Here is a 113068-nt window from a genome sequence, read left to right as displayed (position 1 = left end):
CCTGCTCGATGACACCCCGCCGGTGGAGGTGCTGCTGCTGGGCAGCTCCAACGGCCGCCGCAGCCTGTTCGCCGAACGCCTGGGCAACGCGCTCGGGCGCGAGGTGTGGAACCAGAGCCTGGATGGCGGGCAGTTCTCCGGCGCGCTGCTGGCCGCCTGGCCGCAACGCGCGCAATGGCCACCGACGCTGAAGCTGGTGGTCTGGGAATTTTCTGAAATGGCCCTGTCCTTGCCGTTGACCGACGGTGAGCAGGCAACGCTGGCCGAGATCGACTGAGCGCTACGGACGATGCTTTTCAACTCCTTCCTGTTCCTGCTGGTTTTCCTGCCGATCGCACTGGGCGTGCATTACGCCCTGGGTGCGGTGCGGCCACGCCTGGCCGCGCTGTGGCTGTGCGTGGCCTCGATCGTGTTCTACGGTTGGTGGAACCCGCAGTTCGTGATCCTGCTGTCCGGCTCGATCGTCTTCAACTACCTAGTCAGCCTGGTGATCCTGTCGCTGGCCAAACGGCCGAAGCTGCAGCTGCTGGCCACCGCACTCGGCGTGGCCGCCGACCTGCTGTTGCTGGTGCACTACAAGTACTTCGCGGCGATGGTGAACTTCGTCGGCGAGATGGGCTTGAACGTCGGCCCGATGGATGCGCTGATCCTGCCGCTGGGTATTTCCTTCTTCACCTTCACCCAGATCGGCTACCTGCTCGACTGCCGCGCCGGCGTGGTCAACGACCGCAGCCCGCTCAGCTACGTGCTGTTCGTGACCTTCTTCCCGCACCTGATCGCCGGCCCCATCCTCCACCACAAGGAGATGATGCCGCAGTTCAGCAAGCGCGAAACCTACCGCTTCCACGCCGACAATCTGTCGGTGGGGGGCATGCTGTTCGTGATCGGGCTGGCCAAGAAGGTGTTGCTGGCCGACAGCATCGCCCCGTATGCGGATGCGGGCTTCGCGGCCACCGGCGAGGTCCAGTTCTGGGGCGCCTGGGCCACCGCGCTCAGCTATGCGCTGCAGCTGTACTTCGACTTCTCCGGCTATTCGGACATGGCGCTGGGCCTGGCCCGGATGTTCGGCATCCGTTTCCCGCTGAACTTCAATTCGCCGTACAAGGCGAGCAGCGTGATCGACTTCTGGGCGCGCTGGCACATGACCCTGACCCGCTACATCACCGCCTACCTGTACTACCCGGTGGCGATGGCGGTGACACGCTGGCGTACCCGCCACGGGCGTGCCACCGGACCGACCGCGGTGGCGTCGGCCGGCGGCTTCGCCTCGATGATCGTGCTGCCCACGGTGTGGGCGATGGGCCTGGCCGGCATCTGGCACGGCGCGGGCCTGCAGTTCCTGATCTTCGGCCTGCTGCATGCCGGCTACCTGTCCATCAACCATGCCTGGCGCGTGTTCGTCGTCGGCCGCAAGCCGGCCGCGCTGCGCCAGCTGCGCTGGTACCAGCACGCCGGCTACGTGCTGCTCACCTTCGCCGCGGTGCTGGTGGCGCAGGCGTTCTTCCGCGCCGATGGCGTGCACGATGCGTGGGAGCTGGTCCAGGGCATGTTCGGCATGCGCGGCTGGGAAAGCCTCGAGAACCTGGGCTACCTTGGCGGCATGGGCCTGGCCGACAGCTGGCGCCTGCTGGCCGGCCACCACGTGCAGCTGCTTTACATCCTGGTGTTGCTGGCCATTGTCTGGCTGGCACCGAACGCCCAGCAGATCATGGGCGTGTATGGTCCGTCGCTGGCCAAGCCGAGCCCGGCCCCGCGCGCGTGGATGCGCTGGCAGCCCAACTGGCAATGGCTGCTGGTGATGCTGCTGATGCTGGGGCTGTCGCTGCTGAGCCTGCACAAAGAATCCCGTTTCCTCTACTTCCAGTTCTGACAAGGTGAACCCGATGGATATCCAGACCCTCCAGGCCCAGTTGATCGACATCGTCGAAGCAGTGATCGGCACCCGCGTGCAGCCGGACGAATACATGGAGTCGCTGTTCGACTCGATGTCCAAGGTGCAGCTGATGGTCGAAGTCAAAGACCGCCTCGGCGTGACGTTGCCGGTGGATGAGATCGATGCGCTGGTCGACTCGGTGCAGGTGCTGGCCGATTACGTGGCCGCGCACCAGCGCTGAGCCATCCCCCACCTGCAGGAGGCACCCGCATGCGTTTCGATTTCGACCACTGCCGCTTCGTCGCGCTGGAGCACGCGCCGCATGCGCCGGCGCTGCACGACGCCGACGGCACCCTGGACTGGGCCGCGCTGCATGCGGCGACCCAGGCATGGGTCGTGCGCGCGCAGGCGGCCGGCGTGCTGCCGGGGCATGCGCTGGTGATCTCCGGGCACAAGCAGTCCGCCTTCGTGGTGGCCATGCTCGGCTGCCTGCAGATGGGCGTCACCTATGTGCCGGTGGACACCATCAACCCGGCGGCGCGTCTTCAGCGCATCACCCAGCTCACCCATGCCGGCGCGGTCTACGATGCGGCGACGGACACCTTCGGGCCCGGGGCCGACGTACCGCGCGCGCTGAGCGTGCCGGACCTGGCCTACATCATGTTCACCTCGGGCAGCACCGGCGACCCCAAGGGGGTGCAGATCGGCCGCGACAGCGTGGCGCTGTTCACCGGCTGGATCACCGACTGCCTGCAGCTGGGCGAGGCGCCGGCCTTCCTCAACCAGATGCTCTTCAGCTTCGACTTCTCGCTGTTCGACCTGTGCGGTGCGCTTGGCACCGGCGGCAGCTGCGTGCTGTGCCCGCGCGAGGTGATCGCCGACAGCGAACGGTTTGTCGAACACCTGCGTCAGTCGGCGGTGGCGGTGTGGGCGTCCACGCCTTCGTTCGTGCGCCAGCAGATGCTCAACCCGCGCTTCAACGCCGAGCACCTGCCGTCGCTGCAGGTGTTCGTGTTCGGTGCCGAATCGCTGACCCCGCGCGTGGCCGAAGAACTGTGGGCGCGTTTTCCACAGGCGCGCATCATCAACTCCTACGGTCCCACCGAGGCCACCTGTTCCACCACCTGGGTGGAGATCGACCCGGCCCTGCGTGCGGCCGCGCCCAACCCGTTCCCGATCGGGGTGGCCAAGCCCTACGCCGAGGTCTTCATCGACGACGGCGAGATCTGCATGTCCGGCGACCACGTGATGCGCGGTTATCTGGATCGACCGGATCTCGACCAGGGGGTGTTGTTCGAGCATCACGGCAAGCGTGCGTACCGCAGTGGTGACCTTGGCGATCTCGACGACCAGGGCCGGGTGTATTTCCGCGGGCGCAAGGACGACCAGATCAAGCTCAACGGCTACCGCATCGAGCTGGCCGAAGTGGACGCGTCACTCTCCACCCTCGACGGTGTAGTGGCGGGTGCGGCGGTGGTGCTGCGCCGGCCCGACGGCAGCCTGGTGCGCATGATCGGCTTCGTCGAACTGTCCCGGCCCGGCGAGGGCGTGGTGCAGCCGCTGCCGGATGCGCTGCAGGACTGGAAGGAACAGCTCGGCCGCCGGGTTCCGCCCTACATGATTCCCTCTGAACTGATCGCCGTGGATGCGTTGCCGACCGGCAACAGCAACAAGGTCGATCGCCGCCAACTCGAGCAGCGCTATGCACTGGCGCGCACGCTCCGCAGCCAGGAACCCAAACGATGAAGCTCTCTCCGATCCCGTTCGCCCTTGCCCTGCTGGCGCTTGCGCCGCTGGCCGGCCATGCCCAGCCCGCCGGCCAGGAAGGCCGCCTGGCCCAGCTCTATGCCCCGCGGCCGCCGGCCGGCTCGGCCTTCGTGCGCGTGCTCAATCCCGGCAGTGCCGCGCTCAAGGTCGCGGTGGGCAACGGCGCCGAGCAGAGCATCGGCCCGGCCACGCGGGCGACCCGCTATGCCATCGTCGAGGGCGGCAAGCCGTTCACCCTGCGCGTGGCCGGTACCCCGCGCAGCCAGCCCAAGGTCGCGGCGGGCAGCTTCAGCACGCTGGTGCTGGACCCGGCGGCACCGTCCAAACCGCTGCTCGCGCTCGCCGACGGCGGTGGCACCAGCGACGCGCTCAAGGCGGAGATCCGCTTCTACAATCTTGCCAGCGGCTGTCCGCAGGGCCGCCTGGCGATGGCCGACAAGGGCGCGGTGGTGTTCCCGGCGGTCGCCGCCGGCAGCAGCAGCGCGCGCGGCATCAACCCGGTCAAGGCGCGCCTGGTTGCCGGGTGCGGCGGCAAGGAGAGCGCACCGGTGGCACTGCCGGCCCTGCAACCGGGGGACCACTACAGCCTGTTCCTGACCGGCAGCGCCACTGCCCCGATCCTGCAGGGCCAGCTCAGCGGCACCGACGCGGTGGGCCGCTGACCCATGCAGTCGCGTCCGGTATTCCGCGAAGACCACGAACTGTTCCGCGAGCAGGTGCGGCGTTTCATCACCGCGCAGATCGCCCCGCACTACGCGCAGTGGGAACGCGATGGCATCACCCCGCGCGCGCTGTGGCGCGCGGCGGGCGAGGCCGGCCTGCTCAACTGCCAGCTGCCTGAGCCCTACGGTCTCGGCGGTGATTTCGGCCACGCCGCCTGCGTGATCGAAGAGTTGGCGCGCGCCAACTACCTGGGCATCGGTTTCTCGATCCACTCGGACATGGTCGCGCCGTACCTGATGCAGTACGCCAGCGCGCCGGTACGCGAGCGCTGGCTGCCGGCGATGGCGCGCGGCGAAGCGATCGGTGCGATCGCCATGACCGAGCCCGGTGCGGGCAGCGACCTCAAGGCGATCCGCACCCGCGCCGAGCGCCAGGGCGATCACTACCTGCTCAATGGCCAGAAGACCTGGATCACCAACGGCAGCAATTCCGACGTCGTGGTGGTGGTCGCCACGGTAGCGCCCGAGCTGGGCGCGCGCGGGCTGACCCTGTTCTGCGTGGACACTGCGTTGCCCGGCGTCACCCGCGGCGCGCCGATGGCCAAGATCGGCCAGCACGCACAGGACACCAGCGAGGTGTTCTTCGAGAACGTGGCGGTGCCGGTCTCGCATCTGCTCGGCGACGAACAGCGCGGCTTCGACTACCTGGGCGAACAGCTGGCCGCCGAGCGCATGGCCATCGCCCTGCGTGCGGCGGCGTCGGCCGAAGGCATGCTGGCGGAGACCGTGGCCTACGTGCGTCAGCGCAAGGCGTTCGGCCGCTTCCTGATCGACCACCAGAACACCCGCTTCGTCCTCGCCGATGCGGCGGCGAAGCTGGCGATGCTGCGCAGCTTCCTGGACGAGTGCCTGGGGCTGCAGATGCAGGGCCGGCTGGATGCCACGGTCGCGGCGATGGCCAAGCTCAACGCCACCGAACTGCAGGGGGCGGTGCTCGATGATCTGCTGCAGTTGCACGGCGGCTACGGTTACAGCAGTGAATACGGTATCGGCCGCGCCTGGACCGACGCACGTGCGTTGCGCATCTTCGGTGGCAGCAGCGAAATCCTGCGCGAGATCATCGGCCGCACGTTGTAACCGCGGCGGCCCCGGTAGCTACCGACCGTTGGTCGGTACGCCCAACGCGCGCCCTACAACCCCCAGTGCCGCCGCAGCGCCTTGGCCTGCGGCGTGTCCTGCGACAACCACGGGTCGAGCGCGTACACCAGGACGTGCTCGGCACCGCTGTCGGCCGCCCAGGCCAGCTGCCGTTCGATCCGCGTCGCATCGGCGGTCTCGCCCTTGAACTGGGTCCCGTCGCTGTTCTCGCCGGGCAGTTCGCGGAACAGCTCCACGATCGCATCGAATGCGACGCCGCGCTGGGTCAGCATCGCCAGCAGCGGCTTGAGCTGCTGCACGTTGCCGGCGCCGGCAACGCCCACGCCGTCCTGCACCATCGGCCGCAGCGGCACCCGGTCCAGCACGGTGGCCCACACCGTCTCGAGGCGGCCCGTGGTTTCCAGCCGGCTGAAGTAGGTGGAGATCGCACAGTCGCCGCCCTGCGCATGCGCGGCCTGCTGCAGGCCATGCAGCCACTGCGCCAATCCCTGCACGCGTGCAGCGTCGGCCCAGTGGTACTGCTCGATTTCATAGGGCACGTACCAGCCGCCGAAGGCCTGCAGGCGCGCCCACGGCGCCTGTGCCAGCCACTGCTGCGCACGCCCCAGGCTGTCGGCGAAGAAGGCCTGCAGGGTGGCGTCATCGCCGCCGATCGCCTTCCACCAGGATTGTTCGAACGGCAGCCCCATCCGCACCGTCATGCCGGCTTCGCCCGCAGCGGTGAACACCATCCGCAGGCTGGCATCGGGCAACTGCCAATCGCCTTCCGGGGCGCCGTGGATGCCCGCCCACTGCAGCACCAGCTGTTTGCAACCCAGCCGCTGTGCCAGCTGCACCGAGCGCTGCCAATCGGCCATCGTCCAGTCCAGGTGGCTGCGCCAGGGTTGCAGGAACGTGCCATCGACCTGGGTGGGGATCGAGCAGCCGGGCAGGGCGGCCAGCGCGCCGACCGCCGGCGCCAGCAGCGCCGCGCGCAGCAGCCGGCGACGCAAGGGCGAAGGCAGATCGGGAAACACGGGGGAGTCGCTCATGCCGCCATCATCCCAGAGCCGCGTTGTAGAGGGGTGAACCCCCGCTTGCGCCGACGACGCTCAGCGTAGCTGGCTCATTCCAGCGCGTAGCGCAGCACGAACAGGCCGGCCACCAGCCACACGGCCGGATGCACTTCGCGCCAGCGCCCGGTGCCGGCCTTCAGCACCGCATACGCGATGAAGCCGAACGCCAGGCCATTGGCGATCGAGTAGGTGAACGGCATCGCCAACGCGCACAGCGCAGCCGGAACGGACTCGGTCAGGTCGCCCCATTCCACGTCCACCAGTTCGCGCAGCATCAGCCCGGCCACGAACAGCAGGGCGGGCGCGGTGGCGTAACCGGGCACCATCTTGGCCAGCGGCGAGAACAGCAGCGCCGCCAGGAACAGCGCGGCCACCACCAGCGCGGTCAGGCCGGTGCGGCCACCGGCCTGCACGCCCGAGGCGCTTTCGGCGAACGCGGTGGTGCTGCTGGTCCCGAGCAATGAGCCGGCCACAATCGCGGTGCTGTCGGCCAACAGGGCCCGTCCGAAGCGTTTCTGTGCGCCCGGCAGCTTGAGCAGGCCGGCACGACCGACCACGCCGTACAGCGTGCCGGTGGCATCGAACACTTCCACCAGCACGAACACCAGCACCACCTGCAGCAGCACCGCCATCGGCGCGCCGCCGTCGTGGTGCAGCAGCCCGGGCAGATCGAGCTGAAGGAAGGTCGGGGCCAGGCTCGGCGGCAGCGAGATCAGCTCGGTGTACTGCACCTCGCCCAAGGCCCATGCCGCGCCCGTCACCGCCAGGATGCCGATCAGGATCGCGCCGCGCACCCGCCGCGCCTCCAGCACGGCGATCAGCAGGAAACCTGCCAGCGCCAGCAGCGGCGGTGCGGTATTGAGCGGGCCCAGCGCGACCAGGGTGTCGGTGTTGGCAATGATCACGCCGGACTTCTGCAGCGCGATGATCGCCAGGAACAGGCCGATGCCGGCCACGATCGCCGCCCGCAGCGAGGGCGGAATGCCCGCCACCAGCCAGGCGCGCACGCCCGTCAGCGACAGCACCAGGAACACCAGGCCGGAAATGAAGACAGCGGCCAGTGCCTGCTGCCAGGGCAGCCCGGCAGCGCCGACCACGGTGAACGCGAAGAACGCATTCAAGCCCATGCCGGGGGCCATGCCGACCGGGAAATTGGCCGCGAACGCCATCACCAGCGAACCCAGCGCGGCGGCCAGGCAGGTGGCGACGAACACGGCATCCGGGTCCATGCCGGTGGTGGCCAGGATGTCCGGGTTGACGAAGACGATGTAGGACATCGTCAGGAAGGTGGTCAGGCCGGCCAGCAACTCGGTGCGCACGGTGGTGCCGTGCTGCTGCAGCTGGAACAGGCGTTCGGGGAGGGACATGGTGGAATCTCGTGACGATAAGGCGTCACGACCCACGGTCGTGACCTACCGGAATGCAAAACAGCCGCACGGTGCGCGTCTGCGTCACGACCCACGGTCGTGACCTACCGGAATGCAAACGGCCGCGCAGTGCGCGGCCGTTCTTCATTCCCTTATTTCAGCGCCTTGAAGCGCAGCCGCTTCGGCGCGGCGTCGTCGCCCATGCGGCGGCGCTTGTCTTCTTCGTACTCGCGGTAGTTGCCCTGGAAGAACTCCACGTGCGAGTTGCCTTCGAAGGCCAGGATGTGGGTCGCGATGCGATCCAGGAACCAGCGGTCATGCGAAATGACGAAGGTGTTGCCCGGGAACTCCAGCAATGCATCTTCCAGCGCACGCAGGGTTTCGATGTCCAGATCGTTGGACGGTTCATCGAGCAGCAGCACGTTGCCACCCTGCAGCAGGGTCTTGGCCATGTGCAGGCGGCCACGCTCACCACCGGACAGCGAACCAACCAGCTTCTGCTGGTCCTGGCCCTTGAAGTTGAAGCGGCCGATGTACGCGCGCGACTGGATCTCCACGCCGTTGATGTTGAGGATGTCCAGGCCGCCGGCGATTTCCTGGAAGACGTTGTGGTTGCCTTCCAGCGCGTCGCGGCTCTGGTCCACGTAGGACAGCTTGACGGTCGGGCCGACCACGATCTCGCCGGTATCGGGCTTTTCCTGGCCGGTGATCATCTTGAACAGGGTCGACTTGCCGGCACCGTTGGGACCGATGATGCCGACGATCGCGCCACCGGGAACCAGGAAGTTCAGATCGTCGAACAGCAGGCGATCACCGAACTTCTTGGAGACATTCTTGAACTCCATCACCGCATTGCCCAGGCGCTCGCCCGGCGGGATGAAGATTTCGTTGGTCTCGTTGCGCTTCTGGTAATCCACCGACTGCAGCTCTTCCAGGCGGGCAAGACGCGCCTTGCCCTTGGTACGGCCGCCCTTGGCGTTCTGGCGCGACCATTCCAGTTCCTTCTGGATCGCCTTCTGGCGGGACTTTTCCTGGTTGTCTTCCTGGCGCAGGCGGTCGTCCTTCTGGGTCAGCCAGTCGGTGTAGTTGCCCTTCCACGGAATGCCGCGGCCGCGGTCCAGTTCCAGGATCCACTCGGCGGCGTTGTCCAGGAAGTAGCGGTCATGGGTGACCGCCACGACGGTGCCGGTGTAGCGCGCCAGGAACTGTTCCAGCCATTCCACGGACTCGGCGTCCAGGTGGTTGGTCGGTTCGTCGAGCAGCAGCATGTCCGGCTTCTGCAGCAGCAGGCGGCACAGCGCCACGCGGCGCTTTTCACCACCGGACAGGGTGCCGACCACGGCTTCCCACGGCGGCAGGCGCAGCGCATCGGCGGCCACGTCCAGCTGGTTTTCCAGGGTGTGCGCGTCGCCGGCGGCCAGGATCGCCTCCAGGCGCTCCTGTTCCTTGGCCAGCTTGTCGAAGTCGGCGCCTTCCTCGGCATAGGCCAGGTACACCGCGTCCAGCGCGGCCTGGGCCTGCAACACCTCGCCCACGCCTTCCTCGACCGACTCGCGCACGGTCTTGGTCGGGTCCAGCTCCGGTTCCTGGGCCAGGTAGCCGACCTTGATGCCGGCCTGCGGACGGGCTTCGCCCTCGAAGTCGGTATCCACGCCGGCCATGATCTTGAGCACCGTCGACTTGCCCGAGCCGTTCAGGCCGAGCAGGCCGATCTTGGCACCCGGGAAGAACGACAGCGAGATGTCCTTGATGATCTGCCGCTTGGGCGGGACCACCTTGCTGACGCGGTTCATGGTGTAGATGTATTGCGAGGACATGAGGTCTCCGAAGGCGCAACCCTGCGCCCGTTCCATACGGAACAGGAACAGATGGAAGAAAAGGATGTCCCGATTATAGCCGGAAGCGATCAGGACCGCCGGGAGCCACCGGCCCTGGGGCTTGCCGCCGCCTGAATGCGGGGTCAAAGCCCTTGAATTGGAAACCGTTTCCAGCCGGAGACCGTTCAGACGACGTCCGCATGATGGAGCCATCAACCCACCAAGCGAGGCCAGTCATGCGCATGAATCGATTTGTAGTAGGGGCGGTTGCCTCGCTGCTGGCCTTAGGCACCGTGGCCCCGGCCTTTGCCGATGACCACCGTGGCCGCGGTCACGACCGCCGGGAGTGGCGTGATGACCGCCGCGACAACCGCCACGATCGCCATGACCGGCACGATCGTCATGACCGTCATGACCGTCGCGAGGTCCGCCATGACCGCCGTTACGACCATCGCTACGACAATCGTGGTTACTACCGTCCGGGCCCGCCGCCGCCGCGTGTGGTCTATCGCCCGGCGCCGGGCTATGGCTCCTACGGCTGGGCGCGCGGCCACCGTTACCGTGAGTACTACGGCGGCCCGGTGTACGTGGTCAACGATTACAGCCGCTATTCGGTGCGCCGCCCGCCGCGCGACCACCACTGGATCCGCGACGACCGCGGCAACCTGCTGCTGGTCGCCATCGCCACCGGGATCATTGCGGACTATGTGATCAACCGGTGAGCGGATGCTTCATCCGGTGACCTGGCGGTCGAACGGTAAATGACAAGAAGGCGCATCCGGTGGATGCGCCTTCCTGCTATCCCACGCCGGCGATCATTCCGGCGGCTGGCGCAGGCAACTCCCGGCCAAGGACGTGCAGCGATCCTCGACGGGACGGATGGCCGCTTGGCTCATGCGGTACAACGGCGTGGTGGACGGCTCCGCCAACGGGATCCTCGCGGGCGTCGGCAGATTGGCCGCGACCTCGCGTGCCACCTGCCGTGCCTGCGCCGGCCACACCCCGACGATGTCCAGCGTGCCGGGGCGGTAGCGGATCTCGTAGTTGCCCAAGCGGCCGCCCTGCGCATCGCTGGCGAGGATCGCATAGCGGCCGGGGCGGGCACCGGTATCACGTCCCTCGCTGCTGAGAGCAACGCTGTCGATGGTGTCGCCGTTGACCAGGCCTTCGGCGGTATGGCCGTTCAGTGCAGCGATCTGGCCGATGTTACTGCGGGCATCGTTGGCCGTGATGGTCAACCCGGCCTTGCCGATGCTCAGGACGCCGTCGACGTAGGTGATGTCGTAGTTGGACAAGCCGTTGCCATCGGCGTTGCTGGCGGTGATGGTGTAGTCGCCGACGTTGGCAGTGGCGTTGGCTCCGATGCTCGCCAGATCCACCTTGTCCACCGTATCGCCATTGAGCAGGCCATCGACGTTGTAGCCGGCCAGGCCGCCGGTTTGCCCATACGTCCTGCTGCCATCATTGGCGGTGATGGTCAATCCGGCCTTGCCGATGCTCAGGACGCCGTCGACATAGGTGATGTCGTAGTTCGACAGCCCCATGCCATCCGCGTTGCTGGCGGTGATCACGTAGTCGCCGACGTTGGCCATCGCTGCCGTGCCATTGCTGCCCAGCGCGACCGAGGACACTGTGTCGCTGTTGAGCAGGCCACCGACGCTGTATCCACCGAGACCGCCACTCTGGCCATAGGTTTTGTTGCCCTTGCCAGCCGTGATGCTCAGCCCGGCCTTGCCGATGCTCAGGACGCCGTCGACGTAGGTGATGTCGTAGTTCGACAGCCCCGTGCCATCCGCGCTGCTGGCGGTGATCACGTAGTCGCCGACGTTGGCAGCTGCGTTGGCTCCGATGCTCGCCAGCTCCACCTTGCCCACCGTATCGCCATTGAGCAGGCCACCGACGCTGTAACCACCGAGACCGCCACTCTGGCCGTAGGTTTTGTTGCCGTTGCCAGCGGTGATGCTCAGCCCGGCGTTGCCGATGCTCAGGACGCCGTCGACATAGGTGATGTCGTAGTTCGACAGCCCCGTGCCATCCGCATTGCTGGCGGTGATGGTGTAGTTGCCGACATTGGCCGTCGCTGCAGCACCATTGCTGCCCAGATCGACCGAAGACACCGTGTCGCTGTTGAGCAGGCCACCAACACTGTATCCACCGAGGCCGCCACTCTGGCCATAGGTTTTGTTGCCGTTGCCAGCGGTGATGGTCAGGCCGGCCTTGCTGATGTCCGCTGTCAATCCGGCGGGCGCCGTGACGCTGTAGTTGCTGGCGAGGCCGCCATGGCTGCCATCGTCCAGGGCGGCACTGACCGTGATGGTCTTGTCGGTGCCGGTATTGGCGCTGTCGAAGGTGCCGGCCAGGCTGCTCAGGCCAATGGTTTCGCTCCCTACCAAGCCGTTGAGGCTGCCACCAGAGAGGGTTGCCGCCGTGGTCCCGTCATAGACTTTGTTGGACGCGCTCAGGCCGGTGATGGTCAAGACCTTCGGCGTAATGTCGCCCGTCACACCGGTCGGGTTGCTGACTGTGTAGTTGCTGGCCAGGCCGGTGCCGTCGGCAACGCCCACACCGGTGACCGTCACCGCCTTTCCGGTGCCGGCGTTCTTGTCGGCGAAGGTGCCGGTGCCGCCTGACACCACCAGCGTCTCACCGCTGACCAGGCCGCTCAAGCTGCCACCCGACAGCGTGGCTGCCAGGGTGCCGTCGTAAGCGCGCGTGGTGGCAGTCACGCCCGTCACCGTCAAGGTTCTGGGGAGGATGCTGGCAATCAGGCCGTTCGGGTTGCTGATGGTGTAGTTGGCCGCCAGGCCGCCATTGCCGCCGTTGACCAGGGTTGAGCCGGTCGCCGTCACCGCCTTGCCGGTGCCGGCGTCCTTGGTATCGAAGGTGGCCGCCAGGCCCGTCACGCCCAGCGTTTCCAAACCGACCAGGCCGCTGATCGAGCCGCCCGACAAGGTCGCCCTGTTGGTGCCGTCATAGATTTTGTTGACGGCGGACATGCCGGTAATCGTCAGCGCTTTCGGCGTGATGGTGCCGGTACTGGTCGCCGTGCTGTCTGCCAGTAGATAGTTGCCCGCATCGGCACCGCCCAGTGTCAGCAAGGAAACGTTCACCGCCTTGCCGGTGCCGGCGTTCTTGTCCCTGAAGGTGGCTGTGGCGCCTCCGATCGCGAGGTTGTCGCCGCTGACCATGCCGTTGAAGGTGGCCGTGTCTGAGTTGAAGGTGGCGCTCAGGCCGCCATCGTAGACCTTGCTGTCGGCCACCAGGCTGGTGACGGAGCTGATGGTGGCCCGGGTGATGTTGGCTGCTGCGCTGGTCGGGGTGTTGCTGAGTGTGTAGTTGCTGGCCAGGCCGGTACCATCAGTCAACGTTCCGCCGCTGATGGTGACCACCTTGTTGGTGCCGGCGTTCTTGTCGGCAAACGTACCCCTCAGCCCGGACAGGCTCAGGGTTTCCCCGGCAACGAGACCGTTCAATAGACCGCCCATGACGTTGGCGTTGGTGGTGCCGTCATACACCTTGTTGAAAGCCGTCACGCCGGTAATCATCAGCGCTTTCGGCGTGATGTTGGCCGTGGCTGTTGCGGAGTCATTGACCAACGCATAGTTGCCCAGGTCACTGCCGCCCAGCGTAATCTTCGAGATAGTGACGGTCTTGTTGGTGCCCACGTTTTTATCCGTGAAGGCGCCGCTGGCACTGGATAGATGCACATCATCGCCAGCAATCCTGCCGTTGATCACGGCATTGATGGGACTGAGGCTGACGTTGAGACTGCCGTCATATATCTTGTCGAAGGCGCTCAAGCCGGTGATGCCGCTGATCGTGGCCTTGGTGATGTCCGCCGTCAGCCCGGTTGGGTCGCTGACTGTGTAGTTGCTCGCCAGACCGGTGTCATCGGATAGGGTGGTGCCGCTGACCGTCACGGTCTTGCCTTGACCCGCATTCTTGTCGGCAACCGCACCGCGTATACCGGACAGGCCCAGGGTTTCGTCGCCGACAAGGCCGTTCAAGGTGCCACCCGTTACGTTGATGTTGGTGGTTCCGTCATAGACCCTGTTGCGGGTCGTCATGCCGGTAATCGTCAAGGTCTTGCGCGTGATGTTGCCCGTCACGTTGGTCGGGTTGCTGACCGTGTAATTGCTGGCCAGGCCAGTGCCGTCGGTCAACGTTGCACCGCTGACCGTCACTGCCTTGCCGGTCCCGGCATTCTTGTTGTCAAACGCACCCCTCATGCCGGACAGGCTCAGGGTTTCCCCGATGACCAGGCCGTTCAAGGTGCCGCCCGTCACGGTGGCGTTGGTGATGCCGTCATACGTCTTGTCCGCGACCGTCACGCCGGTGACCATCAAGGCCTTGGGGATGATCGTCAACGAACCCGAGCCATAGCTGATGTCGTAGCCCTGTTGGCCGGAGTACAACCCGCTGAGCGTGAGCGTGCCATCGGCGGCTAGGTAAGTGCCCGCATTCTTGCTGCTGGTGGCGTAGCTCAGGATGCCGTTCAAGACGACAGCCATGTCGGTGGTGTAGCTGCCGGGGTTGCCAAGGGCAAGGCTGCCGTCATAGATCTTGCCGTTGATGGCACCGGCATCTACGGTCACGCCCCTGAGGAAGCTGCGCAGCAAGGGCGTTGTCGAGCCTTCATAGATTCGCCATATGGAGCCGGTGCCGCCCTTGTCGTCAATACCCCAGCCGGCAAACGTCGACTGCTGTTTGAGCTCCGTCAGCGTTTTGCCTTGACCCAAGGGAGTGTAGATACCGCCGCTGTTGATGGCGTTACCGTCGGTATCGGTGGTCGCGTAAAAGCTGTTCGTGACGCTGCTGGCCAAACTCCCACCAACCAGGCCGCCGGCGGAGCCGGAGCCGGAGACAGTCCCGGTGGCATAGGCATTGGTGATGCTGGCCGTGCCGTTGCTTGCATAGGTGTAGCCGACCAGCCCGCCGACGTACCCGTTGCCTCCCACCGGTCCGGTGGCGTAGGCATGGGTGATGCTGGCCGTGCCGCTGCTTGCATGGTTGTAGCCGACCAGCCCGCCGACGTAGTCCCAACCTCGTACCTGTCCGGCGGCATAGGCATGGGTGATGCTGGCCGTGCCGCTGCTCGCATGGTTGTAGCCGACCAGTCCGCCGACGTAGTTGCTGCCTCGCACCTGTCCGGTGGCATAGGCATTGGCGATGCTGGCCGTACCGTTGTTGGCGATGTTATGACCGACGAGTCCGCCGACCCCATCTGCGCCGGTAATACTGCCGTCCAACACGCCTATATTGCGCAGTGTGGCGTTCTCGGCATAACCAAAAAGGCCTATGGAGCTTTGGCTGGGGCGGTTGATGGTCAGGTTGCTGATGGTATGGCCCAGGCCGTCAAAGCTCCCGGTGAAGGCATTGGCGATATTGCCCAGCGGATTGAAGCCCTCGCCGCCGTTCCAACCGGCGGTGGCGCTGGCGTCGATATTGGCGCCCAAGGCATACCGCCCCGCAAGCTTGTCAGGTGTGCCGATGTCCTGCAGCGCGGCCAGGCTGTTGATGACGGTATAGCCATGGCCGTTGACTGCCAGCAGCCCGGCCCCCGTCTGCGCGAAATTCACCTGCCCGCCGACATTCAACGTGCTGCCGGCCACTGGTATGGCGGCGCTGTTGCCAACGGTGCCACCGTAGTTCAGGTCCAGCGTACCGCTGCCGTTGACCGAGACGGTTGCATTGATGTTGATGTTGCCATGTGCATTGAGTGTCAGCTTGTTCTGGCCGTAGCTGACATCGGCGTTGACGTGGATATCGCCATTTTCAGCGCCTGCTGCAACCGTTTGCAGGGTGACGCTGGTATTGGCCAGATTGTTGGTCAGGGTATCTGCGCCGATCCCGCTGTCGGTTCTGGCGGCGCTGCCGGCGCGGATGGTGAAGTCGGTGGGGTCGATCAACCATGTGCCGGTTTTGCCGTTCTGTGCGGCAGTGGTGACCTTGGCGGTGTCGGCCACCTGCACGTGGGCACCGCTGGTGTCGATGAAGCCGCCATCGCCGCCATGCGGCGCGCTGGCATCCAGGGTGCCGTCCACCTGCACGGTGCCGCCGTCGAAACTACCCAGCAGGACGATCTTGCCGTCCTTCTCACCCAGCGTGCGGGCCTGGATGACCCCGGTGTTGTTGATCACCGTCCTGAGCAGGGCATCGCCGGCATGGGCGGTGAGCAGCACCTGACCGCCGTCGGCCTTGATCAGCTGGTGGTTTTCCACCAAGGCATCGACCATGGCCTCATCGACCTGGACGTTGAGCAGGCCGTTCCCGGCAAAGTCCAAGGTCATGGCATTGCCGGCGGCCAGCGTCACGCTGCCTTGGTTGGCGACGATCACGCCCTGGTTGCTGACACTGCCGCCGAGCAGCGCGATCGCGCCGCCGGCGGTTGCGGTGAGCGCGCCGTGGTTGATCACCGCAGCGTTGTTGCCATTGCCCTTGAAACGGTAGTTGCCGGCGGCGAAGTCGGCGTCGCTGATACCCAGGGAGGAAGCGACCAGGCCGCCGACGTTCACCTGGGCGCTGGCACCGAACAGCACGCCGTTGGGGTTGACCAGGAAGACCCGGCCATTGGCGTCCAATTGGCCCATGATGTTGGAGCCGTCGACGCCGAGGACGCGGTTAAGTGCAATCGAGTTCGCGCCGGGCTGGTTGAAGGTGACGTTCTGGCCGGCGCCGATCGTGAAGCGCTGCCAGTTGATCGCCAGCGTATCGCTGGCCTGGTTGATGATCAGCTGGTTGCCGCTGGGCGCGCCGATCTGGCCGCTGCCGGACACGATGTTGCCGCCGGTGGGCAGGGATTGGGCCATCACGCCGAGGCTGCTGACGGACAGCAGCAGGCCCAGCGCCAGCGGGGTCAGGCGCACACCTGCCGACAGGCGGCGCGTGGCACCGGTCGTCGTGTCAGGAGAGGCGCCGAGTTCGGAAACCACCTGGACCTGGCCCAGGGCGTGGTTGAACACGAGACGGTAGATACGATTCATGGCAGGTGGCCTCAGAAAGTGGTGCTGATCCGCGCCCAGTACTGGGTGCTGCGGCTGTCGGCGGTGCGATAGCTGCCGGTCGGTTTGGCGCCACTCACGTCCAGCCGCAGTTCCGGCTTCCATGGCAGGCGCAGGCCGATGGCCAGACCGGCGCCTTCCACCGTGGTGGGCTGGAAGCCAATGCGGCGGTTGTCCGGCGCGGGCGAGGTGCGGCCCCAGTCGTAGAACAGGTTCACCTCGAGCAGATCACCCCAGCGGCGGCCATTGAACGGGGAAGGTCTGTCGGCAAAACCCGGTGCGCTGAGCTGGTACTCGAACGTGGCCTGCACGCCCCGATCCCCCAGCGCGGTGGACAGCGGGTAAGCGCGCACGCTGGTTGGCCCACCCACGCTGAACTGCTCCAGCGGGGTAAGCGCGTCATCGGTGAACTGGGCACTGCCGCGCAGCAGCAGACGCTGGTTTCCCGGTAGCGCCTGCAAGCGAGCCAGCGACACCCGGCTTACCCAGAAATACGAATCGTGCGCGGCGTAGAGCCAGTTGAAGGGCGAGGATTCATCGTTGATGGATTTGCGCACCGACAGCTGCGCCAGGTTCATGCCACGCCAGCGACGGTCGGTGTGGCGCAGGGTGACCCCGGCATCGATCACGTCGAAGGTATGGCGCGAGAGTTCGATGCCCAGTCCTTCAAGCCTGGATTCCTCATGGATCCAGCGCGCCGAGGCCTGGATCTGCAGGTCCAGGCGTTGGATGAACGTCCAGTCGCTACCGGCATAGAACAGCGTGGTCGGGCCCTTGATGCCGATGGCGGCGAACGGCCCGGAGTTCAGCTCCATCTCGCTGCGGCTGACGCCGGCAATGGCGCTCAGCCCATCGACCTGTGCCGAAGGCACGCTCAATGACAATGCTGCCTGCCAGCTGTCGGCCGGGTCCAGCCCGTAGCCGACCGTTGCGGCGAGCACGTCGCCGGCGCCCAGTGCATTGAAGGCACTCACGCCCAGCTCGGCGCGGTATTTGCCGGTACTGTCGGTGCCGTGGTTGCTCAGGCCGGCGGTGATTTCGTAGGGACGATCACTGTCCCGGGCGACCAGGATGATGTCGGTCTCGCCTTCGTTCTGGCCCGATTGCAGCACCGAGGTAACCGACACCCCGGGCAGGTCACGCGCATACAGCAGGGCGCGGTCCAGTTCGGCGCGGCGCAGGGGACGGCCGATCAGGCCCAGGCTGCTGGCGGTGAGCTGGTCGTCGCGGTAGCGCTGGCTGCCCTGCACCAGCACCCGGCCCACCCGGCCTTCCAGGACACTCAGGGTGAGCGTCTGGCGCGCGCCGATCTGCTGCGGTGGTACGTACGCCACCGACACCAGAAAGCCCGCTTCGCGGTAGGTCTGCGTGATACGCGCGCTGATCTGCTGGATCTGCTCGAAATCCAGCGCGGCGGGCAGCGTTGGGCTGATCTCACGCAGCGCCTGGTTGGCGACGGCCTCCACGGCGGCGCGGCTGATGCCGCTGGCGGGGTGATCACCCACGCCCTCCACGGTGACCTGCGCGATCAGGACGGTCGCGCGCGCGGCAGTCGTCGATGGAGAGGTGTCGGCGGCCCAGGCGACCTGGCCGAGGGCCGCAGCCAGTGCCAGGACGAGCAGGCCTGCCCGCCCAGGCAGGCAGCACGGACGGAGGGCGGGGGGCGAGAAGCCGGAGCATCGCATTGGAGCGTTTCCTTACGGTGATAGGCCCCAGGACGGGAAAAAACCAGGGCTGATCCTGTTAACCGTCAAAAGTGGGTGACCGCCATCACCGAATTCAGCGTGTGCCTCAAAAAAATGGGGGCAGGACGCCGTTGACCGGGCCGGCCGCGCGTAGCCGGGGCGCCGAAGCAGGGCAGCCCCGGCCCGGGAACGGGCTACAATCGACGCCTTTCCTCCCTGTCCTGGAGTACCACCCGATGTTCCCGCGCGACGTCCGCATCGAAAGCTACGATCCCGAACTGGCCAAGGCCATTGCCGCCGAAACCCAGCGCCAGGAAGACCATGTCGAGCTGATTGCCAGCGAGAACTACACCAGCCCCGCGGTGATGGAAGCCCAGGGCAGCCAGCTGACCAACAAGTACGCCGAGGGCTACCCGGGCAAGCGCTACTACGGTGGCTGCGAATACGTGGACATCGCCGAGCAGCTGGCCATCGACCGCCTCAAGCAGCTGTTCGATGCCGACTACGCCAACGTGCAGCCGCACAGCGGTTCGCAGGCCAACCAGGCCGTGTACTTCGCGCTGCTGCAGCCGGGCGACACCATCCTGGGCATGAGCCTGGCGCATGGCGGCCACCTGACCCACGGTGCCAAGGTCAATGCCTCGGGCAAGCTGTTCAACGCCATCCAGTACGGCGTCGACGAAGCCGGCCTGATCGACTATGACGAGGTCGAGCGCCTGGCCCTGGAGCACAAGCCGAAGATGGTCGTCGCCGGCTTCTCGGCTTACTCGCAGGTGGTGGACTGGGCGCGCTTCCGCGCCATCGCCGACAAGGTCGGTGCCTACCTGTTCGTGGACATGGCGCACGTGGCCGGTCTGGTCGCCGCCGGCGTCTACCCGAGTCCGCTGCCGCACGCCCACGTGGTCACCTCGACCACCCACAAGACCCTGCGCGGCCCGCGCGGCGGCATCATCATCGCCAAGGGGGCCAGCGAAGAACTGCAGAAGAAGCTGCAGTCCATCGTGTTCCCGGGCATCCAGGGCGGTCCGCTGATGCACGTCATCGCCGGCAAGGCCGTGGCCTTCAAGGAAGCGCTGGAGCCGGGCTTCAAGGCCTACCAGCAGCAGGTGGTCAAGAATGCCCAGGCGATGGCGAATACCCTGATCGCACGCGGCTACAAGATCGTTTCCGGCGGTACCCAGAACCACCTGATGCTGGTCGACATGATCGGCAAGGATGTCTCGGGCAAGGATGCGGAAGCCGCGCTCGGCCGGGCCCACATCACTGTCAACAAGAACTCGGTGCCCAACGACCCGCGTTCGCCGTTCGTGACCTCGGGCCTGCGCCTGGGTACGCCGGCGGTCACCACGCGCGGTTACGTGGAACAGGACTGCGTGGAGCTGGCCAACTGGATCGCCGACGTGCTCGACGCCCCGGCCGACGAGGCCGTGATCGCCCGCGTCCGCGATGCGGTCAGCGCGCAGTGCCGCAAGTACCCGGTCTACGGCTGATATGGACGAGGGCCGGCAACGGCGTACCTACGCCGTGCTGGCCCTGGTCTGCGGCATCGTGGGGATGGCCGGCGGCGGCACCTTCGCCGCCATCGGGGTCTGGGTCGCGTTCGTCGAACCGGCTTATCTGGACCGGGCCTCGCGCCTGTTGATCGGCGGCTGGGGCGCGGCGGGGCTGATCGGGGTAGGCGGCTGGCTGTGGTTGAGCAGCCGCTATCTCCGGCACGGCCGTGCAGGCCTGCAGGACAGCGGGCGCTGGGCGTGGGGTGCGCTGGCGATCGGCGCGCTTGCCGCCGTGGCGGTCGTGGGAATGGCGTTCTGGCAGGCCACCGAAAGTCCGATGGCACTGGTCCTGCTGCTGGCGGGGCCGCCATTGATGCTGCCCGGGGCCATGCTGGTGCGGCTGCGGCGCAGCCGGGGCAACTGACCGGATGGACATCCATCGCAGGCGGCAGCGCGCCCTGCTGCTGCACGTCGGTGTGGTTGGACTCCCCCATGCCGTGGCGGCGTTCGTGCTGGTGGGTCTTTGCCTGCGCGACGTGCTCCACCAGTACGGTGGGGCGGGCGACGCGCCGGGCTGGGCAGCGGCGTGGTTCGGGACGGCAAGTCTCATCGTCATGACCTGGCTCGCCCTTGCCCGGCGGTGGTGGCAGGGCGGCCCCGGCACGGTTCCGGCAGCGTCGACGGTCTGGTGGGCAGGCCTGCTGCTCGCCCTGGTGGCAACGGGCATTGCCTGGACCGGCCTGGTGCGGTCGATTTTCCACCTTCATCTGTCCGATGCGGCCGTGCCGGCCGCTGCCCTGGTCCTGTTGGCGGGGCTCCCGCTGCTCTCCTGCGCGGCGCACCTGCTGTGGTTATGTCGGCAGGCCCGCTAGACAGGGCTGGACTCTGCCCCCGCCCATTTGCTGTAGCCGGTCCCTCTCAGGTACCGTTGCGACGCTGCCGTGACCACGGCATGACGTTTTCCTGATGCAAGGCGTTCCATGTATTGTCCGTTCTGCCAGCATGCCGACACCCGTGTGATTGATTCGCGCGTCTCCGAAGACGGCGCGACGATCCGGCGTCGCCGCGAGTGCGAGGCCTGCAACGAGCGCTTCAGCACCCTGGAAACCATCGAGTTGAAACTGCCGGCCATCGTGAAAAGCGACGGCAGCCGCGAGGCCTTCGACGCCCGCAAGGTCCGCAGTGGTTTCGACCGCGCGCTGCAGAAGCGGCCGGTCCCCGAAGACAAGATCGAACTGGCGGTGCGCGCGGTGATGCAGCAGGCGCGTATCTGCGGCGAACGTGAAATCCCCTCGATCAAGGTCGGCGAGTTCGTGATGAACGAACTGCGCAAGCTCGATCACGTGGGCTACGTGCGTTTCGCCTCGGTGTACCGCAGCTTCGAGGACGTGGCCGATTTCCGCGAGGAGATCGAGAAGCTCGAGCGCGAACTGCCCTCCAGCACCGAACAGCTGCAGCTGCTCGGCGACGTGATCGCGCTGACCAAGAAAAAGAAAGGCTGAGCCGCGCCGCATCACGGCCACCACGGCTGGGCTACCATCGCGGCTGCCTGCCGCCGGACGCCCACCGCCATGACTGATTTCACCGCCCTCGACCACCAGCACATGGCGCATGCGCTGCGCCTGGCCGAGCGCGCCGCGTATACCGCGCGGCCCAATCCGATGGTCGGCTGCGTGATCGCACGCGATGAGGTCGTGGTGGGTGAGGGCTGGCACCAGCGCACCGGCGGCCCGCACGCGGAAGTGTTCGCGCTGCGCCAGGCCGGCGAACAGGCGCGCGGCGCCACCGCCTACGTCACCCTGGAGCCGTGCGCACACCATGGCCGTACCCCGCCATGCGCGCGGGCCTTGATCGAGGCGGGCGTGAGCCGGGTGGTCGCGGCGATGCGCGATCCGTTCCCGAAGGTCGACGGCGGCGGTTTCGTGCTGCTGCGCGAGGCCGGCATCGCGGTGGCCGAAGGGCTGATGGCCGCGCAGGCGCGCGAACTCAACCAGGGCTTCCTCTCCCGCATCGAACGCGGCCGTCCCTGGGTGCGGGTGAAGCTCGCCGCCAGCCTGGATGGGCGCACGGCGATGGCCGATGGCCGCTCCAAATGGATCACCGGTGCGGCCGCCCGCGAGGATGTCCAGCACTGGCGCGCGCGTGCCGGCGCGATCCTGACCGGCGCCGCCACGGTGCTGGCCGACGACCCGATGTTGACTGTCAGGCTGACCGATACCGAGGTGCTGCCGCCGCTGCGCGTCGTGCTCGATGCGCGGCTGCGCTCGCTGGACTGCGCACGCGTGCGCGAGGGCGGGGCGCCGACCTTGTATCTGCATGACGCCGCGGTCCGTGCGCCGGAGGCTGCCGACGCCGAATTCGCCAGCGTGCCCAGCCATGACGGGCGACTGGATCTGGGCGCGGTGCTGGCCCTGCTCGCCGAACGCGGCATCAATGAGGTGCATACCGAAGGCGGCGCGACGCTCGCGGGCGCGTTGCTGGCCGGCGGCTGGGTCGACGAACTGCTGCTCTACCAGGCCCCGACGCTGCTCGGCGAGCATGGCCGGCCGCTGCTGTCGGGCCTGGGCATCCACGCGATGGACGATCAGCGCCGGATGCGCGTGGTGGATCAGCGCCAGGTGGGCGGCGACCTGCGGTTGCTGCTGCGCCCATAAAAAACGGGTCCCTTGCGGGACCCGTTCGATCATGGCGCGGCGCGGACGCCGCGGCCCGATCAGTAACCGACGCAGGCACCCCTCTCTCCAAGGGTGCAGCGCGCAGTCGGTGAGCTTAACACTTATTTAACTTAAAGCCCCCAGTCAGGGTGCCCTGTTACACTAGCCGGGCCGGTTCGCCGGTACACAAACGTCTTCAGGGCGGGGTGCGATTCCCCACCGGCGGTAGGTGCGCAAGCACGAGCCCGCGAGCGCTTCCCGTTCCCCGGGAAGGTCAGCAGATCCGGTCCGATGCCGGAGCCGACGGTATAGTCCGGATGAAAGAAGACGGTGCGGCCGGGCCTTGCGCTCGGCGTGCACCTATATGCCTTGCGGCGTTTTTCGCTCACTTTCCGCGGAGAACGTTACTTGTTTACTGGAATCATCGAAGGCGTCGGCCGTCTGGCCGCACGCGACACCCTTGGCGGCGATGTCCGCTTCACTTTTGACGTAGGCACCCTGCCGTTCGATAACGTGCAGATGGGCGAGAGCATCGCCATCAACGGGGTCTGCCTCACCGTCATCGCGCACGACGCGACCCGCTTCCAGGCCGACGCCTCGACCGAGACGCTGGGCCTGACCACGCTGGGCCAGCTGACCGTCGGCGCCGTCATCAATCTCGAACGCGCGATGCGCCCGACCGATCGCCTCGGCGGTCATCTGGTCAGCGGCCATGTCGATGGCCTCGGCCAGGTACTGTCGGTGCATGACGATGCGCGTGCCCAGCGCTGGCGCTTCGCTGCGCCGGCCGCGCTGCTGCGCTACATCGCCAAGAAGGGCTCGATCTGCGTGGACGGGGTCAGCCTGACCGTCAACGAGGTGGACGAGCAGGGCTTCGAGGTCGCGCTGATCCCGCACACCGTGGCCAACACCGCCTTCGCCGCGACGGCCGTCGGCAGTGCGGTCAATCTCGAGATCGATCTGGTCGCCCGTTACGTCGAACGTTTGTTGGGTGCAGGAGCACGCGCATGAATTTCGCCCCCATCCCCGAGATCCTCGAGGACATCCGCCTCGGCCGCATGGTCGTCATCGTCGATGACGAAGACCGCGAGAACGAAGGCGACCTGATCATGGCCGCCGAGTTGGTCAAGCCCTCGGACATCAACTTCATGGTCACCCATGGCCGGGGCCTGGTGTGCCTGCCGCTGACCCGCGAGCGCGCCGCCGACCTGGGCCTGGCCCCGATGGTCCAGGCCAATACCGCGCAGTTCCAGACCAACTTCACGGTCAGCATCGAGGCCGCCGAAGGGGTCACCACCGGCATCTCGGCCTACGACCGTGCGCACACCATCCGCACCGCGGTAAAACCGGACGCCAAGCCGGCAGACCTGCACCAGCCGGGCCACATCTTCCCGCTGATCGCCCAGCCGGGCGGCGTGCTGACCCGCGCCGGGCATACCGAGGCCGGCGTCGATCTGGCCCTGCTGGCAGGCCTGGAGCCGGCTGGCGTGCTGGTGGAGATCCTCAACCCCGACGGCAGCATGGCGCGCCGCCCGGAGCTGGAGGTGTTCGCCCGCGAGCACGGCCTGAAGATGGGCTCGATCGCCGACCTGATCGCCTACCGCCTGGCCACCGAGAAGACCGTCGAGCGCGTCGACGAGCGCGAGATCGAGACCGAGTTCGGGCCGTTCACGCTGGTCACCTACCGCGACCGGATCGCCCACGACCTGCACTTCGCCCTGGTCCGCGGCACGCCGGACAGCGAGCCGACCCTGGTCCGCGTGCAGGTTGAAAACCCGCTGGCCGACCTGCTGCACTGGCGCCGTGACGATTTCGGCGTGGCGTCCACCGACGCCCTGCGCGCCATTGCCGCCGCCGAGCGCGGCGTGATGGTGGTGCTGTCCGCGCCGCGTGATACCAACAGCCTGCTGGCCCGCCTGCGCCAGCAGCCGGCGCCGGTCACCCCCGGCAAGGACAAGGACGTGAGCCAGTGGCGCCGCAACGGCGCGGGGGCGCAGATCCTGTCCGACCTGGGCCTGGGCAAGCTGCGGGTGCTGGGCACGCCGCGCCGCCAGATCGGCCTGGCCGGCTATGGCCTGGAAGTGGTCGAGACGGTGGGGAACACGTCATCGCATGCGCGCTGACGCCCCACGATTTGCTTTGCAAACCGCGGGCCCCTCTTACCATCACCCAGACCCCCGCCGCTTCGCGGCAGCCCCCTGACTCAGGGGGCTTTCCCACCCGACCCGTCCCATAACGCTCGGCAACCCGGCTGCACGCGGCCATGCGCTAGAATATTCATCTATTAAATGGACCCCACGCCGAACATGAGCCATTACGAAGGCGACCTCCGTACACCGGAAAAGGCCCGTTTCGCCATCCTCGCCAGCCGCTGGAACGCCCGCATCACCGACGTGCTGGTGGCCGGCGCGCGGCAGAGCCTGGCCGGCAACGGGATCGACGAGTCCGCCATCGACGTGATCCGCGTGCCCGGCGCATGGGAACTGCCGCTGGTCGCCGCGCGTCTGGCGGCGGCCCATCAGCATGCCGCGATCATCACCCTGGGCTGCGTGATCCGGGGCGATACGCGCCATTACGAACACGTGGCCGACCGCTGCGCCGAGGGCCTGATGCGCGTGCAGCTGGACTTCGGCGTGCCGGTGCTCAATGGCGTGCTGGCGGTGGAGCGGGTCGAGGATGCCGAAGCCCGCGCCGGCGGCAGCCACGGCAACAAGGGTGAGGAAGCCGCACTGACGGCGTTGGAAATGGTCAATCTTCTGGAGCAGCTGCCATGAACAAGTCAAACCAGGGCAAGCCTGCTGGAAAGCCCGTCCGCCGCGATGGCGTCGACCCCGTGCTGCGTTCGCGCGCCCGTCGTCGTGCGCTGCAGGCGATCTATGCGTGGCAGATCTCGGGCGGCAACGCGCAGAGCGTGATCGCCCAGTTCGCCCACGAGCAGGCCCGCGAAGTTGCCGATCTGGCCTACTTCGAAGCGCTGGTCCACGGGGTGCTCGACAACCGCAAGGATCTCGACGCGGCGCTGGATCCCTATCTGGACCGCGGCATCGAAGAAGTGGATGCGATCGAGCGCGCCGCGCTGCGCGTGGCCGCCTATGAAATGCGCTTCCGCCTGGACGTGCCGTACCGCGTCGTGATCAATGAAGCGATCGAATCGGCCAAGCGTTTTGGTTCCGAGCATGGCCACACCTACGTCAATGGTGTGCTGGACCGCGCCTCCGTCGAGTGGCGCAAGGTCGAATCGGGTCACTGATCCGCCGCATGTCGCTTGCCGAATTTGCTCTGATCGACCGCATCCGTGCGCGCACCACCGCGCGAGCCGATGTCGTGCTCGGCATCGGCGATGACGCGGCGCTGCTGCAGCAGCCGCGTGCGGGTGAACAGCTGGTGGTCACCGTCGATACGCTCAACAGCGGCGTGCATTTCCCGGCGGAAACCCCGGCCTACGACGTCGGCTGGAAAACCCTGGCGGTGAACCTGTCCGATCTGGCCGCGATGGGCGCCCGCCCGGCGTGGTGCACGTTGGCGCTGTCCCTGCCGGACGCCGACGCGGACTGGATCGAGGCGTTCGCCGATGGCTTCTTCGCCCTCGCCGACGAACACGACATCGTGCTGATCGGGGGCGACACCACGCGGGGGCCGTTGTCGCTGTCGGTCACCGCGATGGGCCAGGTTGCGCCCGGCCAGGCCCTGCGCCGCGATCGCGCGCAGGTGGGGGACGACATCTGGGTCAGCGGCAGCCTGGGCGATGCGGCCGGCGCTCTGCGCCTGTGGCAGCAGAACCGGCTGAAAGTGGCGGTCGCCACGCTGCTCGGCGATGACGAAACCTTGCGCCAGCGCCTGCTGCGTCCGACCCCGCGGGTGACGCTCGGCCTGCGCCTGCGTGCGTACGCGCATGCGGCCGTGGATATCTCCGATGGCCTGCTCGCCGATCTGGGCCACATCGCCGCACACAGCGAGGTGCGCGCCGAGGTCGATGCCGATGCATTGCCGATCTCACCGGCGCTGCGCGCGCTGCTGGGGCGCGATGGCGCCCGCGACTGTGCGCTGCGCGGTGGCGATGATTACGAACTGTGCTTCACCGTCGCGCCGTCGCAGCGCGAGGGAATCGAGGCCTTGTCGGCGTCGTTGGGCCTGCCGCTGACCCGCATCGGGCGCATCGTGGAAGGGCGGGGCGTGCACTGCGCCGATGCGGAAGCCACCGATGGTGGCTACGAGCATTTCGCCGCACGCCGTTAGAACGGCTCACACCGGCGGCAGCACTTTCCCGGGGTTGAGAATCCCCTCCGGATCCAGCGCGGCCTTGATCGCGCGCATCGCCGCCAGCGTGGCCGGGGTGAACGCCTGCGCCATGAAATCGCGTTTGGCCAGGCCGATGCCGTGTTCGCCGGAGAGCGTGCCGCCCAGCGCAAGGGTCAACGCGAACACGCGCGGCAGCGCCGCATGTGCGCGTGCGTTTTCACCGGCATCGTCCGGGTGGTAGAGGATGTTGACGTGCAGGTTGCCGTTGCCGGCATGGCCGAAGGTGACGATCGTCAGATCGAACTCCGCCGACAGCGCCTGCACCCCGGCGACCAGCGCGGGAATGCGCGAGACCGGCACCACCACGTCTTCGTTGATCTTGCCCGGGGCGATGCTGCGCAGCGCCGGTGACAGGGCCTTGCGCGCGGCCCACAGGGTTTCGCGCGCGCTGCCTTCCATCGCCACGTCCAGCGCGATCAGACCGTCGCCTTCGGCGGCCGCGGCCAGCGCCTGCAGCAGGTAGGGCAGGGTGTCGTGGTCGCCGTCGGCCTCCACCAGCAGCATCGCGCCGGCCTCGGGCACCTCGGCCCCATTGCGTCGCAGCAGCTCAAGGCTGCGCGCATCCATGAATTCCAGGCGGGTGGGCACCACCGGCTGCGCCATCAGGCGAGACACCGCCTGCGCGGCGGCATCCGCATCGCGGTAGAGCACGCGCAGACCGGCCTGCGTCACCGGCAGCGGGGTCAGCTTCAAGGTGGCTTCCACGATCAACGCCAGCGTGCCTTCGCTGCCGACCAGCAGGTGGGTCAGGTCGTAACCGGTGGCGTCCTTCGTGTACGGGCCGCCGCAGGTGATCAGTTCGCCGGCGCCGGTGACGGCGACCAGGCCGAGCACGTTGTCGCGGCTGGTGCCGTACTTCACCGCGCGCGGTCCCCCTGCATTGCAGGCGAGGTTGCCACCGATGCTGCAGATCTCCGCACTCGAGGGATCCGGTGGCCAGAACAGGCCGTGCGGCATCAGCGCCTGCTGCAGGTCGCCGTTGAGCACGCCGGGTTCGACGATCGCGCAGCGGTCGCCGGGCTGGATGGCGAGGATGCGGTTCATGCGCGCGAACGAGAGCACGATGCTGCCTTCGATCGGCACCGCGGCGCCGGTGGTGCCGGTGCCCGCGCCACGCGCGACCAGCGCGATGCGGTGCTCGCGGCAGGCGCGGACCAGGGCGACTACCTGCTCGCGATCGCGCGGGAACGCCACGCCGGCAGGACGCGTATGCCGCCAGGAGTTGTCCTGCGCATGTGCCTCGAGGGCGCGGTCATCGGTGCGCCAGCCGTCCTCGCCCAGCAGGGCGTGCAGGGTGGCAGCGAACGCGGCGGGCAGGGCAGGGGTCATCATCAGGTCCGGGAATCCAGGGGCGCGCGTTGGATCGCCCGCCAGCCGATCACGGCCAGCGTCAGGGGCAGCCAGACCCAACGCAGTTCGGAAAGGACGGTCGCCATGCCGCGCGCGCTGAAGAACTGCGGCGCGAAGGGCGAGACGCGGATCGGTCGCCACGGGGCGAAGAAACGTTCGCCACTCCACGGCCACCACAGCGCGACGCCGAGACCGCCGGAGGTCAGCGCATCCAGCAACGGGTGCGACAGCGCGCAGATGCCGACGAACGCGGCTGCCTGCACCGCCGTGGCACGCAGGCGCCGGTGCAGCAGCGCGGCGAGCACCGCCATCAGCGCGGCGAACAGCATCGAATGACTGGCGCCCCGATGGCCGAAGCCGTCGGCATAGGGAATGTGCAGCGCGAAGGCGAGTACGTCCGCATCCGGCAGCATGGCCGCGACGACGCCGGCGGCCAGCAATGGCGTGGCGATGCGGCCGCGATCGGCGGCGCACCACAGCGCCAGCGGAATGGCGGCGTGGGTGAAGATGGAGGGCATCAGCAGTCTTCCAGCCGGAACGCGTCGCGCAGCCAGTTCAGCTGCGGCGGATCGCCACTGCCTTCGACCACGTCGAAACGGCAGGGCTGCTCGGCGAGCCAGGGATGCGACTGCAGGAACAGCTGCGCGGCCAGCACCAGCTTGCGTCGCTTGCGCCGATCCACCGAGGCCGCGCCGCCACCGAAGCGGTCGTTGGCGCGGTAGCGCACTTCGACGAACACGACGACGTCGCCGTCGCGCATGATCAGGTCGATCTCACCGCCGCGGTAGCGCGCGTTGGTGGTGACCGGGCGCAGCCCGGCATCGCGGAGATGGGCCTGGGCGGCGGCTTCCACCGCCGCACCACGCACCGCGCGCCCGATCGGCACGTGCTTCAGTTGCTGGTGGCGATCGGCATCGGCCGGCCGCCGCTGAAGGTCGACCACGCCGGCACCCGCAGCACGTTGCCGTTGCTGTCCAGGAACAGGGTGCCGGTGGCGCCGGCCAGGCCGCCTTCGGTCGCGACCTTGTCCAGGTAGGCGCTGATTTTCCAGGCATCGAAGCCGAACGCGAACAGGCGGCCGGACGCGCCGCGCGCCGAGGGCAGGATCTGGCCGGCGGTGGAGGCGGCCGGCAGGCCGGGCACGCCGCGCACGTTCCAGGCTTCGTTCGGATAGACGATGCCGTCCAGCGCCATGTCTTCCTCGGGCTTGCCGGTACCGACGGTCAGCTGCGAGGTACCCACGCGGGTCGCACCACCGGCGCCGGCCAGCGCCAGCTGCGGGGTCAGCGCACGCGCCTGCGGGGCCTTGACCGCCAGCAGCACGCCATCGATGGCGCCGGCGCCACGCACCTGCGCACCGATGTCGCCGACCGTGTCGCTCACGCCGATCGTGGCCACCACCTGGCCACCGCGCTGCGCAAAGCGCTCGCGGAAGGCGGCGGCGGCACGGCGGCCGTTGTCATCGTTGCTGTGGATCACCAGCACCTTGCTGCGCTCGCGGCCGCGCAGGTACTCGGCGGCGATGATGCCGTCGTCTTCCGGGGCCAGCGAGAAACCGGCGCTGCCAGCCGGCGGGGTGTCCTTGCCGCGGTTCAGGGCGAGCACCGGCACCGGCAGCTCGCGGCGGCCGAACACGGCATCCACTTCGTCGCGGCCGAGCGGGCCGACGATGAAATCGGCACCGGCGGTCACCGCCTTGTCGTAGGCGGCCACGGCACCGGCGGCGGTGCCGGCGGTATCGATGAACTGGATGTCCGGGCGGCGGCGGGTCTCACCGTAGTAACCGCTGAGCAGGCCATCCCGGACCGGCTGCGCGGCAGTGGCCAGGCGGCCGCTGAGCGGCAGCAGCACGGCCATCTTCACCGGCGGCCGGTAGCCATCGCTCATCGCCGGCGGGCGCTTGCTGGTATCGAACTGCGAGGCACCTTCGCGATCGAACGGCCGCGGCAGCGGCAGGCCGCGGGCGATCAGCGCACGGCCGGCGAAGTTGTACAGGGGCTCGTTGGCCGGCAAGGCCGCGGTGCGGGCGCGCAGGGTGGCATCGTCCAGCGTGCCGAGCAGGCCGGCGATGGCCTGCTGGTTGTCAGCGCGCGCCTTGCCGGTCAGCGCGGCGTGGGCACGGGCGCGCTCGAGCGCGGCACCGAGGTTGTCGCCGGTGGCCTGCAATGCGTTGGCGCGGGCCAGCTGCCAGCGCGTACGCAGCGCGGGCGTCACTGCTTCGGACGGTTCTTTCAGCGCGGCCAGCGCTTGTGCCGGCTGCTTGTCGGCCAGGGCCAGTTCGGCGGTGGTCAGCTGGTAACGCTGCAGGCTGGCGCCGCTGAGCTGGCGCGCGGTGACCTGGGCCAGCAGGGTGCGGGCGCGGGCGGCATCGCCGGCTTCGTGCCAGGCGAACGCGGCATCGGCCAGGGCGGCGCTGCGGGCACTGCCGCGCAGGGTATTGGCCAGCGCTTCCAGCTGGACCGCCGCATCGCGCGGCTTGCCCTGCTCGATCAGCGCCAGGGCCTGGCTCTGGGCCGGCGATTCCGGCGCACTGGTGAAGCTGGTCGTGGCGCAGCCGGCAAGCAGCATCAGCGACAACGAAAGGGCGGAGATCCGTACGACGGGCTTGTTCATGATCAGGTCCATTCGATGGGGGCAGCGGCCGTGGCCGGGGAACGGTACGATTCTACCCTTGACCACGGAAGAGCCGCTGATGAGTGCTGTCCCCACGCTGTATGTCGTTGCCACCCCGATCGGCAACCTCGCCGATCTGACCCCGCGGGCACAGGACGTGCTGCGTTCGGTGGCCGCGATCTGCGCCGAGGACACCCGCCGCTCCGGCCAGCTGCTGGCCCACTTCGGCATCCAGCAGCCGCTGGTGGCGCTGCATGACCACAATGAAGAAGCGTTGTCGCAGCGGATCGTGGCGCGCCTGCTGGCCGGCGAATCGTTGGCGCTGGTCAGTGATGCCGGCACGCCGCTGGTCAGCGATCCGGGCTATCGCCTGGTCCGCGCCGCGCGCGAAGCCGGGATCAAGGTCAGCCCGATTCCCGGCGCCTGCGCGGCGATCGCCGCGCTCAGCGTGGCCGGCCTGCCCAGCGACCGCTTCACCTTCGAAGGCTTCCTGCCGGCCAAGGCCTCTGGCCGCCGCGAGCGCCTCCATGCGCTGGCCGGTGAAACCCGCACCCTGGTGTTCTACGAATCCTCGCACCGGATCACCGAATCGCTGGCGGACATGGTCGCCGCGTTCGGGCCCGAGCGCCCGGCGGTGCTGGCGCGCGAGCTGACCAAGCTGTTCGAGACGGTGCTGGACGGTGACCTGGCCTCGCTGCTGCAGCAGGTCGAGGCGGACGACAACCAGCGCAAGGGCGAGTTCGTGGTGATGGTGCAGGGCGCGGCCGACGATGAGGAGGCCCAGCTGGCCGCCGGCCGCCGCATGTACGCCAAGCTCAGCGAACACCTCCCGCCCTCGACCGCAGCCAAGCTGGCGGCCGAACTCACCGGCGCCCCCAGAAAAGCCCTGTACGGCGGTTGATCGCCCCACGTGGGCGGGTAGATTGAATGCCGCCCTACGCCAACCGTCTGGAGGCACAGCCCCCTCTAGTAAAGGGGGCGCGGCGACAGCCGCGGGGAATTGGACGCTGGTGGCGCCCGGGGCCCACGGTTTGCATCGCAAACCGTGGGGATTCTTCGCGGCATCGCGAAGAAAGCGGCGGAGCCGGCCGATAAGCCGGGTTTTGTCGTGGACAGTCATTCTTCTAGGCGCTGCGTCACCGCAGCGCTCAAGCAACCTACCCGGACCCGACGCGGGCCACGCCATTAGGTCCCTATTTGGTCTTGCTCCAGGTGGGGTTTGCCGTGCCGGTCTGTTACCAGACTCGCGGTGCGCTCTTACCGCACCATTTCACCCTTACCGGCTTCCCGAAGGAAACGTAGGCGGTATCTTTCTGTTGCACTTTCCGTCGGCTCGCGCCGCCCAGGCGTTACCTGGCACCTTGCCCTGTGGAGCCCGGACTTTCCTCGGCATCCGCAAGGGATGACGCGACTGTCTGGCCGACTCCGCCGCGCGCATTGTCCCACATTCACGTCACCTCGGCGCAGACAGCCGTGCGGTCGTCAGCCGGGTCTCGCCGATGCAGTCACCCTCCGCATCGAACCGCCGCTCGGCGATGAAGCCTTGGCCGTCGGCGTCCAGGGCGATGATCGTGCTGGCGCGGGTGCCGTACTCGGGGCTGCGGATGAAGGCGGACGACAGCCAGCGCTCGCGCTCCAGGCCGATCCCCGTATCCGGCAGCGTGCGGTCGTCGGCGCGGGTCTCATCGCGCAGGGCCTCCCACAGCGGGGCCATATCGTCATTGCCGTGGTCCACCCATGCGCGCAGGGCGGCGTTCAATGTCACGGTTTTCGGCCACGGCGCGTCCAGCGGGCCGTTGGACATGCCGTGGATGCCCGGGGCCAGCGATTGCCGGTGCAGCGGGTGGTTGCCGAGGAACTGGCAGCTGCCGCGGTCGGCCAGCAGGAGGTTGAAGGGAGCGAACTCGACCGCCCGCCGGGCAAGCTGGTCGGCGAACAGGGCGGCGGGCGCGTCGTCGCGCAGGTAATCAGCCACCAGCGCTCCCCGGGACGGGCCGGTCTGCCGGGCGAGCGGGTCACGCACGTTGGTCACCACCGCCATGCGCCCTTCCGCGCCGATCCCGGCCCAGGTGCCGCCCGAGCGCAGGTCGCGTCCGGCGGCGATGCCGTCGTCCGGCGAGGCCCAGTGGTGCAGGGCGGCGGTAGGCCGCACGTGGAATTCATCGCGGTTGCCGGCCATCACCAGCTGCCAGCGGGGGTGCGTTTTCCAGGCAAGGGCGAGCAGACACATGCCTCACATTGTGCCGGTTCTGCGCAGCACCGAGGCGATGACGACCCGGCCAGGACTGAATACGGGCCGATGTTTCACGCGGTCTCCACAGGCCTGAACTTCGGCGAAATCTCAAAAAATGAGACGAAACAGCAACTTGTGGATAAGCCTTGAACAAGTCTCTAAACATTGCTGCAAGCCCTTGATGTTCAAAGTGATTTCCCCTTCGCAAAGTTGTTGACAACCCAATCGGCACTGCTAAGGTGGGCATCAGAGGGGAAACCGGGTTTTTTGTGGTTTTTCGTGGTTCAATGTTTCACCGGGCGAAGGAAAGGTGAAAACGTCGTGTTTCAAGGCGAGACGGCCATCACTGTTGACGACAAAGGGCGCATGGCGGTTCCGACCGCGCATCGCGACCTTGTCGCGCGTGTGAGCAACAACCGTCTGGTCCTGACCTACAACCCGTTCGAGTCCGGCTGTCTGTGGCTGTACGCCGAACAGGAATGGGAACGCGTCCGTGACGACGTCATGTCCAAGCCCAACACACAGCGCGTCGTGCGTCTGCTGCAACAGAAGCTGGTCGGTTCGGCCGCGCATCTGGAGCTGGACGCCAACGGCCGCATCAGTATTCCCGCCAGCCACCGTGGTGCCGTTGGCATTGAAAAGAAGGCGGTGCTGCTCGGTATGGGCGACAAATTCGAATTGTGGAGCGAGCAGGCTCATCGCGCGTTGATCCAGCAGACGTTGTCTGACGAGGATCTCGGCGATGGGTTGCTCGACCTGAAGTTGTGAGCCGGGGTGCCCGGATGCGCGGAGCAGCGCAGACCGGTCACCTTCCGGTGTCGCAGTCGCCGGCGGGCCACCTGCCGGTCCTGTACACGCAGGTCCTGGATGGCCTGAAGGTGATCGAAAACGGAGTGTATCTCGATGGCACGTTTGGTCGTGGCGGTCACGCGCGCGGCGTGCTCGAGCAACTCGGTCCTGGAGGCCGGCTGCTGGTCATGGACAAGGATCCCGAGGCGATTGCGGTAGCCGAGCGTGATTTCGCGCCGGACCCGCGCGTCTCCATCTTCCGTGGCAGCTTCGCCGATCTGCTGCACTGGGACGCCACCGCCGGGGGCTTGGACGGCGTGCTGTTCGACCTGGGCGTGTCCTCGCCCCAGCTGGATGTCGCCGAGCGCGGTTTCAGCTTCGGCAAGGACGGCCCGCTGGACATGCGCATGGACCCGGACAGCGGTGAAAGCGCGGCTCAGTGGCTCAACCGCGTTGAAGAGCGCGAGCTGATGGACGTGCTGTGGACCTACGGCGAAGAGCGCCAGGGCCGCCGCATCGCCAAGGCCATCGTCGCCCGCCGCGACAAGCAACCCTTCACCCGCACCGCCGAGCTGGCCGAGTTGATCGCCTCGGTGATGCCGCGTGGCAAGGACAAGATCCACCCGGCCACGCGCAGCTTCCAGGCGATCCGCATCCATATCAACCGCGAACTGGCTGACCTTGAGGCGGGCCTGGACGCGGCGATGGCGCGGCTCAAGCCCGGTGGCCGGCTGGCGGTGATCAGCTTCCATTCGCTGGAAGACCGCATCGTCAAGCAGTTCATGAACCGGCACGCCAAAGCCCCGCCGAGCAATCGCCGGCTGCCCGAGCTGGCCGCGTTCGTGCCGACGCTGGACCTGCACGGTGGCGCCATCAAGGCCGAAGACGACGAGCTGGCGGTCAATCCGCGCTCACGCAGCGCCGTGCTGCGCGTCGCCGAAAAGCGCGGGGTGGCCGGATGAGCCGCCTGCTGTTGATCGTGCTGCTGGCCTGCACCATCGCTTCGGCGATCGGTGTGGTGTTCATGCGCCATCGCCACCGCCAGACCTTCGTGGAGTTGTCCCGGGTCGAGCGTGCACGCGATGAGATCAACATCGAGTTCGGTCGCCTGCAGCTCGAGCAGGCCACGCTGGCCGAGGCGACCCGGGTCGACCGCGTTGCCCGCGAGCGCCTGGGCATGAAGTTCCCCGAAGCGGCCGATGTCGTGGTGATCCGGCCATGAACAAGTCGGGTCGCAATCGTGCGCGCAACAGCTTCAACCTCCGCCAGCGCCTGAAGTGGGTGGGGCTGGCGCTCGGCCTGTGTTCGGTCTCGCTGGTCGGCCGTGCCGCCTACGTGCAGATCATCAACAGCGAGTTCTACCAGCGCCAGGGCGAAGCCCGTTACCTGCGCGAACTGCCGATCAACACCTCGCGCGGCATGATCACCGACCGCAATGGCGAGCCGGTGGCGGTGTCCACTCCGGTCGCCTCGATCTGGGTCAACCCGCAGGAACTGCTGCGCTCGCCGGACCGCATCCCCGAGCTGGCGACCGCGCTGGGCATGCCGCTGGACGAGCTGACCTCCAAGCTCTCGCAGAAGGCCGATAAAGAATTCATGTACCTGCGCCGCCGGATCAATCCGGACGACGCGGAAAAAGTGGTCGCGCTGAAGATCCCGGGCGTGGCCTCGCAGCGCGAGTTCCGCCGCTTCTACCCGCAGGGTGAGGCGATGGCGCACGTGCTCGGCTTCACCAACATCGACGACCGCGGCCAGGAAGGGCTGGAGCTGGCCTTCGACGAATGGCTGCGCGGCAAGGCCGGCGCCAAGCGCGTGATCCGCAACCGCAAGGGCGACACGGTGGAGAGCGATCTGCTGCGCGCCGCCGAGCCGGGCAAGGACCTCACCCTCAGCATCGACCGCCGCATCCAGTTCCTGGCCTTCAAGGAGCTGCGCAATGCGCTGATCGCCAACAAGGCGGCCGGCGGTTCGATGGTGATCATGGACGTGGCCACCGGCGAAGTGCTGGCCATGGTCAATCTGCCGACCTACAACCCGAACGCCGTCGGCGGCGCCGCGCCGGATACCCGCCGCAACCGCGCGGTGACCGACCTGGTCGAGCCGGGTTCGACCATGAAGCCGCTGACCATCGCCTCGGCGCTGCAGTCCGGCGTGGTCACCAAGGACACCACGGTGGACACCAACCCCGGCTACATGGCGGTGGGGCGCTTCACCATCAAGGACGTGCCGCGCAACAACGGCGTGCTCAACGTCACCGGCGTGATCACCCGCAGTTCGAACATCGGCGCGGCCAAGATCGCGGCCAAGATGCCGGACCAGGTCTTCTACGACCACGTCCACAGCTTCGGCTACGGCGTCGCCCCGCACAGTGGCTTCCCCGGCGAATCGGCCGGCGTGCTGCCGCGCCCGGCGCGCTGGAGTGGTTCGTCCAAGACCACCATGTCCTACGGCTACGGCCTGAATGTCAGCCCGCTGCAGATCGCGACCGCCTATTCGGCGCTGGGCAACGGCGGCAAGCTGATCGCGCCGACCTTCGTCAAGGGCCAGCGCAACGAAGGCAAGCAGATCATCGACGAGAACATCGCCAAGGACGTGGTGGCGATGATGGAAACCGTGGTCACCCAGGGCGGCGCCAAGCAGGCGGCGGTGCTGGGTTACCACGTGGCCGGCAAGACCGGTACAGCCCGCAAGGCCGGGCCGGGCGGGTACGAGCGCGGGCATTACAACGCGCTGTTCGCCGGCGTGGTGCCGGCCACCAATCCGCGCTTCGCCACGGTGATCGTGATCAACGACCCGCAGGGCGGCAAGTACTACGGCGGCCTGGTGTCCGCGCCGGTGTTCCACAACGTCATGGAGGGCGCGCTGCGCCTGATGGACGTGCCGCCGGATGACATCGAGTCGTGGCTGGCCGCGCAGCAGTCCGGAAAGCTGGGGCATACCGCCTCGTCGTTGCCGACGCCGCCACCGGAAACGGTGATTGCGCCCGACGCCGCCGCAGAATTCGATGCCGCGCTGCCCAGCGCGCACGCCACAGTGCCGCCCGCGCAGGGAGGCACGCAATGAGCCAGATGATGTTGCTGTCGCAGTTGCTTCCCGATGTGGCGCTGAGCCACGACCCGACCATCACCGGCCTGGTGCTGGACAGCCGCGCGGTGCGCCCGGGCAATGCCTTCGTGGCGATCGCCGGTTTCGGCGCGCACGGGCTGGGCTTTGTCGACCAGGCCCGCGCCAATGGCGCCGGGGCGATCCTGTTCGACCCGCCGGCCCCGGCCGAGCTGCCTGCGCCGGTCGATGCGATTGCCGTGCCGGGCCTGCGCAACCGCATGGGAGCGATGGCCGACCAGTTCCACGGCCATCCCTCGCGCGCGATGACGATGGTCGGCGTGACCGGCACCAACGGCAAGACCTCCACCGTACAACTGCTGGCCCAGGCCTGGCACCTGCTCGGCACCCGCAGTGGCAGCATCGGCACGCTGGGCGTCGGTCTGTATGGCGATGTCGTGCCGACCGGCTTCACCACGCCGCTGGTGCTGCAGATGCATGACGTTCTGGCCCAGCTGCGCGATGGCGGAGCACAGGCCGTGGCGATGGAAGTCAGTTCGCACGCGCTCGACCAGGGCCGCGTGGATGCCGTCCATTACGACGTGGCGGTGTTCACCAATCTCACCCGCGACCATCTGGACTATCACGGCGACATGGCGCAGTACGGCGCGGCCAAGGCCAAGCTGTTCCATCGCGACGGACTCAAGGCCGCCGTGGTCAATCTGGATGACAGCTTCGGCAGCGAACTGCTGCGCACCGTCGGCGACAGCGTGCGCCCGATCGGCGTGAGCTCGCGCGGTGCCGCGCAGGCCACTCTGCGCGCTGATTCGCTCACCCTGGACGGCCGCGGCATCGCCTTCGACCTGATGGTCGACGGCCAGCGGCATCCGGTGCAGTCGCCGCTGCTGGGGCGTTTCAATGTCGACAACCTGCTGGCGGTCGCCGGTGCGCTGTATGCGCTGGACCACGCCCCGGCCGCGATCGCCGGGCTGCTCTCGCAGCTGCAGCCGATCGCCGGCCGCATGAACCGCCTGGGCGGTGAGGGCGGCCTGCCCACCGTCGTGGTCGATTACGCCCACACCCCGGATGCACTGGAACAGGCCTTGACCAGCGTGCAGGGCCATCTGGCCGGGCGGCTGGTCTGCGTGTTCGGCTGCGGCGGCGAACGCGATACCGGCAAGCGTCCCCAGATGGCCGCCATCGCGGAACGGCATGCCGACGTGGTCATCGTCACCGACGACAACCCGCGCGGCGAAGACGGCGACGTGATCGTGGCCGACATCCTCAAAGGATTTGATGCACCCGCTGCCGTCACCGTGCAGCGCGACCGCGCCGCCGCGATCGCCACCGCGATCGGCCAGGCCGGCGCGGGCGACATCGTGTTGATCGCCGGCAAGGGCCACGAGCCCTACCAGGAGATCCACGGGGTCAAGCACGCCTTCGATGACACCGAAGTGGCCGGCCGTGTGCTGGCCGCGCGCGCGGGGGTGGACGAATGAAACGCACCCCGCTGTCGCTGATCGCCCACTGGGCCGGTGGCGAGATCCATGGCGAAGACACCGCCATCGATGCCATCAGCAATGACACCCGCACGCTCGCCCCGGGCAGCCTGTACGTGGCCCTGCGTGGCGAGCGCTTCGATGGCCATGACTTCGCGGCCGACGCGTTGGCGCGCGGTGCCTCGGCGATGCTGGTCGAGCGCCTGCTGGATGTGGCGCTGCCGCAGATCGTGGTCGCCGACAGCGAGCATGCCCTGGGGCGTATCGCCGCCGGCATGCAGCGCGACCGCGACACCGCGGTGTTCGCGATCACCGGCAGCAACGGCAAGACCAGCGTCAAGAGCCTGCTGCTGGCGATCCTGGAACAGGTCGCGCATGACGACCGCAAGGTGGTCTACGCCAACCCGGGCAACCGCAACAACGAGATCGGCCTGCCGCTGGCCGTGCTCGATGCGCCCGAAGACGCCGATTTCGCCGTCTACGAGATGGGCGCCGGCAAGCCGGGCGACATCGCCTACCTGACCGAGATCGTGCGCCCGCACTACGCGCTGGTGAACAACATCGCCCCGGCGCATCTGGAGCGCATGGGCAGCCTGCAGGGCGTGGCCACCACCAAGGGCGCGATCTATGCGGCGCTGCCCTCCGATGGCGTGGCCGTGATCAATGCCGATGACGCCTTCGGGATCTGGTTCGAACAGCACATCGTCGGCCAGCCACCGCGCTGCCGCGTGCTGCGCTACGGCCTGGACCACAGCGCCGATGTCAGCGCGCGTGCGATCCGTCCGGCCGCGCAGGGCAGCCAGTTCGTGCTGTCCACGCCGCAGGGCGATGCAGAGATCACGCTGGGCCTGCCGGGCCGGCACAACATCAGCAATGCGCTGGCCGCCGCCTCGCTGGCGCTGGCCGCGGGCATCACGGTGGCCCAGATCGCCGCCGGGCTGGCCCGCGCCGAGCCGGTCCCGGGCCGCCAGATCGCGCACCAGCTGCCGAGCGGTGCGGTGCTGGTCGATGACAGTTACAACGCCAACCCGGGCTCGCTGGCGGCCGCCATCGATGCCCTGGCCGGCGCGAAGGAAGAAGGCTGGCTGGTGCTGGGCGACATGCGCGAACTCGGCCCGGACGGCGAGGCGCTGCATGCCCAGGCCGGCCGCCGTGCCCGCGAGGCCGGCCTGAAGCGGCTGTACACGCTCGGCCCGCTGAGCGCCGCCGCTTCGACCGCCTTCGGTGAAGGCGGCCAGCATTTCCAGAGCCACCAGGCCCTGGCCGCCGCGCTCGCCAGCGAACTGCATGCCGGCGTGCGCTGCCTGGTCAAGGGCTCGCGTGGCAGCGCCATGGACACGATCGTCAAAGCGCTGCTCGCGCAAGGAGAGGAAACCCCCAATGTTGCTTGAACTGGCCCGATGGCTGCAGCAGTTGGAGAGCCTGTTCGGGCTGTTCGGCTACCTGACCCTGCGCGGCATCCTCGCGGCGCTGACCGCCCTGTTCCTGTCGCTGTGGCTTGGCCCGGCGATGATCCGCAAGCTCGCCCAGTTCAAGGGTGGCCAGCCGATCCGTACGGATGGTCCGCAGACCCATTTCGCCAAGGCCGGCACCCCGACCATGGGCGGCTCGCTGATCCTGCTGACGATCACGTTGTCGGTGCTGCTGTGGGCTGACCTGCGCAACCGTTATGTCTGGCTGGTGCTGGCCGTGATGCTGTGCTTCGGCGCGATCGGCTGGTACGACGACTGGATCAAGATCGTCCGCCGCGACCCGAACGGCCTGAAGTCGCGCTGGAAGTACCTGCTGCAGTCGATCTTCGGCCTGGCTGCGGGTCTGTTCCTGTTCTACACCGCCGATGTCCCGGCGGCGATGACGTTCTACATCCCGATGTTCAAGTCGATCGCGCTGCCCCTGGCCGGCATCAGCTTCGTGGCCATCGCGTATTTCTGGATCGTCGGCTTCTCCAACGCGGTCAACCTGACCGACGGCCTGGACGGGCTGGCGATCATGCCGACGGTGCTGGTCGCGTGCGCACTGGGCGTGTTCGCCTATGCCTCGGGCAACGTGGTGTTCTCCAGCTACCTGCAGATCCCGCAGATCCCGGGTGCCGGTGAGCTGGTCATCATCTGCGCGGCGATCGCCGGTGCGGGCCTGGGCTTCCTGTGGTTCAACACCTATCCGGCCATGGTCTTCATGGGCGACATCGGCGCGCTGGCGCTGGGTGCGGTGTTGGGCACGATCGCGGTGATCACCCGCCAGGAACTGGTGCTGGTGGTGATGGGCGGCGTGTTCGTGATCGAGACCCTGTCGGTGATGATCCAGGTCGCCTCGTTCAAGCTGACCGGCAAGCGCGTGTTCCGCATGGCGCCGATCCACCACCACTTCGAACTGAAGGGCTGGCCGGAGCCGCGCGTGATCGTGCGCTTCTGGATCATCTCGGTCGTGCTGGTCCTGATCGGCCTGGCCACGTTGAAGGTCCGCTGATGAACGACCTGTCGCGCCAAGCCACCCGCCTGGAAGCCATCGGAGGCCACTTCGACAAGTGGCTGCTGGGCGCGATCATCACGCTCACCGGGCTGGGCGTGGTGATGGTCGCGTCGAGCTCGATCGCGCTGATGAGCAGCCCGTTCTACTACCTCAACCGCCACCTGATCTTCCTGGCGGTGGGTATCGGCCTGGCGATCATCGCCATGCGCACCGAGCTCAAGAGCATCGAGCAGTACAACCAGATCCTGCTGCTGGGCTGCTTCGCGCTGCTGGTGGTGGTGTTCATCCCGGGCCTGGGCAGCAGCGTCAACGGTGCCCGCCGCTGGATCAACCTGGGCATCTCCAAGTTCCAGACCGTCGAAGCGGTCAAGGTGCTCTACATCGTGTGGCTGTCCAGCTATCTGGTCCGCTTCCGCGACGAGGTCAATGCCACCTGGCCGGCGATGCTCAAGCCGCTCGGCGTGGCCGGCGCGCTGGTCGTGCTGCTGCTGCTGCAGCCGGACTTCGGCTCCTCCACCCTGCTGCTGGCGATCACCGCCGGCATGCTGGTGCTGGGTGGGGTCAACATGCCGCGCATGTCCATGCCGGTGATCATCGGCATGGTCGGCATGAGCGCGCTGGCGATCATCGAGCCGTACCGCATGCGCCGCATCACCTCCTTCCTGGACCCGTGGGCCGATCAGCAGGGTGACGGCTACCAGCTGTCCAATGCGTTGATGGCCGTAGGCCGTGGCGAGTGGACCGGCGTGGGCCTGGGCAATTCGGTGCAGAAGCTCTATTACCTGCCCGAAGCGCATACCGACTTCATCTTCTCGGTGACCGCCGAGGAGCTGGGTTTCCTCGGCACCTGCCTGATCATCTCGCTGTATGCGCTGCTGGTCGGCCGCACCTTCTGGCTGGGCATGCGCTGCGTGGAAATGAAGCGCCACTTCTCCGGCTACATCGCCTTCGGCATCGGCCTGTGGATCAGCATGCAGAGCTTCGTCTCGATCGGGGTCAACCTCGGCATCCTGCCGACCAAGGGCCTGACCCTGCCGCTGATCTCCTCCGGCGGCTCGAGCGTGCTGATGACCTGCGTGGCGATGGGCCTGCTGCTGCGCGTGTCCTATGAACTGGATCGCGCCGAGCGCCGCCAGGCCGTGCGCATGGGCGCCGACCAGGATGGCCCGCTGCCGGGCGACGTGCCCAAGGCCGACAGCGCCAGCGCGATCGCCGCGGCGATGCAGGACAGCGCCGCGCGCGATGCCGCACCGCGTGACAGCGCGCCCCGTGGCACCAGCCGCATGCAGCAGCGCATCGAACCGACCCTGGGGAGGATGGGATGAGCACGCCTCGCCTCGATCCCTCCCAGCGCCCGGTCATGATCATGGCCGGCGGCACCGGTGGGCACATCTTCCCCGGCCTGGCCGTGGCCAAGGTGCTGCGCGAACGCGGCGTGCCGGTCACCTGGCTCGGTGCCGATGGCGCGATGGAAACGCGCCTGGTGCCGCAGCAGGGCATCCACATCGATACGCTGGCCATCGGCGGCCTGCGCGGCAAGGGCAGGCTGTCCCTGCTCGGCGCGCCGTTCCGCCTGCTGCGCGCGGTCCGCGCGGCCGGCTTCCTCATCCGTGACCGCCAGCCGCGTGCCGTGATTGCGTTCGGTGGTTACGCCTCCGGCCCCGGCGGCATCGCCGCGCACCTGCACGGCCTGCCGCTGCTGGTGCACGAACAGAACCGCGCCCCGGGGTTGACCAACCGCGTGCTGTCGCGCGTCGCGCGTCGCGTGTTGGCCGGCTTCCCGGGCAGCTTCGCGAAGCGGGAGGAGGCGGTCGGCAATCCGGTCCGCGCCGAGATCGCCGCGATCACCCCGCCGGAGCTGCGCCTGGCCAACCGGCAGGGTCCGTTGCGCCTGCTGGTGCTGGGTGGCAGCCAGGGGGCACGCGTGCTCAACAACGCGGTACCCAAGGCACTGGCCGCGCTGGGCGCCGGCATGCCGGTGCAGGTACGCCACCAGAGCGGCGAGAAGCTGCACGCCGAAGCGCTGCAGGCGTATGCCGATGCCGGCGTGCAGGCCAGCGTGGAACCGTTCATTGCCGATATGGCCGAGGCATTCGCCTGGGCCGATCTGGTCGTGTGCCGCTCCGGCGCCTCCACCCTGGCCGAGCTGTGCGCGGTCGGCGTGGGCAGCGTGCTGGTACCGTTCGCGGCGGCCGTCGACGATCACCAGACCCGCAATGCGGAGTATCTGGTCGAGCGCGGCGCTGCCGTGTTGCTGAAGCAGGATGAAACGCTGGCGACACAGCTGGAAGGCGTGTTGCGCGAATTGTCCGAAAATTCCGCCCGACGCATGCAGATGGCCAACGCCGCGCGTGCCCTGGCCAAGGTCGATGCCGCTGAGCGCATCGCCGACATCATTCTCGAGGAATCCAAATGAACACCGCTACGCGCGCCAGCCTGGCGCGAGGCCGCGCATGATCCGCCGCCTCCACGACACCAACGACCTGGTACGCGCGTTCCCGCGCGTGCACTTCGTCGGCATCGGCGGCACCGGCATGAGCGGCATCGCCGAAGTGATGCTGACCCTGGGCTATGAAGTCTCCGGTTCGGACAACGCCGACAACGCCGCGACCCGCCGCCTGGCCGGCCTGGGCGCGCGCGTGATGCGCGGCCACTCGGCGGCCAACGTGCTCGGCACCGACTGCGTGGTCGTCTCCAGCGCGATCCGCGATGACAATCCGGAATTGATGGAAGCGCGCAGCCAGCGCATTCCGATCATGCCGCGCGCGGCGATGCTGGCCGAACTGATGCGCTTCCGCCGCGGCATCGCGGTGGCCGGTACGCATGGCAAGACCACCACCACCAGCCTCACCGCCGCGGTGTTGAGCGAAGGCGGGCTGGACCCGACCTTCGTGATCGGCGGCCAGCTGCTCGCCGCCGGTGCCAACGCCAAGCTCGGCGGTGGCCAGTGGCTGGTGGCTGAAGCCGACGAAAGCGATGGCAGCTTCCTGCGCCTGAACCCGCTGGTGTCGGTGATCACCAACATCGATTCGGACCACCTGGAAAACTACGGCAACGATTTCGCCCGGGTCCAGGCTGCGTTCGCCGAATTCCTGCAGCGCCTGCCGTTCTACGGGCTGGCGGTGCTGTGCATCGACGATCCCGAAGTGGCCGCATTGGCCGCGCAGACGCCGCGCCATGTCATGAGCTATGGCATGAGCAGCAACGCCGATGTGCGTGCCGAAGACGTGGTCCAGGACGGCCCGCGCATGCATTTCACCCTGCGCCTGCCGGAAGGCAGCAGCCACCCGGTGACGCTGGCCCTGCCGGGCGCGCACAACGTGCTCAATGCGCTGGCCGCCGCGGCCGTGGGCTGGCAGCTCGGCGTGGCGCCGGAAGCGATCGCGCGTGCGCTGGAAAGCTTCGCCGGCATCGGCCGTCGCTTCAATGACCTGGGCATCGTCACCACGCACACCGGCGCCAAGGTCCGCGTGATCGACGACTACGGCCACCATCCGCGTGAGCTGGCCGCCGTGTTCGCCGCCGCCCGTGGAGGCTGGCCGAGCCAGCGCCTGGTCGTGGCGTTCCAGCCGCACCGTTACAGCCGTACCCGCGATCAGTTCGATGCCTTCGCCGCGGTGCTGTCCGAAGTGGACGCGCTGGTGCTGAGCGAGGTCTACCCGGCCGGCGAAGCGCCGATCCCGGGCGCCGATTCGCGTTCGCTGGCCCGCGCCATCCGCGCGCGCGGCCGCAGCGAGCCGGTCGTGGTCGGCAATGCCGCCGAACTGGCGCACGTGCTGCCCGACGTCCTGCAGGACGGTGACCTGCTGCTGATGATGGGGGCGGGTGACATCGGCTACATCGCCCAGCAGATCGCCGGCGAAGGCTTCCAGGAGACCCCGGCGGCATGAACGCGCTGACCTTCCCGCCGCTGCGCATCACCGACCCGGCCCTGTTCGGCCGCGTCGCCGTGCTGCTGGGCGGTACCTCCAGCGAGCGCAACGTCTCGCTGGATTCCGGCCGCAACGTGATCGAAGCGCTGCGCGCGCGCGGCGTCGATGCGATCGCGGTCGACGGCATCCCGGCCCTGGCGCTCGCGCTGGTCGAGAAGCGCTTCGACCGCGTGTTCAACATCCTCCACGGCCACAACGGCGGTGGCGAGGACGGCATCGTGCAGGGCTTGATGGAAGCCTTCGGCGTGCCGTACACCGGCTCGGACGTGCTCGGCTCGGCGCTGAGCATGGACAAGATCCGCACCAAGCAGGTGTGGTTGTCGCACGGCCTGCCGACCCCGCGCTTCATCGCGCTGGACGAGGCCGCCGATGTCCACGCCGCCGCCGCCGAACTCGGCCTGCCGGTGGTGGTGAAGCCGGCCAACGAAGGGTCCAGCGTCGGCATCAGCCGGGTCACCGAAGACGCCGGGCTGGATGAGGCGGTCGCGCTGGCGGTGCGTTACGACGGCCAGCTGCTGATGGAGCAGATGGTGGTCGGCGACGAGCTGACCGTGGCGATCCTGGGCGACCAGGCGCTGCCGTCGATCCGCATCGTGCCCAAGGGCCAGTGGTACGACTACAACGCCAAGTACATCGCCGAGGACACCCAGTACCTGTGCCCGGGCCTGGATGGTGAAGACGAAATCGAGATCCGCCGCCTCGCACTGGCGGCGTTCCGCGCCGCCGGCTGCCGTGGCTGGGGCCGGGTGGACGTGATGCGCGACCGCGCCACGGGCCGCTTCTACCTGCTGGAAGTGAACACCGCACCGGGCATGACCAGCCATTCGCTGGTGCCCAAGTCGGCCAGCCAGGCCGGGATCGGCTTTGAAGAGCTGGTCTGGCGCGTGCTCGAGCAGACCCTGCCGGGTCACGCAGCGCAGGAGCACCGCCACGCATGAACGCGGTGCTGCGCATCTTCGTCTGGTTGCTGGCCCTGTCGGTCGTGGCACTGCCCGTGGTGGCGGTGCTCAACGGCTGGGTCGGTGCCGAGCGGTGGCCGTTGGCCAAGCTGCGCGTGCACGGTGAGTTCAAGCGGGTGCCGGCCGAGCAGCTGCAGCAGGTCGTGCTGCCGTATGCGAAGTCCGGTTTCTTCGCGGTCAAGCTGCAGGATGCGCAGGACGCGATCGAAACCCTGCCGTGGGTCGAGAGCGCACAGGTCCGCAAGCAGTGGCCCGACGTGCTGGAAATCACCCTGGTCGAGCACAAGCCGTTCGCGCGCTGGGGCAATGACCGCCTGCTCTCCGAGCAGGGCAAGCTGTTCGCCACGCCGAAGAAGCTGCAGGACCTGGAGCTGCCCGACCTCGATGGTCCGGACAGCCAGACCGAAGAAGTGGTGTCGCTCTACAACGATGCGCGCGCGCTGTTCGCGCCGGCCGGGGTGGACGTCAAGCGGGTCACCATGGACGCACGCGGCAGCTGGTCGCTGGTGCTGAGCAACGGCACCGAAGTGGTCGTCGGCCGCGACGATGCCCGTTCGCGCCTGCAGCGCTTCGTGCGCGTGCTGCCGCAGCTGGCCAACCAGGCGGCGCCGATCGAGCGCGCCGACCTCCGATACACCAATGGTTTCACGCTGAGCTGGGGTACCCCGGCTCCGGCCGCACCGGCCGCACCGGCCGCGCCGGCCAATGTGGCGCACAGGACGCAGGACAGGACATGAATCGCAAGGGTGACAAATCACTGATCGTCGGTCTGGATATCGGCACCTCCAAGGTGGTGGCGCTGGTCGGCGAGTATTCGCCGGGCAATCCGATCGAGGTCATCGGCATCGGCTCGCACGAATCGCGCGGTCTCAAGCGCGGCGTGGTGGTCGATATCGAATCGACCGTGCAGTCCATCCAGCGTGCGGTCGAAGAGGCCGAGCTGATGGCCGGCTGCGAGATCCGCTCGGTGTACGCCTCGATCTCCGGCAACCACGTGCAATGCAAGAACTCGCCCGGCATCGTGCCGATCCGCGACGGCGAAGTGACCTGGGGCGACCTGGATCGCGTGCTGGACGCGGCCAAGGCGGTGGCGATCCCGGCCGACCAGAAGATCCTGCATGCGATCCCGCGCGAGTACGTGCTGGACGATTCGCAGGAAGGCATCCGCAACCCGGTCGGCATGACCGGCGTCCGCCTGGAAGTGCACGCCCACCTGGTGGTGTGCGCACAGTCGGCCGCGGCCAACATCTCCAAGTGCGTGCAGCGCTGCGGCCTGCAGGTCGATGACCTGGTGCTGTCCTCGCTGGCCTCCAGCGTGGCCGTGCTGACCGCCGACGAGCGAGAGCTTGGCGTGGTGCTGGTCGACATGGGCGCCGGCACCACCGACCTGGCCGTGTTCGTGCAGGGCGCGATCTGCCACACCGCGTCGTTGCCGATCGCCGGCGACCACGTCACCAACGACATCGCGCACATGCTGCGCACGCCGACCCCGGAAGCCGAGCAGATCAAGGTGCGCTATGCCTGCGCCCTGGCCCAGCTGGCCACCGCCGAGGAAAGCATCCAGGTGCCCAGCGTCGGCGATCGTCCGCCGCGCCGGATGCCGCGCCACGCACTCGCCCAGGCGGTGCAGGGCCGTTACGAGGAAATCTTCGAGATGGTGCAGGCCGAACTGCGCCGCTCCGGCTTCGAGGAACTGGTGCGCGCCGGCATGGTGCTCACCGGTGGCGCCTCGAAGATGGAAGGCGTGGTCGAACTGGCCGAGGAAATGCTGCAGATGCCGGTGCGCGTGGGCATCCCGCAGCACGTCACCGGGCTGGGCGAAGTGGTCGGCAACCCGGTGCATGCCACCGGCGTCGGCCTGCTGCTGATGGGCAGCCAGATCGAACACCCGCGTCGCCCGTCGCTGCCCACCGGCCGCGCCGGCAGCATGTTCAAGAAACTCAAAACCTGGTTCCGCGGCGAATTCTGATCGCGGTCGCAACACGCAGTACACATGCAATACGCGATAAGCAGTTCCCGAAAAATCCACGTAGTCCACGCAACACCGGCACCACCCGCAACGCGATGCAGCACCACCGGCCCCCGGGTCGTTCATTGAAGCAGGCAACACCGCCGCGGTTGGCTCTATCCGGCCCGGCATACCAACTACAACTCGCCGGCACGACGGTGGGGAGGACAGGAGAAGGATTCTCCGAAGCCCCCGTCCCGCGTAAACGGCAACAAGAGGACACGGACATGGCGCATTTCGAACTGATTGAAAAGATGGCACCCAATGCGGTGATCAAGGTGATCGGCGTGGGCGGCGGCGGCGGCAACGCCGTGGCGCACATGGTCAGCACCAGTGTGGATGGCGTGGAATTCATCACTGCCAACACCGACTCGCAGGCCATCAAGAACTGTGGTGCCAAGCTGCAGCTGCAGCTGGGTACCAACGTCACCAAGGGCCTGGGCGCAGGCGCGAATCCGGAAGTCGGCCGCCAGGCCGCGCTGGAAGACCGTGAGCGCATCATGGACGCCCTGCAGGGTGCGGACATGGTGTTCATCACCGCCGGCATGGGCGGCGGCACCGGTACCGGCGCAGCCCCGGTCGTGGCGCAGCTGGCCAAGGAGATGGGCATCCTGACCGTCGCCGTGGTCACCAAGCCGTTCCCGTTCGAAGGCCGTCGCCGCATGCAGGTCGCGCTGAAGGGCATCGAAGAGCTGAGCCAGCATTGCGATTCGCTGATCACCATCCCGAACGAAAAGCTGATCACCGTGCTGGGCCGCAACGCCACCATGATCCAGGCCTTCCGTGCCGCCAACGACGTCCTCCAGGGCGCCGTGCAGGGCATCGCCGACCTGATCGTGCGTCCGGGCCTGATCAACGTCGACTTCGCCGACGTCCGCACCGTCATGTCCGAAATGGGCCTGGCGATGATGGGCACCGGCACCGCGCGTGGCGATGACCGCGCCCAGGCCGCGGCCGAAGCCGCCATCCAGAACCCGCTGCTGGACGATGTGAACCTGGCCGGTGCCAACGGCATCCTGGTCAACATCACCGCCGGCGCCGACTTCACGATGGCCGAGTTCGACGAGATCGGCCGCACCATCGACGGCTTCGCCTCCGAAGATGCCACCGTGGTCGTGGGTACCGTGCTGGATCCGGACATGCAGGACGAAGTCCGCGTGACCGTGGTCGCCACCGGCCTGAACCGTGCCGTCACCGCCAAGACCCAGCGTCCGGGCGAGCGCGCACCGATCAAGCTGGTCCGCAACGCCACCACCGGCCAGCCGGAATTCGGCGAGTTCGACAACGGCGGCGATGCGGTCTCCAAGGCCGTGGGCGGGATGGGCATGGGCATGGGCCTGCGTCGTCCCAGCGCCGACACCGTGGCGCCGACCGCCCCGAGCGCGTCGGGTCCGGCCGCTGCTGAACTGCCCAACGATTACCTGGACATCCCGGCGTTCCTGCGCCGCCAGGCGGACTGAGCAACGCATGCCGGGGCCTTGTCCTCCCCGGTAAGCGCCTCCATGTCCCATGCTGCCGGGCCAGGATCGGCCCGGCAGTCTGACCGCCGTCGTGCATCACGCACGTCCGGGCAGTGCTGTCGACGCACCACGGTTCACGGAAGGGACAGCGGTAGTGCGTGTTATTCTTGTTTGTCACAGCCGCGCTGACCGCGCGCTTTCTGGTCCTGCCCCCCGATGATTCCGCAACGCACCCTCAAGAACACGATCCGCGCCACCGGCGTTGGCCTTCACAGCGGTGACAAGGTCTACATGACCCTGCGCCCGGCCCCGGTCAACCATGGCATCGTGTTCCGTCGCGTCGATCTGGACCCGGTGGTGGAAGTGCCCGCACGCGCGGACCTGGTCACCGAAGTCACGCTGTGCACCGGCCTGACCTATCACGAGGCCAAGATCCAGACCGTCGAACACCTGATGTCGGCCCTGGCCGGCCTGGGTGTGGACAACATCATCGTGGAGCTGTCCTCGGCCGAGTTGCCGATCATGGACGGTTCCTCCGGCCCGTTCGTCTTCCTGCTGCAGTCGGCGGGCATCGCCGAACAGGACGCGCCGAAACGTTTCCTGCGCATTCTCAAGACGGTGGAAGTCACCGATGGCGACAAGGTCGCCCGCTTCGAGCCGTACGAAGGCTACAAGCTCGGTTTCACCATCCAGTTCAACCACCCGATGATCCCGGCCAAGCAGTCGCGGGCGGAAATCGAGTTCTCGACCCTGGCCTACACCAAGGAAATCTCGCGCGCCCGGACCTTCGGCTTCATGCGGGATCTGGAATACATGCGCGAGCGCAACCTGGGCTTGGGCGGTTCGATGGACAACGCCATCGTGCTCGACGAGTTCCGGGTGCTCAACGACGACGGCCTGCGCTACGCCGATGAGTTCGTGCGCCACAAGATCCTCGACGCGATCGGCGATCTGTACCTGGCCGGCGGCCAGGTGCTGGGTGCCTACGAAGGCTTCAAGTCGGGCCATGCGCTCAACAACAAGCTGGTGCGTGCCCTGCTGGCCGATGCCAGCGCCTGGGAGTGGGTCAGCTACGAGTCTCCGGCTGCTGCGGCGCCGGTGGTCTACGGCCTGCCGGCGTACGCCTGAGCGCGGTTTCGCTGCAACTCATTGATTTGGAACAAAACAAGACGGCGCCCAGGGCGCCGTTTCTGTTTCCAGCGGTGACGGCGGGCTGAAACCGGCGTGATCTTGACGTCAATGAACCGTAGGGGTGCACAGCGCACAGATTTGTGAACCTCATCAAGGTTCTTGCCAGATTTAACGCTAATTTAATAAAACACTAACGACTGGCGGCGGTTCGGCCGCTACAGTGCAGACCGGCTCCCAGCCAAAGTTCACGTGATCGTGACGCGGCCGGGAAGGGGCGGGATGCCCCGATGGCTTCACGATTTGGAGGAATCCACATCGCGCAGACAAGCCAACGCGTCGCGTAGCCCTTTGTGCGTGGCGGCTGAAACAGCGTGGGGGCCATTCCTGTTGTCGATCGCTGGGGAGCGTGGGGGAGGGGCAGATGCTGTTTTGACGGTCACCTTGGTGACCTTCAGCCCGATGGACCGGGCCGCGTCGATCAACTGTGCTTCGGCAAGCCGGACCTTGGCGTGCCACACGGGAGATTCGACGAGAAAAACGAGGTGCTCGCCGTTTACATTCGCCAGCCGGCAACGGGTGGCCAGTGCAGGCGGCAAATGGGGGCGCAATTGACGGTCCAGCGCGTCGAGCCACAGGGCACGACGCAGCGGGTTACCGGCTTTGTCCGCCATGACCGCATCCAGCGCCGGCTTCGGCGTGGATGGGGAACGGGCACTGGATTTCGGCTCAGACATGAAAACTCACTGATGGCATTCAAAAAGATCGTAATCAAAACGCGTGAAGGACAGGCCAAGACGCCGCTGGCGCGTTTGCGTTTCTACTTCGAAGATTCCCCCCGTGCCCTGCTGGGCAGTGTGCTGGGGGTGGGCTGCCTGATCGGCTTCGGTGCCGGTATCGGTGGCAGCATGTTCAACGATTCCCGGCTCCACGCCAAGGTCGCACAGCAGGAACGCGAACTGGCGCAGGCCCAGAAAGACGCTCAGACCCAGGTCAACGCGCTGGCTGCGCGGATGGGCGAGCTGCAGGCGCAGGCCACCCGTCTCAATGCCCTGGGCGAACGACTCACCCAGATGGGCAAACTGGAGGACGGCGAATTCGACTTCAACGAGACCCCCGGCCTCGGTGAAGGCGAGCCCGGGCCGACCCAGGACATCCCGGTCAGCGCGGTCAACGCCGACTTACAGGTGCTGGAGCAGCGCTTCGCTGCTTCAGGCCGCCAGCTGTCGGTGATGGAATCGCTGATGTTCGACCACCAGCTCGAACAGAACGCCGTGCCCTCGCGCATGCCGATCCGCAATACCTACATCACCTCGAACTTCGGCACCCGCAGCGATCCGTTCGGTCGCGGTGCGGCCACCCACAAGGGCATGGATTTCCACGCCAAGGTCGGTGACCCGGTGATGTCGGTGGCCGACGGCGTGGTCAGCTTCGCCGGCGTGAAGGGCGGGTACGGCAACGTGGTCGATGTGGACCATGGCAACGGCTATGTGACCCGCTATGCGCACAATTCGCGCCTGGTGGTGAAGCCGGGCGACCTCGTCCGGGCCGGCCAGGAAGTGGCCAAGGCCGGTTCCACGGGCCGTTCCACCGGTGCCCACGTGCACTTCGAGGTCTGGGAACGCGGCCAGGTGGTCAATCCGCGCAAGTTCCTCGGTGATGGCGGCAACACCCCGGTCGGCCGCGTTTCGCGGGGCTGATCACGGTAACGAACTTGAACGGGGGTGCTTGAAACGCCGGACCCCCGTCCCAAGCTACAATGGGTGTTGCCATAGACAGGGCGCAGTGCGCCCTGTTTCGTTTGCGGCGTGCGCATCCCCCGGGGAGAGCGCCGCCGTTGGGGCGTCTCATTCCAACCGGTTCCTTCAATGATCAACAGCCTGCTTACCCGCGTCTTCGGCAGTCGTAATGAACGACAGCTGCGCCAGCTCAACCGCATCGTCGCCAAGATCAATGCGTTGGAGCCGGAAATCGAAAAGCTCTCCGACGAGCAGCTCAAGGCCAAGACCCCGGAGTTCAAGCAGCGCATCGCTGACGGCGAGGCCCTGGACAAGGTGCTGCCCGAAGCGTTCGCGGTCTGCCGTGAAGCCAGCCGCCGCGTGCTGGGCATGCGCCATTACGACGTGCAGCTGATCGGCGGCATGGTCCTGCACCTGGGCAAGATCGCCGAAATGCGGACCGGTGAAGGCAAGACCCTGGTCGCCACGCTGCCGGTGTACCTCAATGCGCTGGAAGGCAAGGGCGTCCACGTGGTCACCGTGAACGACTACCTGGCCCGCCGTGACTCGGCGCAGATGGGCAAGCTCTACAACTGGCTGGGCATGAGCGTGGGCGTGGTCTACCCGGGCATGCCGCACGGTGACAAGCGCGAGGCCTATGCCAGCGACATCACCTACGGCACCAACAACGAATTCGGCTTCGATTACCTGCGCGACAACATGGCGCTGTCCCGTGCGGACCGCTACCAGCGCGGCCTGCACTATGCGATCGTCGATGAGGTCGACTCGATCCTGATCGATGAAGCCCGTACCCCGCTGATCATTTCCGGCCCGGCCGATGATTCCCCGGAGCTGTACATCCGCGTCAACCGCGTCGTCCCGCACCTGATCAAGCAGGAGGCCGAGGAAGGCGAGGGTGATTTCTGGGTCGACGAGAAGGGCAAGCAGGTCCATCTGTCCGAAGCGGGCATGGAGCATGCCGAGGCGCTGCTGGTCGAAGCCGGCATCCTCAATGCCGAGACCGAAGGCCTGTACGCCGCGCAGAACCTGACCGTGGTGCATCACCTCAATGCCGCCCTGCGCGCGCATGCCATCTACCAGCGCGACGTGGATTACATCGTGCGCGATGGCGAAGTGGTGATCGTCGATGAATTCACCGGCCGTACCCTGGCCGGCCGCCGCTGGTCCGATGGCCTGCACCAGGCGGTGGAAGCGAAGGAAGGCGTGCCGGTCCAGCGCGAGAACCAGACCCTGGCGAGCATCACCTTCCAGAACCTGTTCCGCATGTACAAGAAGCTGTCCGGCATGACCGGTACGGCGGATACGGAAGCCTACGAATTCCAGAGCATCTACAACCTGGAAGTGGTGGTGATCCCGACCAACCGCCCGACCATCCGCAAGGACGGTTCGGACCAGGTGTTCCTCAACCGCAACGGCAAGTTCAACGCGGTGCTGGCCGATATCCAGGCCTGCAACGAGCGTGGCCAGCCGGTGCTGGTGGGCACGACCTCGATCGAGACCTCGGAGATGCTGTCCGAGCATCTGCGCAAGGCCGGCGTGCACCACGAAGTGCTCAACGCCAAGCAGCATGACCGCGAAGCGACCATCATCGCCAACGCCGGCATGCCGGGCGCGGTGACCATCGCGACCAACATGGCCGGCCGTGGTACCGACATCGTGCTGGGTGGTTCGCTGGAAGCGCAGCTGCATGAGCTGGGCGAAGACGCGACGCCGGAACAGCGTGCCCAGGTCAAGGCCGAGTGGCAGGTCCGCCACGACGCGGTCAAGGCCGCCGGTGGCCTGCACATCGTCGGCACCGAGCGCCATGAATCGCGTCGTATCGACAACCAGCTGCGTGGCCGTTCGGGCCGCCAGGGCGATCCGGGTTCGTCCCGCTTCTACCTGTCGCTGGAAGACAACCTGATGCGCATCTTCGCCTCGGACTGGGTCCAGAAGGCGATGCGCATGATGGGCATGAAGGAAGACGACGTCATCGAGGATCGCCTGGTCAGCCGGCAGATCGAGAAGGCGCAGCGCAAGGTCGAAGCGCACAACTTCGACATCCGCAAGAACCTGCTGGACTTCGACGACGTCAACAACGATCAGCGCAAGGTGATCTACAGCCAGCGCGATGAGCTGCTGGATGCGGAGTCGGTGAAGGACAACGTGGATGGCATCCGCGGCGACGTGATCTTCGACGTGGTGGCGCGTTTCGTGCCGCCGAACTCGATCGACGAGCAGTGGGACCTGCAGGGCCTGGAAGCGACGCTGGCCTCGGACTTCGGCATCGACATGTCGCTGACCGAGCTGGTCAAGGCACACGAGGAGCTGGACGCCGAGGGCATCGCCGAGAAGGTGCAGGCCAAGGTCGACGAGCATTTCGCCGCAAAGGAAGCCGGCGTGGGCGACGAGACCATGCGCGCGCTGGAGAAGCACGTGATGCTGACCGTGCTGGACCAGAGCTGGAAGGAGCACTTGGCGCGCATGGATTACCTGCGCCAGGGCATCTACCTGCGCGGTTATGCGCAGAAGCAGCCGAAGCAGGAATACAAGAAGGAAGCGTTCGAGCTGTTCTCGGAGATGCTGGAGAACGTGAAGCGGGAAGTGGTGACGTTGCTGGCACGCGTGCGCATCCGCAGCGAAGAGGAAGTGGCGGCGCTGGAGCAGGCCGAGCGCCAGCAGGCGGAGGCGCGTCTGCTGCAGTCGCAGTTCCAGCACCAGGACGCCGGCAGCTACAGTGCGGACGAAGAGGCGGCAGAGGTGGAGGCGGCGCAGCATGGCGTGCCGCAGGTCACCCGCGACGAGCCGAAGGTCGGCCGCAATGATCCGTGCCCGTGCGGCAGCGGCAAGAAGTACAAGCACTGCCATGGTCAGCTGAGCTGATCGGCTGATCGGCTGATTGGACGTGCTGAAGAAGCCCCGCCCTGTGCGGGGCTTTTTTGTGGTTCTTCCTTCCAGCCGGGGCAAGCATGACGCACGCCCTGAGCTCTTTGCAGGCGCGGCGGATGGTGGGTCGAGCGATGGACCGCGCTACGCTTGCCGGCGAATGTCCTCCGGCGTCGGCCTGCGGCCGCCCCCTCCCCCTTGATTTCGCCCACAAGCGCAGCGCGGCCCATCGTGTCCAGATCACTGGCGCACACAGAAGAATCCGCTTTCCGCACTCCCAACGCGCGCGAGCCCCGTAGCGGCCCGCAGGCTCCTGGGCAAAATCAAGGAGGAGGCCGTCGCCGCCAGGCGGCGGCCGGGGGACATTTGCCGAGGGGCCTGCGGGTCGCTGCGGGGCCCTTACGCTCGCGGCAGCCCCAAGTGGAGACGCCACCCGATCAACACCGCGCCTGGACGACCAACCGGCGGGGCATTGCGTCACGTGCCCCGGTTTGGGCATCCTCCGGGTATGTCATCTCCCCTTCGTTCGATCCATGTCGTGGCCGGCGTCATCACCGACGCCCGCGGCCGCATCCTGCTCAACCGTCGTACCGAGAACCGCGATATGGCCGGCCTGTGGGAGTTCCCGGGTGGCAAGCGGGAGCCCGGCGAGACCTCGGAGGAGGCGCTGGTGCGGGAGCTGCGCGAGGAGCTGGGGATCGAGGCCGAGGTCGGTGAGTGGATCATGGACGTGCCGCAGATCTATCCGGACAAGCGACTCCGGCTGGAGGTGCGTCGCATCCAGGGCTGGAAAGGGTCGCCGCGCGGCCGTGAGGGCCAGGCGATCACCTGGGTGGCGCCGGACAAGCTGCACCGGTATTCGATGCCGCCGGCGGACCTGCCGGTGGTCGCGGCGTTGCGGCAGCCGGACCGGTACCTGATCACCCCCGAGCTGGAGGGCGAGGAGGACAGCGTCCACCAGGCCTGGCTGGGGCGCCTGGCGCAGGCCCTGGAGAGCGGGGTGCGCCGGGTACAGCTGCGCACGCCGTCCAGCCCGGCGCAGGTGGCGCTGGCCGAGCGGGTGATCCAGCAGCATGGACCGCGCACCCAGTGGCTGCTGAACCGGGACATCGACCTGGCCGGACGGCTGGGCGTCGGGGTGCATCTGGGCAGTGAGCAGCTGCTGGCGCTGGATGAGCGGCCGCTACCGGCCGGTCAGCTGGTGGCGGCGTCGTGCCACGATCTGGCGCAGCTGCAGGCGGCGCAGCGGCTGGGCTGTGATTTCGCGGTGCTGGGGCCGGTGCAGGCGACGGCCAGCCACCCGGACGCCACGCCGCTGGGCTGGGAGGCCTTCGAGGCGCTGCGCGAGCAGGTGTCGTTGCCGCTGTACGCGCTGGGCGGAATGGCCCCCGGCGATATCGGCGAGGCGCGCCGGCATGGCGCGCAGGGCATCGCGGCGATCCGGTCGCTGTGGCCGGCTACAGCGTGATCCAGAAGCAGCCGTACTGACGGCGCAGGCCGAATACCGTGCGGGCCGGGGTGGCGGTGTTGCCGAGGGTCTGTTCAATGCGCAGGCCGACCGGCCGCGGTCGCGCCGGTGCCTCCGTCGTGCCCACGGCGACGAGCCCGGGGTCGAGCGGCACCGGGGCGGCATCCGGGTAGACCGGGGCGATGTCGACCAGGGGGCGCTGCACCACGGATTCCAGCCGCCCGATGATCTGGTTCGCGGTGGCGTTGGAGACGTTGCTCCAGAGGTAGATCGAGGACAGGCGGTTGACGTCCTGGGCGCTGACCGCATCGCGGATCTGCCCGGTCAGTTCACTGAGCCGGCGCGCGCAGCCGGCGCGGTAGATGCCGGTGTTGCCCACGCTGGCCGTGCGCGCGGGAAGCCGCGAGGTCGCGCCCAGTGCATCGCAGCGGCGGTCGGTGAACACGGTGTCGCCCTGTGCGGTGGTGCAGCGGTTCACGCGCTGCGCTGCCTGCGCCAGCGCAGGCGGCGAGGGCAGGCACAGCGCACACAGCAGGAGCCACACGAGCGGTTTCATCGCAGCAGCGTAGCGGCGCGCGCGTTATCTGCAAGCGATGCGTCGCAGGCTCAGCTGCGCAGGAGTTTCAGCACCTGGGTGGTCGGTTTGGCCAGGTTGAGGGTGTAGAAGTGCAGGCCGGGCGCGCCGCCGGCGACCAGCCGTTCGCACAGGCTGGCCACCACCTCGGCACCGAACGCGCGCACCGATTCGGCATCATCGCCATAGGCCTGCATGCGCTTGCCGATCCAGCGCGGAATCTCTGCGCCGCACTGCTCGGAGAAGCGCCGCAGCTGGCTGAAATTGGAGATCGGCATGATGCCCGGCACGATCGGCACGGTGACGCCCAGCTTGCGCACCGCATCGACGAAGTGGAAGTAGGCGTCGGCGTTGAAGAAGTACTGGGTGATCGCCGCATCGGCGCCGGCGTCGATCTTGGTCTTGAAGTGCTTCAGGTCCAGCAGCGCGTCGTTGGCCTGCGGATGGGTCTCCGGATACGCGCCCACTTCGATCCGGAACGCATCGCCGTGCTCGGCACGGATGAAGCTGATCAGTTCGGAGGCATAGCGCAGGTCGCCGGGATGGCCCATGCCGGAGGGCAGGTCACCGCGCAGGGCGACGATGCGGCGGCACCCGATCGCGCGGTAGAGTTTGAGCAGTTCGCGGATCTCCTCGCGGCTGCCACCGACGCAGGACAGGTGCGGAGCCGCCTCGAAGCCATGGTGCTGCTTGAGGTGACGGACGGTCTCGGAGGTGTAGCTGAGCGTCGAGCCGCCGGCACCGAACGTACAGGACACATATTCCGGCGCGAACACCTTGAGCTTGGCCGCGGTCCGGTCCAGCTGGGCACGCTGCTCGTCGGTCTTGGGCGGATAGAACTCGAAGCTGATGGCGGTCATGGGCGGGGCGCGTCGGCGGGTGTGGGTGAATCATATCTCTTCATCGCGATGAATGTGAAGTGCGTGGCATGTCGTCTGCACATGGCGCCGGGTACAGTGACCGTGAACTTCAACGGAGCACGGCCATGCAGATTCTCGTCACCGGTGGCACCGGGTTCATCGGACGCCGCCTGTGCACGCGCCTGTTGGCCGACGGCCACGATCCGATTGTCCTGACCCGCCGCCCTGGCCATGACCCGCAGCCGGGCGTACGCAGCGTTGCGGCGCTGGAGGAGGTCGGCCCCGTCCAGGCCGTGGTCAATCTGGCGGGCGAACCATTGATGGACGGCCGCTGGACCGATGCGCGCAAGCAGGCGCTGCGCGAGTCCCGGATCGGCACCACACAGACGCTGCTGGCGTGGATGGCCGCGCTGCCCGAGCGCCCCAGGGTGCTGGTGTCCGGCTCGGCGATCGGCTGGTACGGACCGCGCGACAGCGCACCGCTGGACGAGACCGCCTCGCCCGGCCATGACTTCGCCGCGATGCTGTGCCGGCAGTGGGAGGCCGAGGCGCTCAAGGCCGAGGATCTGGGCGTGCGCACCTGCGTGCTGCGGACCGGGATCGTGCTCGAACGCGAGGGCGGCGCGCTGCTGAAGATGCTGCCACCGTTCCGCATGGGGCTCGGTGGGCCGATGGGCGATGGCCGGCAGTGGATGAGCTGGATCCATCGCGAGGACCTGGTCGGGATGATCCTGTGGCTGCTCACCCGCGATCAGGCGCGCGGCGCCTACAACGGCACCGCGCCCGGCACGGTCACCAACCGGACCTTCGCCGCCACGCTGGGCGAGGTGCTGCACCGCCCCGCGCGGCTGACCACCCCGGCGTTCGCCTTGAAGCTGGGCTTCGGGGAAATGGCCGGGTTGCTGCTGACCGGACAGAACGTACAGCCGGCGCACGCCTTGGCCGAGGGCTTTGCGTTCCAGTATCCGACGCTGCCGGAGGCGCTGCAGGCGATCGTGGGCGCGCCGGAACGCTGAGGCGCGGATGTTCATCCGCCTCACTCGACCGCTCATCGCCTGTCTACGGCCGCTGCTCATCTAATTACCCCCGCCGACTCGACCCGCGCCAGTCTCCCTGCTCACCCAGCAGGAGCCTGCCATGTCGACCGTCCGCCACCACCGTATCCACTCCCTCGCGCCGTTGGGCGCGCTTGCCCTCACCGCATGGGCCACGCTGGTCAGCCCGGCCCACGCGGCGACCGAGCGCTTTCAGGATCTGCAGGTCGAGGTGATCGGCAGCGGCCGGCCGGTGCTGATGATCCCGGGCCTGAACAGCGGTGCCGAGGTCTGGCGCGAGACCTGCGCCGCGCTGCAGCCGCAGGTGCAATGCCATCTGATCCAGCTGCCGGGCTTTGCCGGCGCGCCCGCCGTGGCCAGCGATGATTTCCTGAGCGCCATGCGTGACCGCCTGCTGGCCTACAGCGCGGACCGCAAGCTCGATCATCCGGCCGTGATCGGCCACAGCCTCGGGGGTGTGCTGGCGCTGCAGATGGCGATCGCGGCGCCACGGAAGATCGGGCCACTGGTGATCGTCGATGCCCTGCCGTACTTCGGCGCGGTCCAGAATCCGGCGGCAACGCCAGCCACGCTCACCCCGATCGCCGAGCAGATGCGGGCCGGCATGCTCGCCGCCGACGCCACGCAGTACGCGGCGCAGACCGATGCCGCGGTCGCCAACATGGCGCACGCCCCCGGGCACGTCGCGACCTTGAAGCAATGGGGACGCGACAGTGACCGCGCCACCACCGCCAACGCGATGTATTCGATGACCATGACCGACCTGCGCCAGCCGATCGCCGGCATCACCACGCCGGTGCTGGTGCTGGGCGCGTGGGCAGCCTATCAGCCGTTCGGTGCGACCGAAGCCAGCACGCGGCAGGTGTTTGCGACCCAGTACGCCGCGCTGCCCGGCGTGCGGATCGAGATGAGTCGGGCCGGCTACCATTTCCTGATGTGGGATGATCCCCGCTGGCTGCAGACGCAGATCCGGGGCTTCCTTGATCTGCCTGCAGCGCCCTGACCGGTAGCAGCGTGGAGACGATGAGCGAGAAGCGGACAGCACGCGATACCGGTTTCTGGTGGCGCAACAGCGCGGTCTGGTTGGCCTACCTTGGCGTGAGCCTGCTGCTCGGGTTCACCTACGGAGGGCACTGGTCCGGCATCGTCCTGATCTCTGTGATGGTGTCGCTTTCCCTGTGGGCGGGCAGCGCGTTCATCCGCGGCTGGGCGCTGCGGCATGACTGGTTGCAGCGCGATCTGCTTGGATTGACGTGGCGGCTGCTGCTCGCGGTGGTGATCGTGGCGGCGGCTGCCCAAGTGCTCACCGCCGCCGCGCTGTTGCCCGCGCTGGCCTGGGACTGGGTGCAGCTGCCGGGACAGCGCGCGAACTATCGCCCGGCCGCTGTCGTCGGCTACTGGTTCAATACCGCCATCGTGCTGGGCGTGTGGTGCGCGCTGTGGACCGGCCGCCGCGCGCTGCAGCGTGCGCGGCACAGCGAGATGGCGCAGCTGCGCGCCGAAGCGCAGCGGGCGACGCTGGAGCACCAGGCGCTGCGTGCGCGGCTCAATCCCCACTTCGTGTTCAATGCCCTCAACAACCTGCGCGCGCTGATCAACGAAGATCCGGCACGGGCACGCGACATGGTCACCCATCTGTCCAGCACGCTGCGCCATGCTCTGGTGCATACCGATGGCGGCTGGGTCACCCTGGCCGAGGAGTGGCGCGTGGTGCAGGACTACCTGGCGGTGGAGTCGATCCATTACGAAGACCGCCTGCGGGTGCACACCGACATCGATCCGGCCGCGCTGTCCGCACGGCTGCCACCGATGGCGCTGCAGCTGCTGGTGGAGAACGCGATCAAGCACGGCATCGCGGTCCATCCCGGCGGTGGCGAGCTGCATCTCCGCGCGTACCTCGAGGGCGGCCGGCTGCGGGTGGAGCTGGACAATCCCGCCGCGCACGACGCCGGCAGCGAAGGCCACGGCATCGGGCTGGCCTATCTGCGCGCGCAGCTTGGCATCGATGCGGTGCCATCACCCTCCGGCCGGGGCACGTTCCTGCTGGAGCGTCAGGGCGAGCGCATGCTGGCCCGGTTGGAGGTGCAGCAATGAGTGCTTCACTGCGCGTGTTGATCGTGGACGATGCGCGGCTGGCGCGCCGCGAGCTGCGCACCCTGCTGGCGGCGATCCCGTGGGTGGAGTGTGTCGGCGAGGCCGACGACGTGCCCGCGGCACGCGAGGCGATCCTGCGCGAGCAGCCCGACCTGGTCCTGCTCGATGTGCAGATGCCCTCGGGCGAAGGCTTCGACGTGCTCGACGGACTGGAGACGGTGCCGATGGTCGTGTTCGTCACGGCCTACGACCAGTACGCGGTGCGCGCCTTCGAAACCAACGCGCTCGACTACCTGGTCAAGCCGGTGGAAGCAGGCCGCCTGCAGGCGGCGCTGGAACGCGGTCGGGAGCGCCTCCCGGCGCCGGCCGCCCCCGCTGCGACGGACAGTGTTCGCGATGCGCTGGGCGCCGACGATCAGGTGTTCCTGCGCGATGGCGAGCGTTGCTGGTTCGTCGCACTGGGCGAAATCCGCAAGGTCGTGGTCGACGGCAACTACGCACGGCTGTGGTTCCGTGACCAGAACGCGGTGCTGGCGCGCAGCCTCAGTACGCTGGAAGCGCGGCTGTCGCCGGCGCTGTTCTTCCGCGCCAACCGCAACACGCTGGTCAACCTGCGTCGCGTGCGGGCGATCGAGCCATCCCTGGGCGATGGCTACGACCTGACCCTGGATGACGGCAGCCAGGTCGAGGTGTCGCGGCGGCAGGCGCGCGAGCTGCGTGAGCGGCTGGCGCTGTAGGGCACGCGCTGCTCGCGTTACCCTGTGCGGGATCTCCACCGCCTGACCCTGCCCATGTCCATCGTGCTTACCGCGTTCGCCCGTCCCCGCCTGTTCCCGCGTGTCCCGCGCGGCAACACCATCCAGGACTGCAGCGCCGAGCAGTTCGAACAGCACCTCAACACGCACGCGCCGTTGAAGGTGCTCGATGGCTATGCGCCGTTCTGCAAGCTGCATGTGTATGAGAACTGGACCTCCACACGCTGCCTGACCGTGCCGATCACCGACGCCAACCGCCACCAGCTGCGCAGCGGGTATGAGGCGCGCAACCGCGAGGAACTGCCGGTGCTGGTGCGCTGGTTTGAAGGCGTGGAATCACCGCGCGCCAACTACCTGGTCGTCATCCTGTACAGCGCCGGGCAGTTGGCCAAAGAGGGCTCACCCATCGATGCGGACTGGGGCATCGTCGGCTGCATCTACACCGCCGAACCGGAAGAAGTGCCGATGGCGCCGATCACCATGATGCGCAATGCGCTGGGCGTAGAAGAGGGCGGCTCGGGTGTGCCGCTGGATCGCGAGGCGTATCAGCGCGCGGTGACGTTCTGGGACCGCAACGCCAACTGGCGCCCCTGAGGCGCAGGAGCCCGCAGTCGGGTAGTGCCGGCCGCTGGCCGGCTCCTCGCGTCCCTTGCTTCGTTCGTCAAACAGACTGAGGAGCCGGCCAGCGGCCGGCACTACCGTTCAACGTGGTTTTCCGATGGTCGCGTAGCTGCCCTCGGTGAGCTGCAGCAGGTCGGCCGGTGCCAGCGCCACCTCCAGCCCACGCCTACCCGCACTGACATGCACGGTCGGCAAGGCCTGAGCGCTGGCATCAAGAAAGGTGCGGTGCTTTTTCTTCTGCCCCAGTGGGCTGATCCCCCCGACCAGGTAGCCGGTCGCGCGCTGCGCCGCTTCGGCGTTGGCCATCCCGCACTTACGGAAGCCGGCCGCTGCGGCGAGTGCCTTGAGGTCCAGTGTGCCGCTCACCGGTACGATCGCCACCAGCAGCTCGTGCGTCTCGGTGCTTGCCAGCAGCGTCTTGAACACCTGCGCCGGATCCAGCCCGAGCTGCTGCACCGCTTCGCCACCGTAGGATTCGGCGGCGGCGTCATGGTGATAGGACAGCACGCTGTGCGCGATGCCATATTTCTTCAGCAGGTTGATGGCGGGGGTCATGGCGGCATCGTAGCCCGGTGCGGACCGGCTGCCTTGACCGAGGCTACTGCGGTCGCTGCGATAATGGCGGCGTTCCCGTCTGGAAAGTTCCCATGCGCCTCTCTGGCCAATTCAACGCGCTCAGCTTCGACAGTGATGTGGCGCGCGGACCGTATCCCCCTCAGGGGTTTGTGTCGATCGCGGAAGGCGCGCTCGGCAATGGCGATTGTTTCGGGCTGTATTGGCCGTTGGGGCGTGAGGGAGATGCGCCCTTCGTCTGCGAGATGTTCCATGACGAATGGCGTATGGAACTGCGCCATTCCTCGGTGCAGGTGTTCTCGCGCTGGCTGGAGCTGAACGAAGGCGAGTATGGCGAGCTTGAGGTCGAAGATCCCGGTTCGCCAACCGGGCAGTTGGAGCAGGCGCGCGCGCAGGTGCTGGCAGGGCAGGTCGAGCAGGCCATTGAACTGCTGCGCGCAGCCTGCACCGGCTTCCCGGAGCTTCAGCAGGGCTGGGCGCTGCTGGCAAGCCAGTACATGCGGCAGGGGCAGCGCGATGCGGCGATCGATGCAGCACGTTCGGCCGTGCTTGCCAACTGGGCGTTTGGCATTCCCGAGGCCGGCGTGCTGCGCATCCTGCGCGCTGCCCCGGCCAGCACTGATCCGGTGATCGCGTTGGTGCAGCGGATGGGCTTCGCCTTTGGCGGCGCCAAGACCAATCCGGATTACGCGCTGATGCAGGCCTGCATCGATGACTGCTGGGCCGCCGGTGACGCCCTGACGGCGCTGCGACTGTCGCAGAACCGGTGCTACGTGCTTGCTGGCGAAACGGTGTCTTTCCAGGAACGGGAAGGGTTCACGCTGTCGCGCTGGCAAGCCGGATTCGCCGGGCAGTGCCAAGCCGTCCTGAACGACGACCGCAGGTGTTTCGGCCAGGACTGAAGGGCCTTCCGCCACGAAAACGGGCGCCTTTCGGCGCCCGTCTGTTTTCAACGCAACTGGACCGGCGTGCCGATCAGTAGCGGTAATGCTCCGGCTTGAACGGACCATCCACCGGCACGCCGATGTAATCGGCCTGTTCCTGGCTCAGGGTGGTCAGCTTCACGCCGATCTTTTCCAGGTGCAGACGCGCGACTTCCTCGTCCAGCTTCTTCGGCAGCAGGTACACCTTCTTCTCGTAGCTGTCCTTGTTCGCCCACAGGTCGATCTGCGCGAGCGTCTGGTTGGCGAACGAGTTGGACATCACGAAGCTCGGGTGGCCGGTGGCGCAGCCCAGGTTGACCAGGCGGCCTTCGGCCAGCAGGAAGATCGCGTTGCCGTTCGGGAAGACGTACTTGTCCACCTGCGGCTTGATGTTGACGTGCTGCACGCCCGGGAAGCCGACCAGCGCATCGACCTGGATCTCGTTGTCGAAGTGGCCGATGTTGCAGACGATGGCCTGGTCCTTCATCGCGCTCAGGTGCTCGATGCGGATGATGTCCTTGTTGCCCGTGGTGGTGACGTACAGGTCGGCACGGCCCAGGGTGGATTCGATCGTGTTGACTTCGAAGCCTTCCATCGCGGCCTGCAGGGCACAGATCGGATCGATCTCGGTGACCACGACGCGCGCGCCGTAAGCACGCAGCGAAGCGGCGCAGCCCTTGCCCACGTCACCGTAGCCGCAGACCACGGCGACCTTGCCGGCCAGCATCACGTCCATCGCGCGCTTCAGGCCATCGGCCAGCGACTCGCGGCAGCCGTACAGGTTGTCGAACTTGCTCTTGGTGACCGAGTCGTTGACGTTGATCGCCGGGATCAGCAGGGTGCCGGCCTGGGCCAGCTGGTACAGGCGGTGCACGCCGGTGGTGGTCTCTTCGGAGACGCCCTTCCAGTCCTTGACCACGCGGCCCCAGTAACCCGGGCGCTCCTTGGCCACGCGCTTGAGCAGGTTCTTGATGACCTGTTCTTCGTGCGAGGCGGCCTTTTCATCGACCCAGGTGCTGCCGTTTTCGAGCTCGTAGCCCTTGTGGATCAGCAGGGTCACGTCGCCGCCATCGTCCACCACCAGTTCCGGACCGGTCAGGGTGCCGTCGGGCAGGGTGAAGGTCAGCGCGTCCAGGGTGCAGTCCCAGTATTCCTCCAGCGACTCGCCCTTCCAGGCGAACACGGGGGTACCGGACGCGGCGATCGCCGCAGCGGCGTGGTCCTGGGTCGAGAAGATGTTGCACGAGGCCCAGCGCACGTCGGCGCCGATGTCCTTCAGGGTCTCGATCAGCACCGCGGTCTGGATGGTCATGTGCAGCGAGCCGGTCACGCGCACGCCCTTCAGCGGCAGGGTGGCGGCGTGCTTGCGGCGGATCGACATCAGGCCCGGCATTTCATGCTCGGCGATGTCCAGCTCCTTGCGGCCCCAATCGGCCAGGGAGATATCGGCAATCTTGTAATCGCCTTCGGTGGAGAAGGTCTTGGCAACAGCGTTCATTCAAAGCTCCGGTGTAATGACGAGTCGGTACTCGTGTTCGCCGGGCGCCGTTGGAACCAATCCTGGCCACCGAGCCTGGCCGCCCCCGGACAAGGTCCGGAACGGTCGCAGCGCCCCTCGGTGGAGGGTCGCCCATTATATCGCGGCCCGCTGCATTGGCATGAATCGGTCCCCGCCCCCAACCATCGGCAGGGGGGCGATCGGCGCCCGGCTGTTAAGGTCGGGGGTTTGTATCAGCATAGGGACGGAACATGACACGCAACCATGGTCGACGCGCACCGCAATGGCGCCATACCTTGATCCTCGGCCTGGCCCTGCTGGCGGTGCCGCCGCTGGCGCTCGCCGCCGCCCCGGCCGCCAGGACCGCCGCGCAGGCGGTGGCCGCCCAGGGCGATCAGGGCGGCTACCAGCTGCCGTCGCCGGCCCTGCAGGCCGTGGTCGATGCGCCGCGTGCCCCGACCCTGAGCCTGTCCCCGCGCCGTGACCTGGCCGCGCTGCTGCAGACCCCGCCGCTGCCGTCGATCAACGACGTCGCCCAGCCCGAACTGAAGCTGGCCGGCCTGCGCATCAACCCGGCCACGCATTCGGCCAGCCGCTTCAGCTTCGCCGACAAGCTGTGGCTGATGAGCGTGGCCGACGGCAAGGAGCGTCAGATCACCGGACTGCCGCAGCCGTTGTCGATCGCCACGTTCGCCTGGTCGCCGGACCAGAAGTACATCGCCTTCAACCAGGTGCACGCCGCCACCGGGACCAATGAGCTGTGGATCGTCGATGTCGATGCCGGCTCGGCGCGCCGTCTGGTCGGTGATCTGAACACGGTGATGGGCGATGGCTACAGTTGGCAGCCCGACAGCCGCGGCCTGCTGGTGATGCAGCAGCTCAAGGGCCAGGGTCCGGCACCGGCCGCCGGTGGCATTCCGACCGGCCCGGCGATCCAGCAGACCGAGGCCGACGCCGGCGTCCGCACGATCCGCACCTACCAGGACATGCTCAAGAACGAGGCCGACGCGCGCCTGTTCGATTACTACGCCAGCGCGCAGCCGGCCAAGGTCGCGCTCAACGGCGTGACCACGCCGCTGTCTACCGGTGGGGTCTACTGGGATGTCACCCTTTCCCCGGATGGCCGCTACCTGCTGAGCGAGCGCGTCGTGCGCCCGTACTCCTACCTGGTGCCGGCGAGTGCGTTCGCGCGTCGCATCGAAGTGCTGTCCGCGGTGGACGGCAAGCTCGAACACACCGTGGCCAACCTGCCGTTGAAGGAAGGCCTGCCGACCGGCAACGATGCGGTGGCCACCGGCGTGCGCCGGATCGACTGGCGCGCCGATGCGCCGGCGACCCTGGTCTGGGCCGAAGCGCAGGACGGCGGCGACCCGAACCGCGAGGCCAAAGTGCGCGATGCGGTGCTGATGCAGGCCGCCCCCTTCGACACGCCGCCGGTGACGCTGGCGCAGCTGGGCAGCCGCTATGCGGGCATCCAGTGGGGCCGTGGCGATCTGGCCCTGCTCAACGAGTCGTGGTGGAAGAACCGCGAGGTCAAGCAGTGGCGGATCGCACCGGATCAGCCGGAGAAGGCGGCCGAGCTGCTGTCGGCGCGTTCCTCGCAGGACCGCTACAACGACCCGGGCCGCCCCGGCCTGGTGCGCGACGTCAACGGTCGCTCGCGCCTGCAGGTCAGTGCCGATGGCCGCAGCATCTTCCTGTACGGGCTGGGGGCCTCGCCGGAAGGCGACCGTCCGTTCGTGGATCGCTTCGATCTGGACAGCAAGCAGACCACGCGCCTGTTCCACTCCCAGGCCCCGTTCTATGCTGCGCCGGTGGCACTGCTCGACCAGGAAGGCACCTCGCTGCTGTTGACCCGTGAATCGCCCGATGAGCCGGCCAACTTCTACGTGCAGTCGCTGGCCGATGCCACCGCGGCGCCGACGGCGTTGACCCACTTCCAGCACCCGCTGCCGCAGCTGCGTGGGGTGAGCAAGGAGCAGATCCGCTACAAGCGCAACGATGGCGTCGACCTGACCGCCACGCTGATGCTGCCGCCGGGCTACAACGCGAAGAAGGACGGTCCGCTGCCGTTGCTGATGTGGGCTTACCCGGGCGAGTTCAAGACCGCCGAAGCCGCCAGCCAGGTGACTGACTCGCCGTACCGTTTCAACGCGATCAGCTACTGGGGCCCGCAGGCGTTCCTGGCCAAGGGCTACGCGGTGCTGGTCAGCCCGTCGATGCCGATCATCGGCGAGGGCGACAAGGAACCGAACGACACCTACCTGCCGCAGCTGATCGCCAACGCCGAGGCGGCCGTGAACGAAGTGGTGCGGCGTGGCGTGACCGATCGTGAGCACATCGCGATCGGCGGCCATTCCTATGGGGCGTTCATGACCGCCAACCTGCTCGCGCACACCCGCCTGTTCAAGGCCGGCATCGCCCGCAGCGGCGCGTACAACCGCACGCTGACCCCGTTCGGCTTCCAGGCCGAAGAGCGCAACTACTGGCAGGCGCAGGACGTCTACCAGAAGATGTCGCCGTTCAACTACGCCGACAGGATCAAAGACCCGATCCTCTTCATCCACGGCGTGGACGACAACAACTCCGGCACGTTCCCGATCCAGAGCGAGCGCATGTTCGCCGCGGTGAAGGGGCTGGGCGGCACCTCGCGGCTGGTGATGCTCCCGAACGAATCGCATGCCTACCGCGCGCGCGAATCGATCATGACCATGCTGGCGGAAAGCGAGCGCTGGCTGGAGCAGACCGTGGGCGAGGGCAAGCCGGTCAAGAAGAAGCGCTGACCACACCCGGCCGGTCCCGCCGCGGCGGGACCGGCTACGAGCCGCTGCAGATCATGATCGTGGATGCCGACCGGTTGGCATCCACGGAAAATGACGGATGGGTACCGGCCGTTGGCCGGTACCAGAAATGATCGGCACCTGCCGGCCAGCGGCCGGCACTACCAGATGTAACTATTTGCGCGACGCAGCAACGACCCCAATGTGGGGTAGGCTTGAGCGGATTCCGTTCCCGAGGCCAGTGCGTCGCAGATGAACGAGTACCGTAGCAGCATCGTTTTTGCCACTCCCGATATTCCCCTGCGTGACGATGTACGCCGACTCGGCGCACTGGTCGGCGACCTGCTCGCCGAGCAGGTCTCCACGCAGTTTTTCGATGATGTGGAACAGGTGCGTACGCGCGCCATTGCCCGCCGCGAAAGCGACGCCCCCCTGTCCGATCTCAACGATGCACTGACCGGCCTGCCGCCGGCGCGCGCCGAAGCGATGGTGCGTGCGTTCAGTACCTATTTCCAGGTGGTGAACATCGCCGAGCGCGTGCATCGCATCCGGCGCCGACGCGACTACCAGCGCGCCGGTACCGCCACGCCGCAGCCGGATGGCCTGCAGGATGCACTGGTCAATCTCAAGGCGCAGGGCGTGACCCTGGCCGAGCTTGCCGAGTGGCTGCCGCGCATCGACATCGAGCCGGTGTTCACCGCGCATCCGACCGAAGCGGTCCGCCGTGCGCTGCTGGAAAAAGAGCAGTTGATGGTGGCCAGCCTGGTCGACAACCTCGACGGCCAGCGCACGCCGGGCGAAGCCGCCGCCGATGCCGCGCGTTTCCGCATGGCGCTGACCGCCTCGTGGCAGACCACCGATTCTTCGCCGGTGCGCCCGACCGTGGAAGATGAGCGCGAACACGTCGGCTTCTATCTGGTGCAGGTGCTGTACCGGGTGATCCCGGTGCTGTACGAATCGCTGCAGCAGGCGCTGCTGGATACGTATGGCGAAGAACTGCCGCTGCCACGCCTGCTGCGCTTCGGCACATGGGTGGGCGGCGACATGGACGGCAATCCGAACGTGGATGCCGGCACCATCCGCAACACGCTCGATGCCCAGCGCCAGGCCGTGCTCGGCCGCTACCAGAAGGACCTGCTGCAGCTGGCCAGTCTGCTCAGCCAGTCCACCGAACGAGTCGCGGTCAGCGATGAGCTGCAGGCGCGCGTGGATCATTACAAGGCATTGCTGCCCAAGGTCACCTCGCGGCCGCGGCATGCCGACATGCCCTATCGCCTGCTCAACGACCGCATGCGTGCGCGCGTGCAGGCGACGATGGAGGATGCGGACGGTGCGTATGCATCGCCACAGGAACTGACCGACGACATCGAGCTGATCCTGCGCAGCCTGCACGGCAACAAGGGCGACCACGCCGGCGGCTTCGCGGTGCGCCGCCTGCTGTGGCGGGTACGCACCTTCGGTTTCCATCTGGCGCGGTTGGATGTGCGCCAGGAATCCAGCGTGCATGGCCGCGCGCTGGCCAGTGTGCTGGATGGGCAGGACGCCTGGGACGCCGCCGATGCGGTCACCCGCGCGGCGCGCCTGGCCCCGTTCGCCAGTGGCGAGCAGGCTCTGCCGGCGAGCAGCGAAGAGGGCGGGCAACGCCTGGATGCGGTGTTCGCGGCATTGGCCGATGCACGCCACCGGCACGGTGCCGACGCGCTGGGCAGCTACATCATCTCGATGGCGCATGACCGCAGCGATGTGCTCGCCGTGCTCGCGCTGGCGCGCCGCGGTGGCCTGGTGGATGACGCCGGCGCGGTGCCGCTCGACATCGCCCCGCTGTTTGAAACGGTGGACGATCTCAAGCGCGGCACCGATACCCTGCGTGATCTGCTCGACGATCCGGTCTACCGCACGCACCTGGCGTCACGTGGCGATGTGCAGATGGTGATGCTCGGCTATTCGGACAGCGGCAAGGATGGCGGTATCGCGGCCTCGCGCTGGGGCCTGCAGCGCGCCCAGGTGGAACTGCTGGACGTCGCCGCCGAGAACGACATCCGGCTGACCTTCTTCCACGGCCGTGGTGGCTCGATCAGCCGCGGTGGCGGCAAGACCACGCACGCCGTGGATGCCTCGCCGCGCGGCAGCATCGATGGCCGCCTGCGCGTGACCGAACAGGGCGAAGTGATCCACCGCAAGTACGGCATCCGCGCGCTGGCGCTGCGTTCGCTGGAGCAGTCCACCGGTGCGGTGCTGCGCTCCAGCCTGCGCCCGCGCGCAGCGGAACCACGCGAGGACCAGTGGCGCCCGGTGATGGACCTGATCGCGCAGAAGAGTGCGGAGGCGTACCGCGCCTTCGTCGGCCAGAAAGACTTCATGCAGTACTTCCGCCTGGCCACGCCGATCGACGTGATCGAGCGGATGACCTTGGGCTCACGCCCCTCGCGCCGTCTGGGCGAGGATGCCGCACTGACCAACCTGCGCGCGATTCCGTGGGTGTTCGCCTGGAGCCAGGCGCGTGCCGTGATCCCGGGTTGGTATGGGGTCGGCAGTGGCCTGCAGGCGGCGATCGACGCTGGCCACGAAGACATCCTGAAAGAGATGGCGCGTGACTGGCCGTTCTTCAGCACCTTCCTGGACGACATCGCGATGGTGCTGTCCAAGGGTGACCTGACCATCGCCGAGCAGTTCTCGCAGCTGTCCGGTGCGTTGCATGGCCGCTTCTTCCCGCAGATCCAGCGCGAACTCGACCTGACCTCGCAGTGGATCCTCGCGCTGACCGGGCAGGACGAGCTGCTCCAGCACGATCAGCGCCTGGCGCTGTCGATCCGGCTGCGCAACCCCTACATCGATCCGATCAGCGTGCTGCAGGTGGACCTGCTGCGGCGCTGGCGCGACAGCGGGGGCGAAGACGATGACGTGCTGCGTGCGCTGGTGGCCTGCGTGAATGGTGTCTCGCAGGGCGTACAGAACACCGGGTAACCCATGACCGGTAGGCCATGACCGCTGGTCATGGCACATCGCTACCGGGTAGGCCATGACCGTTGGTCATGGCACATCGCCCGGCGCAGGCGGATTGGACGCCAGCAGCTCCAGGTGGCGCTGCTCCATCTCCTCGCGCAGCTGGCGGCGGATCAACGCGGCGGCGTGCCGGCGGCGTTCGTCGCTGGTGTCCGGTTGCAGCGGCGGTACCGGCGTGGGCTTGCCGTCCTCGTCCACCGCGACCATGGTGAAGAAGCAGCTGTTGGCATGGCGCACGCTGCGCTTGAGGATGTCCTCGGCCACCACCTTGACCCCGATCTCCATCGAGGAGGTGCCGGTGTAATTCACCGAGGCCAGGAAAGTGACCAGCTCGCCGACCGCGATCGGCTGGCGGAACATCACCTGGTCCACCGAGAGGGTGACCACGTAGCTGCCGGCATAGCGGCTGGCACAGGCGTAGGCGACCTGGTCGAGCAGGCGCAGCACCGCACCGCCATGCACCTTGCCGGAGAAATTGGCCATGTCCGGCGACATCAGCACGGTCATGGACAGCTGGTTGGATTTGAATTCGGGCATGGGCCGATTGTAGCGGCCGATCGGAGGCCCGGTAGTGCCGGCCGCTGGCCGACAGCCAGGCAGATCCTGCCGGACGTCACGAGGTTGCCGGCCAGCGGCCGGCACGATCCACAACGTGAAAGGGCCGCTTTCGCGGCCCATCGGCTTTCTCATCATTGCCGCGCTGCGCGCGGCCAGCCGGGCATGGCCCGGCTCTACCCATAAGAAAATGGGCCGCTTGCGCGGCCCATTTGTCTTACTTCAGCTTCGCATCCGCGCGCAGGGCAGCGGCGCGATCGGTCTTCTCCCAGGAGAAGGCGGTCGCGTTGACCTGTTCGCCAGCACCGTTGGTGTAGCTGAACTCCTTGGCCTTGCGGCCGAAGTGGCCGTAGGCGGCGGTCTGCTGGTACATCGGGTGGATCAGGTCCAGCATCTGGATGATGCCGTACGGGCGCAGGTCGAAATGCTTGCGGATCAGCTTTTCGATCTTGTCATCGCTGATCTTGCCGGTGCCGAAGGTGGTGACCGAGATCGAGGTCGGCTCGGCCACGCCGATGGCGTAGGAGACCTGCACTTCGCAACGGTCGGCCAGGCCGGCGGCCACGACATTCTTGGCGACGTAACGGGCAGCGTAGGCGGCCGAACGGTCGACCTTGGACGGATCCTTGCCCGAGAACGCACCACCACCGTGACGGGCCCAGCCGCCGTAGGTGTCGACGATGATCTTGCGGCCGGTCAGGCCACAGTCGCCCACCGGGCCGCCGATCTCGAACTTGCCGGTCGGGTTGATGTGGAACTTGGTGCCCTTGTGCAGCCACTTGGCCGGCAGTACCGGCTTGATGATCTCTTCGCGGACGGCCTCGATGAGGTCCTTCTGCTTCACGCCCGGGGCGTGCTGGGTCGACAGCACCACCGCGTCGATGGCCGAGACGGCGCCGTTTTCATAGCGCAGGGTGACCTGGCTCTTGGCGTCCGGGCGCAGCCAGGACAGCGGCGAGTTCTTCTTCTTGCGGATCTTGGCCTGCTGCTCGACCAGACGGTGCGACAGGTGGATCGCGGCCGGCATGTAGCTGTCGGTCTCGTTGGTGGCATAGCCGAACATCAGGCCCTGGTCGCCAGCGCCCATTTCTTCGGGCTTCTTGCGGTCCACGCCCTGGGCGATGTGCGGCGACTGCTTGCCGATCAGGTTCAGCACGCCGCAGGTCGCGCCGTCGAAACCGACGTCGGAGCTGTCGTAGCCGATGTCCAGGATCACCTTGCGGGTCAAGGCTTCCAGGTCGATCCAGGCGCTGGTGGTGATTTCACCGGCGACGATCGCCACGCCAGTCTTGACCATGGTTTCGCAGGCCACGCGCGCACGCTTGTCCTGGGTCAGGATCGCGTCCAGCACCGCATCGGAGATCTGGTCGGCAATCTTGTCCGGATGGCCTTCGGAGACCGATTCGGAGGTGAACAGGTAGCTGGACATCAGGCGTAATATCCTTTGATTCGGATGGAAAGATGGGCGCGAATGATACACGGCAAGTCGCGCGCTTGCATTGTGCGCCAGCGCGGGTTGTCCGTGGTTAAGCCCGTGTGCCCGTCGCAGGGCCCGGTGTGACGGGATTGAGGGCCAGCGTCACCGCCCAGTGTTCCACCAGCGTGACAGTGGGCAGCAGCGGTCCGCCGCCCGAGCCTCCCGGCGCCCAAGGGCCGCGCAGCCGGCGCACAAGCCGCGGCCGATCGTCATCCCGCTGTCGTTGAACCGCCATCGGCTTGTCGTGCGTCTGGCGCAGGCTTCGGCGCATCCGGCCGCCGGGCATGAGGAGCACGCCATGCAGGATTTCGAGCAGTGCGACGTGCGGGAGGCCGCCAAGCGGCCGGTGACGACCCTGGCGCCCTATCGGCGGGCCGTCTTCCTTTCCGACGTGCACCTGGGCTCACGCCACTGCCACGCCGCCGAACTGGCCCGGTTCCTGGCCGCCCTGCGCTGCGAGCGCCTCTATCTGGTGGGCGACATCATCGACCTGTGGTGGATGGCACACCGCCGGGCCAGTTGGCGGCCGGCCCACAGCGACGTGATCCAGGCCCTGCACGCGCTGCAGCGGGCGGGCACCGAGATCATCTACATCCCCGGCAACCACGATGCCTCGCTGCGCAAGGTCTGCGGGCTGATGCTGCCGGCCATGCAGGTGCGTCGCCGGGCGATCCACGTGACCGCCGACGGGCGGCGTCTGCTGGTCGTGCACGGCGACGACTACGACGGCATCACCCACTTCGGCGGCCTGCAGGAAAAGTTCGGCGACTGGCTGTATTACCGCATCCTCACCGGCAACCACCTGCTCAATGCGGCGCGGCGGCGGCTTGGCCAGCGCTACTGGTCCCTGTCCGAATTCCTGAAGAAGCGCAGCGGCGCGGCCGAGCGCTACATCGAGCGCTTCGTCCAGGCCGGGCTGGACGACGTGCGCCGGCGCGGCCTGGATGGCATCGTCTGCGGGCACATCCACCGCGCGGCGCTGGTGAAGCGCGACGGACTGATCTATGCCAACGACGGCGACTGGGTCGAAAGCCTGACCGTGCTCGCCGAGGATCCGGACGGCACCCTGCGACTGCTGGATCACACCGGGCGGACCCTGGTGGCGCTGCCCGGCAACGCCGCATGGGCCAGAGCCGCCTGAGCGCAACGCCCCCGGCGCACGCACGCTTGCGGCTGCTAGCATCGGCCGATGGACTCCTTTACCCAGATCGTACTCGGCGGCGCAGTGGCCGCCGCCATCGCCCCGGCCGGCCATCGCCGCGCTGCTCTGTTGGCCGGTGCCGCACTCGGCACCCTACCGGACCTGGACGCGCTGGTGCTGGCGTTCACTGCGGCCGATCCGGTGGCGCTGATGGTCGAGCACCGCAGTTACAGCCACTCGCTGCTGGTGCTGCCGTGGGTGGCCGCGCTGATCTGGTGGCTGTTCAAACGCTTTGGTCACGGCCGCGTGGCGCAGGCGCCGGACCGCTGGTTCTGGGCGATCCTGCTGGCGCTGATCACCCATCCGCTGCTGGATGCCTTCACCGTCTACGGTACCCAGCTGTGGTGGCCGTTCACCCCGCACCCCACGATGTGGGCCAGCGTCTTCATCATCGACCCGCTGTACACGGTGTGGCTGCTGATCGCCTGCGCGGTGGCGTGGTTCGCGCGGGCGCGGCCGTTGGCGCAGAAGGCGCTGGTGGCCGGCCTGGTGCTCAGCAGTGGCTACCTGGGCTGGTCGCTGCTGGCCAAGCACACCGTTGATCGTGAAGCTGATCGTGTGCTGGCCGCGATGGGGCTGGGCGATGCGCCGCGCTTCTCGGTGGCGATGCCGTTCAACACGCTGCTCTGGCAGGTCGTCGCGATGACGCCCAACGGCTACGTGATCGGCGAGCGCTCGCTGATCGCCGACCGTGGCCCGATGACCTTCGAGGGCCATCCCTCCAACGTGCAGGCCCTGCGCCAGGCGGCCACGCTGCCGGCCGTGCAACGACTGAACTGGTTCAACCGCGGCTTCATGCGTGCGCAGGTGGTCGATGGCGAGCTGCGGCTCAGCGACCTGCGCATGGGCCTGGAGCCGGACTACACCTTCACCTTCGCGGTGGCGCGGGCCGATGGCGAAGGCTGGGCGGCGATCACGCCGCGACAGCTGCGTCCGGCGTATGAAGGGGAGCAGGGCAGGGCGATGGTGAAACGCCGGTTCGCGGCGATGTGGCAACGCATCTGGCACGCACCGACGAACGCCGAGGTCATCGCACCCAAGGCAGGATGGACGGAGGCACCGTGACCGAGCGGTTCGACATGGAAATCAATGGCACGCGCTACACCCGGCTGGCCGATGTGCCGCCGGAGTATCGCGCCCTGTTGCTGGAGCTCACCCCGGGCCGGTCCGCCGAGCAGCCGGCGGTGCCGTTGCGCGAGATCATGCGCAAGGCCAAGGCGCAGCCGGACCGCGAACGCCAGCAGCAGGTGCTGCTGGACGAGCTGCGCAAGGTCGATCCCGAACGCGCGCGACGCATGCAGAACAAGATCACCGAGCGCAGCCAGCGGCCGGCCACCGGTACGCTGGAAGTGGGCAGCACGCCGACCGCGCGGCCGCGCGAAGGCGCCCGCAACACCGCCGGTGGCAGCACGGTGGCCCCGGGGGACCGGGGCGGACTCGGTATCTGGTTGCTGCTGGCCGCTGCGGTCGTGGTGACCGTGATCGCCTGGGCGACGCGGTAGGTCCGCGACGCGATCAGTACACGGTCGCGCGGGCCTGCACGAAGGAGAAGAAGAACACCGCGTTCGGGTCGTTCTGGACCAGGCTGAACTCGCGGCGCATGCCGTCCACCGTCTCCTGGTCGACCAGACCGGCTTCCAGCAGCGGATCGGCGGCCGACAACAGCAGCTGCTCCCAGAACGCGATCATGGTCTTGCGACGCGCCGGTTCGCGGTTGTCCAGGTGGATGGTCTTGATCTCGGTGTGCACGTCGCGGAAGCCGCCGGCCAGCAGCAGGTTGCCGAGCTTGGCGCCGACGAACGGATCGCCCCCGTGGTCGTACTGGAAATCATTGAAGGCCATCCAGTAGCGCCAGATGTGCGGCGAATACGGATCGAGCAGGAACGAGGCGTTCATCACTTCGGTGACATACACCGGCGAGCCGGGCACCAGCACGCGGCGCACTTCGTTGAGTACCCGCGCCGGTGACGGCACATGCTCCAGCACCCAGCACAGGAACGCCGAGTCGAACTCGCGGGCGCCGAACGGCAGGTTGCCGGCATCGGCCTGCAGCAGCGTGTAACGCTCGCGGCACCACGGCGTCTTGGCCAGGTTGGTGGCGGCGGTGGCGAGCTGCGTCTCGCTCAGGTCCACGCCGGTGACATGCAGCTCCGGGAAGCGCCGCAGCAGGATGTCCGTCTGCGCCCCGACGCCGCTGCCGACTTCCAGCAGACGCTGCGCGCCGCTGTAATCGATGCCGCTGAAGATGCTCGATTCGAACAGGCGCGACTGGGTGACCAGGCGGTGCTGCTCGGTATCGGAGAAGCCGTGGAGGTAGGTCGGTGCAGTGATCGGCGGGGTCATGGCGGAATGCTCAGGCAGCGGACGACAACGGCTCGCCGGCAGCGAGGGCATCGAAATAGTCGGTGGTCAGGGCGACCTGGCTGGCGGCGTCCTCGGCGCGGTTGACCACCGCACGGAAGGCGGCGTTCTCCGGCCGGTCCTTGGCGTACCAGCCCAGGTGCTTGCGCGCGATGCGCACACCCTGCTGCTCGCCGTAGAAATCGTGCAATGCGTGCAGGTGCCCCAGCAGCAGGTCGCGCACCTCGGCGATCGAGGGCGGCGCCAGCAGCGCGCCGGTGGCCAGGTAGTGCGCCACCTCGCGGAAGATCCACGGGCGCCCCTGGGCGGCACGCCCGATCATCACCGCGTCCACGCCGGTCTGCTTCAGCACCTGCGCGGCTTTCTGCGGTGAATCGATGTCGCCATTGGCGATCACCGGAATGCGCAGCGCGGCCTTGATCGCGGCGATGGTCTCGTATTCGGCGGTGCCGGTGTAGTGCTGGTCGCGGGTACGGCCATGCACGGCCAGCGCGGCGATGCCGCTGTCTTCGGCGATGCGCGCGATCAGCGGGCCATTGCGGTGATCGCAATCCCAGCCGGTGCGGATCTTCAGCGTGACCGGCACGTCCACCGCGTTGACCACGGCGGTGAGGATGCGCGCGACCAGGTCTTCATCGCGCATCAGGGCCGAGCCGGCCCAGGCGTTGCAGACCTTCTTGGCCGGGCAGCCCATGTTGATGTCGATGATCTGCGCGCCGTGGTCCACGTTGTAGCGCGCCGCCTCGGCCAGCTGCTGCGGCTCGGTACCGGCGATCTGCACGCTGATCGGGTCCGGCTCGCCGGCATGGTCCATGCGGTGGAGCGATTTGCGGGTGTTCCAGAAGCGCGGATCGGAGATGGTCATCTCCGAGGCGGCCAGACCCGCGCCCAGCCGTTTGCACAGCAGGCGGAAGGGCTTGTCGGTGACACCGGCCATCGGCGCCAGCACCACGTTGGGCTGGATGTTGTAGGGGCCAATCTGCATGTGCGCATTGTAGTGCCGGCCGCTGGCCCGCAACCAAGCAAACACCGACGCGCGTTCAGGCCGATCCGGAAGGGCCTGATGCGCTCCGGTCATGAGCATATGCTTGACGATTGCTTCCACCGCCCCCAGCGGCGGCTGATGCTGGCGGGTTACCGGTCGTGCCGACGCTGGCCGGCAATCACGCGATGAAGGGCGGCGGCCGGCGCTATCGGGTCAGGCTGCCGGCGATGTACAGGCCAGCGAGCGCCAGGCAGGTCAGGGAACTGGCATACCAGAAGCGCGCACCGTTGTAGCCCGGGCGGACCCGGCCGATGATCAGCCCGGCCAGGCCCCGGCCGCCGAGGATGCCGATGATCCCCAGCAGCACCCAGCGGGTGCCGGGCAGCGGGCGTACCCAGCCGGCCGCCGACAAGGCATACAGCGTCCAGATGCCCAGCACGAGGGTGATCGCGGCAGTGATCAAGGCGGGTTCGGCACGCCCGGCACGGGCCAGGCGCACCATGCGTTGGCCGGCCCCGAAGAATTCATACCACGGGGCACCGAAGGCGATGCAGCCGATGTGCAGCAGCACCGCAAGCGCGGTGCCGGTGGCGGCCAGCAGCATCCAGAAGGGGGTGTCGGTCATCTCGTGCGTCGTCCGTGAGCGGGGAGCTCATGGTCGAGTGACGACAGCATCGGGGCAATCCAGGCAGCGGCCATTCGCTGGCAATTTCCGGTCGCGCTCAGGGCGCCGGACCACAGGCATAGGCCAGCACGGCCAGATGCCGCTGCGGGTCGAGCCCGAGCAGGGCCAGCACGGCGGCGTCCTCGAACGAGCCGATCGCGCAGCCGGCGGCGTGCATCGCCGCCACTTCCTGCCCCAGCGCGCCCAGCCAGACCCCGGCCTCGATCAACACGAAGCGGCCACCGCGTTCGCCGTACTTGGCCAGCGTGCCGGCCGGTTCGGCGATCAGGAACAGCACGGCCGCCGGCCGCTCCGGCCAGTCCACGCCGAGCAGCGTGGACAACGCCGGCCATGCCGGGCAGGGCCCTACCGGCACCAGCGCATGCCCGATCGGGTCGTACCAATGGATGCCCGGTTCTGCGGCGATCGCATCGTCGGTGCCGTACAGCGCGGCATACGCCTGGATCGGGTATTTGGCACCGCCGGACGGCAGGCGCCGCGTGTCACTGTCGCCGGTCCGGGCCCGCAGCGGGGCCAGCACGCGCCCCAGTTCCTGCGCGCCCCAGCGTGCGTCACCGAAACGACGGCCACTGTGGCGCTGCGCCAGGGCATCGCCGGGGTGTACCGGGTCCGGCAGGGCGACGCCGGCCGCTGCATGCAAGGGCCGTGGCGGCGACCAGGCGCGTGCGGCATCCTCGGCGATGCACGCGCGCATCACTTCAGCGCGCGCGGGATTAAGCTCGCCGTTGTGCCAGAACAGATGGAACAGCGGGGCATCCTGCCAGGGGGAAGGCGGTGACGGCATGCGGTTCTCGGGGATCAGCCCAATGGATGCGGGAAGGGGTTCGGAAACGCGCCGCTGTGCGGCACGCCGGGGTACCGCCAGGCCACGTCCTGGCAACGGCCGCCGAGGAACGGCGCACGCTCGTCGGCATGCAGGCCGCTGAGCTGCGGCGACAGCACCCGCATCACCCGCAGGCCGGCCGCGGCCACATCGGCGGTGGTCAACTCGCGGTAGTACAGCGCGATGCCGGCATGGCCCAGCCGGCGCCGCAGCAGATCGAGCTCGGCGATGGCGCGCGGCGCAGCGGGACGCATCACCTCGCCTGGTGGCGGCAGCTGCAACGTGCTGTCGCCCGCCTCCCGCAGCAGCGGCAGCTGCGGCCACAGATCCGGGCGCAGGGTGTAGAACGCGGCATGTTCGTCGAAGCTGCGCAGTGCCGCCGGTTCACGCGGAAGCCGCGCGCTTTCGCGGCCACACAGATGCGCGGCGAAGGTCAGCGCCTGCTGCCATTCCAGCAGCGCCTTGTGCAGCGCCTCACCCGGATCGGCGCGGCAGGCGATGCCGAGGACGTGCCGGGCGCGGCCTTCGAACGGGATGCCGCCCGCGACTGCGACCACCGGGTGCGGGTTCCAGTGCTGGGTCAGGTCGAAGGCCTGCAGTTCGCCCCCGCGCGCGTCCACGAATGCTTGCCATTGGGTCGGCAGCGCGATTCTCCGGCCGGCTACGCCGTTGAGCCAGGTCACCGCCAGCGCATCGCGCTCCAGCAGCTCCTGGGCCGCGCGCAGCAGCGCCAGCCAGGCGCCATCGCGGCCATCCCGCCAGGCCGCCAGGCCACTGGACGTCGACGGCAATCGCGCCTGGCCGCTGCGCGGCCCCAGTCCGACCAGTTCCTGCGGCACCCAGGCCACCCGGTTGTCATCCAGCGCATGCACCGCCGCGAACAGATCGTCGTCGCGTTCGGGCATCGGCCATGGGAAGCCCGGCGTTGCACGTTGGCGGGCCGAGAACAGCGCGAAGGCCGATTCGTCCAGGCGTTGTGCGGGCGTCAGCGCATCGCGGCGCCGCACTTCCAGGCTCGCCTGCGCCGCCGCCAGTCGCTCCAGGGCTTCGGCGACCGCGCCATCGGCGGCCGCATCGGCCTCCAGCGCGACCGCCCCCGAGACGCCCTGCCAGGGATTGGCCGGGTCGGCCGGGGTGGCGGCATTGTGTACGCGCCGTCCCTCGAACAAGGGGCCGGTGGCATCGCAGGGGTTGGCCTCGATCGGCTGGGCCGGGCGCACCAGACCGCAGCGCGGACGCGCCGCGCCATGCAGCAGGTGCGACGACAGCGTGGGCGTGTCCAGCGCCGCCGCCTGCACGGCGGCGCGGCTCATTTCAACACGCTCAGCCAGAGCATCATCTCGAGCGCGCCGACGGCGAACAGGCCCAGCAGCAGCCCGATGGCGATGCCGATGCCGCGCCCGAGCGAACGCCCCGCGCGTTCGTAGACGAGGGCATAGATGCCGAGATACAGCCCGACGGCGACGAACAGCCCGAAGATCGGGTTGGAGGTGCTCATGAAAATGCCACCGCCGATCGCGGCCAGCGGCAAGGCAAACAGGCCCAGCAGCACCCGGCTCGTGCGGCTCAGACCGGCCGTCGGCACTGTAGGCGTGGCTGACGCTGATGCCGTCTCCGGACGGTCCGGCTCCGCAGCAAGCGGCGGCTCCGGGAGCGGGGGAGGCTGCGGGGCGTGAATACCGGTGCCGGTATCGACGGGAACTGCCGTGGCGTGCGCTTCGCTGCTGTTGGCGGCGGGCGCAACGGGGTCCAGCCTGCCGAGCACCACGGCGGACAGCACCGAGGTGCCGAGCAGGGTGACGACGCAGGAACTGCAGGTGGTCGAGGTCGAGCCGCCGCCTGCGGCGGCAAGGTCCTGGCGCGAAGCACTGGCATCGAACTGGGTCGGCAGGCGATACATGGGGTCACTCCCTTGACCGAGGCGGAAACGCCCGGCGCGGGAGGCACATTATCACGGGCGCGCGGCGTCCCAAGGCAGCGGCAGCGGTGCCGGCAGCGACGCCTCGCCGCCCTGGCAGGCGGGGCACCACGGCAGCCGCAGCACCCGGTCGCGTTCCCCATGCAGGCGATGCAGGTCGAGCCAGACGCTGCGTTCGAGATAGCCCAGCAACAGCTGGGGTTGATCCAGCAAGGGGGCGACCAGCGCCGCGATCCGCGCCGGCTGCGCCGCGACGGCGGGCAGCGCCGGCACCACGGCGTCGCCCCAGCGGCGCAGCACCCGGTTGCCCAGGCAATACACGCAGGCGCTCTGGCCCGGCACCACATAGGGCCCGAGCGCGAGCGTGTGGTGATAACTGAGGTCGAGCAACAGATGCGGCTGTGCCGGCATCCGTGCGCGGTAACGGGTGAGGGCCTGTTCCCAGCCGAGCCCATGCCGGACCAGGACCAGCAGATCGGCGTCCGCAACGGCATCCACGCGCTGCAGATCCGCGCTCGCGTGCTGGTCGAAGGCGTCGGCCAATCCGGGCAGGGGTTCGCCGAGCCAATCGAGAGCATAGCGGCGCACGCTGCGCACCGCCTGCAGCGGCACCAGTACACCGAGGCGTATCAACTGGCGGACCGCCGGGCCACAGTCGGGATCGTGCTCGAGTATCGCCAGCGTGTCGTCCTGCCAGTGGCCGAGAATCCGTTCGACGACCGTCGGGGTATCCGCCTCATCGACCACGTAGAGCTCGTCGGCGCCACCGGAGACCAGCAGCAGCGGGCGCTGCGCATGTGTCTGCGAGAACACGGCCCAGGCCGGATTGCGCGTCCAGCGCGGTGCGTCCGGGTGTGGGCCTGCGTGTTGCTGACTGCCTGCTGCTGCCACTGCGTACAGTCCCTGTATCCGCGAAAGCGCAAGGATAGCGGCAAACAGGCGTGCCACGTTCTGCTAGGGTGCGCGCGTGCCCCTACCGCCTCATGCCAACCCTTCGGTCCCCCAGCCGCCCTGGCGCGAGGCCATGCTGTGGATGCTGGTGCTCGGCGCGATGTTCATCCACGGCTACAGCTGGACCAACCACTGGGCCGCCAGCCAGGGGCAGACGTACAGCCTGCACGGTCGCTGGGACGAGGTGATGCCGTTCTGGGCGTGGACGATCTGGCCGTACCTGGCGCTGAACCTGCTGTACCCGCTGACGTTCTTCCTCTGCCCGACCCGATCCGCCCTGCGCCGCCATGCGCTGGCCATCGCGCTGGTGCAGGCCGCCTGCATGCTCGCCTTCGTGTGCTGGCCGACCGGCAACGTGCGTGTTTTGCCGCAGCCGGATGGCGTGAGCGGGCTGTTGTTCGCACAGCTGCGCGCGTTCGAGGCGCCGTTCAACATGGCGCCGTCGCTGCATGCCGCGGTATTGGTGGTGGTCTGGCAGGCATGGCGGCAGTGGCTGCAGGCCGATGCGGCGGTACTGCGCTGGCTGTGGCACGGCGCCTGTGGGCTGATCCTGCTCTCGACGCTCACCACCTGGCAGCACGATCTGCTGGATGTGCTAGCCGGACTCCTGGTGGGCGCGCTGGCGCTGTGGATCACGCGCTGCATGCCGACGTCGCTGGGGCCTGACGGCTGATCCATCCTCGAAGGCGAGTGCAGGCGCGGCGGCGAGTGGGTCGGGCGCTGGGGCGCGATGCCCTTGCCGGCGAATGTCCTCCGGCGACGCCCTGCGGACGCCGCCTCCCCCTTGATTTCGCCCACAAGGGCATCGCGCCCCACGTGTCCAGGCCACCGGCGCTGCATGGAGAGCACCGGTTTTCCTTTGCATGCCGCGAGCCGGAGCCCCGTAGCGACCGGTAGGCCCCTGGGCAAAATCAAGGAGGAGGCCGTCGCCGCAAGGCGGCGGCCGGGGGACATTTGCCGAGGGGCCTACCGGTCGCTACGGGGCCCTCACGGTCGCGGCAGACCCCAGCGGAGACACGCCCAGATAGACGGTGAGACGCTGGGAGAAGAACAAAAAAAAGGCCAGCGCGAACGCTGGCCTCTCGGTATGCACCTCGGTGACGCTTACTTGCTTTCGGCGTCGGCCGGGGTGAAGTGCGGCATTGCCGCGGCGGCGCCTTCCTTCTCGGTCGAACGGCCCGCGAACTGATTGGCGAAACGCACATGGCGGGCAAACGCCGCCTCCGGGTCCTGGGCGATCGAAGCGACCAGGGCGCCGTTGAACGCATCGCCTGCACCGGTGGTGTCCAGCACCTGCACCTGCTCGGCGCCCACGCGGTAGTACGGCTGGGTGTCGCCACGCAGGTTTTCTTCAGCGTGCGAAACGAACACGCCGACCGAACCCAGCGTCACCACCACGGTGCCGTTGCCGACCAGCTTGCGGCACAGCGCATGCAGGCTCGCACCATCCAGCGCGGCGACGTCGTTGGCCTCCACGCGCTCGCCGACATGACGGCCGAGCAGGGCGGCGAACTCGGTCTCGTTCGGGGTCAGCACGTCCGCCAGCTTGAGCAGGCCGATGCTGGAGGGCGCATCGGCGGGGGCCACGTTGAGCACGGTGGTGGCACCGGCCTCACGCGCGATCGCCAGGGCGGCCTCGATGGTTTCCACCGGCGATTCCAGCTGTGCCAGCACCACCTTGGCGCCGGCCAGCAGCGCGCGCTGCTGTTCGACGAAGTCCAGGCTCAACGCTGCGTTGGCACCCGGGCCGATCACGATGGTGTTACGGCCACGGCTGTCGACATAGATGCCGCCGGTGCCGGTCGGCTCGCTGCTGGCCTCGGCGGTCAGCGCGAAGCCGTCCTGCTCGGCCAGCCCACGGGCCATCGCACCGCCGGCGTCATCGCCCAGCGCGCACAGGAACGTGGTCGGCGCGCCGGCACGGCGGGCGGCCACGGCCTGGTTGAAGCCCTTGCCGCCGGGACCGGTGCTGTAGCGGCCGGCAATGGTCGCACCCGGGGCCGGGAGCGACTCACAACGCCAGACATGATCCACATTGAAGGAACCGATTACGACGACACTGCTACTCATAAAGACTGTTTCTCAAGGAACGGATATCAGCTGAAATGCGTCAGCACGCCGGCGATGGTCGCCGTCATGAAGGTGGCAATGGTACCGCCGAGCACTGCACGCAGGCCGAACTTGGCCAGATCGTGGCGACGCTCCGGTGCCAGGCCACCAATACCACCGATCTGGATCGCGATGGAGCTGAAGTTGGCAAAACCGCACAGCGCGTAGGTCGCGATCAGGCGGCCCTCGTCGGAAAGCACCATCCCCGGCACCTGGCCGTTGACGATCTTGGACAGCTCCGAGTACGCCACGAACTCATTGATCACGACCTTCTGGCCGATCAGCGAACCCACGGTGGTGGCATCGGCCCACGGCGTACCGATCACCCAGGCGATCGGGGCCAGCAGGTAGCCGAACAGGGTCGACAGGTCGGTCGGGCGGCCGATGATCGCGGCCAGGCCGGTCACGTCACCCAGCCAGGTCAGCGGGGCGTTCAGCAGTGCGATCAACGCGATGAAGGCCAGCAGCATCGCGCCGATGTTCAGCGCCAGCTTCAGGCCGTCACCGGCACCGGCCGCGGCGGCGTCGATGATGTTGCTGGAGGTCTTCTCCACTTCCATCTTGACCGTGCCGCGGGTGAGCGGGGTGCCGGTCTCGGGCACGAGCAGCTTGGCGACCACCAGGGTCGCCGGGGCGGCCATGATGCTCGCGGCCAGCAGATGCTTGGCGTAGAAGGCCTGCTGCACCGGGTCGTTGCCGCCGAGCATGCCCACGTACGCCGCCAGCACGCCGCCGGCGATGTGCGCCATGCCGCCGATCATCATCGTGATCAGCTCGGACTGGGTCATCTTGGCGATGTACGGGCGCACGGTCAGCGGCGCCTCGGTCTGGCCGATGAAAACGCTGGCGCAGACGCTGGTGGTTTCCGCACCGGACACGCGCATGATCTTGGTGATCGCCCAGGCCATGCCGCGCACGATCATCTGCATCACGTTGAGGTGGTACATGACCCCCATCAGCGCCGAGAAGAAGATGATGGTCGGCAGCACCTGGAAGGCGAAGATGAAACCGAACTGGCTGGTGTCCATCAGGCTGCCGAAGATGAAGCCGGAGCCTTCATTGACGAAGCTCAGGATCTTGACGAAGCCCTTGCCCAGCGCGTCGAACACGTCACGGCCACCCGGGACCAGCAGCACCACCGCCGCGAAGGCGATCTGCAGTGCGATACCGGTGACGACCAGGCGCCAGTCGACAGCCCGCTTGTTGTTCGAGAACAACCAGGCAATGCCGATCAGCACTGCCAACCCGAACAGGCCGAAGCCAATCCTGCCCAAACCTTCGACCATGAGACTTCCCTTGGGGTGCCGCGAAAAACGGGAAGCCTAGAGCAGCGGCAAGGGCGGGGCAAGGAAAAGCAGCGTCCGCGAGCCGATCGGTCGTGATCGGGCCTGTATCGGCAAGGGATGGCCCGGTTTCCGCGAGGCGTGTCATGGGCCTTGAGATCAGGGCGTGCGGCCTGCGCGCGCTGCGCGCCACCCTCTACACTTACCGGTATCGATCCGGCCCGGTCGCGGGCCCGCAGCAGGAGAACCACATGCTCTATCGCCGTCTTGGCTCCACCGGCCTGAAGCTCTCGGCCCTGTCCTTCGGGGCCTGGGTGACCTTCGGCGATCAGATCGGCCGCGACGAAGCCCGCAAACTGATCGCCACCGCCTGGGATGCCGGGGTCAACTTCTTCGACAACGCCGAGGGCTATGCCCGCGGCCGCGCCGAGCAGGTGATGGGGGATGTGATCGCCGACCTGCGCCTGCCACGCGACGGCTTCTGCGTTTCCAGCAAGGTGTTCTTCGGTGCCGTCGACGACCCGCGCCCGACCCAGCACGGCCTGTCGCGCAAGCACGTGACCGACGCCTGCCACGCCGCGCTCAAGCGCCTGCGGGTGGAGTACCTGGATCTTTATTACTGCCATCGCCCGGATCCGGACACGCCGATTGCCGAGACCGTGCAGGCGATGGATACCCTGATCCGCCAGGGCAAGGTGCTGTACTGGGGCACCTCGGAGTGGTCGGCCGCGCAGATCCAGGAGGCGGTCGACATCGCCCGTGATCGCCACCTGCACGCGCCCTCGATGGAGCAGCCGCAGTACAACCTGCTGCACCGTGAGCGGGTCGAGCGCGAGTACGCCCCGCTGTACGCGGAGGCCGGCCTGGGCACCACGATCTGGTCGCCGCTGGCCTCCGGCCTGCTGACCGGCAAGTACAACGCGGGGATCGACCCGCAGTCCCGACTGGGCCAGGAACAGCTGGGCTGGTTGAGGACACAGGTGCTCGACGACGGCACCGACCGCATGGAACGGGTGCGCCGCTATACCGCACTGGCCGCGCAGCTCGGTGTTTCGCCGGCGCAGCTGGCGATCGCCTGGTGCCTGCGCAACCCCAATGTGTCCAGCGTGATCCTCGGCGCCAGCCGGGTCAGCCAGCTGGAAGAGAACCTGGGGGCGCTGGCCCTGTTCGAACAGCTGGATGAGAGCGTCTGGCAGCAGGTGGATGCGGTGTTTGGTTGATCGGGTCGGGTTGGATGTGGGGGAGCCGGCCAGCGGCCGGCACTACCTCCCACCTGCAGGGCACCTCGATGTCCTGCAAACCCGGACCGGTAGTGCCGGCCGCTGGCCGGCTCCCCAACCCTCTGAAACAGCACGCCTCGCTCAGTGTGATTGACAAAACCTATTGATAACTGGCGTTCGATCATTAATCCCATCTATTAAAGTGAGAATGGTTGTTGATTGTCAACTGAGAATCATTATCATTTGACTCGCCCCTCGCAACGAGTCCAGACGATGAACACTCAAGCTGCTGTACTGCTGCGCCCCGAAACGCTGACCCTCCGCGACCGTCTGGTCCGCGTGGTCCCACCGGAAGAAGTGATCGACAGCGAAGCCCTGCTCAAGGGACGTCGCGAAATCCTGATCCAGCACGGCGACCGGTTCTATCGCCTGCGCCATACCAGCAACGACAAGCTCATTCTGACCAAGTAATGCCGGCCCGCTGGCCGACTGCAGTACTGCCGTCCGTTGGCCGACTCCGGTACTGCCGTCCGCTGGCTGACTCCGGTAGTGCCGGCCGCTGGCCGGCTGCTTCAGCGGTCAGCGACCGTGGTCCACATCCATGCGGGTCCCGCACCTCCCCCCGCGACTCGCCATGGTCCCAGCTCTCTCCCCCTCGACACTCCGCCGTCGACTCCGGTCTCCGGCGTGGGTCGAGGGTCTCCCCCGCAACCGCCGATTGCAGGTAGATCGCCATGAGCCGCGCCCTCTCCGTCGGCCGCCCACCGGGCCGCCATCCCATCGCCGGTCTACCCTCGGCCACGCAATTGGCCTCGCTGGGTACCGTGCTGTGCCTGTACCGTCCCGACAGCAGTGAACTCGGTGGCTGGAAACACGCCGTCTCCGCGCATGCCTGCCAGGGCATGGACAGCGAAGGCATCCGCGAAAGCCTGTGCTTCGTCGATGCCCGCGGACGCTGCTGCTGGCGCCTGTATCTGCTGCCGGACAGCGATTTCCTCGCCTGGGACCGCCTGGTCTCCGCGTTCCCCGCGCGGCCCGAACCGGTCAACGACGCAGGTGTCGCCGAACGTCTCTGGCGTCGCCTCGCGGTGCGCCTGGGCAACGACGCCTGGCGCATGTGCGCGCTGCGCCTGCAGGTGGGGGAAGGCCGCGAACTCGCCGCCAGCCTGGCCTCGTTGTCGTCCCTGGGCGCCACCACCGCGCGCCGGATCGGCAACGTGGAAGGCGCCGAAGGCGAGCTGTGGGTCGATGACTGCTGCTGCGCCACCGCCGCCCGACGCGGCGGACCGTGGACCGCCGATGGCATGCCGGTGATCCAGCTGTAATGACGCACTCACTCGCCCTCGCAGGGCTGCTGCTCGCGCTCACCGCCAGTGCGCACGCCGTACCGGCCGACCCTGCGCGCGACCACGCCAGCATCCTGGCGATGCAGGGCGAATACACCGTCGACTTCGCCTTCGACGAAACCGTCCTGCTCGCACCCGGCTACGAACGCGCGCCGGCCGTGCGCACCGGCGGCAACGAAGTGGTGATCGTGGTCGAAGACACTCCGACGCGGGTGGTGCTGCAGCACCTGCTGGTCGAACCCAAGAGTGGCCACGTCACCAAGCACTGGCGCCAGGACTGGGCGTACCAGGCACCGCACCGGTTCGAGTTCAGCGCCGAACAGACCTGGCAGGTGCGCCCGATTCCCGCAGCGCTCACCCGCGGCGCCTGGACCCAATGCGTCTATGAAGTCAGCGACGCACCGCGCTACTGCGGCACCGGCCGCTGGACCTACGACAACGGCATCACCGCGTGGACCAGCGACCTCAGCTGGCGCCCCCTGCCGCGCCGCGAATACACCCGCCGCAGCGACTACAACGCGCTCGCGGTGATCAACCGGCACACGCGCACCCCGAACGGTTGGACCCACGAGCAGTTCAACACCAAGATCCTGCGGCACCCCGACGGCACGCAGACACCGATCGCACGTGAGTTCGGCTTCAACGATTACAACAAGACCACCGAGGTGGACTTCAAGCCCGCCTACGCCTACTGGACCGCCACGGCGGGTTACTGGGCGAAGGTGCGCCAGCGCTGGGACGGCTTCCTCGGGCAGGCACCGGGCGTGCACCTGAAAACCACACCCGACGGCATGGCCATGATCATCCCGCTGTTCACCCAGGCCCAGGACATCCAGGACGGCAAGACAGTGGCGGACACCGAGATCGACGCCGTCTTCCAGCAGTGGGTGGAAAAAGCACCGACAGAACGCGCGCGCTGACGCAGCCGCAACCGGTGGCGCTCGCTTCCATCGCCGAACGTCGAAGTAGCACACTGCCCGATCGACTGTCGTGCCAACTGCGGACCAAACGCTTGCCTATCCGCCCAAAGCCATCCATCGAGAAGGATGGCGGGTAGCCCTGCCCAGGACCGTCAGGGCGCCAAGGATGGCGCCCACGAGCCCCCAAGGATGGGTTTACGGCGCGTCCTGGGCAGGGCTGCCCGCCAGCCTTCAGGCCATGAACGCCAAGACGCCGTCGCTTTCGCTTTGACGCCGTCGCTTTCGCTTTCAGTGCAACGGCGCCCCAAACTCACGCCTCCCGAAGCGCCAACGCCGGCGGCGTATGCAGGATCCGCCGCGTGCCCCACCAGCCGGCCAGCATGCTCAACACAACCCCCAGCGCGCCGCCCACCAGCAACGGCACCCACGGCGGGCTCAGCGTCAACTCGAACACCTGCCGCGCCACCACACTGCCCAGCAGCGCCGCCGTGCCCACGGCCAACAACGCCGACAACAGGCCGAGCGCACCAAACTCCACCAGCACCGCACCGCGCAGCTGACGGCGCGTCGCCCCCAGCGTACGCAGCACCGCACTGTCGTAGCGCCGCTCGCCGGCCGTGGCCTGCAACGCCGCCAGCAACACCAGCAGGCCGGCCAACAGGCTGAAGCCCATCACCAGCTGCACCGCCTGCGTCACCCGGTTGATCACTTCGCGCACCCGCTCCAGGATGCCGTCGATATCCAGCAGCGAAATGTTCGGGTACTCCCGCGTCAGCCCGGCCAGTGCCGGCGCCTGCGCGCGCGGCAGATGGAACGCGGTGATCAGGTTGTAGGGCGCATCGGCCACCGCGCCTTCGTTGAGCAGCAGGAAGAAATTGACCCGGAACGAATCCCAGTCCGCCTTGCGGATGCTGGTGACCGTGAAGCTGCGCTCTTGGTCGCCCATCTGCAGCGTCACCGTATCGCCCAGCTTCATCCCGTAGCGCTCGGCCCAGCCCTGCTCGATCGAGGCCTCGGCGGCCGTGCTTCCGGCCTTCCAGAACGTTCCGCTGAGCAGCGTATTGGCCGGCGGGAAATCGTGCCGCCACGAGAAGTTGACCGGCCGGTTGGCATCGTCATCCTCGTTGCTGTTGTCCTCGCGCGCCTGCCGCTGCGGCGGCCGGTCGTTGACCGCCAGCAGGCGGCCGGTACTGAACGGCTCGATGCCCGGCGCGACCACCCCGAGCCCACCCAACGTCGCCAGCACCGCATCGCGCTGCTCGGGCTGGATGTTCATCAGGAAGTAGTTCGGCGTATCGGTCGGCAGGCGGTCGCGCCACTGCGCCAGCAGCCCCGGACCGATCACCGACAGCAACAACAATGCACACAGCGACAGCGACAGGCCGACCAGCTGCATCACCGCCAGCCCGCGCCGGCGCGTCAACGAGGCCAGGCCCAGCTTCCAGCGCCCACGCAGGCGCGGCTGCAGCCCACGCAGCAGCCACAGCAGCAGCGCGCCGAGCGCACCGGCGAGGGCCGCCAGCGCCGCCAGCCCACCCAGCACCCACGTCGCCAGTTTCACATCGCCGGTGGCCTGCACGGTCAGTGCCACGGTCGCGGCCAGCGCGGCGGCATAGACCAGCATGGAACTCGGCGGCAGCGCGGCGAAGCTGCGGTTGAGCACGCGCATCGGCGGCACGCTGCGCAGGCGCAGCAGCGGCGGCAGGCCGAAGCCCAGCAGCAGTACCAGTCCGATGCCCGCTCCACTCAGCGCCGGTGTGGCCTGTGGCAGCGGCAGGCGGTTCGGAATCAATCCACCCAGTGCCTGCACCAGCCCGGCCTGTGCGGCCATGCCCAGGCCGATGCCGACCAGGCAGGCCGGCACCGCCAGCATCACCAGCTGCAGCGCCATCGCCGAAAGGATGTCGCGCTGGCGCGCGCCCAGGCAGCGCAGGATCGCGACCTGGTCGATGCGTCGCATCGCGAAGCGGTTGGCCGCCAGTGCGGTGGCGACACCGGCCAGCAACACCGCCAGCAACGCGGCCAGCGAGAGGAAGCGCCCGGCCAGGTCGAACGCACCGCGTACACCGCGCTGGGCGTCGGCGATGCCGACGATCCGGTAGCCCTTGGCCTGCGGTGTGAGCCATTCGCGGAAGGCCTCGATCTGCGCCTGGTCACCCGCGAACATCATGCGATAGGACGCGCGGCTGCCCGGCCCGAGCAGGCCGGCGCGATCGACATCGATGCGGTTCACCAGCAGCGGCGGCGACAGCTGCATCAGCTCACCGGAGGTGTCAGGCTCGGCCTGCAGCACCCGGGTCACGGTCAGCGCGCCCGCACCGAACTCCAGCGCATCGCCCACCTGCAGGCCAAGCGCCTGCATCAGCCGTGGATCGGCATACGCTTCGCCCGGCGGCGGCGTTCCCGCGGTTTCACTGGCGCTGTCGTGCAGGGTGCGGCTGACCCGCAGTTCGCCACGCAGCGGATAGCCGTCGGCGACCGCCTTGATGTTGGCCATCTGGCTGTCATCGCCATGGAACAGCACGCTGGGGAAACTGACCATGCGCGTCGTCGCCAGGCCGCGCTCGCGCGCTGCATCGGCGAAGGTCTGTGGAACATCCTCGCGCCCGCTCAGGCCGAGGTCGCCGCCGAGCATTTCCGCCGCGCTGCTGGTCAATGCCAGCGTGACCCGGTTGACCAGGGTCCCGACCGCGGTCATCACCGCCACGCCCAGCACCAGCGCGGCGAACACGGTCAGCAGATCGCCGGCGAGGAACTCGCGGCGCAGCGCACGCGCCGCGTGGCGCACGACGTTCATGCGCCCGCGCCGGCAACGGTGTCGGCCAGGCGGCCACCGTCGAGCTGGTAGATGCGCTCGCAGCGCTGGGCCAGGCGCAGGTCGTGGGTGACCAGCACCAGGGTGGTATCGCTGGTGGCGTTGAGCGCGAACAGCAGGTCGCTGATCTGCTGCCCGGTGGCCTGGTCCAGGCTGCCGGTCGGCTCATCGGCGAACAGGATGCGCGGCCGCGCCACGAACGCGCGGGCCAGCGCCACACGCTGCTGCTCGCCGCCGGAGAGCTGGCGCGGGTAATGGCGTGCACGGTGGCCCAGGCCGACCTGCTCCAGCACCTCGCGCACGCGTGCGGCATCTTCGCGGCCGGCCAGTTCCAGCGGCAGCGCGATGTTCTCTTCGGCGGTCAAGGCCGGCAGCAGGTGGAAGCTCTGGAAGACGAAGCCGACCTCGCGGGCGCGCAGCTGCGCGCGGGCTTCCTCATCGAGCGCGTTGAGCTCGGCACCCGCCAGCGCGATCGTGCCGTGGCTGGGCAGGTCCAATCCAGCGAGCAGGCCGAGCAGGGTGGTCTTGCCCGAACCTGAAGCGCCGACGATCGCCACGCTCTCGCCTTCATGGACGGTCATGTCAATGTTGTCCAGTATGTGGACTTCACCCTCCGGGCCACGTGCGGACTTGCCCACGTTGTGGGCGGCGATGGCGACGGGCGCGCTGCGGGGGGACAGGCTGTCGATGAGGATTCTCCAATGAACCAAGCAAACGGAAGGGGCCGCGCGGCCTCGATGGGCTGGCTGCTGGCATGGTTGCTGCTGATGCCGATGCTGGCCTGTGCCAAAGGTCCGGACACCCGTGCGGCGGTGCTGGTGGTCGGCGACAGCCTCAGTGCCGCCCACAATATCCCGGCCGCGTCGGGCTGGGTAAACCTGCTTCAGCAGCGGGTCAAACAACAGATCACGCCCCCGCCGGCGATCATCAATGCCAGCATCAGCGGCGAAACCACCGCCGGCGCGCTGACCCGCCTGCCCGGGCTGCTGGAGAAGCACCGGCCGTCCGTGGTGGTGATCGAGCTGGGCGGCAACGATGCGCTGCGCGGGCTGTCCCCGGCGCAACTGCGCGGAAACCTGGAAAAGATGATCGTGGCCAGCCAGAAGGCGGGCGCGAAGGTGCTGCTGCTGGGCATCGACGTGCCGCCCAACTACGGCCCGGCCTACCGCCAGCGCCTGCGCCAGACCTATGCGGAGCTGGCCAAGGCGTACAAGGTGCCGCTGCTGCCGTTCCTGCTGGAAGGCGTGGCGTTGAAGCCGAACCTGATGCAGGCCGACGGGTTGCACCCCACCGCGGCTGCGCAGCCGCAGGTGCTGGAGAACGTCTGGCCGCTGCTCAAACCCCTGCTGTGATCGATGTGCGGTGAACTTCACGCCGCGTCCACCGGCGATGCGGCATGTTTCACAAAGCTGAAGAAAGAGGGAATCCCATGCGTCAGACAAAGGAGACCTCCGGCCTGGTGCTGGTGGTCGAAGACAACCGTAATATTTCCGAGATGATCGGCGAGTACCTGGAAGGGCGCGGCTTCGAAGTCGACTACGCCCAGGATGGGCTGGACGGTTATCGTCTGGCGGCCGAGAACAGCTACGACGTGGTCGTGCTGGACCTGATGCTGCCGCGTCTGGACGGCATCGAAGTCTGTCGCCGGCTGCGCAACGACGCCCGCAAGTCGACGCCGGTGCTGATGCTGACCGCGCGCGACACGCTGGACGACAAGCTCACCGGCCTGGGGTTCGGCGCCGATGACTACCTGACCAAGCCGTTCGCGATCCAGGAACTGGAAGCCCGCCTGCGCGCGCTGATCCGCCGCGAGCGTCGCCAGGTCGGCTCGGAAGTGCTCAAGGTCGCCGACCTTGTGCTCGATCCGGTCAGCATGCGCGCCACCCGTGCCGGGACCGAACTGCAGCTCTCGCCGATCGGCCTGCGCCTGCTGACGATCCTCATGCGCGAATCGCCGCGCGTGGTGACCCGCCAGGAAATCGAACGCGAGATCTGGGGCAATGGCCTGCCCGACTCGGACACCCTGCGCAGCCATCTGTACAACCTGCGCAAGATCATCGACAAGCCGTTCGACCGCCCGCTGCTGCACACCGTGCAGAGTGCCGGTTACCGTATTGCCGATATCGCCCAGCCGATGAGCTGATGGGCGGTCGATCGCCGCTCGGCCGCCTGCGGGCGGCATGAGCGATCCGATCCTCCGGGACCCTCTGGAGCATGACGGCCCGGCGTTTGCCGGGCCGTTGTCATGGTTTGCACGATGGACTCACGGCAAGCTTTCCTATAATCGCCGCGAACCGCCCTGGACCCCGTAATGCCGCACGGTCTGCCGCGCAAGATCCGCATCGTCTTCATCCTGCAAGCCGTGCTGGCCAGCCTGGGCATCCTGCTGGGTGCCTGGCTGGTATCGCTGGTGATCAAGCACAGCCTGGTCAGCAGCGCACTGAAGGAAGAGGCCGGCTACTACTGGCAACTGCACGAGGCCTCGCCGGTGCAGCCGCCGCCCAATACCCAGAACATCCGCGGCTACCTGCTCGAGACAGGTCAGTCGCCGCTGAGCCTGCCGGCCAACCTGCGCACGCTCACGCCCGGCTTCCATGAGCTCAAGGACGACGACCAGCTGGTGCTGGTCGATGCGCGCCCGGAAGGCCGCCTGTACCTGGTGTTCCTGCGCTCACGCGCGGAGTTGCTGGCGTTCTGGTTCGGCATCGTGCCGGTGCTGCTGACGCTGCTGGCCGTCTATGGCGCCTCGTGGATCACCTACCGCGCGTCCAAACGCCTGGTGTCACCGGTCAACTGGCTGGCCCGGCGCGTCTCGCGCTGGGATCCGGGGCACCCGGAAGCGGCCGATCTGGCCCCGGCCAAGCTGCCCGCCGACATGCAGGGCGAGACCCGCCAGCTCGCGGCCGCGCTGCACTCGCTGGCGACCAAGGTCACCGCGCATGTCGCGCGCGAGCGCAACTTCACCCGCGATGCCAGCCACGAACTGCGCACGCCGCTCACCGTGATCCGCGTGGCCAGCGACATGGCGCTGGGCGACCAGGACATGACGCCGCGGCTGCGTCGCGGCCTGCAGCGCATCCAGCGCGCCGGACGCGACATGGAGGCGGTGATCGATGCCTTCCTGATCCTCGCCCGCGAGGCCGATGTCGAGCCGCAGGTCGAGCTGTTCGACGTCAACGAGATCGTCCGCTACGAGGTGGACAACGCCCGCGAGCTGATCGCCGGGCGGCCCGTGGAAATCCATCTGCACAGCAGCGGCCCGGTGATGCTGCACGCACCGCCGCGGGTGCTGCAGGTGGTGGTCAGCAACCTGCTGCGCAACGCCTGCAGCTATACCGACGAAGGCCGCATCGACGTCGACGTCGAAGCCGACCGCGTGGTCGTGCGCGACACGGGGATCGGCATGTCCGCCGAAGCGCTGGGCCGTGCCTTCGAGCCGTTCTATCGCGCCGAGCCCAGCCGCCCGCAGGGCACCGGGCTGGGGCTGTCGATCGTGCGCCGGCTGTGCGACCGCTTCGGCTGGAAGATCGGCCTGGCCAGCGAGCCCGGGCAGGGCACGCAGGCCACGATCCACTACCGCTGAGCCGCGCTCAGTCGCACTGCACCTTGGGCGCCAGCGCAGCCCGCCAGATCGCATAGCCTTCCGGCGTCATGTGCAGCATGTCCTCGCGGAACAGTGCCGCGCGCGGCTGGCCGTCGGCGCCGAGCATCGGCGTGTAGACATCGGTGTAGCCGGTGTTGGGCAGGGTGGCCAGCGCCTTCCTGATCAGCCCGTTGGCTTCCACCACCGCCGGCAGCAGCTGCGCGCGCGAGGGGCTGGGCTTGATCGAGATGATCTCCACCGTGGTCTTCGGCAGGTCGCGGTGCACGCGGTTGACGAAGGCCACCACGTCGTCGCGGACCTGCGCCGGGCTGCGGCCGCTGTTGAGGTCGTTGTCGCCGGCGTAGAAGAACACCTTGCACGGCGCATACGGGATCACGATGCGGTCGGCATACCAGGTGCTGTCACGCACTTCCGAACCGCCGAAGCCGCGGTTGAACACCGGCTGGCCCGGGAAATCGGCCGCCAGGCTCTCCCACATCCGGATCGACGAGCTGCCGATGAACTCGATGCCGCCGCGCGGTGGCGGACTGGCCGCGTCCTGTTCCGCGAACTGCGCCATGTCGCCGGCCCAGGCCACGTTGGAGACCTGGGTCGGCACCTGCGGCGCGGCAGGGGCCGGCGTGCGCGCCAGCGCGGGCAGGGCGGCGCCCAGGGCAAGGGCGAGCAGAAGGGGGCGGGCACGGCGGTGCAGCATGGACGACTCCTGTGGTGGGGCACCGAAGGCGCCCGGACGGGTAGGTGTTCATCATAGAAGCTGCCGCCGGGCCGCGCTTTACCACGGACGGGCGTTGGCCGCCTTCGACAATGCCCCGACCGGCTTATGGCAAAATGAGGGATTGCCTGCCCCATTCAGCGATGCCCATGACCGTCTGCCGTGTGCTGTTCCTGCCGTTCCGGCCCGCGTTGTCGACCGGGGTGCCTGCCCATGGCGGATGAAATCGGGCACCTGCCGCGCGGCCCCCGGCGCATCTTCAAGGCGGCGGTCTGGTCGTGGCAGGGGCTGCGTGCGGCCTGGCTGCACGAGTCCTCGTTCCGGCTGGAGGTGTACCTGCTGATCGTGCTCGCCCCGTTGGCGCTCTGGCTCGGCCAGACCCCGGTGGAGCGCGCGCTGATGATCGGTTCGTTGCTGCTGGTGCTGGCCATGGAACTGGCCAACTCGGCGATCGAGGCGGTGATCGAACGCTACGGCGCCGAGTTCCACGAGCTCGCCGGGCGCGCCAAGGACATGGGTTCGGCCGCCGTGTTCGTGCTGATGATGAACGTACTGGTGTGCTGGACCCTGATCCTGCTGCCGCAGATTTTCTGACCTAAAACTTCTGACGCGTCACCCGCGTCATCCCCCCTGTAAGGATGGAAGTCCATGTTTCTTGAGTTGTTGTCCGACCCCAATGTCTGGTTAACCCTGCTGACCCTGAGCGCACTGGAAATCGTGCTGGGCATCGACAACCTGGTGTTCATCTCGATCGCGGTGAGCAAGCTGCCCGAAGCGCGTCGTCCGTTCGCGCGCAAGCTCGGCATCGCCGTGGCCTGCATCACCCGCATCCTGCTGCTGGTGTCGCTGGCGTACCTGGCGCACATGCAGGCCAACCTGTTCACGGTAGCCGGGATGGGCATCTCGATCCGCGACCTGGTGCTGATCGTCGGTGGCCTGTTCCTGATCATCAAGGGCGGCATGGAAATCCGCGAGCTGATCACCGGCGGCGAGGATGAGGATCCGACCACCACCAAGGCGTCGGCCGTGTTCGGCATGGTCATCGCGCAGATCGCCATCATCGACATCGTGTTCTCGCTGGACTCGGTCATCACCGCGGTCGGCATCGCCGAACATGTGCCGGTGATGGTCGCCGCGATCCTGCTGTCGGTCGCCGTCATGCTGCTGGCCGCCAATCCGCTGGGCCGCTTCATCGACGCCAACCCGACCGTGAAGATGCTGGCGCTGGCCTTCATCCTGCTGATCGGCGCGGTACTGATCCTGGATGGCCTGGACGTCCATGTGCCCAAGCCCTACATCTACGCCGCAATGGGCTTCTCGGTGCTGGTGGAGTGGCTGAACCTGCTGATGCGCCGTCGCGCCGTGGCCCACCACGTGCCGGGTGCCGGCAACTGGTAGGTGCCGACCGTTGGTCGGTACTCCCTGGGTACCGACCCACTGCCGTTACCACATCCGCTTTACCCGAGACGTGGCATGCTCCGGATCCCGTTCATCGAGATCCGGAGCCGGCCATGCGATCGTTCTCCCGTTTGTTGTGCCTGGCCGTGCTGGCCTCCCTGTTGTCCGGTTGTGGCTACAACGCCATCCAGCAGAAGGATGAGCAGGTCAAGGCCGGTTGGGCCGAGGTGCTCAACCAGTACAAGCGCCGCGCCGATCTGATCCCCAACCTGGTGCAGACCGTGGAAGGCTATGCCAACCAGGAACGCCAGGTCCTGACCGATGTCACCAACGCCCGTGCGCGCGTGGGGCAGGTCAACGTCAACGCCGACGATGCCGACTCCCTCAAGCAGTTCCAGCAGGCCCAGGGCGAGCTGAGCGGTGCGCTGTCACGCCTGCTGGTGGTCACCGAGAACTACCCGAACCTCAAGTCCGACCAGGGCTTCCGCGATCTGCAGGCGCAGCTGGAAGGCACCGAGAACCGCATCACCGTGGCCCGCGGCCGCTATATCCAGATGGTGCAGGACTACAACACCTACATCCGCCAGTTCCCGCAGGTGATCACCGCCAAGCTGTTCGGCTATGCGACCAAGCCGAACTTCACGGTGGAGAACGAAGCGCAGATCTCGCAGCCGCCGGCGGTCAAGTTCGGCTCGCAGGCGCCCGCACCGCAGCCGCCCGCGCCGCAGCCGCAGCCGCAGCCGCAGCCGGCGAACTGAGCCCGTGACCATGCGCCTGCTGCGCTGGCTCCTGCTGCTCTGCCTGGCGCTGGCGTTGCCGGCCTGGGCGCAGAGCCAGGCCGCGATCCCGCCGATGTCCTCGCCCGTGGTGGACACCACCGGCACCCTGGACGCGGCGCAGATCCAGGCGCTGGAGGCGCAGGCGCTGGCCCTGCAGCAGCGCAAGGGCAGCCAGCTGCAGATCCTGATGGTGCCGAGCACCGCGCCGGAAACCATCGAGCAGTACACCCAGCGCGTGTTCGAGCAGTGGTCCATCGGCCGCAAGGGCGTGGATGACGGCGTGCTGCTGGTGGTGGCCAAGGACGATCGCCGGGTCCGCATCGAGCCGGGCTACGGCCTGGAAGGCGCGATCCCGGACGCGATCGCCAATCGGGTGATCCAGGAGTACCTGGCACCGCGGTTCCGCAGCAACGACTACGCCGGTGGCCTCACCGATGCCAGCGCTGCGCTGGTCAAACTGATCGACGGCGAAGCGCTGCCTGCGCCGGTGAGTACGCATCGCGCCCAGGACGCCCCTGCGGGTGGCAACTGGACGATGGCGCTGGGCATCGGCCTGTTCGCCGGTCTGTTCCTGCGCGGCATCCTGGGCTGGCTGCCGCGCCCCCTGCGTGCGCTGGCGAGCGGTGCCGGAGCCGGGGTGGCCGCGTTCCTGTTCACCTCGCTGGTGGTGGCCAGTGGCGCGGCCGCCGTGGTGGGCCTGCTGGTCGGCCTGACGTCGGCCGGTCGCGGCGGCGTGTTCGCGCGCAGTGGCGGCTGGGGTGGGGGTGGCTGGGGCGGTGGCGGGTTCGGTGGCGGCGGGGGTGGCTTCGGCGGCGGTGGAGGCGGCTGGGGCGGTGGTGGTGGACGTTCGGGAGGCGGTGGCGCCTCGGGAGGCTGGTGATGCGCTGGCTCCGGCACGTGTTCTCCCCGTCTGTGCGGCGCGCCTTCCCACCCGCACATCTGCAGGCGATCACCGAGGCGATCACGGCGGGCGAGCGCCGCCACGGTGGCCAGGTGATGTTCGCGGTGGAAGCGGACCTGCCGCTGGCCGCGTTGTGGCAGGGCATCACCGCACAGCAGCGCGCCGGGCAGGCGTTCGCCCAGCTGCGTACCTGGGATACCGAGCACAACAACGGCGTCCTGATCTACCTGCTGCTGGCCGACCATGCGATCGAGCTGGTCGCCGATCGCGGCCTGCGCGGGCGGATCGGCGAGGCGCAGTGGCTGGTCATCTGCGCGCACATGCAGCAGCGGCTGCGCGAGGGCGCCCTGCAGGAGGCCGTGCTGCTGGCGATCGAAGAGGTCTCGGACCTGCTGGCCGGGCACTATCCGCCCGTTCCGGGGTCACAGGGTGACGGCCTGCCGGACACGCCGCAGATTCTGGGCTGAAGCCCGGCAATCGCGCGATCGGGACCGCCGCGAGGCCGCTCCCGGGCGGCGCTAGAATATCCGCATCCCTGCAAGGCGCCCTTCATGATCTATTTCCACGATATCGACCCCATCGCCATCTCGCTCGGGCCGATCAAGGTGCACTGGTACGGCATCATGTACCTGCTCGGCTTCACTGCCGCCTGGTGGCTGGGGCGCAGGCGGATCGCGGCCGGGCGCCTGCCCGGAGTCGATGCCAACGGCTTCTCCGACCTGCTGTTCTACGCGATGCTCGGCGTCGTCGTCGGTGGGCGCGTGGGCTACATGCTGTTCTACGCGACCTCGGAATTCCTGCACAACCCGCTGCTGCTGTTCAAGGTCTGGGACGGCGGCATGAGCTTCCATGGCGGCCTGCTCGGCGTGCTGTTCGCCTCGTGGTGGTGGTCGCGCAAGCATCGCCTGCATCTGTTCGACACCCTCGATTTCATGTCGCCGCTGGTACCGCTGGGCCTGGGCTTCGGCCGCATCGGCAACTTCATTGGTGCCGAACTGTGGGGCAAGTACACCGATGGCAGCTGGGGCGTCGTGTTCCCGAGCGGCCTGCCGGCCCCGTTGAACGGGCTGGACCTGGCCACGCTCAAGGCCGAGTTCGCCACCGGCGCGCTCAACCAGTACGCCCGCCATCCGTCGCAGCTGTATGAAGCGCTGCTGGAAGGCCTGGTGATGTTCGTGGTGCTGTGGGCGGTGTCGGCCAAGCCGCGCCATCGCTACGTGATCGCCGGCCTGTTCGCGCTGATGTACGGCCTCTTCCGCTTCGCGGTGGAGTTCGTGCGCATGCCGGACAACGGCGTCTATCTCGCCTTCGACTGGTTCACCCGTGGCCAGCTGCTCAGCCTGCCGCTGGTGGCCTTCGGCCTGGTGTTGCTGGCGCTGTCGCGCCGTGCGCCGGTGCTGCAGCCGGTGCTGCCGGTCGCTACCGCAGGCGCCAAGGCATGAAGGCCTATCTGGACCTGCTCGCGCATGTGCTGGAGCACGGCACGGAAAAGTCGGATCGCACCGGCACCGGCACGCGGAGCGTGTTCGGCTGGCAGATGCGCTTCAACCTCAACGACGGCTTCCCGCTGGTTACCACCAAGAAACTGCACCTGCGCTCGATCATCCACGAGCTGCTGTGGTTCCTGAAGGGCGATACCAACATCGGGTACCTCAAGGACAACCAGGTGCGGATCTGGGACGAGTGGGCCGATGCCAACGGCGACCTCGGTCCGATCTACGGCAAACAGTGGCGCAGCTGGGCCACCGCCGATGGCGGCGCGATCGATCAGATGCAGTGGCTGGTGGACGAGATCAAGCGCAACCCCGATTCGCGGCGGCTGGTGGTCAGCGCCTGGAACGTGGGTGAGCTGTCGCAGATGGCCTTGATGCCGTGCCACAACCTGTTCCAGTTCTACGTGGTGGACGGCAAGCTCAGCTGCCAGCTGTACCAGCGCAGCGGCGACATCTTCCTGGGCGTGCCGTTCAACATCGCCAGCTACGCGCTGCTCACCCACATGGTGGCGCAGGCGACCGGGCTGGGCGTGGGTGATTTCGTGCATACACTCGGCGATGCGCACCTGTACTCGAACCACTTCGAGCAGGCGCGCGAACAGCTCGCGCGTGAGCCGCGCGCGCTGCCGAAACTCTGGTTGAACCCCGAGGTGACCGACCTGTTCGGCTTCCAGTTCGACGATATCCGCATCGACGGCTACGACCCGCACCCGGCGATCAAGGCCCCGGTGGCGGTGTGAGCGGCACGCCCCTGAAGCTCTCGCTGATCGCCGCGCTGGACACCGACCACGGCATCGGCCGCGACAACGACCTGCCGTGGAAGCTGCCCGATGATCTCAAGCGCTTCAAAGCGCTGACCGTCGGCAAGCCGATCCTGATGGGGCGCAGGACCGCGCAGTCGCTCGGGCGGGCCTTGCCCGGCCGGTTGAACCTGGTACTGACCCGCAGCGGGCAGGTGCCGTTCGACGGCATGCAGGCGTTGGCCTCGATCGAGCAGGCGCTGCAGGCAGCGGCGGACACCGACGCGGAAGAACTGTGCGTGATCGGCGGCGGCGAAATCTATCGCCTGGCGATGGCCCAGGCCACCGATCTGCACCTGACCTGGGTGCACACCACCGTGCCGGCCGATACCCACTTCCCGCCGGTCGATCCGGCGCTGTGGGTGGAAGTGGCGCGCGAACACCACGCGGCCGACGAGCGGCACGCGTACGCGTTCGATTTCGTGGATTACCGCCGGGCCTGAGCGGGCGCTGCAGGCAGGCCGGTCGCACTGACCGGCCTGCGGCTCATTCGGCGTCGCTGGTGACGTCGTTTTTCTGCGGCTGTTGCTGCGGCTGCTGCTCGGCGTTCTGCGCGGGCTTCGCACCACCGCCCTGGCGGCCCTGGCCACCCCGGCCACGATCGCGGCCCTGGCCCTGGCCCTGGCCTTGACCCTGACGCGGTGGACGCCCGCTCGGCGGCGCACCCTCGGCGGCCGGCCGGCGTGCCGGCGGACGCGGCGCGGAGACCGGCTTGGGCACATCGCGGCCCGGCACCTGCACCACGCGCAGTTCTTCGGTATCCAGCTGCAGCGCGGTGAGCTTGCCTCCCCATACGGCACCGGTATCGATCGCGTGCACGCCCTGGGTGATGGTGAGGCCCAGCGCGGACCAGTGTCCGCAGACGATCTTCAGATCGCGCTCGGCGCGGCCCGGCACTTCGAACCAGGGATACAGCCCCTGTTCCTGGGTGCCCGGCGTGCCCTTGTCCTCGATCCCGATCCGGCCCCGCGGCGTGCAGTAACGCATGCGCGTGAACAGATTGATGATCGCGCGCGAGCGGTCGTAGCCGGCCAGGCCGGGTGACCAGCTCGGCTTGTCGCCGTACATGTTGCGGAACAGCTTGCGGTAGCCGCTGCCGTGCAGCTGCTGCTCGACCTCGCGGGCGTGCTTCTCGGCCAGCTGGGTGGTCCACTTCGGGGCCAGCCCGGCGTGGATCATCATCCAGCCCAGCTCACGGTCCACGTGGGCCAGCTTCTGCAGGCGCAGCCACTCCAGCAGCTCATCGCGGTCCTCGGCCTGCACGATCCGCAGCAGGTCCGGGTTGACCTTGCGCTGCTCTTCCTCGGTGCGGGCACCGACGGCAAGCAGGGACAGGTCGTGGTTGCCCAGCACGATCACGCTGCTCTCGCGCAGCGAATGGACCAGGCGCAGGGTTTCCAGCGATTGCCCGCCACGGTTGACCAGGTCGCCGCAGAACCACAGCTTGTCGACCGCGGGGTCGAACTTGATTTTTTCCAGCAACCGCTGGGTGACGTCGTAGCAGCCCTGCAGGTCGCCGATGGCCCAGACACTCATGCGTGCGCCTCCATCAGTGCAGTGTGCGCGGAACGGTCAGGACGAACGGCGCGATGGCGGCGGCGAACTCGGTGCCGTCGTCGGCCACCATGTCGTAGTGCCCCTGCATCGTGCCGTGCTCGGTCTCCAGCATGACACCGGAGGTGTAACGGAAGTCTTCACCGGGGCGCAGCCGCGGCTGCTCGCCGATCACCCCATCCCCGTCGACATGCTCGATGCGGCCGTTGGCATCGGTGATCCGCCAGTGGCGGGCCACCAGCCGTGCCGCGACGCGGCCCCGGTTGAGGATGCGGATCGTGTAGGCGAACGCGTAGCGGCCGTCCTCCGGCGTGGACTGGTCATCGAGGAAGCGGGGGGCGACCTCGACGGAGATCGCGTAGTTTGCAGCGTCGTTCATGCAGGCAGTTTAGTGAATGTTGTGCACGATGAGATGAGTGCCGCCCGGCCGGGTGGCGCTCCCGTCATGAAGGTCGGGCGGTTCCACGTACGCGCGGCCGGTCAGGGCCGCCGGCGGCGCGCTCACTCTTGCGGAGCGGCATCACCGTCGGCGCAGGGTACGTTCGCCAGCGCGATGAACTGCGCCACGTCCAGCTGCTCGGCGCGCGCATCGCTGCGCACGCCGGCGGCTTCGAACTGCTCGGGCGTGCACACGTTCTGCAGCGCGTTGCGCAGGGTCTTGCGGCGCTGCCCGAAGGCGGCCTTGACCACGTGGGCGAAGCGCTTGCGGTCCAGGATGCCGACCGTGGCCGGATCGCGCGGTACCAGCCGCACCACGGCCGAATCGACCTTCGGCGGCGGCCGGAACGCACCCGGCGGCACCACGAACAGCGAGGTCACCTTGCAGAAGGCCTGCAGCATCACGCTCAGCCGGCCGTAGACCTTGCTGCCCGGATCGGCGGCCATGCGGTCGACCACTTCCTTCTGCAGCATGAAGTGCATGTCGGTGATCACCGCCGCGTGGTCCAGCGCATGGAACAGGATCGGCGAGGAGATGTTGTAGGGGAGATTGCCGACCAGGCGGATCGGGCTGCCTGCGGCCAGTTCGGTGAAATCCACCTGCAGCACGTCGCGGTGGATGATGGTCATCTCGCCCAGCGGTTCGGCGGCGGCGGCCAGCGGCCCGACCAGATCCCGGTCGAACTCGATCACGGTCAGCTTCGGGTGGCGGCGCAGCAGCGGCAGGGTGATGGCGCCCTGGCCCGGGCCGATCTCGACCAGGCGGTCGCCGTCCTTCGGGTTCACCGCCAGGACGATCTTGTCGATGTAGCTGCGGTCGGCGAGGAAGTGCTGGCCGAGCTGCTTCTTGGCGGGGCCGGAGAAACCGGGCGCGCCGGAGGAGGAATACGAAGAAGTCATGGCACCAGTGTACGTTGGCGCGCCAGCCGGGCACACAGCGCGGTGGCAGCGAGGAGGCTGGAGGGGTCGGCGATGCCGCGGCCGGCCAGACCCAGGGCGGTGCCGTGGTCGACCGCGACGCGCGGGTAGGGCAGGCCCAGGGTGATGTTGACGGCCTGCTCGAAGCCGCTGTACTTGAGCACCGGCAGGCCCTGGTCGTGGTACATCGCCAGCACCGTGTCGAAGCCGGCCAGCTTGGCCGGCAGGAACGCGGTATCGGCCGGCAGCGGCCCGACCAGGTCCATGCCCCGGGCGCGCAGGCGCTCCAGCAGCGGGATGATCAGGTCGAGCTCTTCGCGGCCGAGATGGCCGTCTTCGCCGGCGTGCGGGTTGAGGCCGAGCACGGCGATACGCGGCGAAGCGAGGCCGAAATCGCGCTGCAGGGCGTCGTGGAGGATCTGCAGGGTCAGCGCCAGGCCATCGGCGGTGATCGCATCGGCCACCGACCGCAGCGGCAGGTGGGTGGTCGCCAGGGCGACCCTCACGATCGCGTTGGCCAGCATCATCACCACCGGGGTGCGGGCCTGGTCGGCCAGCAGTTCGGTGGTGCCGCTGTAGGCGATGCCGCCTTCGTTGATGACCGCCTTGTGCACCGGGCCGGTGACCACCCCGGCCAGTTCACCGGACAGGCAGGCCTGGCCGGCCTGGCGCAGCGCGCCGATCACCGCGCCGGCGTTGGACGGGTCCGGGGTGCCGAAGCGCGAGGGGACGGCATTGCGCACCGCGCGCAACGGCAGATCGCCCGGCTGGCGGGCGATGGCGTCTTCAGGCAGGAGTTGCAGGGGCAGCGACAGCGCGGCGGCGGCAGCCTGCAGCGTGTCCGGGTCGGCGAAGGCCAGCAGCCGGCAATCAGTGCGCGGCTGCTGGATCAGTCGAAGGCAGAGCTCCGGGCCGATCCCCGCCGGCTCGCCCGGTACCAGCGCGAGCTGCGGGAGCATGGATCAGGACTGCGGCGGGGTGGCGGCCGCGGCGCCGCCCGGGGCGTAGCCGCGCATGTCCACGTAGGCTTCGCCACGCAGTTCCTGCAGGAAGCGGTTGTACTCTTCTTCCAGCTTGCGGCGGCCGATCGTTTCACGGATCTGGGCACGCTGGTTGTCGGTGGTGGCATCGGTCTGGCGCGTGGCGACGCGCTGGACGATGTGCCAGCCGGCATCGGTGCGGAACGGCTGGCTCACGCCGCCGTCGGCGACGCCTTCAACCTGCTTGCCGAAGTCCGGGCCGAACGCGTCGGCCGGGAACCAGCCCAGATCGCCGCCCTGGCCCTTGCTGTTGTTGTCTTCCGAGGACTCCTTGGCGACCGCGTCGAACTCGGCGCCGCCGGCGATGCGGGCGCGCAGGGTGTCGATCTTGGCCTTGGCCGCGGCATTGTCCTGCTGGTCGGTGATGCGGACCAGGATATGACGGGCGTGGTACTCGGTGATGGTGTGACCAGCGCCGGCGGCGGCGCTGGCATCACGCACTTCCACCAGCTTCAACAGCTGGAAGCCACTCGGGCCACGCAGCGGACCGACCACGTCGCCGGACTTCATGTCTTTCATCATCTGCGCGAACGCGTTCGGGATTTCATCCAGCGAACGCCAGCCGAGGTCGCCGCCTTCCAGCGCGTTCGGGCTGTCCGAATAACGGACGGCGGCCGCGTTGAAGTCGATCTCGCCCTTGTCCAGCAGTGCCTTGACGCCATCGGCCTTCTTCTGGCCGGTGGTGATCTGATCGGCGGTTGCGCCTTCAGGCAGGCCGATCAGGATGTGGGCCAGATGGTACTGGGTACCGGCGGCCGCCTGCTGCTTGAGCGCGCCATCCACTTCACCTTCGCTGACGCTGATCCGGCTCTGCGCGAAGCTCTGGCGCAGGCGCTGGACGGTGATCTCGTCGCGCACCGAATTGCGGAAATCGTTGAAATCCAGGCCATCGCTGGCCAGGCGCTGGCGCAGGGCGTCCAGCGTGGAGCCGTTCTGCTGGGCGATGGCGTTGATCGCCTGGTTCAGTTCCTGGTCGCTGACCTTGATGCCGCTGCTCTCGGCGCGCGCCACCTGCAGCTTGACCAGGACCAGACGCTCGAGCACCTGGCGGCTGAGCACGTCATCGGGCGGCAGCTGGTTTTCACGACCGGCGTACTGGGCCTTGATGTTCTGGACGGCGCGGTCCAGTTCGCTCTGCAGCACGACGTCCTCATCGACGATCGCCGCGATGCGGTCCAGCGGCTGACTCTGCTGGGCCAGCACCTGCAACGGGGCCGTCGCGGAGGAGACCGCCAGCAGGGAGGCGAGGAGTACGGGAAGGGTCTTGGTCATGGGATCTGATTCGGATCGTAGTCGTCGCGGGCTGCACCGGTGTTGCTGGGCGGCACCAGATAGAGGTCGTCTCGGTAGTACCCGAGAATAGCACGGCGCAAGGTGCGGTCCGTGTTCTGGCCGATGGAGCTCAGGCCCTTGAGCACGAACTCGATCTGGAAGGAGTTGTTGAGTTCACCCTCGCGGTTGCGCACGTAGCGGCGGGCGATCGCGCGGACGGCGAGGCAGCAGCTGTCCCACTGCACGCCACCGATGATTTCCAGCGGGGCGCGGTCCTGGATGGAGTAGTAGTAGCGGCCGACCAGGCTCCAGCGCTCGTTGAGCGGGTAGAGGAAGGACAGGTCGGCCTGCTCCAGCAGCGTCCGGTCGCGGCGGGTCGCCGTGGTCGATGCCTGCGGGTTCAGACGGCTGCGGTAGGTCAGGTTGACGATGCCGTCGTTGGACATCAGGTAGCGTGCACGCACGCTGGCCAGGTCCTCGCGCTTGTACTTGGGATCCCACTGATAGGTGGCGCCCAGCGTCCAGCGGTCGTTGATCATGTAGTTCGTATCGGCGATCCAGGCCGACTTGCCCTGCTCGACCGGGGTTTCAACACTGTTGAGCGTGACCCGGGAATCGTCGAAGTACAGGATCTGGCCGATGCTGCCCGAGAAGCGTTCCTTGCCGGTGTCCTGGTCGATGAAGCGGGTGCTAAGCGCCAGGGTCAGCTGGTTGGCGTCGTTCTGGCGATCGGCGCCGGAGTAGCGCGAATCGCGGAACAGCTGGCCCCAGCTGAAGGTGAAGTCACGGGTATCGAAGACCGGCAGGTCGCTCTGGTCGCGGTACGGCGTACGCAGGTAGAACAGGCGCGGTTCCAGCGTATGCAGGAAGCGGGTGTCGCCGATGGTGGTCTCGCGGTCGAAGAACAGCCCGGCGTCGATGGTGCCGATCGGCAGGCTGCGGCTCGGCGAAGTGTTGCCGCGCAGCTGGTCCGGGGTGGCAACCGCCAACTGTTCCGGGGTCAATTGGTTGCGACGGATGCTGTCAGCCAGGCCCCGCTCCAGGTCGTACGCGGTATAGCGGTAGGCCAGGGTCGGGGTGACGTACCAGGCCGCGCCGCTGAAGGGCATCGAGACGTACGGTTTCACGTCCAGGCGCGAACCGCCGTCCATGCTGCGTGACACGCCGGTGCGCTCGTATTCCTGGTCCGCGCCGAACTTCTCATGCACATCCAGATGCGTGAAGTTCACCGCTTCGGCATACACGCCGGTTTCCAACCACGGCAGCAGGGGCTTGTCCCAGTTGACGAACAGGCGCGGCTGGCGCGCGTACGGCAGGGACGACTCGGTCAGGGTGTAATCGGTGAGCTGCCAGTAGTCGGCCATCAGGCCGCCGGTCCAGTTCTCACCGGTGCCGTAGAGGCCGATCTGGCTCTGCAGGTTGGAGGTGGTCACCCCGAGCAGCCGATTGGAGAAATCCTCCAGATAGCGCTCGTCGCTGACCCAGGCCAGGCTGGCGCGGGCCTGCCAGTTGGCGTTGATGTTGTGGTACCCGCTGAACTCCACGCGGCCGCGATCCTTGTCGCGCAGCTTGTCGTTGGGCAGGTAGGCGGTCAGCAGCTCGCCGCGGCCACCGTCGTACAGATAGCGGAATTCGTTGTCGAGCATGAAACCGCGCTTGCTCATGTAGCGCGGCATCAGGGTGTCGTCGAAGTTCGGCGCCAGGTTCAGGTAGATCGGCTGGGTGTAGTCGAAGCCGTTGCGGCCGGACAGGCCGATCTGCGGGTAGAGCAGGCCGGTCTGGCGGCGATCATCGATCGGGAACTTGAAGTACGGCGCCCACAGCACCGGCACCTTGCCGATCCGCAGCACGGCGTTGCGCGCGGTACCGAAGCCGGCGTCGTTGTCGACCTCGATCTGCGGCGCCGACAGCTTCCACACCGGCTGCGAGGGGTCGCAGGTGGTGTAGGTGGAGCGGTGCATCTGGCCGACCGCACCCTGCAGGTCGATCGACTCGGCACCGCCGTTGCCACGGCGGGACACCAGCTGGTACTGGATGTCGCTGATCTTGTGGGTGTCGCTTTCCTGGTTGCCTTCGGCGCGACGGGCCTTCATCCGGATCGAGGAGTCCTGGTAGCGGACGTTGCCCTCGGCGATGTAGTTGCCGCTTTCGGTATCGAAGCTCAGGTTGTCGGTGCCCAGGAACTGGTCGCCGCGCTTGAGCGCGACATTGCCCTGGTAGTTGGGTACCACGGAGGTCCCGGTCAGTTGGTCGCCTTCGATGTCCGTCGGCTGCTGGTCACGCGTCGCGGCCGCGGCTTTGTCGGCCTTGGGCGCATCGTCGAACACGGGCAGCACGTCGGTCACCGGGCACAGGCCCCAGTTCACCGGCTTGTCGTCGGCCAGGGCCGGCAGGCAGATGGCGATACTGAGGGGGAGGGGCAGCAGGCGGAGGGCTCGGCGCACGCGGTATCGGATTCGGGCGAAAACGGATCGTAGCTTGCCCCATCCCTTGCATAGGGGCAATGAAGGTCTCACCCACGCAGGGGCCCGGGTTCATTCGTCGGCCCGGTCCGCGCGGATCAGCGCAGCTGGCCGACGTGGGCCACGCTGCATTCGGCGAGGGCCTGCAGGTCGTATCCGCCCTCCAGCATCGAGACGATCCGGCCGGCCCCGTGGCGGCGGGCCAGCCCGCGCAGCTCGGCGGTGATCCAGGCGAAATCCTCGGTTTCCAGCATCAGATCGGCCTGCGGGTCGCGCATGTGCGCATCGAAGCCGGCCGAGATCAACAGCAGCTGGGGCCGGAAATCGTCGATGGCCGGCAGCATCTCGTCGGCCCAGGTGTTGCGGAAACGGAAGCCGCCACTGCCCGGCGGCAGCAGGATGTTCATCAGGTTGCCGGCCCCGCGGTCGCGGCGCAGGCCCGAATTGGGGAACAGCCCGGCCTGGTGGGTGCTGTAGTAGGCCACCCCGGGATCGGCGATGAAGATGTCCTGGGTGCCGTTGCCGTGGTGGACATCGAAATCGACGATGGCGATCCGCTCCAGCCCATAGCGGTCGCGCGCATAGGCGGCGGCGATGGCGATGTTGTTGAACAGGCAGAAGCCCATCGCGGTGCTGGCGCTGGCGTGGTGGCCGGGCGGGCGCACCGCGCAGAAGGCCACCGGATCCTCGCCCAGCATCACCGCATCGACCGCCGCCACGCCGGCACCGGCCGCGTGCAGGGCCGCGCTGGCCGAGCCGGGCGAGGTCATGGTGTCCATGTCGATCAGGCGCAGCGGCTCGGTCTGGGGCTTGAGCACCAGGTCGATCAGTTCGCTGTCGTGGACCCGCGCCAGCTCACCGAGTTTGGCCGGCGGAGCCTCGCGCCAGTCCAACTGGTCCGGATAGGCCGCCTTCAGCGCATCGAGCACCCCCTGCAGACGGGCCGGGCATTCGGGATGGCCGCGGCCGGGATCGTGTTGCAGACAGGCGGGGTGGGTGAAAACCAGCATGCGGGCAGGATATCCGGTGGGGCGGCAGGGCCGCTCAGGCGTGGCGGCGCTCGTGGCGCCAGAGCACCTCGCCGTGGCCATCCGCCCGGGCCAGCACGCGCGCGAGCACGAACAGCAGGTCGGACAGGCGGTTGAGGTAGTGCAGTGCTTCCGGGCGGACCGTCTCCCGGCGCGCCAGCGTGACCGTCTCGCGCTCGGCCCGGCGCACGATGGTGCGGGCCAGGTGGCAGCGCGCGGCGGCCTCGCCCCCGGCCGGAAGAATGAACTCTTTCAGCACCGGCAGGTCGGCGTTGTAGTGGTCCAGCTGCTGCTCCAGCGCCTCGATGTCGGCGGCGTGGATGGCGGCATGGCCGGGAATGCACAGCTCGCCGCCCAGATCGAACAACTGGTGCTGGATCACCGTCAGCAGGGCGCGGACATCCTCCGGCAGCGGCACCGCCAGCAGCACGCCGAGCGCCGAGTTGGCCTCGTCGACCGTGCCGTAGGCGGCCACCCGGGCGTCGTCCTTGGCCACCCGGCTGCCATCACCCAGGCCGGTGCTGCCATCGTCACCGGTGCGTGTATAGATGCGGGACAGGCGATTGCCCACGACCGAGGCCGGCCGCGCTCAGCGCAGCACGTCGCGGCGCGCCTGCAGCAGCTTGCCGACCTGTTCGGTCGCCAGCTGCAGCGCGGCTGCCAGGCCGACGTAGACCGCCGCGGTGCGCAGGTAGGGCAGGAACCAGTCGCTGTAGTTCTTCGCCCAGCCGTCGAGGGTGGGGGCGGCCACGTTGTCGCTGGTCCAGTAGAAACCGCCCTGGGCGAACAGATGGCAGACCGCCACCGCCGCGACCAGCAGCAGCGCGCCCTTGCCCAGCGCGGCCCAGGTGGCGCCGTGGTAGCCGCGGCGGAGCAGCAGGCCGCCGCTCCACATCGCGAAATAGGCCGGCAGCAGCATCCAGTAGCCCGGCGAGACGCAGTAGTGCTGCCAGAAATCCAGGCCGCTGCGGCGGATCACGAGCCAGTCGACCAGCACCGCCAGCGCCATCAGCAGCGGGAACGCCCAGCGGGTCCACGCGCGCAGGTAGAAGCCGCCGATGAAGAACACCGCCCAGGATGCATCCGGAATCGCCGCGAAATGGTTGACCCGCGTGGCCGCCATCAACAGCACGAGCACGGACAGGACGAAGGCGCGTTGGGCAGTGGAGGTCATGGCGGTGACGGGTGGGGGCAGGCATTCATTCTAGCGCCTGCTGCGGCAGCCCGCCGCACGCCGCCGGAACGGGCGAACCCTTATCATGGGGGGCATGAGTGAACGACATGATGTAGTGATCGTAGGCGGCGGGCTGGTGGGTGCCAGCCTGGCCATCGCCCTGGACCGTGCCGGCCGCGATGTCGGCCTGGTGGAGGCCTCGCCGCTGGGCGCGCTGCCGGCAGTGTTCGACCAGCGCAACCTCAGTTTCGCCGCCGCGACCGTCAACGCGCTGACCGCGCTGGGCGTAATGCAGACGCTGGCCGGTGCGCCGGGCGCGATCACCCGCATCCACGTCAGCCGCGCCGGCGATTTCGGCCGGGTGCAGATGGAGGCCGCGCAGTACCAGCGCCCGTGGTTCGGACAGGTCGTGGTCGCCCGCGATTTCGGCCAGGCGCTGGAGGCGCGGCTGGAGACGCTCACCCGGTTGACCCGCTATCGTCCGGCGCGCTTCGTGCGCCTGGGCAGCACGGTGGACGGCTACCGTCAGGTCTTCATCGCCGATGACAGCGGCGAGCGCTGTCTGCTGGCGCGTCTGGTGGTCGGCGCCGACGGGACCCGCAGTGGCGTGCGCGAGGCACTCGGCATCGGCGTGGATGAACATGATTTCGAGCAGACGCTGTTCGTGTCGCGGGTCCGCGCCGCGCGTGCGCCGGACGGCACCGCGTACGAGCGCTTCACCGACACCGGGCCGACCGCGCTGCTGCCGCGTGGCGACCGTCATTTCGGCGCGGTGCACGGGGTTGCCCGTGACCAGGCCGAGGCCGTGATGGCGCTGGACGATGCGGCCTGGGTGAACCGCCTGCAGGGCGCCATCGGCTGGCGCGCCGGCCGCCTGCTGGAGAGTGGCCCGCGCAGCGCCTATCCCTTGATCCAGGTGCTGTCGCGCGCGCTGGTCGGCGAACGCACCGTGCTGCTCGGCAATGCCGCGCAGACCATCCACCCGCTGGGCGCACAGGGCTTCAACCTTGGCCTCCGCGATGCATTGACGCTGGCCGAACTGGTGGCCGGGGCCGACGATGCCGGCAGCGATGCGCTGCTGCAGGAACACGTGGCACGCCGGCTGGAAGACCGCGAGCAGACCATCGCGTTCTCCGGCGGGCTGGCGCGCCTGACCAGCAATCCGGCACCGCTGATGCGCCCGCTGCGTTCGCTCGGCCTGTTGGCCGCGCAGGCCACGCCGATGCAGTCGATGCTGGTCGGGGGCGCGATGGGCTTCCGCGGCCAGGTCCCGGCGCTGTGCCGCGGAGCCGGCCTGTGAGCCGGCGCCCGCAGGACGTGGTGGTGGTCGGTGGTGGCGTGGTCGGCGCGGCCTGCGCACTGGCGCTGGCCGATGCCGGGCTGTCGGTGACGCTGGTCGAAGGCCGCGAGCCGGCCGCCTGGCAACCGCAGCAGCCGGACCTGCGCGTGTACGCGTTCGCGCCGGACAACGCCCAGTTGCTGGCCACGCTCGGCGTGTGGCCGGCGGTGACGGCCGCGCGCGCCTGTGCCTACCGCCGCATGCGGGTCTGGGACGCGGCCGGCGGCGATGAACTGCGCTTCGATGCCGACAGCCTCGGCCGCGAACAACTGGGCTGGATCGTCGAGAACGATCTGCTGGTGGACCGCCTGTGGGCGGCGCTGCCGGCGGCCGGCGTGCAGCTGTGCTGCCCGGCGCGGGTCGAGGCGCTGGAGCAGGACGCCAAC

Annotated in this window: 103 protein-coding genes, 1 other RNA gene and 2 riboswitches (2 of these 106 cut by a window edge); of the genes, 65 read left to right on the top strand and 39 right to left on the bottom strand. The window is 67.9% G+C overall.

Going from position 1 to position 113068, the window contains the following annotated elements; all coding sequences use genetic code 11:
• The 6 genes in view from AB9O74_RS09755 to AB9O74_RS09730 are tightly spaced (at most 29 nt apart) and all read left to right on the top strand, a layout consistent with a single transcriptional unit that may run on beyond the window.
• Window positions 1–277: the 3' end of a cell division protein FtsQ gene (locus AB9O74_RS09755; RefSeq protein WP_369349167.1), read on the top strand. Its footprint begins 848 nt before the window's first position; the window shows 277 of its 1125 coding nt (coding positions 849–1125); its start codon lies beyond the left edge, outside the window; the stop codon is at window positions 275–277.
• A 12-nt stretch (window positions 278–289) separates the two neighbouring features.
• Entirely contained in the window at window positions 290–1870 is a 1581-nt protein-coding gene (locus tag AB9O74_RS09750; protein ID WP_346491371.1) for an MBOAT family O-acyltransferase, read from the top strand.
• A gap of 13 nt (window positions 1871–1883) precedes the next feature.
• Window positions 1884–2114: an acyl carrier protein gene (locus AB9O74_RS09745; protein ID WP_038690541.1), complete on the top strand. Its 231-nt coding sequence runs from the start codon at window positions 1884–1886 to the stop codon at window positions 2112–2114.
• Between the two features lie 29 nt (window positions 2115–2143).
• Complete coding sequence (locus AB9O74_RS09740) at window positions 2144–3619, top strand: AMP-binding protein (RefSeq protein WP_369349166.1); 1476 nt, start codon at window positions 2144–2146, stop codon at window positions 3617–3619.
• A complete protein-coding gene (locus AB9O74_RS09735; RefSeq protein WP_369349165.1) occupies window positions 3616–4302 on the top strand; it encodes an alginate O-acetyltransferase AlgF in 687 nt (228 codons plus the stop codon). The genes AB9O74_RS09740 and AB9O74_RS09735 overlap by 4 nt, the downstream gene beginning before the upstream one ends.
• A 3-nt stretch (window positions 4303–4305) precedes the next feature.
• Window positions 4306–5439 carry an acyl-CoA dehydrogenase family protein gene (locus tag AB9O74_RS09730; RefSeq protein ID WP_369349164.1) on the top strand — a complete coding sequence of 378 codons (1134 nt, stop codon included), beginning with the start codon at window positions 4306–4308 and terminating at the stop codon, window positions 5437–5439.
• A gap of 53 nt (window positions 5440–5492) precedes the next feature.
• On the opposite strand, the gene AB9O74_RS09725 is transcribed toward AB9O74_RS09730, so the two are convergent.
• From AB9O74_RS09725 to ettA, 3 genes are all read right to left on the bottom strand, one after another.
• Window positions 5493–6491, bottom strand: a complete 999-nt coding sequence (locus tag AB9O74_RS09725) for a DUF4434 domain-containing protein (RefSeq protein ID WP_369349163.1) — start codon at window positions 6489–6491, stop codon at window positions 5493–5495.
• 74 nt (window positions 6492–6565) lie between these two features.
• The gene (locus AB9O74_RS09720; RefSeq protein ID WP_176990421.1) at window positions 6566–7882 is read right to left on the bottom strand and encodes an NCS2 family permease; all 1317 of its coding nucleotides are present in this window, start codon (window positions 7880–7882) and stop codon (window positions 6566–6568) included.
• Window positions 7883–8034: 152 nt separating this feature from the next.
• Window positions 8035–9699: an energy-dependent translational throttle protein EttA gene (gene ettA / locus AB9O74_RS09715; RefSeq protein ID WP_176990420.1), complete on the bottom strand. Its 1665-nt coding sequence runs from the start codon at window positions 9697–9699 to the stop codon at window positions 8035–8037.
• A 236-nt stretch (window positions 9700–9935) separates the two neighbouring features.
• Between ettA and AB9O74_RS09710 the strand changes: the two genes are divergently transcribed.
• Window positions 9936–10421, top strand: a complete 486-nt coding sequence (locus AB9O74_RS09710; RefSeq protein WP_369349162.1) for an RcnB family protein — start codon at window positions 9936–9938, stop codon at window positions 10419–10421.
• 93 nt (window positions 10422–10514) lie between these two features.
• Here AB9O74_RS09710 and AB9O74_RS09705 read toward each other — a convergent pair whose 3' ends face one another.
• Together AB9O74_RS09705 and AB9O74_RS09700 are read right to left on the bottom strand one after the other, a co-directional pair.
• A complete protein-coding gene (locus tag AB9O74_RS09705) occupies window positions 10515–16805 on the bottom strand; it encodes a YDG domain-containing protein (RefSeq protein ID WP_369349161.1) in 6291 nt (2096 codons plus the stop codon).
• The gene (locus tag AB9O74_RS09700; protein ID WP_369349160.1) at window positions 16694–18385 is read right to left on the bottom strand and encodes a ShlB/FhaC/HecB family hemolysin secretion/activation protein; all 1692 of its coding nucleotides are present in this window, start codon (window positions 18383–18385) and stop codon (window positions 16694–16696) included. Before AB9O74_RS09700 ends, AB9O74_RS09705 begins: the two co-directional genes overlap by 112 nt.
• Before the next feature lie 236 nt (window positions 18386–18621).
• Here AB9O74_RS09700 and glyA point away from each other — a divergent pair, with 236 nt between their 5' ends.
• The 10 genes from glyA (at window position 18622) to thiL (ending at window position 26768) form a co-directional block, all read left to right on the top strand.
• A complete protein-coding gene (gene glyA, locus AB9O74_RS09695; RefSeq protein ID WP_369349159.1) occupies window positions 18622–19875 on the top strand; it encodes a serine hydroxymethyltransferase in 1254 nt (417 codons plus the stop codon).
• Window position 19876: 1 nt separating this feature from the next.
• Complete coding sequence (locus AB9O74_RS09690; protein ID WP_369349158.1) at window positions 19877–20302, top strand: hypothetical protein; 426 nt, start codon at window positions 19877–19879, stop codon at window positions 20300–20302.
• Window positions 20303–20306: 4 nt separating this feature from the next.
• Window positions 20307–20750, top strand: a complete 444-nt coding sequence (locus AB9O74_RS09685; RefSeq protein ID WP_369349157.1) for a hypothetical protein — start codon at window positions 20307–20309, stop codon at window positions 20748–20750.
• A 108-nt stretch (window positions 20751–20858) separates the two neighbouring features.
• Window positions 20859–21380, top strand: coding sequence for a transcriptional regulator NrdR (gene nrdR, locus AB9O74_RS09680; protein ID WP_019182518.1), 522 nt, complete (start codon window positions 20859–20861; stop codon window positions 21378–21380).
• Window positions 21381–21449: 69 nt separating this feature from the next.
• Window positions 21450–22532, top strand: coding sequence for a bifunctional diaminohydroxyphosphoribosylaminopyrimidine deaminase/5-amino-6-(5-phosphoribosylamino)uracil reductase RibD (gene ribD, locus AB9O74_RS09675; protein ID WP_369349156.1), 1083 nt, complete (start codon window positions 21450–21452; stop codon window positions 22530–22532).
• Window positions 22533–22720: 188 nt separating this feature from the next.
• A riboswitch (FMN riboswitch) is annotated at window positions 22721–22865 on the top strand.
• A gap of 75 nt (window positions 22866–22940) precedes the next feature.
• The gene (locus AB9O74_RS09670) at window positions 22941–23543 is read left to right on the top strand and encodes a riboflavin synthase (protein ID WP_346478307.1); all 603 of its coding nucleotides are present in this window, start codon (window positions 22941–22943) and stop codon (window positions 23541–23543) included.
• Complete coding sequence (ribB, locus tag AB9O74_RS09665) at window positions 23540–24655, top strand: 3,4-dihydroxy-2-butanone-4-phosphate synthase (protein ID WP_369349155.1); 1116 nt, start codon at window positions 23540–23542, stop codon at window positions 24653–24655. Before AB9O74_RS09670 ends, ribB begins: the two co-directional genes overlap by 4 nt.
• Before the next feature lie 183 nt (window positions 24656–24838).
• Window positions 24839–25306: a 6,7-dimethyl-8-ribityllumazine synthase gene (ribH, locus tag AB9O74_RS09660; protein WP_019182514.1), complete on the top strand. Its 468-nt coding sequence runs from the start codon at window positions 24839–24841 to the stop codon at window positions 25304–25306.
• A complete protein-coding gene (nusB, locus tag AB9O74_RS09655; protein WP_176990411.1) occupies window positions 25303–25782 on the top strand; it encodes a transcription antitermination factor NusB in 480 nt (159 codons plus the stop codon). The genes ribH and nusB overlap by 4 nt, the downstream gene beginning before the upstream one ends.
• Before the next feature lie 8 nt (window positions 25783–25790).
• On the top strand, window positions 25791–26768 hold the full coding sequence (gene thiL, locus AB9O74_RS09650) for a thiamine-phosphate kinase (RefSeq protein WP_369349154.1): 978 nt from the start codon (window positions 25791–25793) through the stop codon (window positions 26766–26768).
• Window positions 26769–26774: 6 nt separating this feature from the next.
• On the opposite strand, the gene AB9O74_RS09645 is transcribed toward thiL, so the two are convergent.
• From AB9O74_RS09645 to AB9O74_RS09630, 4 genes are read right to left on the bottom strand one after another with little or no spacing between them, the layout of a single operon-like run.
• Window positions 26775–28160 carry an FAD-binding oxidoreductase gene (locus tag AB9O74_RS09645; RefSeq protein WP_369349255.1) on the bottom strand — a complete coding sequence of 462 codons (1386 nt, stop codon included), beginning with the start codon at window positions 28158–28160 and terminating at the stop codon, window positions 26775–26777.
• A 2-nt stretch (window positions 28161–28162) separates the two neighbouring features.
• Window positions 28163–28699 (bottom strand): metal-dependent hydrolase, encoded by a 537-nt coding sequence (locus AB9O74_RS09640; RefSeq protein ID WP_369349153.1) that lies wholly within the window; start codon window positions 28697–28699, stop codon window positions 28163–28165.
• Window positions 28699–29067: a YraN family protein gene (locus tag AB9O74_RS09635; protein ID WP_369349254.1), complete on the bottom strand. Its 369-nt coding sequence runs from the start codon at window positions 29065–29067 to the stop codon at window positions 28699–28701. Before AB9O74_RS09635 ends, AB9O74_RS09640 begins: the two co-directional genes overlap by 1 nt.
• Window positions 29068–29072: 5 nt before the next feature.
• Complete coding sequence (locus tag AB9O74_RS09630) at window positions 29073–30794, bottom strand: penicillin-binding protein activator (protein WP_346491357.1); 1722 nt, start codon at window positions 30792–30794, stop codon at window positions 29073–29075.
• Between the two features lie 79 nt (window positions 30795–30873).
• On the opposite strand from AB9O74_RS09630, the gene rsmI reads away from it, so the two are divergent.
• On the top strand, window positions 30874–31695 hold the full coding sequence (gene rsmI, locus AB9O74_RS09625) for a 16S rRNA (cytidine(1402)-2'-O)-methyltransferase (RefSeq protein ID WP_313219986.1): 822 nt from the start codon (window positions 30874–30876) through the stop codon (window positions 31693–31695).
• Between the two features lie 175 nt (window positions 31696–31870).
• Here the strand turns inward: rsmI and rnpB are convergent.
• An RNA gene (rnpB, locus tag AB9O74_RS09620) (RNase P RNA component class A) lies at window positions 31871–32221 on the bottom strand.
• A gap of 26 nt (window positions 32222–32247) precedes the next feature.
• Complete coding sequence (locus tag AB9O74_RS09615; RefSeq protein WP_369349152.1) at window positions 32248–33024, bottom strand: NRDE family protein; 777 nt, start codon at window positions 33022–33024, stop codon at window positions 32248–32250.
• Between the two features lie 324 nt (window positions 33025–33348).
• Between AB9O74_RS09615 and mraZ the strand changes: the two genes are divergently transcribed.
• The 15 genes from mraZ (at window position 33349) to lpxC (ending at window position 50313) form a co-directional block, all read left to right on the top strand.
• A complete protein-coding gene (mraZ, locus tag AB9O74_RS09610) occupies window positions 33349–33795 on the top strand; it encodes a division/cell wall cluster transcriptional repressor MraZ (RefSeq protein ID WP_176990404.1) in 447 nt (148 codons plus the stop codon).
• Between the two features lie 14 nt (window positions 33796–33809).
• Window positions 33810–34778, top strand: coding sequence for a 16S rRNA (cytosine(1402)-N(4))-methyltransferase RsmH (gene rsmH, locus AB9O74_RS09605; protein WP_176990403.1), 969 nt, complete (start codon window positions 33810–33812; stop codon window positions 34776–34778).
• Entirely contained in the window at window positions 34775–35038 is a 264-nt protein-coding gene (gene ftsL, locus AB9O74_RS09600; protein ID WP_123728341.1) for a cell division protein FtsL, read from the top strand. Before rsmH ends, ftsL begins: the two co-directional genes overlap by 4 nt.
• Complete coding sequence (locus AB9O74_RS09595) at window positions 35035–36879, top strand: penicillin-binding protein 2 (RefSeq protein ID WP_176990402.1); 1845 nt, start codon at window positions 35035–35037, stop codon at window positions 36877–36879. Before ftsL ends, AB9O74_RS09595 begins: the two co-directional genes overlap by 4 nt.
• The gene (locus AB9O74_RS09590; RefSeq protein WP_369349151.1) at window positions 36876–38357 is read left to right on the top strand and encodes a UDP-N-acetylmuramoyl-L-alanyl-D-glutamate--2,6-diaminopimelate ligase; all 1482 of its coding nucleotides are present in this window, start codon (window positions 36876–36878) and stop codon (window positions 38355–38357) included. The genes AB9O74_RS09595 and AB9O74_RS09590 overlap by 4 nt, the downstream gene beginning before the upstream one ends.
• Window positions 38354–39748, top strand: a complete 1395-nt coding sequence (gene murF, locus AB9O74_RS09585; protein WP_369349150.1) for a UDP-N-acetylmuramoyl-tripeptide--D-alanyl-D-alanine ligase — start codon at window positions 38354–38356, stop codon at window positions 39746–39748. Before AB9O74_RS09590 ends, murF begins: the two co-directional genes overlap by 4 nt.
• Window positions 39738–40823 carry a phospho-N-acetylmuramoyl-pentapeptide-transferase gene (gene mraY, locus AB9O74_RS09580; protein WP_088433957.1) on the top strand — a complete coding sequence of 362 codons (1086 nt, stop codon included), beginning with the start codon at window positions 39738–39740 and terminating at the stop codon, window positions 40821–40823. Before murF ends, mraY begins: the two co-directional genes overlap by 11 nt.
• Window positions 40823–42151 carry a putative lipid II flippase FtsW gene (gene ftsW, locus AB9O74_RS09575; RefSeq protein ID WP_176990399.1) on the top strand — a complete coding sequence of 443 codons (1329 nt, stop codon included), beginning with the start codon at window positions 40823–40825 and terminating at the stop codon, window positions 42149–42151. Before mraY ends, ftsW begins: the two co-directional genes overlap by 1 nt.
• Window positions 42148–43242 (top strand): undecaprenyldiphospho-muramoylpentapeptide beta-N-acetylglucosaminyltransferase, encoded by a 1095-nt coding sequence (gene murG / locus AB9O74_RS09570; protein WP_369349149.1) that lies wholly within the window; start codon window positions 42148–42150, stop codon window positions 43240–43242. The genes ftsW and murG overlap by 4 nt, the downstream gene beginning before the upstream one ends.
• A gap of 37 nt (window positions 43243–43279) precedes the next feature.
• Window positions 43280–44716, top strand: a complete 1437-nt coding sequence (gene murC, locus AB9O74_RS09565) for a UDP-N-acetylmuramate--L-alanine ligase (protein ID WP_176990397.1) — start codon at window positions 43280–43282, stop codon at window positions 44714–44716.
• Window positions 44713–45696 carry a D-alanine--D-alanine ligase gene (locus tag AB9O74_RS09560; protein ID WP_369349148.1) on the top strand — a complete coding sequence of 328 codons (984 nt, stop codon included), beginning with the start codon at window positions 44713–44715 and terminating at the stop codon, window positions 45694–45696. The genes murC and AB9O74_RS09560 overlap by 4 nt, the downstream gene beginning before the upstream one ends.
• The gene (locus tag AB9O74_RS09555) at window positions 45693–46454 is read left to right on the top strand and encodes a cell division protein FtsQ/DivIB (RefSeq protein WP_369349147.1); all 762 of its coding nucleotides are present in this window, start codon (window positions 45693–45695) and stop codon (window positions 46452–46454) included. Before AB9O74_RS09560 ends, AB9O74_RS09555 begins: the two co-directional genes overlap by 4 nt.
• The gene (gene ftsA, locus AB9O74_RS09550; RefSeq protein ID WP_017355446.1) at window positions 46451–47686 is read left to right on the top strand and encodes a cell division protein FtsA; all 1236 of its coding nucleotides are present in this window, start codon (window positions 46451–46453) and stop codon (window positions 47684–47686) included. Before AB9O74_RS09555 ends, ftsA begins: the two co-directional genes overlap by 4 nt.
• A 266-nt stretch (window positions 47687–47952) precedes the next feature.
• Window positions 47953–49185: a cell division protein FtsZ gene (gene ftsZ / locus AB9O74_RS09545; RefSeq protein ID WP_176990394.1), complete on the top strand. Its 1233-nt coding sequence runs from the start codon at window positions 47953–47955 to the stop codon at window positions 49183–49185.
• 216 nt (window positions 49186–49401) lie between these two features.
• Entirely contained in the window at window positions 49402–50313 is a 912-nt protein-coding gene (gene lpxC / locus AB9O74_RS09540; protein ID WP_176990393.1) for a UDP-3-O-acyl-N-acetylglucosamine deacetylase, read from the top strand.
• Window positions 50314–50609: 296 nt separating this feature from the next.
• Here lpxC and AB9O74_RS09535 read toward each other — a convergent pair whose 3' ends face one another.
• Window positions 50610–51050: a DUF721 domain-containing protein gene (locus AB9O74_RS09535; RefSeq protein WP_026069663.1), complete on the bottom strand. Its 441-nt coding sequence runs from the start codon at window positions 51048–51050 to the stop codon at window positions 50610–50612.
• 12 nt (window positions 51051–51062) lie between these two features.
• Between AB9O74_RS09535 and AB9O74_RS09530 the strand changes: the two genes are divergently transcribed.
• The 3 genes from AB9O74_RS09530 (at window position 51063) to AB9O74_RS09520 (ending at window position 56385) form a co-directional block, all read left to right on the top strand.
• Window positions 51063–52013, top strand: coding sequence for a M23 family metallopeptidase (locus AB9O74_RS09530; protein ID WP_019182479.1), 951 nt, complete (start codon window positions 51063–51065; stop codon window positions 52011–52013).
• Window positions 52014–52181: 168 nt separating this feature from the next.
• Window positions 52182–54914: a preprotein translocase subunit SecA gene (gene secA / locus AB9O74_RS09525; protein WP_176990391.1), complete on the top strand. Its 2733-nt coding sequence runs from the start codon at window positions 52182–52184 to the stop codon at window positions 54912–54914.
• Window positions 54915–55425: 511 nt separating this feature from the next.
• The gene (locus AB9O74_RS09520; RefSeq protein ID WP_369349146.1) at window positions 55426–56385 is read left to right on the top strand and encodes a Nudix family hydrolase; all 960 of its coding nucleotides are present in this window, start codon (window positions 55426–55428) and stop codon (window positions 56383–56385) included.
• Here the strand turns inward: AB9O74_RS09520 and AB9O74_RS09515 are convergent.
• Both AB9O74_RS09515 and metF read right to left on the bottom strand, forming a co-directional pair.
• Window positions 56375–56941: a hypothetical protein gene (locus AB9O74_RS09515; protein WP_369349145.1), complete on the bottom strand. Its 567-nt coding sequence runs from the start codon at window positions 56939–56941 to the stop codon at window positions 56375–56377. The two genes, AB9O74_RS09520 and AB9O74_RS09515, sit on opposite strands and share 11 nt — an antisense overlap.
• A 50-nt stretch (window positions 56942–56991) precedes the next feature.
• Complete coding sequence (gene metF, locus AB9O74_RS09510; protein WP_369349144.1) at window positions 56992–57819, bottom strand: methylenetetrahydrofolate reductase [NAD(P)H]; 828 nt, start codon at window positions 57817–57819, stop codon at window positions 56992–56994.
• A gap of 125 nt (window positions 57820–57944) precedes the next feature.
• Here metF and AB9O74_RS09505 point away from each other — a divergent pair, with 125 nt between their 5' ends.
• The 5 genes from AB9O74_RS09505 (at window position 57945) to AB9O74_RS09485 (ending at window position 62317) form a co-directional block, all read left to right on the top strand.
• Window positions 57945–58835, top strand: coding sequence for a TIGR01777 family oxidoreductase (locus AB9O74_RS09505; protein WP_369349143.1), 891 nt, complete (start codon window positions 57945–57947; stop codon window positions 58833–58835).
• Window positions 58836–58956: 121 nt separating this feature from the next.
• A complete protein-coding gene (locus AB9O74_RS09500) occupies window positions 58957–59877 on the top strand; it encodes an alpha/beta fold hydrolase (protein ID WP_369349142.1) in 921 nt (306 codons plus the stop codon).
• Window positions 59878–59897: 20 nt separating this feature from the next.
• On the top strand, window positions 59898–60968 hold the full coding sequence (locus AB9O74_RS09495) for a sensor histidine kinase (protein ID WP_369349141.1): 1071 nt from the start codon (window positions 59898–59900) through the stop codon (window positions 60966–60968).
• Entirely contained in the window at window positions 60965–61705 is a 741-nt protein-coding gene (locus AB9O74_RS09490) for a LytTR family DNA-binding domain-containing protein (protein ID WP_346478286.1), read from the top strand. The genes AB9O74_RS09495 and AB9O74_RS09490 overlap by 4 nt, the downstream gene beginning before the upstream one ends.
• Before the next feature lie 54 nt (window positions 61706–61759).
• Window positions 61760–62317, top strand: a complete 558-nt coding sequence (locus AB9O74_RS09485) for a DUF3228 family protein (protein ID WP_369349140.1) — start codon at window positions 61760–61762, stop codon at window positions 62315–62317.
• A gap of 108 nt (window positions 62318–62425) precedes the next feature.
• Here the strand turns inward: AB9O74_RS09485 and ybaK are convergent, their stop codons facing one another.
• On the bottom strand, window positions 62426–62899 hold the full coding sequence (ybaK, locus tag AB9O74_RS09480) for a Cys-tRNA(Pro) deacylase (RefSeq protein WP_369349139.1): 474 nt from the start codon (window positions 62897–62899) through the stop codon (window positions 62426–62428).
• 92 nt (window positions 62900–62991) lie between these two features.
• On the opposite strand from ybaK, the gene AB9O74_RS09475 reads away from it, so the two are divergent.
• Window positions 62992–63819, top strand: a complete 828-nt coding sequence (locus AB9O74_RS09475) for a hypothetical protein (RefSeq protein ID WP_369349138.1) — start codon at window positions 62992–62994, stop codon at window positions 63817–63819.
• Between the two features lie 73 nt (window positions 63820–63892).
• On the opposite strand, the gene ahcY is transcribed toward AB9O74_RS09475, so the two are convergent.
• Entirely contained in the window at window positions 63893–65338 is a 1446-nt protein-coding gene (gene ahcY / locus AB9O74_RS09470; protein WP_176990380.1) for an adenosylhomocysteinase, read from the bottom strand.
• A 35-nt stretch (window positions 65339–65373) separates the two neighbouring features.
• A riboswitch (S-adenosyl-L-homocysteine riboswitch) is annotated at window positions 65374–65463 on the bottom strand.
• A 126-nt stretch (window positions 65464–65589) separates the two neighbouring features.
• On the opposite strand from ahcY, the gene AB9O74_RS09465 reads away from it, so the two are divergent.
• Together AB9O74_RS09465 and ppc are read left to right on the top strand one after the other, a co-directional pair.
• On the top strand, window positions 65590–68121 hold the full coding sequence (locus AB9O74_RS09465) for a prolyl oligopeptidase family serine peptidase (RefSeq protein ID WP_369349137.1): 2532 nt from the start codon (window positions 65590–65592) through the stop codon (window positions 68119–68121).
• Between the two features lie 249 nt (window positions 68122–68370).
• A complete protein-coding gene (gene ppc / locus AB9O74_RS09460) occupies window positions 68371–71082 on the top strand; it encodes a phosphoenolpyruvate carboxylase (RefSeq protein ID WP_369349136.1) in 2712 nt (903 codons plus the stop codon).
• Window positions 71083–71148: 66 nt separating this feature from the next.
• On the opposite strand, the gene AB9O74_RS09455 is transcribed toward ppc, so the two are convergent.
• Together AB9O74_RS09455 and metK are read right to left on the bottom strand one after the other, a co-directional pair.
• Window positions 71149–71658 carry an acyl-CoA thioesterase gene (locus AB9O74_RS09455; RefSeq protein ID WP_176990377.1) on the bottom strand — a complete coding sequence of 170 codons (510 nt, stop codon included), beginning with the start codon at window positions 71656–71658 and terminating at the stop codon, window positions 71149–71151.
• A 235-nt stretch (window positions 71659–71893) separates the two neighbouring features.
• A complete protein-coding gene (gene metK, locus AB9O74_RS09450; RefSeq protein WP_019182462.1) occupies window positions 71894–73105 on the bottom strand; it encodes a methionine adenosyltransferase in 1212 nt (403 codons plus the stop codon).
• A gap of 346 nt (window positions 73106–73451) precedes the next feature.
• Here metK and AB9O74_RS09445 point away from each other — a divergent pair, with 346 nt between their 5' ends.
• From AB9O74_RS09445 to AB9O74_RS09435, 3 genes are read left to right on the top strand one after another with little or no spacing between them, the layout of a single operon-like run.
• A complete protein-coding gene (locus AB9O74_RS09445) occupies window positions 73452–74294 on the top strand; it encodes a UDP-2,3-diacylglucosamine diphosphatase (protein ID WP_369349135.1) in 843 nt (280 codons plus the stop codon).
• 48 nt (window positions 74295–74342) lie between these two features.
• The gene (locus tag AB9O74_RS09440) at window positions 74343–75419 is read left to right on the top strand and encodes a metal-dependent hydrolase (RefSeq protein ID WP_369349134.1); all 1077 of its coding nucleotides are present in this window, start codon (window positions 74343–74345) and stop codon (window positions 75417–75419) included.
• Window positions 75416–75856 carry a hypothetical protein gene (locus tag AB9O74_RS09435; RefSeq protein WP_176990374.1) on the top strand — a complete coding sequence of 147 codons (441 nt, stop codon included), beginning with the start codon at window positions 75416–75418 and terminating at the stop codon, window positions 75854–75856. Before AB9O74_RS09440 ends, AB9O74_RS09435 begins: the two co-directional genes overlap by 4 nt.
• A 13-nt stretch (window positions 75857–75869) precedes the next feature.
• On the opposite strand, the gene AB9O74_RS09430 is transcribed toward AB9O74_RS09435, so the two are convergent.
• The 7 genes from AB9O74_RS09430 to AB9O74_RS09400 form a co-directional block, all read right to left on the bottom strand.
• Complete coding sequence (locus AB9O74_RS09430; RefSeq protein WP_176990373.1) at window positions 75870–76697, bottom strand: methyltransferase domain-containing protein; 828 nt, start codon at window positions 76695–76697, stop codon at window positions 75870–75872.
• Between the two features lie 10 nt (window positions 76698–76707).
• On the bottom strand, window positions 76708–77700 hold the full coding sequence (gene dusB / locus AB9O74_RS09425) for a tRNA dihydrouridine synthase DusB (RefSeq protein WP_179460784.1): 993 nt from the start codon (window positions 77698–77700) through the stop codon (window positions 76708–76710).
• 205 nt (window positions 77701–77905) lie between these two features.
• Window positions 77906–78325 (bottom strand): hypothetical protein, encoded by a 420-nt coding sequence (locus AB9O74_RS09420; RefSeq protein ID WP_369349133.1) that lies wholly within the window; start codon window positions 78323–78325, stop codon window positions 77906–77908.
• 97 nt (window positions 78326–78422) lie between these two features.
• The gene (locus AB9O74_RS09415) at window positions 78423–79169 is read right to left on the bottom strand and encodes a SagB/ThcOx family dehydrogenase (RefSeq protein ID WP_369349132.1); all 747 of its coding nucleotides are present in this window, start codon (window positions 79167–79169) and stop codon (window positions 78423–78425) included.
• 14 nt (window positions 79170–79183) lie between these two features.
• Window positions 79184–80521 (bottom strand): YcaO-like family protein, encoded by a 1338-nt coding sequence (locus tag AB9O74_RS09410; RefSeq protein WP_369349131.1) that lies wholly within the window; start codon window positions 80519–80521, stop codon window positions 79184–79186.
• Window positions 80518–81108 carry a hypothetical protein gene (locus AB9O74_RS09405; RefSeq protein WP_369349130.1) on the bottom strand — a complete coding sequence of 197 codons (591 nt, stop codon included), beginning with the start codon at window positions 81106–81108 and terminating at the stop codon, window positions 80518–80520. Before AB9O74_RS09405 ends, AB9O74_RS09410 begins: the two co-directional genes overlap by 4 nt.
• Window positions 81109–81159: 51 nt before the next feature.
• Window positions 81160–81939, bottom strand: coding sequence for a hypothetical protein (locus tag AB9O74_RS09400; protein WP_369349129.1), 780 nt, complete (start codon window positions 81937–81939; stop codon window positions 81160–81162).
• A gap of 211 nt (window positions 81940–82150) precedes the next feature.
• On the opposite strand from AB9O74_RS09400, the gene AB9O74_RS09395 reads away from it, so the two are divergent.
• Window positions 82151–82750: a hypothetical protein gene (locus AB9O74_RS09395; protein WP_369349128.1), complete on the top strand. Its 600-nt coding sequence runs from the start codon at window positions 82151–82153 to the stop codon at window positions 82748–82750.
• Between the two features lie 431 nt (window positions 82751–83181).
• Here AB9O74_RS09395 and AB9O74_RS09390 read toward each other — a convergent pair whose 3' ends face one another.
• Together AB9O74_RS09390 and AB9O74_RS09385 are read right to left on the bottom strand one after the other, a co-directional pair.
• Entirely contained in the window at window positions 83182–84147 is a 966-nt protein-coding gene (locus tag AB9O74_RS09390) for a ribokinase (protein WP_346491330.1), read from the bottom strand.
• Between the two features lie 26 nt (window positions 84148–84173).
• Entirely contained in the window at window positions 84174–85472 is a 1299-nt protein-coding gene (locus tag AB9O74_RS09385; protein ID WP_176990364.1) for a NupC/NupG family nucleoside CNT transporter, read from the bottom strand.
• Between the two features lie 248 nt (window positions 85473–85720).
• Here AB9O74_RS09385 and AB9O74_RS09380 point away from each other — a divergent pair, with 248 nt between their 5' ends.
• The 4 genes from AB9O74_RS09380 (at window position 85721) to AB9O74_RS09365 (ending at window position 88955) form a co-directional block, all read left to right on the top strand.
• The gene (locus tag AB9O74_RS09380) at window positions 85721–86689 is read left to right on the top strand and encodes a potassium channel beta subunit family protein (RefSeq protein ID WP_369349127.1); all 969 of its coding nucleotides are present in this window, start codon (window positions 85721–85723) and stop codon (window positions 86687–86689) included.
• Window positions 86690–86962: 273 nt separating this feature from the next.
• Window positions 86963–87160, top strand: a complete 198-nt coding sequence (gene hemP, locus AB9O74_RS09375; RefSeq protein WP_369349126.1) for a hemin uptake protein HemP — start codon at window positions 86963–86965, stop codon at window positions 87158–87160.
• Between the two features lie 263 nt (window positions 87161–87423).
• Entirely contained in the window at window positions 87424–88014 is a 591-nt protein-coding gene (locus AB9O74_RS09370) for a Hemin transport protein (RefSeq protein ID WP_176990362.1), read from the top strand.
• Complete coding sequence (locus tag AB9O74_RS09365; protein ID WP_369349125.1) at window positions 88014–88955, top strand: DUF6607 family protein; 942 nt, start codon at window positions 88014–88016, stop codon at window positions 88953–88955. Before AB9O74_RS09370 ends, AB9O74_RS09365 begins: the two co-directional genes overlap by 1 nt.
• A gap of 310 nt (window positions 88956–89265) precedes the next feature.
• Here the strand turns inward: AB9O74_RS09365 and AB9O74_RS09360 are convergent, their stop codons facing one another.
• Together AB9O74_RS09360 and AB9O74_RS09355 are read right to left on the bottom strand one after the other, a co-directional pair.
• The gene (locus tag AB9O74_RS09360) at window positions 89266–91752 is read right to left on the bottom strand and encodes an ABC transporter permease (RefSeq protein WP_369349124.1); all 2487 of its coding nucleotides are present in this window, start codon (window positions 91750–91752) and stop codon (window positions 89266–89268) included.
• Complete coding sequence (locus AB9O74_RS09355; RefSeq protein ID WP_176990359.1) at window positions 91749–92351, bottom strand: ABC transporter ATP-binding protein; 603 nt, start codon at window positions 92349–92351, stop codon at window positions 91749–91751. The genes AB9O74_RS09360 and AB9O74_RS09355 overlap by 4 nt, the downstream gene beginning before the upstream one ends.
• A 120-nt stretch (window positions 92352–92471) precedes the next feature.
• On the opposite strand from AB9O74_RS09355, the gene AB9O74_RS09350 reads away from it, so the two are divergent.
• The 3 genes from AB9O74_RS09350 (at window position 92472) to AB9O74_RS09340 (ending at window position 95353) form a co-directional block, all read left to right on the top strand.
• The gene (locus AB9O74_RS09350) at window positions 92472–93122 is read left to right on the top strand and encodes an arylesterase (RefSeq protein WP_369349123.1); all 651 of its coding nucleotides are present in this window, start codon (window positions 92472–92474) and stop codon (window positions 93120–93122) included.
• Between the two features lie 77 nt (window positions 93123–93199).
• A complete protein-coding gene (locus AB9O74_RS09345; RefSeq protein ID WP_019182442.1) occupies window positions 93200–93913 on the top strand; it encodes a response regulator transcription factor in 714 nt (237 codons plus the stop codon).
• 168 nt (window positions 93914–94081) lie between these two features.
• Window positions 94082–95353 (top strand): sensor histidine kinase, encoded by a 1272-nt coding sequence (locus AB9O74_RS09340; protein WP_369349122.1) that lies wholly within the window; start codon window positions 94082–94084, stop codon window positions 95351–95353.
• Between the two features lie 7 nt (window positions 95354–95360).
• Here the strand turns inward: AB9O74_RS09340 and AB9O74_RS09335 are convergent, their stop codons facing one another.
• Window positions 95361–96068, bottom strand: coding sequence for an SGNH/GDSL hydrolase family protein (locus tag AB9O74_RS09335; RefSeq protein ID WP_369349121.1), 708 nt, complete (start codon window positions 96066–96068; stop codon window positions 95361–95363).
• 231 nt (window positions 96069–96299) lie between these two features.
• Between AB9O74_RS09335 and AB9O74_RS09330 the strand changes: the two genes are divergently transcribed.
• The 8 genes from AB9O74_RS09330 to AB9O74_RS09295 all read left to right on the top strand — a co-directional run bounded on the left by AB9O74_RS09330 (window position 96300) and on the right by AB9O74_RS09295 (window position 101900).
• Window positions 96300–96680 carry a diacylglycerol kinase gene (locus AB9O74_RS09330; protein WP_179460797.1) on the top strand — a complete coding sequence of 127 codons (381 nt, stop codon included), beginning with the start codon at window positions 96300–96302 and terminating at the stop codon, window positions 96678–96680.
• A 54-nt stretch (window positions 96681–96734) separates the two neighbouring features.
• Window positions 96735–97484 carry a TerC family protein gene (locus AB9O74_RS09325; RefSeq protein WP_123728386.1) on the top strand — a complete coding sequence of 250 codons (750 nt, stop codon included), beginning with the start codon at window positions 96735–96737 and terminating at the stop codon, window positions 97482–97484.
• A 113-nt stretch (window positions 97485–97597) separates the two neighbouring features.
• Entirely contained in the window at window positions 97598–98242 is a 645-nt protein-coding gene (locus AB9O74_RS09320; protein ID WP_369349120.1) for a LemA family protein, read from the top strand.
• 10 nt (window positions 98243–98252) lie between these two features.
• Window positions 98253–99143, top strand: coding sequence for a YgcG family protein (locus tag AB9O74_RS09315; protein ID WP_369349253.1), 891 nt, complete (start codon window positions 98253–98255; stop codon window positions 99141–99143).
• Window positions 99143–99631, top strand: a complete 489-nt coding sequence (locus tag AB9O74_RS09310; protein WP_369349119.1) for a TPM domain-containing protein — start codon at window positions 99143–99145, stop codon at window positions 99629–99631. The genes AB9O74_RS09315 and AB9O74_RS09310 overlap by 1 nt, the downstream gene beginning before the upstream one ends.
• Before the next feature lie 84 nt (window positions 99632–99715).
• On the top strand, window positions 99716–100606 hold the full coding sequence (gene lgt / locus AB9O74_RS09305) for a prolipoprotein diacylglyceryl transferase (RefSeq protein ID WP_369349118.1): 891 nt from the start codon (window positions 99716–99718) through the stop codon (window positions 100604–100606).
• Window positions 100603–101397 carry a thymidylate synthase gene (locus AB9O74_RS09300; RefSeq protein ID WP_176990350.1) on the top strand — a complete coding sequence of 265 codons (795 nt, stop codon included), beginning with the start codon at window positions 100603–100605 and terminating at the stop codon, window positions 101395–101397. The genes lgt and AB9O74_RS09300 overlap by 4 nt, the downstream gene beginning before the upstream one ends.
• Window positions 101398–101408: 11 nt before the next feature.
• The gene (locus tag AB9O74_RS09295; RefSeq protein ID WP_369349252.1) at window positions 101409–101900 is read left to right on the top strand and encodes a dihydrofolate reductase; all 492 of its coding nucleotides are present in this window, start codon (window positions 101409–101411) and stop codon (window positions 101898–101900) included.
• Between the two features lie 43 nt (window positions 101901–101943).
• Here the strand turns inward: AB9O74_RS09295 and AB9O74_RS09290 are convergent, their stop codons facing one another.
• The 9 genes from AB9O74_RS09290 to AB9O74_RS09250 all read right to left on the bottom strand — a co-directional run bounded on the left by AB9O74_RS09290 (window position 101944) and on the right by AB9O74_RS09250 (window position 111343).
• The gene (locus tag AB9O74_RS09290; RefSeq protein ID WP_369349117.1) at window positions 101944–102993 is read right to left on the bottom strand and encodes a symmetrical bis(5'-nucleosyl)-tetraphosphatase; all 1050 of its coding nucleotides are present in this window, start codon (window positions 102991–102993) and stop codon (window positions 101944–101946) included.
• Window positions 102994–103006: 13 nt separating this feature from the next.
• Window positions 103007–103390, bottom strand: coding sequence for a Co2+/Mg2+ efflux protein ApaG (apaG, locus tag AB9O74_RS09285; protein WP_176990348.1), 384 nt, complete (start codon window positions 103388–103390; stop codon window positions 103007–103009).
• Window positions 103391–103512: 122 nt separating this feature from the next.
• Window positions 103513–104349 (bottom strand): 16S rRNA (adenine(1518)-N(6)/adenine(1519)-N(6))-dimethyltransferase RsmA, encoded by an 837-nt coding sequence (gene rsmA / locus AB9O74_RS09280; protein WP_369349116.1) that lies wholly within the window; start codon window positions 104347–104349, stop codon window positions 103513–103515.
• On the bottom strand, window positions 104346–105326 hold the full coding sequence (gene pdxA, locus AB9O74_RS09275; protein ID WP_369349115.1) for a 4-hydroxythreonine-4-phosphate dehydrogenase PdxA: 981 nt from the start codon (window positions 105324–105326) through the stop codon (window positions 104346–104348). Before pdxA ends, rsmA begins: the two co-directional genes overlap by 4 nt.
• Window positions 105327–105329: 3 nt before the next feature.
• Complete coding sequence (locus AB9O74_RS09270) at window positions 105330–106679, bottom strand: peptidylprolyl isomerase (RefSeq protein ID WP_369349114.1); 1350 nt, start codon at window positions 106677–106679, stop codon at window positions 105330–105332.
• Window positions 106676–109123 (bottom strand): LPS-assembly protein LptD, encoded by a 2448-nt coding sequence (gene lptD, locus AB9O74_RS09265; RefSeq protein ID WP_176990344.1) that lies wholly within the window; start codon window positions 109121–109123, stop codon window positions 106676–106678. The genes AB9O74_RS09270 and lptD overlap by 4 nt, the downstream gene beginning before the upstream one ends.
• A gap of 116 nt (window positions 109124–109239) precedes the next feature.
• Window positions 109240–110151, bottom strand: a complete 912-nt coding sequence (locus AB9O74_RS09260) for a histone deacetylase family protein (protein WP_354273920.1) — start codon at window positions 110149–110151, stop codon at window positions 109240–109242.
• A gap of 34 nt (window positions 110152–110185) precedes the next feature.
• Window positions 110186–110740, bottom strand: a complete 555-nt coding sequence (locus AB9O74_RS09255; protein ID WP_369349113.1) for a cob(I)yrinic acid a,c-diamide adenosyltransferase — start codon at window positions 110738–110740, stop codon at window positions 110186–110188.
• An 18-nt stretch (window positions 110741–110758) separates the two neighbouring features.
• Window positions 110759–111343, bottom strand: a complete 585-nt coding sequence (locus AB9O74_RS09250; RefSeq protein WP_369349112.1) for a hypothetical protein — start codon at window positions 111341–111343, stop codon at window positions 110759–110761.
• 94 nt (window positions 111344–111437) lie between these two features.
• Between AB9O74_RS09250 and ubiH the strand changes: the two genes are divergently transcribed.
• The gene (gene ubiH / locus AB9O74_RS09245; RefSeq protein WP_179460811.1) at window positions 111438–112643 is read left to right on the top strand and encodes a 2-octaprenyl-6-methoxyphenyl hydroxylase; all 1206 of its coding nucleotides are present in this window, start codon (window positions 111438–111440) and stop codon (window positions 112641–112643) included.
• Window positions 112640–113068, top strand: the start of a protein-coding gene (locus AB9O74_RS09240; RefSeq protein ID WP_369349111.1) for a UbiH/UbiF family hydroxylase. The gene runs 747 nt beyond the window's last position; only the first 429 of its 1176 coding nucleotides appear in the window; it begins with the start codon at window positions 112640–112642; its stop codon lies off the right edge, out of view. The genes ubiH and AB9O74_RS09240 overlap by 4 nt, the downstream gene beginning before the upstream one ends.

It is taken from the genome of Stenotrophomonas sp. JAG2 (genome assembly GCF_041080745.1).
Classification (GTDB): Bacteria; Pseudomonadota; Gammaproteobacteria; order Xanthomonadales; family Xanthomonadaceae; genus Stenotrophomonas; species Stenotrophomonas maltophilia_AA.
Note: the sequence above shows the minus strand (reverse complement) of the source record. Positions and strands in the feature narration are given on the sequence as shown.

Coding starts and splice junctions, on each gene's coding strand:
- AB9O74_RS09750 (WP_346491371.1), top strand. CDS start 290: ATGCTTTTCAACTCCTTCCTGTTCCTGCTGGTTTTCCTGCCGATCGCA.
- AB9O74_RS09745 (WP_038690541.1), top strand. CDS start 1,884: ATGGATATCCAGACCCTCCAGGCCCAGTTGATCGACATCGTCGAAGCA.
- AB9O74_RS09740 (WP_369349166.1), top strand. CDS start 2,144: ATGCGTTTCGATTTCGACCACTGCCGCTTCGTCGCGCTGGAGCACGCG.
- AB9O74_RS09735 (WP_369349165.1), top strand. CDS start 3,616: ATGAAGCTCTCTCCGATCCCGTTCGCCCTTGCCCTGCTGGCGCTTGCG.
- AB9O74_RS09730 (WP_369349164.1), top strand. CDS start 4,306: ATGCAGTCGCGTCCGGTATTCCGCGAAGACCACGAACTGTTCCGCGAG.
- AB9O74_RS09725 (WP_369349163.1), bottom strand. CDS start 6,491: ATGAGCGACTCCCCCGTGTTTCCCGATCTGCCTTCGCCCTTGCGTCGC.
- AB9O74_RS09720 (WP_176990421.1), bottom strand. CDS start 7,882: ATGTCCCTCCCCGAACGCCTGTTCCAGCTGCAGCAGCACGGCACCACC.
- ettA (WP_176990420.1), bottom strand. CDS start 9,699: ATGTCCTCGCAATACATCTACACCATGAACCGCGTCAGCAAGGTGGTC.
- AB9O74_RS09710 (WP_369349162.1), top strand. CDS start 9,936: ATGCGCATGAATCGATTTGTAGTAGGGGCGGTTGCCTCGCTGCTGGCC.
- AB9O74_RS09705 (WP_369349161.1), bottom strand. CDS start 16,805: ATGGAAGCCGGAACTGCGGCTGGACGTGAGTGGCGCCAAACCGACCGG.
- AB9O74_RS09700 (WP_369349160.1), bottom strand. CDS start 18,385: ATGCGATGCTCCGGCTTCTCGCCCCCCGCCCTCCGTCCGTGCTGCCTG.
- glyA (WP_369349159.1), top strand. CDS start 18,622: ATGTTCCCGCGCGACGTCCGCATCGAAAGCTACGATCCCGAACTGGCC.
- AB9O74_RS09690 (WP_369349158.1), top strand. CDS start 19,877: ATGGACGAGGGCCGGCAACGGCGTACCTACGCCGTGCTGGCCCTGGTC.
- AB9O74_RS09685 (WP_369349157.1), top strand. CDS start 20,307: ATGGACATCCATCGCAGGCGGCAGCGCGCCCTGCTGCTGCACGTCGGT.
- nrdR (WP_019182518.1), top strand. CDS start 20,859: ATGTATTGTCCGTTCTGCCAGCATGCCGACACCCGTGTGATTGATTCG.
- ribD (WP_369349156.1), top strand. CDS start 21,450: ATGACTGATTTCACCGCCCTCGACCACCAGCACATGGCGCATGCGCTG.
- ribB (WP_369349155.1), top strand. CDS start 23,540: ATGAATTTCGCCCCCATCCCCGAGATCCTCGAGGACATCCGCCTCGGC.
- ribH (WP_019182514.1), top strand. CDS start 24,839: ATGAGCCATTACGAAGGCGACCTCCGTACACCGGAAAAGGCCCGTTTC.
- nusB (WP_176990411.1), top strand. CDS start 25,303: ATGAACAAGTCAAACCAGGGCAAGCCTGCTGGAAAGCCCGTCCGCCGC.
- thiL (WP_369349154.1), top strand. CDS start 25,791: ATGTCGCTTGCCGAATTTGCTCTGATCGACCGCATCCGTGCGCGCACC.
- AB9O74_RS09645 (WP_369349255.1), bottom strand. CDS start 28,160: ATGACCCCTGCCCTGCCCGCCGCGTTCGCTGCCACCCTGCACGCCCTG.
- AB9O74_RS09640 (WP_369349153.1), bottom strand. CDS start 28,699: ATGCCCTCCATCTTCACCCACGCCGCCATTCCGCTGGCGCTGTGGTGC.
- AB9O74_RS09630 (WP_346491357.1), bottom strand. CDS start 30,794: ATGAACAAGCCCGTCGTACGGATCTCCGCCCTTTCGTTGTCGCTGATG.
- rsmI (WP_313219986.1), top strand. CDS start 30,874: ATGAGTGCTGTCCCCACGCTGTATGTCGTTGCCACCCCGATCGGCAAC.
- AB9O74_RS09615 (WP_369349152.1), bottom strand. CDS start 33,024: ATGTGTCTGCTCGCCCTTGCCTGGAAAACGCACCCCCGCTGGCAGCTG.
- rsmH (WP_176990403.1), top strand. CDS start 33,810: ATGCGCGGAGCAGCGCAGACCGGTCACCTTCCGGTGTCGCAGTCGCCG.
- ftsL (WP_123728341.1), top strand. CDS start 34,775: ATGAGCCGCCTGCTGTTGATCGTGCTGCTGGCCTGCACCATCGCTTCG.
- AB9O74_RS09595 (WP_176990402.1), top strand. CDS start 35,035: ATGAACAAGTCGGGTCGCAATCGTGCGCGCAACAGCTTCAACCTCCGC.
- AB9O74_RS09590 (WP_369349151.1), top strand. CDS start 36,876: ATGAGCCAGATGATGTTGCTGTCGCAGTTGCTTCCCGATGTGGCGCTG.
- murF (WP_369349150.1), top strand. CDS start 38,354: ATGAAACGCACCCCGCTGTCGCTGATCGCCCACTGGGCCGGTGGCGAG.
- mraY (WP_088433957.1), top strand. CDS start 39,738: ATGTTGCTTGAACTGGCCCGATGGCTGCAGCAGTTGGAGAGCCTGTTC.
- ftsW (WP_176990399.1), top strand. CDS start 40,823: ATGAACGACCTGTCGCGCCAAGCCACCCGCCTGGAAGCCATCGGAGGC.
- murG (WP_369349149.1), top strand. CDS start 42,148: ATGAGCACGCCTCGCCTCGATCCCTCCCAGCGCCCGGTCATGATCATG.
- murC (WP_176990397.1), top strand. CDS start 43,280: ATGATCCGCCGCCTCCACGACACCAACGACCTGGTACGCGCGTTCCCG.
- AB9O74_RS09560 (WP_369349148.1), top strand. CDS start 44,713: ATGAACGCGCTGACCTTCCCGCCGCTGCGCATCACCGACCCGGCCCTG.
- AB9O74_RS09555 (WP_369349147.1), top strand. CDS start 45,693: ATGAACGCGGTGCTGCGCATCTTCGTCTGGTTGCTGGCCCTGTCGGTC.
- ftsA (WP_017355446.1), top strand. CDS start 46,451: ATGAATCGCAAGGGTGACAAATCACTGATCGTCGGTCTGGATATCGGC.
- ftsZ (WP_176990394.1), top strand. CDS start 47,953: ATGGCGCATTTCGAACTGATTGAAAAGATGGCACCCAATGCGGTGATC.
- lpxC (WP_176990393.1), top strand. CDS start 49,402: ATGATTCCGCAACGCACCCTCAAGAACACGATCCGCGCCACCGGCGTT.
- AB9O74_RS09535 (WP_026069663.1), bottom strand. CDS start 51,050: ATGTCTGAGCCGAAATCCAGTGCCCGTTCCCCATCCACGCCGAAGCCG.
- AB9O74_RS09530 (WP_019182479.1), top strand. CDS start 51,063: ATGGCATTCAAAAAGATCGTAATCAAAACGCGTGAAGGACAGGCCAAG.
- secA (WP_176990391.1), top strand. CDS start 52,182: ATGATCAACAGCCTGCTTACCCGCGTCTTCGGCAGTCGTAATGAACGA.
- AB9O74_RS09520 (WP_369349146.1), top strand. CDS start 55,426: ATGTCATCTCCCCTTCGTTCGATCCATGTCGTGGCCGGCGTCATCACC.
- AB9O74_RS09515 (WP_369349145.1), bottom strand. CDS start 56,941: ATGAAACCGCTCGTGTGGCTCCTGCTGTGTGCGCTGTGCCTGCCCTCG.
- metF (WP_369349144.1), bottom strand. CDS start 57,819: ATGACCGCCATCAGCTTCGAGTTCTATCCGCCCAAGACCGACGAGCAG.
- AB9O74_RS09505 (WP_369349143.1), top strand. CDS start 57,945: ATGCAGATTCTCGTCACCGGTGGCACCGGGTTCATCGGACGCCGCCTG.
- AB9O74_RS09500 (WP_369349142.1), top strand. CDS start 58,957: ATGTCGACCGTCCGCCACCACCGTATCCACTCCCTCGCGCCGTTGGGC.
- AB9O74_RS09495 (WP_369349141.1), top strand. CDS start 59,898: ATGAGCGAGAAGCGGACAGCACGCGATACCGGTTTCTGGTGGCGCAAC.
- AB9O74_RS09490 (WP_346478286.1), top strand. CDS start 60,965: ATGAGTGCTTCACTGCGCGTGTTGATCGTGGACGATGCGCGGCTGGCG.
- AB9O74_RS09485 (WP_369349140.1), top strand. CDS start 61,760: ATGTCCATCGTGCTTACCGCGTTCGCCCGTCCCCGCCTGTTCCCGCGT.
- ybaK (WP_369349139.1), bottom strand. CDS start 62,899: ATGACCCCCGCCATCAACCTGCTGAAGAAATATGGCATCGCGCACAGC.
- AB9O74_RS09475 (WP_369349138.1), top strand. CDS start 62,992: ATGCGCCTCTCTGGCCAATTCAACGCGCTCAGCTTCGACAGTGATGTG.
- ahcY (WP_176990380.1), bottom strand. CDS start 65,338: ATGAACGCTGTTGCCAAGACCTTCTCCACCGAAGGCGATTACAAGATT.
- AB9O74_RS09465 (WP_369349137.1), top strand. CDS start 65,590: ATGACACGCAACCATGGTCGACGCGCACCGCAATGGCGCCATACCTTG.
- ppc (WP_369349136.1), top strand. CDS start 68,371: ATGAACGAGTACCGTAGCAGCATCGTTTTTGCCACTCCCGATATTCCC.
- AB9O74_RS09455 (WP_176990377.1), bottom strand. CDS start 71,658: ATGCCCGAATTCAAATCCAACCAGCTGTCCATGACCGTGCTGATGTCG.
- metK (WP_019182462.1), bottom strand. CDS start 73,105: ATGTCCAGCTACCTGTTCACCTCCGAATCGGTCTCCGAAGGCCATCCG.
- AB9O74_RS09445 (WP_369349135.1), top strand. CDS start 73,452: ATGCAGGATTTCGAGCAGTGCGACGTGCGGGAGGCCGCCAAGCGGCCG.
- AB9O74_RS09440 (WP_369349134.1), top strand. CDS start 74,343: ATGGACTCCTTTACCCAGATCGTACTCGGCGGCGCAGTGGCCGCCGCC.
- AB9O74_RS09430 (WP_176990373.1), bottom strand. CDS start 76,697: ATGACCCCGCCGATCACTGCACCGACCTACCTCCACGGCTTCTCCGAT.
- dusB (WP_179460784.1), bottom strand. CDS start 77,700: ATGCAGATTGGCCCCTACAACATCCAGCCCAACGTGGTGCTGGCGCCG.
- AB9O74_RS09420 (WP_369349133.1), bottom strand. CDS start 78,325: ATGACCGACACCCCCTTCTGGATGCTGCTGGCCGCCACCGGCACCGCG.
- AB9O74_RS09415 (WP_369349132.1), bottom strand. CDS start 79,169: ATGCCGTCACCGCCTTCCCCCTGGCAGGATGCCCCGCTGTTCCATCTG.
- AB9O74_RS09410 (WP_369349131.1), bottom strand. CDS start 80,521: ATGAGCCGCGCCGCCGTGCAGGCGGCGGCGCTGGACACGCCCACGCTG.
- AB9O74_RS09405 (WP_369349130.1), bottom strand. CDS start 81,108: ATGTATCGCCTGCCGACCCAGTTCGATGCCAGTGCTTCGCGCCAGGAC.
- AB9O74_RS09395 (WP_369349128.1), top strand. CDS start 82,151: ATGCTGTGGATGCTGGTGCTCGGCGCGATGTTCATCCACGGCTACAGC.
- AB9O74_RS09390 (WP_346491330.1), bottom strand. CDS start 84,147: ATGAGTAGCAGTGTCGTCGTAATCGGTTCCTTCAATGTGGATCATGTC.
- AB9O74_RS09385 (WP_176990364.1), bottom strand. CDS start 85,472: ATGGTCGAAGGTTTGGGCAGGATTGGCTTCGGCCTGTTCGGGTTGGCA.
- AB9O74_RS09380 (WP_369349127.1), top strand. CDS start 85,721: ATGCTCTATCGCCGTCTTGGCTCCACCGGCCTGAAGCTCTCGGCCCTG.
- hemP (WP_369349126.1), top strand. CDS start 86,963: ATGAACACTCAAGCTGCTGTACTGCTGCGCCCCGAAACGCTGACCCTC.
- AB9O74_RS09370 (WP_176990362.1), top strand. CDS start 87,424: ATGAGCCGCGCCCTCTCCGTCGGCCGCCCACCGGGCCGCCATCCCATC.
- AB9O74_RS09365 (WP_369349125.1), top strand. CDS start 88,014: ATGACGCACTCACTCGCCCTCGCAGGGCTGCTGCTCGCGCTCACCGCC.
- AB9O74_RS09360 (WP_369349124.1), bottom strand. CDS start 91,752: ATGAACGTCGTGCGCCACGCGGCGCGTGCGCTGCGCCGCGAGTTCCTC.
- AB9O74_RS09355 (WP_176990359.1), bottom strand. CDS start 92,351: ATGACCGTCCATGAAGGCGAGAGCGTGGCGATCGTCGGCGCTTCAGGT.
- AB9O74_RS09350 (WP_369349123.1), top strand. CDS start 92,472: ATGAACCAAGCAAACGGAAGGGGCCGCGCGGCCTCGATGGGCTGGCTG.
- AB9O74_RS09345 (WP_019182442.1), top strand. CDS start 93,200: ATGCGTCAGACAAAGGAGACCTCCGGCCTGGTGCTGGTGGTCGAAGAC.
- AB9O74_RS09340 (WP_369349122.1), top strand. CDS start 94,082: ATGCCGCACGGTCTGCCGCGCAAGATCCGCATCGTCTTCATCCTGCAA.
- AB9O74_RS09335 (WP_369349121.1), bottom strand. CDS start 96,068: ATGCTGCACCGCCGTGCCCGCCCCCTTCTGCTCGCCCTTGCCCTGGGC.
- AB9O74_RS09330 (WP_179460797.1), top strand. CDS start 96,300: ATGGCGGATGAAATCGGGCACCTGCCGCGCGGCCCCCGGCGCATCTTC.
- AB9O74_RS09325 (WP_123728386.1), top strand. CDS start 96,735: ATGTTTCTTGAGTTGTTGTCCGACCCCAATGTCTGGTTAACCCTGCTG.
- AB9O74_RS09320 (WP_369349120.1), top strand. CDS start 97,598: ATGCGATCGTTCTCCCGTTTGTTGTGCCTGGCCGTGCTGGCCTCCCTG.
- AB9O74_RS09315 (WP_369349253.1), top strand. CDS start 98,253: ATGCGCCTGCTGCGCTGGCTCCTGCTGCTCTGCCTGGCGCTGGCGTTG.
- AB9O74_RS09310 (WP_369349119.1), top strand. CDS start 99,143: ATGCGCTGGCTCCGGCACGTGTTCTCCCCGTCTGTGCGGCGCGCCTTC.
- lgt (WP_369349118.1), top strand. CDS start 99,716: ATGATCTATTTCCACGATATCGACCCCATCGCCATCTCGCTCGGGCCG.
- AB9O74_RS09300 (WP_176990350.1), top strand. CDS start 100,603: ATGAAGGCCTATCTGGACCTGCTCGCGCATGTGCTGGAGCACGGCACG.
- AB9O74_RS09290 (WP_369349117.1), bottom strand. CDS start 102,993: ATGAGTGTCTGGGCCATCGGCGACCTGCAGGGCTGCTACGACGTCACC.
- apaG (WP_176990348.1), bottom strand. CDS start 103,390: ATGAACGACGCTGCAAACTACGCGATCTCCGTCGAGGTCGCCCCCCGC.
- rsmA (WP_369349116.1), bottom strand. CDS start 104,349: ATGACTTCTTCGTATTCCTCCTCCGGCGCGCCCGGTTTCTCCGGCCCC.
- pdxA (WP_369349115.1), bottom strand. CDS start 105,326: ATGCTCCCGCAGCTCGCGCTGGTACCGGGCGAGCCGGCGGGGATCGGC.
- AB9O74_RS09270 (WP_369349114.1), bottom strand. CDS start 106,679: ATGACCAAGACCCTTCCCGTACTCCTCGCCTCCCTGCTGGCGGTCTCC.
- AB9O74_RS09260 (WP_354273920.1), bottom strand. CDS start 110,151: ATGCTGGTTTTCACCCACCCCGCCTGTCTGCAACACGATCCCGGCCGC.
- AB9O74_RS09250 (WP_369349112.1), bottom strand. CDS start 111,343: ATGACCTCCACTGCCCAACGCGCCTTCGTCCTGTCCGTGCTCGTGCTG.
- ubiH (WP_179460811.1), top strand. CDS start 111,438: ATGAGTGAACGACATGATGTAGTGATCGTAGGCGGCGGGCTGGTGGGT.